Origin of the sequence: Lysobacter sp. ISL-50, assembly GCF_018612875.1 — a bacterium.
GTDB lineage: Bacteria > Pseudomonadota > Gammaproteobacteria > Xanthomonadales > Xanthomonadaceae > Lysobacter.
Genome location: NZ_JAGGRI010000002.1, coordinates 1 through 115,343, shown reverse-complemented (window position 1 = coordinate 115,343; position 115,343 = coordinate 1). Strand labels below are relative to the sequence as shown.

The following is a 115,343-nucleotide window of genomic DNA, read 5'->3' as shown; positions in this document are numbered from 1 at the left end:
GCTCGCTGACCCCGAACTGGGAAGGCTATGCCTTCGCCGGTTACCAGGACTACGACAAGCACTACGACGGCAAGTTCTACGGCCGCATCGGCACCCTGGTGAAGTTCAACCAGAACTGGGGCATCACCGCCGACGCCAAGTTCATCGACGGCGGCGAGAAGGAGTTCTTCGTCGGCCCGCGCTTCAGCTTCTAAGAAAGCGCTACCGGCAGAACCCGGCAACACTCGCGATTGATTCTCTCTCTCCCCCGAAACGTCGCGATCGAGCCCGGCTGAAAAGCCGGGCTCTTTTTTTTGCGCGAAGGTCGCGAAGGCGGCGCGGATCGCCGCGCCGGTCGCGCTCAGGCCCTGGAGAAGGAGGGCTGCGAGGTCTGCTGTTGTTGTTGCTGCTGTTCCTGCGCAAGCTGCGGCGCCTGCGCCTGACGATGCGCGGCCAGTTGGGTATCGACTTCGGCCGCCGCCGGAATCGGCTGCTTCATGTCCACCGCGGCGACGAAGCCCGGGGTTTGCCCGGCGACGAACAACTTGCCGTCGCGCACCGCGACCTCGCCGATGTCGCCCGGCTTGGCCACGCCGGCGTCCTGCTGCGCCTTGAGCACGGCATAGGCCACCGCCGCATCGGGCACGTCGCCCGGCGCCTTGGCGCGGATCGCCTGATAGATGGCGTTGTCCTGCGCGTTGCCCAGGGGACCGGCGGGCGTGTCGTTGGCCGACAGCGAACTCGATCCCTGTCCGGGCTTGATCGGCGGCGCGCCCTTGTCGGGCGCGGTCGGCTGCTTCTTTTCCAGTTCCTGGATGCTTTCGTACAACTGTCGCGGCGTGCCGGTCACGCCGAGCAGTTCGCTGGCGCTGACGCGCTGGCCGGTGGTTTTCTCGGTGACGTCGCTGGCCCAGGAGGCGCAGGTGTTGGTGTAGCCCCACTCCACCTTTTCCTTCAGCGCGGCATCGAACTTCTTTTCCTGCTCGGGGGTGAGCTCGAAATAGCGGCTCGCCGCGGCCGGAAAGCCTTTTTCGATGTCCTTGCGGATGTTGCTTTCCGGGTGCGGATTTTCGTTGGCGAAGCGCGGGTGTTCGTTGGGCCACAGACCGTAGTACTCGGTCTGGCCATTGCGGGTGATCGACACCCAGGCGTGACCGTCGGTCAGGCCCGCGCCTTCGCCGGCGTTGGTGTGGATGCCCAATATGGGTTTGTCGGGACCGGCCATGTTCGTTCGCTCCATCGATCGGATCGGGCTATTGCGGACTCCGGATCAGGCGTGACGGCGCCCGGCCTCAGGGAAAAACCTGTTCCTCGGCGTCGGCATGCACCAGCACGACCTTGCCGCCGCGATAGGGCAAATGCACTTCGGCTTCCCACTTGTCGTCGAGCGGAATCAGCGTCTTGGCCATCGGCGCGCACTTGTCGCTGATGCCGCAGCGGTCGATGACGACCTTCAAGGTGTCGCCGCTGGCTTCGTAGTTGACGCCGCCGGAGTAGTACGAGCTTTCCGGGAACACGTGGTAGCGCAGGCTGATCTGGTCGTCGGCCAGTTTGCGCACGACCACCGGCTCGACGTTCTTCTTGGTGTAGCTGGGCTTCATGTCCACTCCTGTGCATGCGGCGACGAAAGGAAACAAGGCGAGCAGCGCCATCGATCTCTTCCACATAAGACGCTCCATCCACGCGCGAGACCGCCAGCGGCGGGGATGCGCGCCGGCGACCGGCCCGCGGCGGCCGCGCGGAGCGTGGTCGGACGGGCGGTGTGTTTGAGCTTGAACGAAAGCGCCGCGGCAAACCAGACAAACCGGCGCAAAAACGCGCGCTTGCGCCTGTTCAGGCGAGGCATGGCCGGCGATGCCGGCGCGGCCGGTCACGGCAATAAAAGAGCTGGGCGGCGCGGCTCAACCGAACAGGTCGGTCGGATACTCGGGTTTCTGTTCGCGCGAAAGCAGCTTGCGCAAGCCGTCGGATGGCGTGATTTCACCGTGCAGCACGGCGCGCACCGCGTTGGAGATCGGCAGTTCGATGCCGTGGCGTTCGGCCTGGCGCATGACTTCGTCGGCGGTCTGCACCGATTCGACCACCTGGCCGATTTCGCGCACCGCGTCCTCGATCGACTGGCCGCGTCCGAGCGCCAGGCCCAGGCGGCGGTTGCGCGACAGATCGCCGGTGCAGGTCAGCACCAGATCGCCGAGCCCGGCCAGTCCCATCAGGGTTTCCGGCTGGCCGCCGATGGCCTGGTTGAGGCGCAGCATTTCGTTGAGGCCGCGGGTGATGAGGCCGGCGCGCGCGTTGAGGCCGAGCTGCATGCCGTCGGCGACGCCGGTGGCGACCGCGAGTACGTTCTTCATCGCGCCGCCGAGTTCGGCGCCGAGCATGTCGTCGCCGGTGTAGGCGCGGAACGCCGGACCGTGCAGCGCATCGGCCACGGCCTGGGCGAAGTCGGCGTTATCGGAGTGCACGGTCAACGCGGTCGGCAGGCCTTGCGCGACTTCCTTCGCGAACGACGGCCCGGTGACCACGGCCAGCGGCACGTCGGCGCCGAGCACTTCTTCCGCGACTTCGTGCAGGAAGCGGCCGCTGCCGGGCTCGAAGCCCTTGGTCGCCCAGGCCACGCCGGCGTGCGCGGGCCGGTACGGCGCGAGCATGCGCAAGGTCTGGGCGAAGGCGTGCGAGGGCACGACCACCAGCACCAGGTCGGCGTCTTTCAACGCGGTGGCCAGGTCGGTGGTCGCGCGCAGCGATTCGGGTAAGGCGATGCCCGGCAGATAACGCGGGTTTTCATGTCGGGTATCGATGGCCGCGGCGCCGTCGGCGTCGCGGCCCCACAGCACGGTCGGATGACCGTGGCGGGCGATCAGGGCCGCAAGCGCGGTGCCCCAGGAGCCAGCGCCCAATACCGCGATGCGCGGCTTGGACGGGGTCGTGGTCTGCGAACTCATGCGCGCTGTGCGGCCCTTGGGTTCAAAGCTCAGGCGTTGCCGGCGGTTTCCGCGTCGGCGAGGCTCTCGCCGCCCTGGCCGCGCTGGCGCAGGCCTTCGGCGTAGAGCGCATCGAAGTTGATCGGCTGCAGGAAGAACGGCGGGAAGCCGCCGGCCTGGATCAGGTCGCTGACGAGCTGGCGCGCGTAGGGATACAGCACGTTCGGGCAGTGGGTGCCGAGCATCGCGTCCAGGGTCTGGCCGTCGAAGCCGATCAGGCCGAACACGCCGGCCTGCTTCACTTCGGCCAGGTACATCGGCTTGTCGTTGGCGGTGCAGGTCAGGGTCACGCCGAGCACGACTTCATACGCGTTGTCGCCCACGCGCTGCACGTTCTGCGACAGGTTGAGCTGCAGCTGCGGCTGCGCGGCTTCGGCGAACACCGCCGGGGCGTTGGGTACCTCGAAGGAGACGTCCTTGACGTAAATCTTTTCGACGGTGAACGCGGGGCCGGTTGCGGCTTCGGCCGGCGCGGCGGCGCCGTTGACGTTTTCTTCGGACATCGGGTAACTCCCCCAGCGGAATGAAATTCGGTAGTGAGGCCGATTATGCCCGCTCGCGCTTGGCGGGACCAAACGGCCAGGCCTAAGCGCTTGCAGCGTGGATCGGCCGCGAACGATCTGGATTGAGGCGGGCCGGCGCCCAATCAAGGGCCGGGACGGACCGCCGCACAAAACGGTGTTGCCTGACGCGCCGTGGCGCCGAGTCAGTTTCAGCAAGACCCGGCGCAAGGCACGAGATCGGCGGCCGCGGTCACGCTACCGGCCGGCGATGGCGGCGGCGCGACACGATCGGACTCAGTTGCGGCCTTTCACCAGCGGCAGTTCGGCCTGCTGCCAGGCCTGGATGCCGCCTTCGAGCCAATAGACCTGCTCGAACCCGGCCTTCTTGAGGCGCTTGGCCGCATCGGCCGAGGCCTGGCCGGTGCGGCAGACCGCGACCACCGGCAGTTGCTTGGCGTTGGCCAGCAGCTTGCTCTCCGGATCGAACTGGCTGATCTGGACCGAGCGGCTGCCGGCGATGTGGCCTTTTTCGAACTCGCCGCTGGCCGACAGGTCGATCACCAGGGCGTTGTCGCGGTTGATCAGCGCCGTCAGTTCGGCCGGGCGCAGGGCCTTGTAGCCGCGAAACAGACGTGCGATTTCGGTGTAGATCAGTGCCACGGTCAGGCCGACGAGGCCCAGCGACAGGTACATGTGGCGGCCGGCGAATGCCAGCAGTTCATCAAAGCTCACGGGATCGGGACTCACGCACAGGGCGAATCGGGGCGGGGCCGGCACGGCCCACGCGGGGCGGCGATTGTCGCCCAGGGCGCGCTGCGGCGCAAAAGAGCGGCCGGCGGGCCGGGGGGCTGGAGCTAGAAACGAGTTAAGAGGAGTGAGTAAGAGCCAGAGCCGGGTCCGGCTTTTCCTCGTTTCTCACTCCCGCGCCCTCACTCCTGAGCCTTTATCGAGTTAAGAGGAGTGAGTAGGGGCCTGAGCCGGGCTCGGCTTTCCCTCATTCCTCACTCCTCAGCCTTCACTGCCCTTCCCAGAAATCCGGCAGACCGCTGATCAGCCACCAGACCTTGACCTCCGGGTCCCATTCCCAGGCCTCGGTGTAGCGCACGCTGCGCTCGGCCAGGGTGTGGCGGTTGATCACGCCGATGTTGATCAGGCGCACCGCGGTGCCCTTGGCCTTGTCCATCTCGGTGCCGACGTCGTTGTAGCCGGAGACCTGGATCTGCTTGTAACGCTCCAGTTGCATCGGCGTTGGCGCCAGCTTGGCGCGCAACTCGGGCTTGATCATGTTCACAGCGCCCTCGAAATCGCCCCAGCGGATCGCCGCCGAGTAGGCGTATTGCTGCTCGGTGATCTTGTTGTTCTGGGTGCCGGTGGTCTGGCAACCGGCCAGGGCGAGCGCGAACAGGCAGGACAGCAGCACGAATTTCAGCAGACGCATCGCGGACTCCGGCGGAGGGAACGTTCGGCGTGCATCGTACCTGCCGCGTCAGGGCTTAGCGATGGCCACGTAGCGGGCCGTGAACTCGGTCGCGACCCCGCCTTCGGGCAGCAGCGCGCGCGCGATCAGCGCGGTGCGGGCGCGGCCGCGTTCGCGCAGGGTGGTCAGGAAGCTGCGCCAGTCGGCGTCGGGGGCCAGCTCGGCGTGCACGTCCAGATCGGCGAACAGCGGCGCCAGGTAGCGGATCTGGCTGTCGGCGACGAACACTTCCGCGCGCAGATCGGCTTGTTCGATCCCCAGCGACACCACGCCCCAGGAGGCCAGGGTCATCATCGAGGCCAGACTGCCGCCGAAGGCGCAGCCCTTGTCGTTGATGTGGTGCGACAGCGGCGCATGCAGTTGCAGGCGCTTGCCGTCGTAGCCGGCGATGCTGACTTGCATCGCCGCCACCGGCGGCATGGATTGGTAATGTTGATGGAGGCGTTGCAGGGCGTCGTGTGGACTCATCGGGAACGGCTGACTGTCAGTGGGGGAATTCGATGGCGAAGGCATGTAACGCAATCTGGATGACACCGCGACCGTTCGCAGCTGCCATCGATGCAGGCGCTGTGCGAAGCTGATCGCATGAGCCGCGAGCCGCTGCGACCGCCGCGATGGTACGTGATCTCGTTGCGACCTAGCGACGAGCACGAAGACTTGCGCCACATCGTTTCGCAATACGGCGGCGCATTGATTGCCTTGTCGCCTTGGTCGATCCGCACGCAGAACACTCAGGACGCGCGCGATGCATTGGCCGCGGCGTTGCAAGCGCCGCGCGTGGTGGTGACCAGTCCAAACGCGGTGCGCGCTTTGCGCGATCTGTTCGCACACCAACGTCGTCATGCGCATACGGATGCGCATGCATGGCCCGCGTTGCCGTTGCCGGGACAAGCCTGGTACGCGGTCGGCGCCGCGACCGCGGCGGCGTTGGCCGAGTTCGGCATCGACAACGCGATCGCGCCCGAACGCATGGACAGCGAAGGTCTGCTCGCGCTGCCGCAGTTGCAGAATTTCGACGGCGCATCGCTCGGCCTGCTGACCGCGCCCGGCGGACGCGGCGTGCTCGCGCCGGCGTTGCAGGCGCGCGGCGCGCGCGTGTTGCGCGCCGACATCTATGTGCGCGAACCGGCGACGCTGGCGCGCGGCGAAGTCGCGCGGCTGATCGCGCTCGACGCGCCCGCGGTGCTGGCCTTGTCCAGCGCCGAGGCCTTGCGCCGCGTGCTGGCGCAATTGCCGGCGCCAGCGCTCGAACGCCTGCGCGGCGTGCGCGTGAGCGCGGCCAGCGAACGCCTGGCCGGGCTGGCGCGCGAGATGGGCTTCAGCGACATCGGCATCGCCGCCGGTCCCGGCGCGGCGCAGTTGCTGGCCGGCTACGGCGACGCGCTGGGGGGATGAGCCGGCGGGTTCGGTCCGAAACCGCTCGATCGCCCGCCCGACCGGACCCGCGCGCATCCACCGCCGATCCGGGCCGACGCGCGGCCCGGGCGCACAGGCGATCGATGCGCGAAAGCGGACCGCGTCAAGACTGTCTTGATGCCTGCATCCGGTAGCATGACCGGGTCATGAGCGAACCATTCGATACCGTGTCCATTCCCCCGTCCGCCTCCCCCGCCCCGCGCCGCGGCTCCAACGCCTGGCTGTGGCTGTTGATCGTGCTGCTGATCGCCGGCGGCGGCGGCTGGTACGGCTGGCGCGAATGGCAGCATCGCCAGATCCGCGAGCGCGAAGCCGCCGCCGGCGCCGACCAGCGCCTGGAAGCACTGGACCAGCGCGTGGACACCCTGCGCACCAACCAGGAAGCGCAGAACCGCCGCATCGTCCAGGCCGACAGCACCAACCGCGTGCTGCGCGACGAACTGCACGGCATCGGCCAGCGCGCGGCGCTGATCGAGGACAGCGTGTCCAAGCTCGCCGATCCCGACCGCCACGGCGCCCAGGCCATGCGCCTGGACGAAACCGAGCTGCTGCTGACCCTGGGCCAGCAGCGCCTGCTGATCGCCGGCGACCTGGAAGGCGCGCGCCGCGCCTACGCGCTGGCCGGCGGCGTGCTCGACGGCATCGACGATCCGGCCTATCTGAGCCTGCGCCAGACCCTGCTGCAGGAAACCGCCGCGCTCAAGGAACTGGGCATCGAACCGCGCATGCAGACGATGGCCAAGCTCGACGCGCTCGCGCAGACCCTGACGCTGCCGGAAGAAACCACCAGGCAGGCCGCGCCGGCGCCGGCGCCGTGGTGGCAGCGCGCGTTCGGCAGCCTGATCGAAACCCAGCCGGTCGATCGCACCGTCGCCTCGCATCCCAGCGACCGCGCCGCCGCGCTGGCCGGGCTGCAACTGGAAATCTCGCTGGCGCGCGCCGCCGCCGAGCGCCGCGACGTCGCCGGTTACCGCGTCGCGCTCAAGCGCGCCGAGCGCTGGCTGCAGCGCCTGTCGGCGCCGTCGCCGGCGCAAGAGCGCCAGCTCGCCGCGCTGCGAGAACTGGCCGTGCTGCCGCTTTCACTCTCGGTTCCGACCCTCGGCACCACACTGCAGCAGTTGCGCCAGCTGCGCACGGCCCATTGATCGGGCTATCCCCCTGCGCGCTGATCGGGCTTAAGGAGTCGCCGCGATGAATCTGTTCCGCAATCTGTTGTTCTGGATCGTGCTCGCGCTGGTCGGCGCGCTGGCGGCGCAACTGTTGGTGCAGGATCCGGGCAAGGTCGTGGTGACCTACGGCGGCGTCAACTATCTGACCAACCTGCCCAAGGCGCTGCTGATGCTGATCGGCGCCCTGCTGGCGTTGTGGCTGGTGTGGAAGGTGCTGAGCCTGCCGTTCGTGGCGATGCGCCGGCGCCGCAAGAAGCAGGCGCGCGCGCGTTTGATCGACGGCCTGGACGCGCTGCACCAGGGCCACTGGAGCCGCGCCGAGAAATCGCTGGCGCTGGCCGCGAGCAATCGCGACGTGGCCGCGATCGCCGGCATCGGCGCCGCCCGCGCCGCCGCCGCGCGCGGCGATGCCGCCGCCCAGGCGCAGCATCTGGATGCGCTGGCCGACGATCATCCGGTCGCGCGCGCGCTGACCGTCGCCGAGTTGGCGCTGTCGGAGCAACGCCCCGCCGATGCGCTGGCCGCGCTCGACGCGCCCAACGCCCAACCGCTGCCGCCGCGCGGACTGGCGCTGCGCGCGCAGGCCCTGGCCGCGCTCGGCCGCGCCGGCGAGGCCTACGGCCTGCTCGGTTCGCTGCGCCAGCAAAACGCATGGCCGGCCGATCAGTTGAGCCGTCTCGAAGCCGCCTGGGCCGAAGCCGCCCTGCGCGAAGCCGCCGACGCCAACGTGCTGGCCGATCATTGGGAACGGCTGCCCAAGCCGTTGAAGACCGATCCGGCCGCGGTCGCCGCCTACGCCGAACGCGCCGCCGCGCTGCGTTGGGAAGAAGCCGCGGCCAAGAGCCTGGAACAGGCCCTGGACGCGCGCTGGGACGAATCGCTGGCCGCGTTGTACGGCCGCCTGCCGATCGGCCGCCTCGACGCGCGCCGCACCCAGGCCGAGCGCTGGCTGGCCACTCATTCGGGCAGCCCCGGCTTGTTGCTGAGCCTGGCGCGCATCGCCCGCGCGCAAGGCCAGTGGCCGCAGGCCGAAGCCTATCTGCACCGCGCGCTGGCCCAGGGCGCCCACAGCGAAGCCTGGGAAGAACTCGGCCACGGCTTCGCCCAGGTCGGCGACGAAAGCCGCGCGCGCCTGAGCTACCTCAACGCCCTGCGCGCCGCGCGCGGCGAAGCGACCACCGAACTGCCGGGCCGCGATCTGCGGCAGAAGCTGTTCGACGAAGCGGTGACGGAAGAACGCGACGAGTTCGGGATGCCGCGCTTGCGCGGTTGATCCACCGCGCAAGAAAAGCCCCGTCGCGATACGGGGCCTGCGTTCGAAGACCGCCGGATCAGGCCCGTATCCGTTCCGAACGGGCGCTCCAGCTGGCGTCTTTTTCGCTCGCCACGAATTTTCTCGGCGCGGGCGGCGTGGATTCGAGTTCCTGCAGCGACTCGAGCGCAACCGCCAGTTTCTTTTCGCCCAGCTTGGCCTGCTTGTAGAACAAGCGCAGCAAACGCTCGGCCGGCGCATCCACCTTGGAGCGCCCCTTTTCCCAACGCGCCACCGCTTGCTCGTTGCAGCCCAGCAATTGGCCGAGCATCTTTTGCGACAACTCCAGCTCGGTCCTGATGAAACGGAATTCGGCCCCGCTCAGCGGATCGGGACTGCCGACGAAGACGGCGCCCCTCGGGCGCCGTCGTTATTCGCATCGCGGAAGAACCGGACTCAACGCAACGGCACCGTCAACGTCGAAGGATTGGACGCCGGCGAGCTGAAGCTCACCGTGCCGCCGATCGTGCTGGCGCTGGTGTAACGCGGATCGGTGGTATCGACCACCAGCACCAACCGGCGTCCGGCCGGAATATCCCAACTGGTCGCTTCCAAGCGCAGATCCACGCTCTGGGCGACTCCGGGGCGGGCGCCGCGCAGCGAGTACGGTTTGTGGCTCAGCAGCGAGCCGTTGCCGAGCAGGTCCACGCTGTACAGATACGCAAACAAGGTGACCTCGCTCTGGCTCGGGGTGACCGTGACATGCAGCTGCGGCATGCCGCTGAGCTGTTTGCCGGTCCAGTAGATCGGCGTCTGCCAGACGCCGGCGCCGGCGCGCGCGACCAGCGGAATCGATGCCTGCGGCGCGACCTGCACCGATTGCAGGAAGCCGCTGATGAAGGCCAGGCCGGAATCGGCCAGGGTCGGCAGGCCGGTCAGGATGGTGTGGTTCCAACCGGTGCTCGGCGCGCTCTGCAGGTCGCCGGTCGGCGCGAGCAGGCCGCTGGGCCGGCTCAGTGCGAACACCGTCGCGCCGCGCTGGACCGCGTTCCAGTCGGCGTAGCCGCGCCAGTCGCCGTCCTGCGATTTCAGCCGCACCGCCGGTTCGCGTTCGACCCCGTTGGCCGCGCCCTTGAGGTAGCGATCGAACCAGCGTCCGGCCGCGTCGTAGATCTCGTTGGGCAGGCCCAGCGCGCCCGGCGCTTCGACCGTGGCGTGATCGCCATGGCTGAAAAGCAGCTGCTTGGGACCGCTGAGGCCGTTGTAGAAATCGATGTACTGGCCCGGCGGAAACAGGCTGTCGTTGAAGGCGTTGGCCAGCAGCACCGCGGTGCCGTTGCGGTTGAGCGCGGCCGCCTCGGTGGCCGGGCTGCGCTGCGGCACGACCGGCAACAGGCCGGCGACGGCGCCGTCGAAGTCGCCGAGGGCGATGCGCGCGGTCGCGCCGGCCAACTCCGGTCCCGGCCGCCCGGTCAACGCGCCGGCCACCACCAGCAGGGCCGTGCCCTGTTGGCTGACGGTGCGGTTGGCGTACAGCGAAGCCTCCAGATCGGCCCAGCCGCTGAGCGCGGCGACCGCCTTGATGCGCGGATCGCGCTCGGCCGCCAGCAGGCTGATGCCGGCGCCGTAGGAAATGCCGCTGGCGCCGATCTTGCCCGGGTCCGACGGCGTATGCGCCAGCGCCCAGTCGATGACCGAGCTGACGTCCTCGACCGTGCCCGGCCCGGCGATGTCGATCTGCCCGGCCGAGTCGTAGAACCCGCGCGAGGTGTAGCTGACGACCACATAGCCCTTGCCGGCGAGCGCGGTGCCGCGGCCGACGTATTCCAGATTCGGCGCGCCCCAACTGGCCGGCATCACCAGCAGCGGGAACGGACCGGCGCCCTGGTCCTTGGGCACCATCACGAAGGCGCCCATTTCAGCGCCGTCCCAGCCGGGAATGCGCTGGTAACTGCCGGTGAATCCGCCCGCGAACGCCGGCGCGGCGGTCACGCACAACAACAGACACGACATCGACCACGAACTGATCTTGCGCATGAGTTCGTCCCCTCCCAAGGACTGTCCCGCACGAATGGATACGTTTGCGTATGGTTTGCAGCGAATCGACCGTACCACCGCGAATGGAGGCACAACAACCGTGCCGACGCGGCTAGTTGATGAACCCGGGCAATGGGGGTCACAGATTGGCGTCCCGGTTTTTGTGAATGCGGGGGGAGTGCGATGCGATGGATCGCTATGGCGGTCGGGTATCGGGTCGATCGTCGCGATGCGGCGAAGGCCTTCGCTCACCGCGACGATCGTGCCGGAAGCAGCCGTTTCCTCACTGAGCGCAGCGCACGAAACCCGCGCCGACGCGCCGAGACGCCGCGCAACGGCCGGCACCGCATCCGCGCGCAGGACTCGCGCCCGGTTGGATCGGCACTCACGCGACACCGGCAACGACGCAACACCATGGAAGGCGACCGCATGATGGGATTGAACGAGCTTCAGCGTCGATCTGATCGGCCGCGATCTGCAGCTGCGACGTTCGCACTGGCGCGCGGCCGCCCCGAACGCGCCTTGAATCTGCCGGCGCGCGATCTCCAACAGGCGCACGACCGCGCCTTCGACCGCGCCGGCATCCATCCCGATGCGTGGACGCCGCGGCGATCACGCGCCGCTGCAAACCTTGCCGGATGTGGCGATACACGAACCGCAACGTCAGACGGCGCACGGTCTGGCTTGAACGCGGTGGCGACGACGACGCAGAGCCTCAACGCTTATTCAAAGTCTTTGCATCGGGTTTCGAGCATCCGCCTTCTTGCTCGTCATTCCCGCGAAGGCGGGCTCCGCTTTACTTCAGCGGAGCTGAACATCCAGCGACTTCAAACGTTCTCGCACGAAAGGCCCTGGATGTCGGCTCCGCTGAAGAAAGCGGAGCCCGCCTTCGCGGGAATGACACCTCTGTTTTCCAGAGACTTTGAAGAGCCCTCAGAAATCCACGATCTCGCCATCCTCATCCAGACGCGCATGCGCCGTGCTGCGCGCCCGGATCAACTGCAACTGCGCATCGACCACCTTGCGCATGTACGCCGCAGTTTCCGCATCGTCCTGCTTGCCGGGAAACGCGCGATCGGCGCGCAAACCGTCGAAGGTCGCCCGGGCCTCGTCGAAACGGCCGAGCCGGCGCTGCAGTTCGCCGACCAGCATGCGCGCGGCGTAGGCGTCCTGCCGGCCGGCATCGCGCAAGGCGCGGCGCTGCCACAGCGCCAGCGCTTCGGCGGCGTAGCGCGAATAACGCGGGCCGGCTTCCCAGGTCGCGGCCAGCACCACGCCGGCGATCTCATCCTCGGGCTCGCCCAGGAACGCCATCTGCTTGGCCAGCCGGTAATACGGCGTGTCGTTGGCGACCCAGCCGCGGTAGTCGGCCGATTCGACGAACGCGCGCAGTCGGGTCAGTTCGCTCTGGCTGTACTTGCGCGCGTTGTCGTCGACGATGAAACCGCTGCCCGGACACGCCGGCAACGGCGCCGGCGAGGCGATCGCGCCGAAGCGCTGGTGGTCGAAATACATGCCGAAGGAGGTGCCCGAACCCATCACCCGCGCGGGGAAGGGCTTGCCGTCGATCGGGCAGGTCACCTGGACATCCATGAAGGTCATCGCCGGGGCCGCCAGCGGCGACAGGCTCAGGGCGAGGGTGAAGGCGAACGCGGTCAGGCGGCGCATGACAGATCCTTGTCGTGACGGAGCGCACATATTGCCTCAAGCCCGGCGCCGACGCGATGCGATCGCAGTCCTCCCCGTCGCCCGCTTCGCGTTCGTAACTGCATTCCCACGGAGCGACATCATGGCCCTGAGCGATCTGTTCGCCGACGGTAACCGGCCCAACCTGCTGCTGATCATCACCGACCAGCAGCGCAGCCTCGCGCAATGGCCGGCGTCCTACCAGCCGACCCTGGCCGCGGCGATGCCGGCGATGCAGAAACTGGCCGGGCAAGGCCTGGACTTCGCCAACGCCTTCACCGGCGCGTGCATGTGTTCGCCCAGCCGCGCGACTTTCCTGACCAGCCAATACCCCATCGTCACCGGCTGCACCCAGACCGGCGGGCAACCGCTGCCGGCGCCGTCCAAGTTCCCGAATCTGGCCAGCGTGCTGAACGCCGCCGGCTACGGTTGCTACTGGATCGGCAAGTGGCATCTGCTCGGTGGCGAAGAGCCGGGCTCGACCAGCGCCGACCTGCAGCCGTGGGGATTTTCGACCTGGGACCCGGAAGACGCCGGACTGAGCCTGGGCCCGACCTACCTGGGCGGCGGCACCCTGGACGCCGCGCCGGCCGCGACCAATCGCAACGATCAGCGCTACCTCGCCGATGCGCTGGCGTTCCTGGCCGATCCGCCGGCCTCGCCGTATTGCCTGGTGGTGTCGCTGGTGAACCCGCACGACTCGCACCTGGGCTACATGAATCAGGCCTCGACCTTCTACAACGCCTTGGACTACACCGCGACCGGCGCACCGATTCCGGCCAATTCAAACGAAAACCTGTCGAGCAAGCCGCGCGCGCAGGCCAACTACACTTTCGCCAAGATGAGCGGCGGCAGCGGCGCCAGCGAGCAGGACTTCGTGGATTTCTACGCGTATCTGGTCGAATACGTGGATTCGCAGATCCTGCAGATCCTCAACGCGATGAGCACCGAGCAAACGAACCAGACGCTGATCGTGCGTTTCGCCGATCACGGCGAACTGGGCCTGTCGCACGGCATGGTGGAGAAATTCGTCAACGCCTACGACGAAGCGATCCACGTGCCGCTGCTGTTCTCCAACCCGATCGCGTGGCCGCAGGGCGCGCAGACCCAGGCGCTGGCGAGTTCGGTGGATCTGCTGCCGACCTTGGCGAGCCTGCTGAACGTGAGTTCGCAATTTCCCGATCTGGTCGGCGCCGATCTGAGCACGGTGCTGGAAGGCAGCAGCGATTCGGTGCAGGACTACGTCCACTACACCTACGACGACATGACCCAGGGCGGCCCGAGCGTGATCCGCGCGATCCGCTCATCGCAATGGCTGTACGCGATCTACGTGCCCGCCACCGGCGCGCAGAGCCAGGGCGGCGATTGGGAGATGTACGACCTGTCGGCCGATCCGCAGCAGAACATCAATCTGGCCGGCAATCCGGGCTACGCCGAGCAGCAGTGGATGCTGGAAGCCGAGTTGGCGATACAGATGAAGGAGAAAGGCACCACACCGCCGGGCTGGCCGCCGGAGTACATCGCGGGGCAGAGCCGCGGAGGACCGGCAGGGGGCTGATGCTGCGACGACCTCAGCTCATCTACTCCCTCTCCCGCTTGCGGGAGAGGGCTGGGGTGAGGGCACGCGAGATTGCCGTTCACGGCGCCTCCCTCATCCCCGCCTTCGCGGGGGCGGGCTCTGCGGACACCTTCTCCCACGCCCCAAAGGAAGTCACCTTGGGTGGCTTGCGAGATCAACGCTCCAGAATCGCCACCACGCCCATGCCGCCGGCGGTGCAGATCGAGATCAGGCAGCGGCCGCCGCCGCGCTGTTGCAATTCCTTCGCCGCGGTGGCGACGATGCGCGCGCCGGTCGCGGCGAAGGGATGGCCCGCCGCCAGCGAGGAACCGTTCGGATTGATCTTGGCCGGATCGATGCGCCCCAGCGGCGCGTCCAGGCCCAGGCGGGTCTTGCAGTATTCCTCGCTCTCCCACGCGCGCAGCGTGCACAGCACCTGCGCGGCGAAAGCTTCGTGGATTTCGTAGATGTCGAAATCCTGCAAGGTCAGGCCGTTGCGCTTGAGCATCTCCGGCACCGCCACGGTCGGCGCCATCAGCAGGCCTTCGCCGTGGACGAAATCGACCGCCGCCACCTGCGCGTCGCGCAGGTAGCACAGCACTTCGTGGTTATGCGCCCGCGCCCATTCTTCCGACGCCAGCAGGCAGGCCGCGGCGCCGTCGGTCAACGGCGTGGAGTTGGCCGCGGTCAGGGTGCCGCGGCCGGAAGTCTTGTCGAACGCCGGCTTCAGCGTCGCCAGTTTTTCCAGGCTGCTGTCGGTGCGCAGGATGTTGTCGCGCGCGACGCCGCGGAAACTCACCACCAGATCGTCGAAGAACCCGCGCTCGTAAGCCGCGCCGAGTTTCTGGTGCGAGGACAGCGCCCATTCGTCCTGCGAATCGCGCGAGATGTTCCACTGCTTGGCCATGTCCTCGCAGTGATCGCCCATGCTCTTGCCGGTGCGCGGCTCGGCCACGCCGGGGAACTCGGGCTTGAGCTCGCGCAAGTGAAAGCCCTTGAACGCGGCGATCTTGTCCTTGGTCGTGCGCGCGCGGGCGGCCTGCAGCAGGCGTCGGCGCAGGCTGCGTCCGTAGACGATCGGCACGTCCGAGGTGGTGTCCGAACCGCCGCCGATGCCGGCCTCGATCTGGCCGACCGCGATCTTGTTCGCGATGGTGATGATCGAATCCAGCGAGGTGCCGCAGGCGCGCTGCAGGGTGATGCCCGGCGTCAGCGGCGACAGGCCCGAGGACAACGCGGCTTCGCGGCCCAGGTTCCAGTCGCTGCTGTGCTTGATCACCGCGCCCATCGCCACTTCGCCGAGCTGCTGGCCGTGCAGGCCGAACTTCTCGACCAGCGCCCCCAGCGTGCGCACCGACATGCCCAGATTGCCGACGTCCGCATAAGCGGTGTTCTGCCGGCAGAAGGGAATACGCACGCCACCGAGCACGGCGACGGGACGGTTTTGGCGCATCGGCAATCCCTCTTGAGGTTCTCGCACAGGGCCCGTCGCGGCGGAGCGGGCATAATGGGGCTCAGTGTAGCGCCGCACACGCGCTCTACCAAACGCCAGCGTATCCTCGGTGACCATGACCTCCACCAGCCCCTCCGACAGCGCGTCCGACGCCCCCCTGCACGTCCTGGGCGCCCTCGCCCTTGAGCTCAAGGGCGACGCCGCGGTGAACCGCAGCGCCCTGCCTCGCCAGGACGCCGGCACGCTGTCGGAAAAGATCGCCCGCGACCTGGCCGGCTTCGCCAAGGACGCCGCGGCGCTGGACCTGATCACCGTCGGCGCCCACTACGATCCGGTCGAACTGCTGCGCCCGGGCTGGCCGCTGCACCGCGAACTCGACGATCTGGCCGCGCGCGCGCCGCGCGAACGCGGGGCCGGACAGGCCGGCCGGGTCATCGCCTTCGGCGCTCACGACGAACGCTTGCCCGGCACCCTGACACCCTCGCCCGACTACGCCGGCGGCCCGCTGCGGCTGGTGCCGTTCGCGCTCAGCGGCGCGCCCGAACTGGTCGCCCGGGTCGGCGAGATTCTCGAATCCAGCCTGCTCGAACGCGGCATGGCCGGCGCCGACACCGCCCTGGCCGCGCAGGAGGCCTTCGGCCTGCAGGTCGAGCACGCGCGCTATCTGACCGTGCACGACCTGGCCGCGATGATGGCCATGCAGTACGACCACGCCGGCCTGGGCCCGCTGTGGCCGCTGCTGGAAACCGCGCTGCTGCAGCCCGAAGGCGAACAATGGCTCGACGCCCCGCCCGAGCCGCTGGTGCACTACGCCGACGGCGAAGCCCGCATCGCCCTGTTCTCGCCGGCCGCCTGGCACGAGCGCTACGCGCCGCAAGCCCCGTGCGACACCGAGGAATGCCGCGAGAAACTCAACCGCCGCTATCAGCACTTCGAAGCGCGCCTGAAGCAGATCGCCGCGGTACTGGGCGCGCACGGCGTGCCGGTGACGTTCGTGCATTGCGATGGGGCGCCGGAGCCGGGGCAGCTCTGACTGCGGCGGGTCTGCGCACCCCGCAGGCCGAACCAGGGGCGTCGGGCGAGAAAACCTTCCGCCCGAATCCGGCTACAGACTGACCCGTCCAGCCATCTGGCCGCACTTCTCGAACAGTTGTGGATTGCTCCAGGCTTCCATGATCGGCGGCATCTGAACCTTGGCCAGCAACTCGGCCAACTTGTCGCGATCCCGCGCGTCGCAGGCGAAGCGCGCGTAGTTCTGCAGATTCCACTGGTCGGGATAGCGCTTCATTACATCCTCGAACCCCTGCTTCATCCGCCCCCAGCGCACGGAAGTGGCGTCGAACAAATTGAAGCGGTAAGGCCCTTGGGCCGCTACCCAATAGATTCGCGCGTACATGCTTTCGCCTTCGGTCTTGCGCGTAGCGTGCACCGCGGCTTCGGCGAAAGCGTCCATATGCTCGACGCTGCCGCCCCATTTCGGCAGCAGTGTCTGCAGCATCTCGAAATACATCGGGTAGTACCCCGGGAACGCGCGTTGGCCCTGGTTGAAGCTCGCTGCCGGATCGCCGCCGTTTTCGCTGCCGCGCATCGCCCGCAGGCTCAGGCTGTAGTACTCGGGCGCGCGCGCGGCGATGGCGCGCTCTTCGTCCAGATACTTCAGCGCCCGCGCGAGCATCGCATGGAAGGGCTTCCACACGTGCTGAGGGGTGTTTTGCGCATAGCGCGTGCCCCGGATTTCCCAGGCGTGCGCATACAGAACTTCGGCGTGCATCAGGCGCGGCAGCGGCGAATCGGGTTCCTCGCGTGCCCAGCGCAGAGTCTCCTCCTCCAACCATTCCCATCGACGCGCTTGCGCATCCTCGGGAACGCCGGCGAGCAGGCCGGCACGAACGCCGGTATAGAACACTCCACTCATCCACAGGCCGCTGGGCGTGCGCCGGCTGCGCGAGATGTAGTCGCCATAGGCCCGGGCCGCATCGTGCACCCGCCCTTGTTTGACGAAGGCGCGCCCTTGAAAGTCGAGCGCATCGCGCACTTGCTGCTCGGAGCCACTAAGCGCCACCCGAGTCTGCGCAGGGTCCAGAAGCTTGCGCTGCTCTTCCTGTTGCGCGGCCAGTTGCGCTGCTTTGCTCGCCGCCTCCTGCTGTTTCATCGCCTGATGCAATGCTTCCAGCCAAACACGCTTTTCCTCCGCCGCGCGAAAAATCTGCTCGGCGGAGTCGCTGTCCTGGGGCTTGCGCAGCACCGATGCCGGTGGCGGCGGCAGCGCCGGCGCGGGTGTCGCCGCATCGTGTAGCACGGCGGCTGGCGGCGCGGCGGCGTGCAGCGGCGCGTGCGGCGAAAAGATCAGATACAAACCGAACAGGCCGGCCGCGGCCGAACGCTTTCCATCCATGGCATCTATTCCCTTAGTCAGAATTCGGACTCGTAAAGCAGGTAACCGCTGTCGTCCATTGCCAGCGTGCGATAGGTTTGTTGCGCGGCGATGTTCGCCCGTTCGACATACAGCCGCAAGCCCACCACGCCCGGCGTCGCCCGGGCCAAAGCGGCGACGTGGCTGTGCAGCGCGTTGTAGATGCCCTGCCGCCGATGCTCCGGCGCTACATACACGCTCTGAATCCACCACCAGTCGCCGTTGCGCCAGTCGCTCCATTCGTGGGTGAACATCAAGGTGCCGGCGGGAACCGCGATGGTTTCGCCGCCGGCGACATCGGCTTCGCGCATGGCGACGAAATAGCGCGCCTTGGCGCGATCGGCCAGGCCGGCTTCGACGCCGGCGTGCACGGTCGGCGGGTCCAGGTGCTTGTGTTCGGTTTCCCAGGCCATCGCGATCATCCATTCGGCGATGAGATCGCGGTCGGTCGGGACGGCGTCGCGGATGCGCAGGCGGGTCATGGCGGTGTACGTCTCGCAGGATGTGCGCTCAGCATAAGTCGCGCGCCCGGGCGGCGATAGTTGGCGCGACCGCGGGCGATGCGCCGCGTGCGCGCGATGAGAGCGACATCGCGATACGCCGGCGCCGGCTCGAAGCCTGACGCCGGCGGCGCCTCATCGCGTTGCGTGGCGATGAGACGCTTGCATCGGCGGTGCGGATTATCCCGATCGCGGGATGCCGGCCTGGGTTATCGACCGATCTTGATCACGCCGCAAGCCAGTCGTCCGCCCGCGTTGCCGGTCGGCTGGGTTTTGTAGTCGTCGGCCGAGGCGTGGACGATCACGCCGCGGCCGGCGATGTCGTTCGGCGCGCCGCCGCCGAGGGTGACGCCGCTGGCATGCGCGTTGACCTGGGCCACGCCCTCGGCGTTGGCGACCAGGTTGTCCATGTCGCCGGCGTGATGCGGGCCGCGATCGACCTGTCCGTGCGGCTGCCCGGCCGGATTGAAGTGACCGCCGGCGCTGCTGGCGTCGGCGGCGCTGCAATCGCCTTTCTCGTGGATATGGATGGCGTGGGTGCTGTTGGGCGCGAGGCCGCCGATTTCGCCGGTCAGATGCACGCCGTCGCCCATCGGACGCAAGCTCAGTTTGCCGCTGACCAGACTGCCGGACGCGGACGCGAGCACCACCGTCGCCGATTGCGCGGTCGAGACCGGCTTGGGTCCGGCCGCCGGCGGCGGCGGCGTGGGCTTGGCGGTCTGTCCGCCGCAAGCGGCGAGCGCGGCGACGGCGGCGAGCGTGGCGGTGCGAAGCAACGTCTTCATGCGGAGGCTCCTTGTCGTCGGCGTCGACCAGCGACGCCCGGAATCATGGGGTCCGACGCTAGTCCTGCGCAGGTTCAGCGCAGGTGAAACGCGCTGTGCGTCGCCGGAGCCGGCGCGGTGGTGGCCGTACGCGGGAATTATGGCGGCGAGCGGATGCATCCGTGCGTATCCCTGCCGACTCGCCAAGCTGCGCATCGTTGCGATGCGGCGCGATCGGCCGGCGGCGGCGTTGATGGCGTTCGCGATCGCGCCCGTACTGTTTCCGCCCGATGCGATCGCTCAGCTGCGACGACGCCCGGGACCGAGCTTGCGCGTCAGCGTATTGCGTCCGAGCCCGAGCCGCGCCGCCGCCTCGGTCCGCCGCCCGCCGGTATGCGCCATCGCCGCTTCCAGCAACGCGCGATCGAAACGCTCGCGCGCATCGGCGTGCAAGTTGGCGCGGCCGTCGGCGAGTTGCGCGCGCGCCCACGCCGACAACTGCGCTTCCCATTCGCTGGCATCGGCGGCGGGCCGCGACACCACGTCGAGCACTTCGTCCAGATCCTCGCGCGTGACCGTTTCGCCCGGCGCCAGCGCGGCCAGGCGCCAGCACACGTTCTCCAGTTCGCGCACGTTGCCCGGCCAGTCGTGCGCCATCAACCGCTCCAGCGCCGGCTTCGACAAGCGCTTGGCCGGCGCGGCGAAACGCGCCGCGGCCGAGGCGAGAAAACGTTCGGCCAACTGCGGCACGTCGGCGCGGCGCTCGCGCAGCGGCGGCAGGCGCAGGCGCACCACGTCCAGGCGATGCAGCAAATCGGCGCGGAAGCGGCCCTGCGCGACCAGGGTTTCCAGATCCTGGTGGGTGGCCGCGATCACCCGCACATCCACGCGGATCAGCTCGCGTCCGCCGACGCGGAAGAATTCGCCCTCGGCCAGCACGCGCAGCAAGCGCGTCTGCAGCGGCAGCGGCATGTCGCCGATTTCGTCGAGAAACAGGCTGCCGCCGTCGGCCTGTTCGAAGCGGCCGATATGACGCCGCTGCGCGCCGGTGAACGCGCCGGCTTCGTGGCCGAACAACTCGCTTTCCAACAGTTCGGCCGGAATCGCAGCGGTGTTGAGCGCGACGAACGGCCGGGACGCGCGCGGCGATTCGCGATGCAGCGCGCGCGCGACCAGTTCCTTGCCGGTGCCGGTCTCGCCGGTGATCAGCACCGACAGCGGCGCCTGGGCCAGGCGGCCGATGGCGCGGAACAAGGTCAGCATCGCCGGGGTGTCGCCGATCAGGCTGTCGTCGGCGGCGAGTTCGCCGGCTTCGGCGACGTCTTCGGCCGGCGCGGCCGAGGCCAGCGTGCGCGCGGCCAGCGCGACCGCGTCATCCAGATCGAAGGGTTTCGACAAGAACTCCTGCGCGCCGCCGCGGAACGCGCCGGCGGTGCTGGCCACGTCGGTGTAGGCGCTCATCACCACCACCGGCAGCGACGGCGCGCGCGCCTTGAGTTTTTCCAGCAACACCAGGCCGCCGTCGCCGGGCATGCGCACGTCGGTGAACAACAGGTCCGGCGCGCCGCGCTGCTCCAGCGCGAACAAGGCGTCGGCCGCGTTCTCGAAGCCGTCCACGTTGTAGCCGGCCTGGCGCAAGGCCGTGGCCAGGACGAAACGCACCGAACGATCGTCATCGACGACCCATACCCGCGCCGTGCTCATGCGCTGTCCCCTTCGTTTTCGATATGCATCGGCAGCAACAGAGTGAACACGGTGTGGCCGGGGCGCGAGCGATACGCGAGCGAGCCGCGATGCTCGCGCGAGACCTGCTGCGCCAGCGCCAATCCCAGCCCGCTGCCTTCGGCGCGGCCCGACACCAGCGGCAGGAACAATTGCTCGGCCAGTTCTTCCGGCACGCCGCGGCCGTCGTCGATGATTTCCAGACGCAACGCGATCGGATGCGCCGCGTCGGCGATGCGCACGCCGTGTTCGATGCGCGTGCGCAGATGCACGTGGGTGGCGCCGGCCTCGATGGCGTTGCGCACCAGATTCCACACCGCCTGCATCAACCGATCGGCATCGCCGGCGAATTCGGGCAGGCTCGGGTCGTAATCGCGCACCAGCCGCACCGCCCAGCCAGCGTCGGCTTCGGCCAGGCGCAGCACGCGTTCGAGCACGGCGTGGATATTGAGCGGCGCATGCGGCCGCGGCGGCGCCGGCGTGAGCAGGCGATCGACCAGCCCGGTCAGGCGTTCGACTTCGCTGTCGATCAAGCCGATCAACTCGCGCGAATCCGCATCGTCCACCCGCCGCGCCAACAACTGCGACGCGCCCTTGAGCCCGGCCAGCGGATTGCGCAATTCGTGCGCGAGCCCCTTCAACGACGCAGACAGCGCCGACGGCAGCAGCAGCGCCGGATCGTCGCCGGGAAATTCATCGACCGGATGCGCTTCCAGCAGCCAGCCGCCGTTGTCGCGCCGGCTCAGCCACAGATCGGCGAAACGGTCCTCGCCGTCGGCGTAACGCAGCCGCATCCGGCGCATGCGCAGCGGCGCTTCGTCGCCGCCCTCGCGCGCCAGCGCCAGCGCCAGCCGGCCGTCGCCCGCATCCAGCCCCGCCAGCGGCCAGCCCAGCAGGCGCCGCGCGCCGATCCCGAACCAGCGCGAGAACGCGGTATTGCAGCCGCTCAACACGCCGTTGCCGTCGCTCCAGGCCAGCGGCGTGGTCAGGCTGTCCAGGCTCAGATCGGTCGCGGGCTGGGGGTCGGATGGCATTGCACCATAGTAGTGCAAAGTGGTTGTTGGTGGCGGCGGGGACGGGGCTTGCGTGGCGGCAAAAACGGCTGAAGTTGGTGCGCTTCGCCCACTTCGCGGAACGATCCGCGGTACGGCCGAGCGGCGCTGCCGATCGACGCGGCTAGCGAACGCGTCCCCCACGGCGGTCGATGACCACTTCGCCGTCTTCCTTCACGAACGGCGCGGTCAGCGGCGGCAAGAGGTCCAGGACCGCTTCCGACGGACGACACAGGCGAATGCCCTGGTCGGTCTGCACGAACGGGCGATTGATCAGGATCGGCGTGCGCAGCATCGCGTCGAGCAACGCCTCGTCGCTCAGGCCCGGATCGTCCAGCCCCAGATCCAGATACGGCGTGCCGTTCTGGCGGATGGCCTCGCGCACGCTCAGGCCGGCGCCGGCGATGAGTTCGAGCAGACGCTCGCGGCTGGGCGGATCGCGCAGGTAGTCGATCACTTGCGGCTCGATGCCGGCATGGCGGATCAACGCCAGCGTGTTGCGCGAGGTTCCGCATTGCGCGTTGTGATAGATGACGGCGTGCATGTCGGCCTCAGTTGCAAGCGCCGGCGCAGCAGGGCGTCGGGCGGGTTGTCGGCGGAGCGATCGCGGCGGCGGCGGTTTCCACGGCGGCCGCGGCGATGGCGAGCTGTCGCGCCGCCAGATCGCCCTTGCGTTCGCTGTAGCGGCTGGTGAGGTAATCGGCGCGGCCGCGCGTAAGCAGGGTGAACTTGACCAGCTCTTCCATGACATCGACCACGCGGTCGTAGTACGCCGACGGTTTCATCCGGCCGTGCTCATCGAATTCCTGCCACGCCTTGGCCACCGACGATTGATTCGGGATGGTGATCATGCGCATCCAGCGCCCCAGCAGGCGCAAGGCATTGACCACGTTGAACGACTGCGAACCGCCGCAGACCTGCATCACCGCGAGGGTGCGGCCCTGGGTCGGGCGCACGCTGCCTTCTTCCAGCGGCAACCAATCGATCTGGTTCTTGAACACCGCGGTCACGCCGCCATGCCGCTCCGGGCTCACCCACACCTGGCCTTCCGACCACAGCGACAGCGCGCGCAGTTCCTGCACTTTCGGATGCGTGGCGGCGACGCTGTCCAGCATCGGCAACTCGTGCGGATCGAACACGCGGGTCTCCGCGCCGAAGCGCTGCAGCAATCGCTCGGCTTCCAGCGCAAGCTTGCGGCTGAAGGACTGGGGACGCAGCGAGCCGTACAGGATCAGGATGCGCGGCGGGTGCGCGGCCGCGCTGAGCCGGAACGGGTCGGGCAACTCCAGCGCGTCCGGATCGAGATGGGGTAGCTGCGGATCGGTCATGACGGTTGCTCGTGGCTATCTGTTCTACTATTCTAGATTAATGGAAATGATGGAAGCAACCCACTCCCTGGCCGCGCTTGGGCACGCGTCGCGACTCGCGATCTTCCGGCAACTGGTCCAGGCCGGCCGCGGCGGCCGCATGGCCGGCGAACTGGCGCAGGCGCTGTCGCTGCCCGGCGCCACCTTGTCCTTTCATCTGAAGGAGCTGGCGGCCGCCGGCCTGATCCAGGGCGAGGCCCGGGGCCGCTACGTCAATTACCGCGCCGACTTCGCGGCGATGAACGACCTGATCGAATTCCTCACCCGCAATTGCTGCGGCGGCGATACCGAGGTCTGCGCGCCCGGCGCGCGGAGTTGCGCGCCGACACCGGCCGACGCCACGTAAGACAGCCCTTGATGACAGCGCGGCCGCCCGGCAAGCGCCGGGCTCGTTCCGGCCGGTCCGCCGGCGGCGACGCGCATGCCCGGCGTATTCGCGACGACTGGCTTATCTGACGAAGTGCCCGCCGCCGCAGGCAAGACCGACTCGTTCGTCGGCGCCGCGAGCCTGGGCCACTACCCGCCGAAACACGCTGCGTCTGGCCTCATTCGGCCTCCCAAGCCAGCCGGCGCGGTCATACGTGACCGCGCTCCCGGAAGCATTTGCGCACCGCAGCATGCTGTTCGCGTCAGGTTTTGTTAGGGTTTTGACCAGCGGTGTCATTTTCGTTCAGGGACACCATGACCGGCGCAGAAAGCCCGCCAAGACCGCGCAAAAGCGGTCTGGCACCTTTGGGAGGGGAGCGGAATGCAAGTGCAGTCAGTGATTGAAAAGACACCGGTTACCATGCTGGCCGGCGCGATCGCGCTGGCGCTGTCGATCGCGCCCGCGACCGGTCGCGCGCAGACGACCGCCGCTCCGGCGCCGGCCGCGCAGGCGCAGGCGGCCCCGGCCCAGGACGCCAAGAATCTGGACGCGGTGGTCGTTACCGGCTTCCGCGCCAGCCTGCAGCAGGCGCTGGACATCAAGCGCGAGGAAGTCGGCGTGGTCGATGCGATCGTCGCCGAGGACATCGCGGATTTTCCCGATCTCAATCTGGCCGAATCGCTGCAGCGCATCCCGGGCGTATCGATCGCGCGCGATGCCGGCGAAGGCCGGCAGATCTCGGTGCGCGGCCTCGGGCCCGACTTCACCCGGGTTCGCATCAATGGCATGGAGGCGCTGACCACCGCCGGCGGCACCGACAGTTCCGGCGGCGCCAACCGCGGCCGCGGCTTCGACTTCAATGTCTTCGCCTCGGAGTTGTTCAACAGCCTCAAGGTGCGCAAGACCGCATCGGCCGACGTCGAGGAAGGCTCGCTCGGCGCCACCGTGGATCTGCAGACCGCGCGGCCGTTCGACTACGACGGATTGACCTTCGTCGCCGGCGGCCAGCTGGGTTACAACGATCTGTCCAAGGACACCGATCCGCGCGCCACCGCGCTGATCAGCAATACCTGGATGGACGGCCGCTTCGGCGCGCTGCTGTCGGTGGCCTACACCGACCGCCGCCTGACCGAGGAAGGACACAGCACCGTGCGCTGGGACAACGGGCCGAGCAGCGGCGGTTTCGCCGCCGGTTCGCCGTTCGCGGCCGCGCGTCTTGCGACCACCTTCCACCCGCGTATTCCGCGTTACGGGGTGATGGAACACGATCAACAACGGCTGGGCGTCACCAGCGCGCTGCAGTTCAAGGTCAGCGACAAGACCGAGTTGGGCCTGGACCTGCTGTACGCCAAGTTCGACGCGACCCGCACCGAGAACTTCCTCAACGGCATCTCCTTCAGCCGCACCGGCACCGGCAAGCCGCAGACCGTGGTGCTCGACGGCGAAATCGACGAGCACGGCAACCTGGTCTACGGCCGTTTCAACAACGTGGACGTGCGATCGGAAGCGCGTTACGACGAACTCACCACCAAGTTCACCCAGGCCAACTTCTACGGCGAACACAAGTTCAGCGACGCGTTCGCGCTCAACGGCCAGATCGGCCGGGCCAAGTCCGAGTTCGACAATCCGATCCAGACCACGGTCACGCTGGACCGCAACAATGTGCAGGGGTACAGCTACGACTACCGCGGCAACAGCCGCCTGCCGGTGATCGACAACGGCTTCGACGTCAACGATCCCAACGCCTGGAGCTTCGCCAACGGGGTGTCGGAAATCCGCCTGCGTCCGCAGGCCTCCGAGAACACCTTCGACAATCGCCAACTGGATTTCCGCTGGAACGTGGCCCCGGGCTTCAAGATCAAGGGCGGCGTGCAGTCCAAGAAATACCAGTTCCAGAGCAGCGAGAGCCGGCGCGCATCGGAACTGGTGGTGCCGGCGCTGCCGCCCGGCACGAACCTGGCCGACCTGACCCAGCAGATCGGCCTGCAGGGCACCGGCGTGGGCGGCAACAACGATTCGAGCTGGCTGATTCCGGACATCGACGCGTTCAACCGCTTGTTCGGCATCTACAGCAACAGCGGAATCTTCGCGGTTTCGCCCGATGTCGCCAGCGCGCGCGGCAACAATCGCAGCGTCGAGGAAAAAGACCTGGGCTATTACCTCCAGGCCGATTTCTCCACCCAGGTGGGGCGGATTCCGCTGAGCGGCAATTTCGGCGTGCGCCACGTCAAGACCAAGCAGTCCTCCACCGGTTTCGCCCTGGCCGGCAGCACGCCGGTCCTGACCACGGTGGATCGCGACTACAGCGACACCCTGCCCTCGTTGAATCTGGTCGCCGACATCACCCCGGATTTCCTGATCCGCTTCGGCGCCTCCAAGGTGATGTCGCGACCGGGCCTGGGCAATCTCACCCCGGGCGTGACGGTGAGCGTGAGCGGCGGCAATCGGGTGGTGTCCGGCGGCAATCCGCTGCTCGAACCGTTCCGCGCCAAGACCTACGACCTGGGCCTGGAGTGGTACTTCGCGGAGGAATCCCTGCTGGGACTGGGCTTGTTCTACAAGGACATCGACACCTTCGTGCAGACCTCGCGCGAGATTCGGCCCTACAACTCCTCCGGCCTTCCCGACGAACTGCTGGCCGGAACCGGCGCGCTGCCGACCGACGAATTCCAGTTCAACATTCCGGTCAACACGCCGGGCGGAAAACTGCGCGGCCTGGAACTGAGCTACCAGCAGCCCTTCACCTTCCTGCCGAGTTTCTGGCACGACTTCGGCGTGCAGTTCAACTACACCTACGTCGATTCGAAGATCCAGTACGTCACCGCGGCCGGCGCCTCCTCGCTCAAGACCGATCTGGTGGGCCTGTCCAAGAACGCCTACAACGCGACGCTCTACTACGAAGGCGAACGTTTCAGCGCGCGCGTGTCGGCCGCGTATCGCGACGACTACCTGACCACCGTGCCCGGCCGCAACAACGCCGATGTCGAAGGCACCAAGGGCACCACCACCATCGACATGTCGGCCTCGTGGAAGATCAACGAGCAGTTGGAGCTGACCCTGGAAGGGCTCAACCTCACCGACGAGTACAACGATCAGTGGGTCGATTCGGCCGCCGATCGGGTCTCGGTCTATCACCACACCGGGCGCCAGTACTTCCTCGGTTTGCGATTCAAGTTGTGACGCGCCGCGTCGCGACCCGCAACCCGCGCGCGGGCTTTTCCGCGCGATGGCCGCAAGCCATCGCGCGGGCAACGGCCGACCCCGCCGGCTTGGCGCCTGTGCGCGCGATCGCGTGGCTCGCCCTGTGGCTGAGCGGTTCGCCGATGCAAGCGATCGCCGCCGATGCGCCGACGCTGCACTTGGCCGGCGACTCGACGATCGCCATCAAGCGCGCGGAAAAACGCCCGGAAACCGGCTGGGGCGAAGCCATCGGCGAGGCGTTCGCCGACGGCCGCGTTCGCATCGACAATCGCGCCATGAACGGGCGCAGCACGCGCACCTTCATCGACGAAGGCCGATGGCAGGCGCTGCTCGATACCGTCGCCGCCGGCGACTACGTCCTGATCCAGTTCGGCCATAACGACCAATCCCGCAACAAGCCCGACCGCTACACGCCGCCGGCCGACTATCGAAGCAATCTGGAGCGCTTCGTCGATCAGACCCGCGCCCGCGGCGCCACCGCGATCTTGCTGACCCCGGTCGCGCGGCGGCGATTCGACCCGGCCGGCGCGTTGGTGCACAGCCACGGCGAATACCCGGACATCGTGCGCACGGTCGCGGCCGAACGCGGGGTGGCCTTGATCGATCTGGAACAGCGCAGCGAGGCCGTGCTGGCCTCGCAGGGCGCGGAGGATTCCAAGCGCCTGTTCCTGTGGCTGCGGCCCGGCGACAGCGCCAACTACCCCGACGGCCTGCGCGACGACACCCATTTCTCGCCGCTGGGCGCGCGCTGCATGGCCGCCGAAGTCGCCGACGGCTTGAGTTCGCTGCGCCTGCCGTTGAGTCGGATGCTGAAACGGCCGCGGCCGGCGCGATGCCTGCGAACGGGCGGCGCCGCCGCGCCGTCGCCGCGCTAGAACGTTCCGCGCTGGATGAACGGCACGCGCTCGTAGAGCCGGCGTTCGCCGCCGCGAGGGTCGTGCGCCAGCCGCGGCGGAACATCGAACAACAACGTCTGGCGCCGTTGCAGCGAATACTGGGGCCACGCTGGCAGCCCGGTGTGGCCGGGGTCGCCATGGCGCGCCAGGGCCAGCAGCGCATCGCTCATCAACCCGGCCATCGTCCGCGCCTGCGCGCCGTCGCCGGTATTCGAACCCGGCTGCGCGGTGTTGTCGAACACCAGCGCGATATCCAGCGTGTGCATGGCGCCGAAGCGGCCCTGGTTCAGCGGCGAGCCCCAATCCAGTTGATAGACCCAGGTCGGCGCGCCCTGACGCGCGCGCGCTTCGGCTTCCAGGATCGCGGCGCGCCACGAACGCCCGGCCGTGGTCGCGGCGAAGAACACCTGCGACGGCGTGTAGTCGGGGTACAGCCGCCGATATTCCGCGACCACCGTGTGCGGGTCCAGATCGACGTACTGATGATCGCGCAACTTGTCCGGCAACTGCTCCCAGCTCAAATTGAAGTGGGCCGGTTCGTGACCGAGGAACGCGCGGGTCTCGTCGCGGGTATTGCCGATCAGCATCGGGATGTGCGCCGACTGCGCGGGCGCCTCGGGATAGAACGGATGACGGTGCAGCGACTTCGCGTCGAGCACCGGCCCGAAATACAGCGACATGTCTTCGATCGGCGAAGGATCGCGCACCCGGCTCGCCTCGACCAGCCGTTCGAACGGCAGCGTGCAAAGAGTTTGCAGATCCTTCGGCGCGATACTCAGCGCATCGAGGAGACGCTGCGCGCGCTGGCTCGCCGCGCGCGGCCCGGCCGCGGTGACCTGCTGCCCGCTCATGGTCATGGCGCGATGGAACAGGCCGCGCGCGGCCGGCATCGCCATCAGGCTGGCGATCTTGGCGCCGCCGCCGGATTGGCCGAACACGGTGACGTTCGCGGCATTGCCGCCGAACTCGGCCGCGTGCTCGCGCACCCAGGTCAGCGCCTGGATCAGATCCAGTTGCCCGACATTGCCGGACCAGGCGAAGCGGTCGTCGCCGAACTGCGCCAGATACAGATAGCCGAAGGCGTTGAGGCGATGATTGAGGGTGATCACCACCGCATCGCCGCGCCGGCACAGGTTGACGCCGTCGTACAGCGGGCTGCTGCCCGAGCCGCTGTCGTAGCCGCCGCCATGCAGGTAGACCAGGACCGGCCGGCGGGCATCGTCTCGCAGCGCCGGCGTGAACACGTTCAAGTACAGGCAGTCTTCGCTGATGCGGCCGTCGGCACGCTTGTGCGGCGCGGACGCCGCGTATTCGACGGTATCGCGCACGCCCTGCCACGGCAGTTCGCGCAACGCCGGCATGAAGCGGCGCGTAGCGGTGTCGGCGCCGTAGGGCACGCCCTTGAACACCTGGATGCCGCGATCGCGATAGCCGCGGATACGGCCGCTGCGCGTGTCGGCCAGCGGCGCGGTGTCGCCGCGGCCGGCGAGCGCGGCCTGCGGCATCCAGCCCGCGGCCGCGGCGCCGCCCGCTATCGCCTTGAGCACATCGCGCCGGCGCATGCGGGCCTCAGCGCAACGGCGCGCGGCGCGGCAGCGGCTTCAACGGCTCCATCGTCGCCAAGTCCCAATCGGCGGGCACGAACGCCTGCCGGGTTTGCTCGACCTTCGGATAGCCGCCCACCTCGTTCTCGCTGTCGATGATCTTGCCGCGGCCCTCGATGGTGTCGGCGAGGATGCGGCGATCGATGTCGTCGCGATCCCAAGGCCGCGCACCGGCGTCGGCCACCACCGCATCCTGCACCTGCGCCGACGGCAGCAGCCTCACTCCGAACGGAAGTTCCGGCGCCTGCGCGAGTTCGTGCAATTTAACCGGCGCAGTGGTGTAGCGCCCGGTCTGCGGCAGCGGCTGGCCGATGCGATCGACGGCCAGGTTGTCGTCGGCGTAGTAGTCCAGATCGCCCGACCCGCCGATGCTGAAGAACGCCAGCGTCTGCGTCGAGGGGCCGACGCGCATCACGTTGCCGCGCACCGCCATCTGCCCGACCGAGTAGGGATGGCCCAACCATTCCTCGGCGATCAGGTTGTAGTGCACGGCGCGCTGGCCGGGGTTGTAGATCAGGTTGTTGATCACCTGTCCGCGCGCGCCGCCCTTGAACAGCGGGTTGCGCTCGTAGTTGTGCGCGTACAGATTGCCGACGATCAGGATGTCGTTGACGTGATCGTGGATCAGCGAGCCCTTGGAGTGCTCGCCCTTGCCGTGGGTGGCGTTGGCCAGGCCCTCGGCGATCAGGTTGTTGCTGAAGGTGATCCGCCTGGACGCGGCGCGCATCCAGTCGGCCTGGCTTTCGCCGAAGAAACGCGTGCTGGACGCCGACAGGTTCTCATCGGTGGCCCAAGTCAGCGAGCAGTGGTCGACGATCACATCGGCGGCGCCACGCACCGTGTTGATCGCGTCGAAATCCACGCCGGCGCGCTTGGCCAGCCCCGCTTCGCCGGGGCGCACGCGGATATGGCGGATCACGACATCGTGGGTGGCGATGGTCAGGCCGCCGCGGATGAAGGTGATCCCGGGTTGCGGGGCCGTTTGTCCAGCGATGGTCAAATACGGCTCGCTGATCCGCAGTTCCTTGCGTTCCAGATCGATCACACCGGCGACCTCGAACACCACGATGCGCGGCCCGGACGTGGCGATCGCCTCGGCGAACGAGCCCGGCCCGGTGGACGCCAGCGTGGTCACCCGCAGCAGTTTTCCGCCGCGCCCAGCGGGCGTATGCGCCGCCCATCCCTGCGCGCCTGGAAACGCCAGCTCAGGATTTTTCTGCGGCGAAATATGCTCTTTTGCGATGACGCCGGCCGGCGCGGCCACCAGCAAGGCGAGCAGAAATCCTCGCGCGACGCCTTTGCCATGACGCGTCGGGCCGGCGTGCGCGGCACCGCCGAGAAGGCCCCATAGAACGTGTCCGATCCCCATCCCAACCTCCCAGGTCGTGAGCCAAGCATACGAGCGGATTGTCAATGACACCGGTTTCCTATACAACAGCCAGCGACAGGATTTGCCCGGAAACGGCTCACGCATGGCGAACCACTCCTTCCACGACCCTATCGATGCGCTCGCTCTCGCGACCCGGCTGGTCGGGGCCCGCCAGGGCGCCTGGGCGCTCGCGCTCTCCCCGGGGCCGCAGCCGCACCGCCTGGATGAGGGCTACCGCGTGCAGGATCGCGCGATCGCCTTGTGGGATCGGCCGCGAGCTTCGCGCTGGCGCGTTGCGCGCGGCGCGGCTATCCGCTCAAGGCCGGCATGTACGTGACCACGGGCGCGGCGACCGGCATCCACGACATTCTTGCTGGACAGCGTTCGCGCATTTCCTTCGGCCGCTGGGGCAGTCTGCATTGCGAAACGGTGCCGGCCCGCGGCATCGTGGGAACGATCGCATGAGCACACGCCGCGCATTTCTCGGCGGCCTGGGCGCCGCCGGCATCGCCGCCGCGGCGCCGTCGGCGCTGTGGGCGGACGACGGACGCCGCTTGCTCACCGCCACCGATGTCCACGTCAAGGACTATCCGACGGTCGCGGCGATCGAGTGGATCGGCCAGCAATTGCAGCAGGCCACCGGCGGCCGCCTGGGCTTGCGCATGTACCACTCCGGGCAACTGGGCCGCGAGTCGGAAGCCATCGACATGGCGCGCTTCGGCGCCATCGACATCACCCGCGTCTACAGCGGCGCGCTCAACAACGCGTTTCCGCTGACCCAGGTGCTGTCGCTGCCGTATGTGTTCGATTCGGTGGCGCATCTGCGCCGCGCCCTCGACGGCACGGTCGGCGCGCAGGTACTGCGCGGCTTCGCTTCGCGCGAACTGGTCGGCCTGGCGATCTACGACTGCGGCGCGCGATGTTTCTACAACACGCGCAGACCGATCCACACCCCGGCCGACATGCACGGATTGAAATTCCGCGTGCCGTCCTCGGACATCTTCATGCGCATGATCCGCCTGCTCGGCGGCAACCCCACGCCGCTGGCCTATGGCGAAGTGTTCTCCGCGCTGCAAACGCATCTGATCGACGGCGCCGAGAACAACCTGCGCAGTTTCCATTCCAGCCGCCAGTTCGAAGCCGCGCACTACTGGTCGCAGAGCGCGCACTCCTACGCGCCGGACGTGCTGCTGATGTCCCAGCGCAGTTTCGATTCCCTGCGCGTGGGCGACCGCGAGTTGCTGCTCGACCTCGCGCGCAGGTCGGTGACGGTGATGCGCCAGCGCTGGGACGAGTCGGACACCGCCGCGCGCGCCGCCCTGATCGCGGCCGGCGTGCGCATGAACGACTGCGACCTGCCCGCGTTCCGCGCCGCCGTCGCGCCGCTGCTGTCCGACTACCACCGCGTGCCGGCGCTGGAAGCGCTGTACCGCGATGTCCGCTCCCTGGCTTGAGGCATCGATCGTGGAAGAAACTCTCGATACGCATGAGCACGCCGCTTCGCCGGCGACCCTCGGCCTGCTCGACCGCATCGCCGGCGCCGCCATCGCCATCGCCGGGCTGGCCCTGGTCGGCATGGTCGCGGTGCAGGCGCTGCAGGTGTTCGCGCGCTACGTGCTCAACGATTCGCCGGGCTGGACCGAGCCGGTCGCGCTGATCCTGCTCAATACCGCGATGAGCTTCGGCGCCGCCGCCGGCGTGCATCACGGCGCGCACTTCGGCTTCTTCGTGCTCGTCCACGCCGCCCCACCGCCGATCCAGCGGGTGCTGCTGGCGCTGTCCAACAGCGTGATCGCGCTGATCGGCGCGGCGCTGGCGTGGTGGGGCGGCGAACTGCTGCTGGACGGAATCGACATCCCCATGGCCGGCGCGCCGCTGCCGCAAAGCGCGGTGTACGCGCCGATGGCGATCGGCGGCGCGCTGATGGCCGTGTTCGCGCTGCAGCGGTTGGCCGCGGTGCTGGCGCCCGCCACCTCGACGATGCGGAGCGAATGATGGACGTCGCGATCCTGTTCGGTGTGTTCGCGCTCTTGCTGATGATCGGCGTGCCGGTGGCGTACGCGCTCAGCTCGGCGGCGCTGGCGACCTTGCTGTGGATCGGATTGCCGCCGATCGTGGTGGTGCAGCAGATCGCCGCCGGCGCCGGTTCGGCCTCGCTGATCGCGATTCCGTTGTTTATCTTCGCCGGCGAAATCATGCTGCGCGGCGGCATTTCCGAGCGCTTGATCGGCCTGGCCTCGTCGCTGGTCGGGCACCTGCGCGGCGGCCTGGGTCAGGTCAGCGTGCTGTCGTCGCTGTTCTTCGGCGGCGTGTCCGGCTCGGCCATCGCCGACGTGTCGGCGATCGGCGGGGCGATGATTCCGCAGATGGCCAAGCGCGGATTCGACCGCGATTTCGCCGTCAACGTCACCATGACCGCGGCCATGGTCGCCCTGCTGGTGCCGCCTTCGCACAATCTGATCCTGTACTCGGCCTCGGCCGGCGGCAGCATCTCGATCTCCGACCTGTTCGCCGCCGGCATCGTGCCGGCGCTGCTGATGACGGTCACGCTGATGACCACGACCTGGATCATCGCCCGCCGCCGCGGCTACGTGGTCGAGCCGTTCCCGGGCCTGGCCGTGGTCGCGCGCCGCTTCCTCGCCGCATTGCCGGGATTGATGCTGGTGGCGCTGATCTTCGTCGGCATCCGCGCCGGCATCTTCACCGCGGTGGAAAGCGCGGCGATCGCGGTGGTGTACGCGCTGCTGGTCACCGCGCTGGTCTATCGCAACCTGCGCTGGCGCGATTTCCTCGAAACCGTGACCGGCGCTGCGCGCACCACCGGCATGATCCTGTTCGTGATCGCCTCGGCCGCTTCGTTCGGCTGGCTGCTGGCCTATCTGCAGGTGCCGACCGCGGCGGTGGACGCGCTGACCGCCATCACCACCGACAAGAACCTGCTGTTGCTGCTGATGATCCTGATCCTGCTGGTGCTGGGCACGTTCATGGATCTGGCGCCGATGATCATCATCTGCACGCCGATCTTCCTGCCGCTGGCCAAGGCCATCGGCGTGGACCCGGTGCATTTCGGCATCATCCTGATCCTGAAGGGCGGCATCAGCCTGATCTCGCCGCCGCTGGGCTCGGTGCTGTTCGTCGGCACCGCGATCGGCAAGATCAGCATCGGCGAGGCGCTGCGCACGATCTGGCCGTTCTGGCTGTCGGCCCTGGGCGTGCTGCTGGTGGTGACGTTCGTTCCATCACTGTCGCTGTGGTTGCCGTCGTTGCTCAAGCACTGATGGCGGCGGCGGTTCGTGCGCGATCCGGCGTTCGGCGCGGCTGGCGCGGCCGCGACCGCGCAGGGGGCCGAGCCGGCGGGCTAGAATCCCCGCAACGCTCTTCTGGCCTGTCCGCCCATGCCGCGCAAGAAAACTGAACCCCCGGCGCCGGCCCGGGCCGCGGCGCCGGCCCGCCGGGCGCCGGACAAGGCGAAGACGATCAACGACATCGCGCGCCTGGCCGAGGTGTCCAAGAAGACGGTCTCGCGGGTCATCAACCATTCGCCGCTGGTGCACCAGGAAACACGCGAGCGGGTCGAAGCGGTGATGCGCCAGTTCAACTACACCCCCGATCCGTTCGCGCGCGGGCTGGCGTTCCGGCGTTCGTTCCTGATCGGCATGGTCTACGACAACCCGACCGCGCAGTACATCGTCAACATGCAGTACGGCGCGCTCGACGCGATCCGCGACTCGGGCTTCGAACTGGTCGTGCACCCCTGCGACAGCCGCAACCCGGGCTATATCGACGGCGTGCACCGCTTCGTCCAGCAGCAGAAGCTGCACGGGGTGATGCTGGTGCCGCGCGTGTCGGAAGACCAGGCCCTGGCCGACATGCTCGCCGACATCGGCTGCCGCTACTCGCGCATCGCCTCGGTGTCGCTGGACGAAGCCTCGCGCATGGTCATCACCCACGACCGCGACGGCGCCGCGGAAGCGGCCGATTACCTGCAATCGCTGGGCCATCGCGACATCGCGCTGATCACCGGACCGTCCAGCTACCGCTCCGCGCACGAACGCACCGCGGGTTTTCTCGAGGCGCTGAGCAAGCGCGGCATCGAACTGCCGGCCGCGCGCATCGTCGAAGCCGGCTATACCTTCGAATCGGGCGTGGCCGCGGCGGAGTTGCTGCTCGCCGGCAATAAGCGGCCCAGCGCGATCTTCGCCGGCAACGACGAGATGGCCGCGGGCGTGTACAAGGTCGCGCTGCGCGCCGGCATCAGCATTCCGCAGCAGTTGTCGGTGGTCGGTTTCGACGACAGCCCGCTGGCGTCGCGGTTGTGGCCGGCGCTCAGTTCAGTGCGCCTGCCGGTGCGCGACATGGGCCGCATCGCCGCGTCGATGCTGCTGCAATCCGAGCCCGGCGCCGCTTCGGTGGCTTCGGCCAGCGTGCGACCGCATCTGGTCGTGCGCGACTCGTGTCAGCCGCCGGCGTACTGACGCCGCGCTGAAATCCACGGCTTCGGCCGCCGCGCGCGACCCGCTCCCCGAGGTGCGACGGCCCGGTGCGGGCGCCGCGTTCTTACGCCGCCCGGCCGCCTGATCCTCGCCTCCGACCATGCCCCAGCAACGTTATTCCGCCTGATGACACCGGTTACCTTTCAGGACTAGAATCGCCCGAAGCCCCTCGCCCACGCCGCGCGCGAGCGCCACCCCGGGAGTTCTTCGATGTTCCAAAAGACCTATCACGCGACCCATCCGGACATGATGGCCGGCGCCAGCAATCAGCAATTGCGCGACCGCTATCTGATCGCGGACCTGTTCGCCGACGGCGAAGTGCGCCTGAACTACTCGCACAACGAACGCTTCGTCATCGGCGGCGCCGCGCCGACCAATGCGCCGCTGAGTCTTCCGGCGCAGACCGAACCGGCCTCGGCGGCCGGCAAGCCGTTCCTGGAGCGGCGAGAGCTGGGCATCGTCAATGTCGGCGCTGGCGCCGGCACGGTGGTGGTCGATGGCCATAGCTATGCGCTGCAGCCCAGGGACGGCCTGTACGTACCGATGAGCAGCGTCGAGGTCGTGTTCGCGTCCGATAAGGCCGCGCAACCGGCCAAGTTCTATCTGGCATCGACGCCGGCGCATGCGCGCTACGAGGCCGTGCACATCTCCATCGATCAGGCCGTGCCGCTGGTGCGCGGCGCGCTGGAAACCTCCAACGAACGCACGATCTACCAGTACATCGTGCCGGCCACCTGCCGCTCGTGCCAGTTGCTGCTGGGCCTGACCGTGCTCAAGCCCGGCAGCGTGTGGAACACCATGCCGCCACACCTGCACGACCGCCGCTCGGAGGTGTATTTCTATTTCGACCTGGGCGATCAGCAGGTCATGCATTTCATGGGCGAGCCGGCCGACATGCGCCATCTGGTGATCCGCAACGACGAGGCCGTGGTGTCGCCGCCGTGGTCGATCCACATGGGTTCGGGCACGAAGAACTATTGCTTCATCTGGGCGATGGGCGGCGAGAACCTCGACTACACCGACATGCAGCAGATCGATATCTGCCAGCTCAAGTGAGGACGCGCGCGTGAGTCACGACGATCCTTTCAGCCTCAGCGGCAAAGTCGCGCTGGTCACCGGCGCCAATCGCGGCCTGGGCCAGGGCATCGCGCTGGCGCTGGCGCGCGCGGGCGCGGACATCGCCTGCGTGGCCAGCGGTTCTTCGCACGACACCGTGCAGCAGGTACGCGGCCTGGGCCGGCGTGCGCATGCGATCCAGGCCGATCTGTCGAGCCTGGAGCCGATCGAGCGCATCGTCGGCGACACGGTCGAGGCCTTGGGCGCGATCGACATCCTGGTCAACAACGCCGGCCTGATCCGGCGCGCGGACGCGATCGACTTCAGCGAGGACGATTGGGACGCGGTGATGAACGTCAACCTCAAGAGCGCGTTCTTTCTCGCCCAGGCCGCGGGCCGGCGCATGCTCGCGCAGGGGCGCGGCAAGATCGTCAACATCGCCTCGATGCTGTCGTTCCAGGGCGGCATCCGGGTGCCGTCCTACACCGCGAGCAAATCCGGGCTGGCCGGCATCACCCGCTTGCTGGCCAACGAATGGGCCGGCCGGGGCGTGAACGTCAACGCGATCGCGCCGGGCTACATGAGCACGGACAACACCGCGCAACTGCGCGCGGACGAAACGCGCAACCGCGACATCCTGGCGCGCATTCCGGCCGGGCGCTGGGGCGAGCCGTCGGACCTGGGCGGGGCGGCGGTGTTTCTTGCCAGCCGCGCATCGGATTACGTCAACGGCGCGGTGCTGCCGGTGGATGGGGGATGGTTGGCGCGCTGATCCGCATTCGGAGCGACCGCTATGAAACTCAAGATTTTCAGGCAAGCCCTCTTCATCGCATCGGCACTGGCGCTGTCCCCGGCCGCGGCCGCCGAACGCGATCTGCCGCCGCGCTCGGATTCCTACATCGAGCGAGCCGCCGACATCGCGGTGCAACAGCCCGGGCCGCACGAAGGCGACGGCACGACCACCGCGTATCCGTTTTTCGAACGCGCGGCCGGCTTCGACATCGTGTTCCGCCAACGCGCGCTGCATCCCGGCGCTTCGATAGGCGAACATACGAACGACAAGGACGAGATCTACTACATCGTGTCGGGACAGGGCGAGCTGACCCTGGATGGAAAACGCAGCAAGGTGGTGGGCGGCGATGCGGTCCTGACCCGAACCGGCAGCCGCCACGGCCTGCGCCAGACCGGCCCGCGCGAGCTGACCATCATCGTCGTCTACAGGCGCAAACGCTGACGCGTCCATGCAACGGCGCGTCGACAGAATCAGTACACCTCCAACGGCCGCCCCGCCGGCACCCCGGTGGAGTCGCGGATGGTGAGGCGAGGCGTCACCGCTGCCTGCGGACCGGGCATCGCGCTTGCGGCTCTTTCGGCCACCGGGCGCCCCAGCAGCGACTGCACCGCCAATCGTCCGACATCGGAAATCGGCAGATGGATCGTGGTCAGGCTGGGCGAAAGCTGCGAGGCCAGCGGGCTGTCGTCGTAACCGACCACCGACAGGTCTTCGGGAATCGACAGCCCCAGGCGCATCGCCACTTTGTAGATGCCCGCCGCCATCTCGTCGTTGCAGGCGAAGATCGCGGTCGGCCGCGGCGTCTGCGCCAACAGGTATTCCGCGCCGGCCACGCCGGATTCGAAGGTATAGCCGCCCAGGTATACGCATTTCGACGACAGCCCGACGTCGTTCATGGCCAGATGCTGAGCGAAGCCTTCCGCGCGCTCGATCGAGGAACGATAGCGGCGCGGCCCGGTGATCACGCCCAGTTGCCGATGCCCCAGCGACATCAAGTGATGGGCCGCTTCCACGCCGGCCTGGCGATCGCGCGTGAGCACGGTCCGCATCGGGTCGTCCAGGGGAATCGAGGCCACGCGCACATAGCGGCATCCCGTCTCGCGCAACGCCGTCGCCAGCAGTTCGTCCTCCGAGACGCGCGGGATCAGGATGAGCCCATGCAATTTGTGCTGCAGGGTGAAACGCCGCACGCCGTCGACGTAGTCGGAGCGGTTGCTGTCGCAGGGATGCACCACCAGTTCGAAGCCGCTGCCCTTCAAGGCATCGAGCACGCTGCGCTGGATCTCGATGACGTAGTGCGCGGTGGGGTTGTCGTAGACCAGGCCGATCAACTTCCGCCGCGAAGCCGCCGCCGCGGGCGCCTGACTGCCGCGCGGGTCGCGCAGCGCGCCCATGAGCGCGAGGATGCGCTCGCGGGTGTCCGCATTGACCAGCGGCGATTTGTTGATCACCCGCGAGACGGTCTTGGTCGAGACATTGGCCATCCGCGCGATGTCGTCCACCGTCGAGGCTCCGGCGATCGCCGTGCGGCCCGCGCGCGCCGATCCGCTCAGCGTCCCGCCATGCAGCCCGCGCGCGCGTTTCATCCTGGACATGTCGTTTTGCATCGTCCTGACCGACAGAAGATGACACCGGTGGTCATACGCTAGCAGAGGCCGGTGCCGGGCGCATGCTGCGATGCGGGAAAGCGCCGGCGTCGCTTGCGGACAGGCACGGATCGAGCAGCGGCGTTCACACACCAATGCGGCCTGGAAGACTTGTCCCCGGACAACGCGCTTGTCCGAAGACATCGCACGGACCTCGATCCGATGCAGGCGTTGTGACTCGCATCATCATGCTGCGCCGCATGAGCTCCCTATAACTGACGCCCGCCGCGACAGCACGACGACGTCGGCGCGGCGCGGATCGCATCCCTATCAACTTGCTGAAGGAGTTGGGCATGAACAAGGCACAAGGCTTCCGGCACTGCATCTGTCTGGCGCTGCTGTTGGTTTCTCCTTCCTGCTTCGCGCTGGACCTTCCGAGCGTATGCAAGACCATCGACATAGGCAGCGGCAGCGGCATCAAGACCATCACCGTGGACGGCGAAACCTACGACGCGGCCCAGCGCAACAACTGCCCCGCCGGCACCGCGGTGCGCTATGTCGGCGACCCCGGCGACCAGACCGAAAAGCAGAAACCGACCTTCATCCTGAGGAACAACGCGGTGCTCAGGAACGTGGTGATCGGCGACGGTTCGAGATCCGGCACCGACCGGAACTATCGCGGCCGCGGCGGCGACGGCATTCACTGCTACGGCACCTGCACACTGTCGGAGGTGTACTGGGACGATGTCGGCGAAGACGCCGCGACCTTCAAGAACAACAAGGCTTCCGACGTGTTTCTCATCCAGGGCGGCGGCGCGCGGCTGGCGAAGGACAAGGTCTTCCAGCACAACGGCCCGGGCACGATGAAGATCGAATACTTCGAGATCGAGAAGGCCGGCAAGCTGTATCGCTCGTGCGGCAATTGCTCGACGCAGTACAGCCGGACCGTCCAGGTCACCCATGTCGTCGCCGCCGACACCGGCGCGATCGCCGGGATCAACTCGCGCTACGCCAACGGCGTGGCCGGCGACAAGGCCGTGCTCACCAGCGTTTCGACCTCCGGGCGCAAATGCATCGAGTATCTCGGGCTGACCAGCGGAGAGCCCAACGAAATCTCGCCGGTTCCGGGCGCCTGCACGATCAGGTAGGGCCGCGCGGCGGACACCGATCGCCTCGATCGCGAAGATCAACCCTACGACCGCGCGTATCGCGCGCGGTTACTGGAGTTCACATGCACACCCTCGACAGTCGTCGTGCAACGCCTACCCTGATCGCGGTGCTGATCCTCGGCATCGCGAGCCTCATGCCGGCCGCCGCGGCCGGGGTTTCGATGTACAACATCGAAGGCTATGCGGCGGCGAGCGTCACCGGAGGCGGGTACATCGCCGAGTCCGATGCCAGGTACCGGCGCGTGACCACGCCGGCGGGCTTCATCGCCGCGCTGCGCGCCGCGCGCATTTCGAGTTCCACTCCGGTCAAGGTCATCGAGATCGCGAACGATCTCGACATGGGCTGGAACGAGGTCGATGACGCGGCCCGCGCCGACGGCCTGCTGCGCCAGAACAAGGCGCCCAAGAAGCATCCGTCGTTGATCGCCAGCGGCGTGTCCCTGCTCGATGTCACCAACTTCAACGGGCTGACGATCTACTCCAAGAACGGCGCCGTTCTGCGCCATGTCGAACTCAACATAAAGAGCGGAACCAACCTGGTCCTGCGCAACCTGCGTTTCGACGAGCTGTGGGAATGGGACGAGGGCACGCGCGGCGACTACGACAGCAACGACTGGGATTTCGTCACGCTCGGCGACGGCGGCGGCGTGACCTCGGGCATCTGGATCGACCACTGCAGCTTCACCAAGGCCTACGACGGTGTCCTCGACATCAAGAAGGGCGCGAACAACATCACCGTGTCGTGGATCGAAACCCTGCCCCCGGCCAGCGGGCCCGGCAGCTTCGTGGCGCGACAGTTCGACTACCTCGAGGCCAATCGCGCGGCCAATGCGATGTACGACTTTCTGCGCGGCTTCTTCAGCAGGCAACAGATCACCGATATCTCGCTGCCGCAGAAGAAAGGCCACCTGATCGGTTCGAACGACCTCGAAGGGATTTCGTCCTACACCGTGACCTTGCATCACAACCATTATCGCGATCTGCAGGACCGCATGCCCCGTCTGCGCGGCGGCGACGTGCACGCCTATAACCTGTACGTCGACAGTTCCAATGCGCGGATCATGAAAGCCGCCCGCGACGCCGTCGTCCAGGCCAACCCGGCGTTGCGGTCCAAGATCGAAGGCATTTCGCCGGCCTACAAGTTCGACGTGGTGTTGAACGGCTCGGTGTCCACCGAAGGCGGCGCGGTCCAGGTCGAACGCAGCTTGTTCTGGGGCGTATTCACGCCATTGCGGAACAATCAGACCGATCCCGGCGATTCGCGCTACACCGGCGCGATCCGCGCCTTCGGCGTTCGTCATGTGCTGTTCGCGAGCGATACCAATTACATGCCGGTGTCGTCGCAGCAGGCGACGTTTGTCGATCGCGGCGTCGTGTGGGCCAGTTGGGAAGGAAACAGCGGCGCGGCAGGCAGCACGCTCGGCCCGGCCCAGGCCGCGCAGGTCCCGTTCGTCTGGCGCAACGGCGTGCCCTCGTACCCGATGACGCTGCATGGGGTCGATGAACTCGGCAACCTGCGCGCGTCGATGGGCGCAGGAAAGGTAAGCATGACCGCGCAGCAGTGGATGCGGGTCGTCAACTAGGTTGCCTCTGGAGCGCATGAGGCTCAACTGTGTTGGCAGGTTTGGAAAGGCTGCGACGCTTTGGTGCACAACGCGCCGAGCATTCACCTCCGACACGCAGTTGCCGCCGCCAGGCAACGTCAAATCATCGATGAGATTGGCGGATGGAATAGTGCTCGCCCGGGCGTTGACCGACCATAGATTACGCACACTGAAATGGAACGAGCTTGCGATCGAAATAACCGACAAACCTTGTTTCCCGATCGAACCCGCCGCCGCCTTGACCGGGGCGAAGGAAATGGCCGAGTCCGTAGCCGATAGCGGCGGCTACGCAGGCAGCGTCGAATATTCCTTCAACAACCGCGATGTTCGCATCGACCTGACGGCTTCATACGCCGGACCGCACTGCCTGCGCACGGTTTGGATTTACAAAAATCTCGTGCAAAGAAAAGTGCCCTGATCGCCAGTCCGCGATCCACGCAGCGCCATAACGCGGCGTACTTATTTCTTCGAACGCGCCGGCGTTTTTTCCACGCGCTTGCGCGCCTTGCCCTGATCGGTTTCGCGCGATTGCGCGTCTTCGATCAGTACCAGCACGTCGGCGATGATGCTCGACATCGACGCGTGCGCGGCCACCGCGTCGCCGGCCTTGATCGCGTCGAACACCCGGCGGTGCGCCGGGATGCTGGCGGTGTGGCCCTTGATGCGATTGGTCAGCTGGATCGAAATCCGCAGCGCGGTGTTCACCAGTTCGTGCAATTGCACGTAGAACGGGTTGCCGGTGGCGTCGAGGATGGCGACGTGGAAGGCCACGTCGGAGGTCAGGTGGTCGTCTTCGCCGCGCTCGGCGGCGATCATGCGCTTGAGCCCGCGCTCGATACCGTCGATGGCCTGCGCGTCGGCATTGCGCGCGGCCAGCGCCGCGGCGGTGGGCTCGATGCCCAGCCGCATCTCGGTGAACGAGCGCAGCAGCTTGTAGGAAAACTTGCGCTCCAGCATCCAGCGCAGCACGTCGGCGTCGAGCAGGCTCCAGCTGCGCTCGGGCTGCACCACGATGCCGCTGCGCGGCCGCGCCGACAGCATGCCCTTGGAGGTGAGCATCTTGATCGCTTCGCGGGTGACGCTGCGGCTGGTGGAATAGGCTTCGGAAATTTCCGCTTCGGTGGGGAAGCCGGTTTCGGCGAAACGTCCCAACACGATCTCGCGGCCCAAGGCGTCGAGCAGCTGTTCCGTCAGCGTCATGCGGCCGCTCAATTGAGATCGTCCGGCGGACTCGATAGGGGGCATCTTCCAAGCTGCTCGATGTTGGGTAAGTACGATTCTTACGGCACGCAGCGGTTCCGGCAAGGACCATCGGACGCCTTCATGGCCACCATAGCACGGGCCTAAACGGCGGCCGGAGCGGCCCGCGCGCCGGTCGGTACGTTCATGCGGCCGGTGCGATCGTGGTGGCGTCGCGCCGGCGCGGATCGGCGCGCGGCGGCGGATCGACACGATTCTATTTGTATGATAAATACGACAAGATTCCGAGGGAGAGGTCCGCATGCGTTCGTTCCTGCTTCGCGCCGCCGCCGGCGCGGCTTTGATCGCGCTTTGGTCGATCGCCGACCCGGCCCTGGCCTCGGTGCGCTACGACGCGCAGACGCGGGTGTTCCGCCTCGACGGCGGCCGCGTCACCTACGCCTTCGGCATCAACGACGCCGAGCAGTTGCAGGCGGTCTACTTCGGCGGCCAGCTCGGCGACGGCGACCGCCTCGGCCCGGTCAAGGCGCTGCCCGGCCATGCCAGCTTCGATCTGTCGGCGTCGGTGACGCCGCAGGAATTCCCGGCCCAGGGCGGCGGCATCTTCAGCGAAGTCGCGCTCAAGGTCGCCTACGCCGACGGCAACCGCGACACCGTCCTGCGCTACGTCTCGCACCGGATCGAAGGCGACGGCGTCGCCGTCGTCATGAAAGACATCGCCGCGCCGCTGCAGGTGACGCTGCGCTACAGCATCGATCCCGGCACCGGTGTGGTCGGGCGTTCGGCCCTGATCGAAAACCTGGGCACGACGCCGCTGCGCATCGACCAGGCCGCGTCCGCGTCCTACACCCTGGCGCCCGAGGACGATTATCGGCTGCGCCACCTCAGCGGCCGCTGGGCCGGCGAGTGGACCTTGCAACAGCGCCCGGTCAGCGAAGGCGCGAGCGTGCTGGAAAGCCGGCGCGGCTCCACCGGCCAGCAGAACGCGCCGTGGTTCGCGATCGACCGGACCCGCGTGTCCACGGAAGAAAGCGGCCCGGTGTGGTTCGGCGCGCTGGCCTGGTCGGGGTCGTGGCGGATCAGCATCGACAAGGACCAGCTCGGCGCGGTGCGCGTGGTCGGCGGCTACAACCCGTACGATTTCGCCTATCGGCTCGCGCCCGGCGAACGCCTCGACACGCCGGTGTTCTACGCCGGGTATTCCGACGCCGGCATGGGCGGCGCATCGCGCCTGTTCCATCGCTTCCAGCGCGAACAGATCCTGCCCGGCCACGGCAAGCCGCGCCTGCGGCCGGTGCTCTACAACAGTTGGGAAGCGACCGAATTCGCCGTCGATGAAGCCGGGCAGATGGCGCTGGCGGAGAAGGCCGCGCGCATCGGCGTGGAGCGCTTCGTCATGGACGACGGCTGGTTCGGCGCGCGCAACAGCGACAAGGCCGGACTCGGCGACTGGACCGTCAACCCGGCCAAGTTTCCCAACGGCCTCAAGCCGCTGATCGACAAGGTGCACGGCCTGGGCATGGAATTCGGCCTGTGGGTCGAGCCGGAAATGGTCAATCCCGACAGCGATCTGTATCGCGCCCATCCGGACTGGGCGATCCAGTTTCCCGGCCGTCCGCTGACCCAGGCGCGCAATCAGCTGGTGCTCAACCTCGCCCGCCGCGATGTGCGCGATCATTTGTTCCAGATGCTCGACGAACTGGTCACCCGCAACGACATCCAGTTCCTCAAATGGGACTACAACCGCAACTGGTCCGAGCCGGGCTGGGCGCAGATGGCGCCGGAGGATCAGCCCAAGTTGTATGTCGAGTACGTGCGCAACCTGTACTGGATTCTCGCCGAGCTGCGCCGCAAGCATCCCAAGCTTGAAATCGAATCGTGTTCCGGCGGCGGCGGCCGCGTCGATCTGGGCATCATGGCCTTCACCGATCAGGTATGGCCGTCGGACAACACCGATCCCTACGACCGCCTGAGCATGCAGGACGGCTTCAGCCACGCTTACGCGCCGGCGGTGATGATGGCCTGGGTCACCGATTCGCCCAATTGGGTCAACAAGCGCGAGACCTCGCTCGACTATCGCTTCCTGTCGTCGATGCAGGGCGGGCTGGGCATCGGCGCCAACCTCAACCATTGGAAGGACGCCGACTTCGCCACCGCCCAGCGCATGGTCGAGGCTTACAAGCAGGTGCGCCGCACGGTCCAGCAGGGCGATCTGTATCGGTTGATCTCGCCCTGGGACGGCGGCCGTCGCTCGGCCACGCTGTCGGTATCGGCCGATCGGCGCCAGGCGGTGTTGTTCGCGTTCCTGCACAGCGGCACCAAGGCTTTGCCCGATCCAGCGATCCGTCTGCGCGGGCTCGATCCGGCCAAGCGCTATCGCATCTCGCGTCTGGGCGGCGGCGCGGCGCCCGAGTCGGTGCCGGCCGAAGCCAGCGGCGCTTACTGGATGCAGAACGGTCTCGCGGTCGCCATGCGCGGGGATTTCCAGGCGGCCGGGTTCGTGTTCGAGGCGAAGTGAGCGGCGAGTCGGTTCAGCCGTCGGCGCGCAGGGTGAATCGATAGCGCCGCTGCATCCCCTCGCCCGGCGCGAGCACGGTCATGCCGTGAGCGGTGGCGCCGCCGGGCAGATGAACCGCGTCGATCGCGTGATCGACCGGTTCGAAACAAAAGAAGTCCGCATCCACCGGCGTGAACAGCACGAAGTGTCCCGCATCGGCGGCGATGTCCAGGCGCAGGCGTCGCCGCGGCCAGTGGACACTGGCCTCGCCCGACCAACCGACGAAGGCGTGATCGACGCAGTCGCGCGGCAAGGCGCGTTCGTCGCTGAAGCGCCAATGCTCGGGAATAGCTGCCAACTGCGTCGGCAGCGGCGTGTGGCCGTCGTTGAGCCATACCTGCCGGGCCGGCGCGCGCAAACGGGTATCGGCATCGCGCACGAAGAACGGATGCAGGCCGAGGCCGAACGGCATCGCCGCCGGGCCGGTGTTGACGACGCTCAGGCGCGCTTCGAAATAGTCCTCGTGCAACCGGTAACGCAATTCGGCGCGGTAGCGGTAGGCCTGCGAGGCGTCGTCTTCGTCGAGCACGAGCACCGCTTCGCCGGCATCGGCGTGAGCGACGCGCCACGGTCGCTGCCAACCGCTGCCGTGGATCGGCCACGGCTCGTCGTCGCGATTGCGCGGCAGCGCGATGCGGCGGCCATCGAATTCGAAGCCGTCCGCGGAAATCCGGTTCGACCACGGCACCAGCGGATAGCAGGCGAGCGTATTGGGATCGGGGCCGGGCGCCGACGGCGCCGGCCCCGGTTCGAACTCGCACGCACGCAACAACGGCACCGCGCCCCACGGCGTGAGCGCGTCCAGCCGCAACACGGCGCCGCCCCAGGCGGGCGCGATCCGCGCCCGCAACGCGGCACTGGCCAATATCATCCGTGCCGCCCGCGGCTCAGCGCGCGCTGATCCGGTACAGCGCGGTCGCATGCGGCGCGAGCGTCACCCGCACCGAGCCGTCGCCGTCGCCGTCGCGTTGATCGTGCTGCCACAGATCGCGCGCGGCGTACTGGCCCTTGCCCAGGCCGAGTTCGGCGGCGCTGACCGTCGCGTCCTTGGCCGCATCGGTTTCGTTGAAGCCGGACGACTTGAAGCTCATGGGGGTTCTCCGTGGAAAATCAGCCGCCGTCACCAGAACACGGCGTAAAGCACGGCCACAATCGCGATCACCACGATCGCGCCGAGGTTGAAACTGACCGGCGTGCGGTAACTCACGTCGTCGGTTCGGATCAGGTCGCTGCCGCTGCGGGTCTTGCTCATCAGCGACACCACCACCGCCAACACCAGCGCGAGCAGGAACACCACGCCGACGCGATTCATGAACGGATACTCCGGCCACATCACCCGCATCGCGATCGACAGCAGCACCGAGCCGATCGCCGCGGCCAGCGCGCCGGCTTCGTTGGCGCGCTTCCAGAACAGGCCGAGCAGGAAGATCACCGTGATGCCCGGGGTGAAATAACCGGTGAAATCCTGGATGTACTGGAAGGCCTGATCGAAGCTGCCGAGCAAGGGCTTGGCCGCCAGCATGCCCAGCGCGACCGCGACCAGCGAGGCGATGCGTCCCATCCGCACCAGTTTCGCCTCGGCTTGGCCGGGACGCAGCTTGGTGTAGAAATCCAGGGTGAAGATGGTCGCGACCGAATTGATCTTCGACGCCAGCGACGCCATGATCGCGGCGATCAAGGCGGCGAACACCAGGCCCAGCACGCCGGCCGGCAACAGCCCCATCATGGTCGGATAGGCCTGATCGGGCTTGCTCAGCCCCGGCGCCAGCACCACCGCGGCGATGCCCGGAATCACCACGATCACCGGCACCAGCAGTTTCAGGAACGCGGCGAACAGCACGCCCTTCTGCGCCTCGCCGATGTTCTTGGCGGCCAGACCGCGCTGGATGATGTACTGGTTGAAACCCCAGTAACTGAAATTCATGATCCACAGCCCGCCGAGCAGCACGCCCAGGCCCGGCAGATCCTTGTAGTAAGGATTGTCCTTGCTCAGGATCATGTGGAAACGCTCCGGCTGCGTCTGCAACAGATGCTGGAAGCCGGCGATCACGCCGTCGCCGTCGCCGATGCGGTTCAAGGTGAGCGCGGTGATCATCAGCCCGCCCAGCACCAGCAGCGAGACCTGCACGATGTCGGTCAAGGCCACCGCCTTGAGCCCGCCGTAGAACTGATACGCCAGCGCGAACGCGCCCAGCACCAGCAGGGCGTAGGACTGCTCGATCCCGGTCACCTGGCTCACCGCGATCGAACCCAGCCACAGGATCGAGGTCAGGTTGACGAACACGTACAGGATCAGCCAGAACACCGCCATGACCAGGCGGATCTTGCCGCCGTAGCGGTTCTCCAGGAACTGCGGCATCGTGTAGATGTCGTTGCGCAGGAACACCGGCAGGAAGAACTTGCCGACGATCAGCAAGGTCAGCGCCGCCATCCATTCGTAGGAGGCGATCGCCAATCCCAGCGCGTAGCCCGAGCCGGACATGCCGATGATCTGTTCGGCGGAAATGTTCGCCGCGATCAGCGAGGCGCCGATCGCCCACCACGGCAGGGCCTTGCCGGCCAGGAAATAATCCTGCGCGGTCTTCTTGTGCCCGCTCTTCTCGCGCGACACCCATTGCGCCAGGGCGAAGATGCCGACCAGGTACGCCAGTACGATCACGATATCCAATGCAGACAACATCATTCGCCTCTCTCTTCTTCAGCGCCGGCGATGCATGCCGGCGTCCACCATCGAGACCACGGAAACATCGGATGCGCCCTGGAACGCGGCGCGGTGGATCAAGCCGCCGGTAATCCACGCCTTCGCGCCAGCGCGTACAGGCCGCGCGCGGACACGTCTTCGCCATGCGTTTGCACGCGATGGCCGCGCCGGGTCAGCGCGGCGGTATAGGGTTCGGCCAGCGCGGGCGCGGCGATCAGGTGCACCGGTTCCGGCCGCGCCGGCAAGCGGCGCAGCTCATGGCCGATCAGCAGGCCGGACAGGAACGAACGCAGCGCCGTCGCCGGCAACACGTTGAACAAACCATGCGTGCGCACCGCGAACACGTGCTCCAGCAGATCGCCGTCCAGCGCGGCGTGATCCACGCCTTTCAGGAAGGCCGCGGCGTCGTGCGCGCCCGGCTGCATCAGCCGGCCGAGAATGCTGTGCTCGCTCAACACCTGGAACATCTCGCCGGTCATGGCGGTGGCGAATTCCTGGATGCGGCCGTTCTCGATCAGCACGTGCTTGCAATGGGTTCCGGCCAGACAGGCGCGGTGCGAACCCGGCCCGAGCCGGTCGATCAGGCCGCAGATCTGGGTTTCCTCGCCGCGCATGACGTCATGCACGCCGTGATCGTGGCGCACGCTCAGGCCCGGCACGATCCAGACCTCGCGATCGCCCAGGCCCGGCGCTTGCACGCGGGTCATGCGCGCGGCGATCTCGTCGAGTCCGGCCGGGCAGTCGAGGTAATTCACTTCCTGCCAGCCTTGACGGCTGCCGACCATGCCGGCCATCACCACCACGCGTTCGTCCCAGCCCTGCAGCGTGTCGCGCAGAACCTCTTCGAAACGCCCGGCGCAGGCGAGCGCGCCCTGGTCGGAGCGGCGCGAGTCGGTGATTTGTCCCTGCCCGTCCAGACGGAACGCACGCAGGCTGCTGCTGCCCCAATCGATCGCGATCATCGGTCGTCGAACCTCGCTTCGGCCAATCCACGCACGCCGGCGACACCGGCGCGAAACACGCCGCCGGCGTCGGGCTGCGCCCGCCGCTGAGCATCGTCGAGTTCCTCGCGCGCGGTGGTGATGTAGATCTCGTCCAGCGCGGGGCCGGCGAAACTCAGGCAGCTGACGTGGGAGGTCGGCACCGCGATCACGCGTTCGACGCGGCCGTCGCGGCCGTAGCCGACCACGCGGCCGACACCCCACTGCGCGCTCCACACCCGGCCTTCGCTGTCCACGGCCGCGCCATCGGGCGAGGCCGGCGCCTGCACTTCGGCGAAGACCTCCGGCGCGCCGACCTGACCGCTGTCGGCGTCGTAGCCGGCATGCATGATGCGGCCCTGCCGCGAGTCGCAGTAGTACAGGCCGCGACCGTCAAGATCGAAACACAGGCTGTTGGCGATCGCCACGCCCGGCAGCGCCAGCGGCCGCAGGCCGTGGCGGCGCGAGTATTGGTAGAAGCACCCGATCGGCGCGCGCCGCGGATCTTCGTTGAGGGTGCCGAAGACGAAATTACCCGAGCGATCGCAGCGCCCGTCGTTGATGCGCAGCGTCGGCTGATCGGCTTCCACCGGCGCCAGCAGCGTAGGCGCCAGCGTGTCCAGATCTTCGGCCGCGCTTGGATCGACGCTGTATACGCCCTTGGCCAGACCGAGCAGCAACCGCCCCGATTCGCACAGCGCGAACGATCCGAGCCGATCTGGCAATCGCCAATAGCGGCTGCGGCGGTCGCCGGGCGTATGCCGCCACAGTCGCGCCGATTGAATGTCGGTCCACCACAGCGCCTGCCGGCGTTCGCACCACAGCACGCCTTCGCCCAGACGGCAGCGGCTGTCCACGGCCAGCCTCGCCCGGGCGGTATCGGTCGCCACGGCCGCGGTCATCACCACTCCGCCACGCTGCCGTCGCGATGCCGCCACAGCGGATTGCGCCAGTCGCCGGCCTGCTTGCTGCGTTCGATCACTTGCGCTTCGTCGATCTCCACGCCCAGTCCCGGCAGGGTGAACGGACGCACGCAGCCGTTCTCCAGATCGAAGGCGTCCTTGTTGATCACGTAGTCGAGCAGTTCGCCGTCGGCGTTGTAGTGGATGCCGATGCTCTGTTCCTGCAGCATCGCGTTCCAGCTGACGAAGTCCACGTGCAGGCACGAGGCCAGCGCGATCGGGCCCAGCGGGCAATGCGGCGCCAGGGCGACGTCGTAGGCCTCGGCCATCGCCGCGATCTTCATGCATTCGCTGATGCCGCCGGCATGCGACAGATCCGGCTGCACGATCGCCAGGCCGCCGGCATGCAGCACGTTCTTGAATTCGAAGCGCGAGTACATGCGCTCGCCCGCGGCCAGCGGAATGGCGGTGTGCGCGGCCAGGCGCGGATAGTATTCGGCCTGTTCGGCCAGCACCGGTTCTTCGATGAACAACGGCCGGTACGGCTCCAGTTCGCGGATCAGCGTCTTCGCCATCGGCCAGCCGACGCGGCCGTGGAAGTCCAGGCCGAACTCGATGCTGTTGCCGAACACCGAACGGATCTCGGCGACCTTGGCCACGGCGGCGTCGATGGCGCGGCTGTTGTCGAGCAGGCTCAGTTCTTCGCAGGCGTTCATCTTGAACGTGTCGAAGCCCAGCGCGACGCGGCTGCGGATCTGCTCGATGATGTCCGCGGGGCGATCGCCGCCGACCCAGCAATAGGTCTTCATGCGATCGCGCACCAGTCCGCCCAGCAGCTGGTACACCGGCACGCCCAGGGCCTTGCCCTTGATGTCCCACAGGGCTTGATCGATGCCGGCGATGGCGCTCATGAACACCGCGCCGCCGCGATAGAAACCGCCGCGGTACATGGTCTGCCAATGATCGTTGATGCGCGCGGGGTCCTGGCCGATCAGCAGTTCGCCGATTTCGGCGACCGCCGCCTCGACGCTGCGCGCGCGGCCTTCGACGACCGGTTCGCCCCAGCCGACGAGGCCCTCGTCGGTCTCGATCTTGAGGAACATCCAGCGCGGGGCGACGCGGTACGTGGTGAGTCGGGTGATTTTCAAGGGCGCGCGCTCTGGTAGGCATCGACGAAAAGACCGCCGCGTTCGCGGGTGACCGAAGGCGCCTGGCCGGGCGCGTACAGATCGCTGCCCAGGCCGGCGCCGGCGCAACCCGATTGCAGATAGCCCGGCAGGTTGTCCGGGGTGACGCCGCCGACCGCGAACACCGGCACCTGCGGCGGCAGCACCGCGCGGATCGCGCGCACGTAGCCGGGACCGAAGCTGGCCGCCGGAAACAGCTTGAGCGCCTGCGCGCCCGCGGACAGCGCGGCGAAGGCTTCGCTGGGCGTGGAAAAACCGGCGGCGCAGATCAGGCCGCGCTCGACCGCGTGGCGGATCACCGCGACATCGGTGTTGGGCGTGACCATCAGGCTGGCGCCGGTCGCGGCCAACGCGTCCACGTCGTCGCGATTCAGCACCGTGCCGGCGCCGATCAGCGCGCGCGTTCCGGCCGCGGCGACCGCGAGCTCGACGCTGCGCAGCCATTGCGGCGAGTTGGTGGGAATCTCGATCAGGCTGATGCCGGCGTCGATCAATGCCTCGACGTGCGCCTCGATCTGCGCCGGCGTGATGCCGCGCAGGATCGCGATCAACGGGCGCTGGGTTCTCCAATCCATAGACGGCTCGATCATTCGTGATACAGCTGGGTGCGGCCGCCATCGATGACGATGTCGGTGGCGTTGATGAAGCGGGCCTCGTCGCTGGCGAGGAACAAGGCGGTGTAGGCGACTTCGTCGGGCTCGCCGATCCGCCGCGGCGGCAGCAGTTCGGTCTGGCGGCGGCGCGCGGCTTCGGGATCGGGTTGCGAGGACAACCAGCGTTCGATGCGGTCGGTGAGGATCAGGCCGGGCGAGATCGAATTGAAACGCAGGCCCTGCGCCGCGTATTCCAGGCCCAGCGCCTTGGTCAGCCCGATCAGGGCGTGCTTGGCCACCGGATACGGAAACGCGCCGGGAATGATCTTGTGCCCGTGCACCGAGGCGATGTTGACCACGCTGCCGCGCCCTTGCGCGAGCATCACCGGCAAGGCGGCGCGGCTGAAATTCCAGGCGCCGCCGAGATTGACGGCGAGATTGCGCCACCAGTCGTCCTGCGCCAGGGTCAGCGGATCGCTGAACACATCGACGCCGGCGTTGTTGATCACCGCGTCGATGCTGCCCAACCGCTGCGCCGCGTCGCCCACGAACGCGGCGACCGCGTCGGCGTCGGCGACATCGCCGGCGGCGAAGAACTCGCACGGCGCCGGTTGTCCGTCCGGCGGCGGCGCGCGGTCGTAACCGGCCACGCGCGCGCCGTGGGCGACGAACAGTTTCGCGATCGCCGCGCCGATGCCGTTGGAGGAGCCCGACACCAGCACGCATTTGCCGGCCAGACGTTGCCCGGGCGCCGCCGCGGGGGAATTGCTGTCGCTCATCGACTCGCCTCGGTGCCGGCCGCGGCCGGCGCTATGCGGAATTGGTAGCGCGAAGGCGCCACCGGGATACGGTACTGCGAATGCGGCTGGCCGAACTTGCTCCACTGATCATCGCCGCCCAGGCCGATCTGGCGCTCGTCGATCATCAGCGATACGTGCTCGCGCGGGCGGATGTCGCTGCTGTGGGCCTGCCCGACCGGCTTGCGGTCCAGGTCGGCGTAGGGAAAGGCCAGCGCGTTCACCGACAGCGGTTTGGCCCCGGTCACCTTCAGGCCGGCGCCGTCGGCGGCGGTCAGGCTGAGCCAGCGCACATCGACCTTGTTGCCGGTTTCCTGCGGGCGGATGTAGTCGTGGTTCTGCTCGGCGATCTTGCCGGCGTACACGCCGATCTCGCCGCTGCCGTAGCGATCGGAGTAGGTCTCATGCGGGCCGCGGCCATACCAGCTCAGATCGGTGATGCGGCTGGGCAGGGTGAACATCAGGCCCAGGCGCAGCGGATCGGGCAGGCCGGCGTACAGCGGTTTGAATTCGCCGCCGACATCCACCGAACCGTCGCGCGCCATCGCGTAGCTGACCGTGTATTGCACGTCCGGCGTGGTATCGCCGCCGATGTCGAATTCCACCCGCACCCGCGCGCCGCCGTCGTCGCCGCGTTCGACCTGCACGCTGCGCACGCGCCGGCTTTCCGAGAGCGATTTCCAGATCTGGTGGGTGGCATACAGACCGGTGCCGATGTCGTTGTCGGTGGGCGCGCGCCAGAAATTCGGCGCGCCGCCTTGCAGCAGGGTCTGGCCTTGATAGGCGTAGCGATCGATCAATCCGCTGCTGCGGCTGACGCTGAGCTCGGCGCCGGCGGCGCGCAAGGTCGCGGCCTGCGCGTTGTCGCTGACCGCCACCGCCGCTCCCGATGCCGCCGGCGCGGGCAGCGCCGGCGGCGGCGACAAGGCGAACTGCTCCCACGCCACCACTTGCCCGGCCGGCACCAGCGGCACCGTGCCGGCGCGAGCGCGCGCACGCAGGGTGATCAGGTATTCGGCGCCCGGACGTTTCGCCAGCGCCGGCAGTGCGTATTCGACCTCCTGGCTGGCGTCGGCCGCGGTCGATAGCGACGGGCCCTTGCCTTCGAGCACGACGCGGCCGTTCTCGCGGATCTGCCAATCGAAATCGAACCCGCTCAGGTCGATGAAGTTATGCCGGTTGCGCACGCGGAAACGTCCCGCCGCCGCGTCCATCGCTTCGAACTGGATCGGCCCGTAAACCTTGGCCAATTCGTGCAGATGCGGATTGGGCGTGCGGTCGGCCTGCAGCAGACCGTCGCCGAATTCGATCGCGTCCGCGCCGGAGGGATTGGGGCCGTAGTCGGCGCCGTAGGCCCAGAACGGGCGGCCGTCGGCGGTGTGCTTGATCATGCTCTGATCGACCCAGTCCCAGATGAAACCGCCCTGCAGGCGGTCGTGGGCGTAGATCGCATCCCAGTAGCCCTTGAGGTCGCCCAGGCTGTTGCCCATGGCGTGGGCGTATTCGCATTGGATCAACGGCTTGTCCGCATACTCCGGATGGGTCGCGTAATCGACGATGCGTTCGATCGAGTCGTACATCGGCGCGTAGAAGTCCACGTACGGCTCGGGCCGATGCTGCGAGTACAGCGTGCCCTGGCCGAGATAGCTCACCAGGCGAGTCTTGTCGCGCGCATGAACCCAGCCGGCGGCCTGGGCGAAATTGGGTCCGGTGCCGGCCTCGTTGCCCAGCGACCAGAACACGATCGAGGGATGGTTCTTGTCGCGCTCGACCATGCGCTGGACCCGCTGCAGATGCGAGCTTTCCCACTTCGGATCGAAACCCAGCTGGACTTTGTCGCGCGGCCGCATGCCGTCGTCGCCCATCTGCATGTAGCGGTGCGATTCGATGTTGGCCTCATCCATCACGTACAGGCCGTATTCGTCGGCCAGCGCGTACCACAGCTCGGCGTTGGGATAGTGCGAGGTCCGCACCGCGTTGATGTTGTTCTGCTTCATCAGCTCGATGTCGCGGCGCATCGAGGCTTCGGAGATGACGTGGAAGCTGACCGGATCGTGCTCGTGGCGGTTGACGCCGCGGATCTTGATCGCCTTGCCGTTGATCCGGACCAGGCCGCCGGACACTTCCACGGTGCGAAAACCGATCCGGGTCGATGTGGCTTGCAACAACCGGCCGTCGGCGTCGTGCAGTTCCAGCAACAGGGTGTACAGGTTCGGGGTTTCGGCGCTCCAGGTTTTGACGCCGGCGATCGCGCCAGACAGGTTGAGCGTGCGCTCTTTCGCCGAAGCCGGAACGGTCAGGTTCCGCGTCAACACCACCTGATCGCCGTCGAATACGCTGGCCTTGATCGTCGCCGCCCGGGCGTCGCCGCTGACGTTCAAATCCAGGTCGAGCTGGCCGTTCTTGTACGTCTTATCGAGCGTACCGCGAGCGAAGAAGTCGCGAATCCAGGTCTTCGGCGGCGCCATCAGATAGACATCGCGCTCGATGCCGCTGACCCGCCAGAAATCCTGGTCTTCCAGATAGCTGCCGTCAGCCCAGCGATACACCTCGATCGAGACGTTGTTTTCGCCGGCGCGCAGGTGACGGGTGATGTCGAACTCGGCCGGCAGCTTGGAGTCTTCGCTGTAACCGACCTTCTGGCCGTTCACCCACACGTAGTAGGCCGCGCCAGCCGCGCCGATGTGCAGCAGCACTTCGCGCCCGTCCCAGTCTTTCGGGACGGTGAAGTCGCGCCGGTAAGAGCCGACCGAATTGATGTCGTGCGGAATGAACGGCTGATTGGCCGGAAACGGATAGGCGATGTTGTTGTACAGCGGCTGGCCGTAGCCCTGCGCCTGCCACATCGACGGCACGGGGATGGTCTTCCAGGCCGACACGTCGAAATCGTCGCGGTAAAAATCCGCGGGACGCCGATCGACGCTCGGCGAAAAGGCGAAGCGCCAGTCGCCGTTGAGGCTGTGGAAATAGCGCGAATCGGCGAGCTTGCCGGCGCGGGCGAGCTCGACGGATTCGAACGGAAAGCCGGTGGCGCGCATCGGCTGGCGATTGATCTCGTTGACCTCCGGGCGTTCCCACTCCGCGGCCGGCGCACGGCTCCCGGCGGCGAGCGCCGCGCCGGCGCCGCCGCACAGCGCCAACAGCAGCAACGCGTGGACGGCGCGCATGCCACCCGTCGTTCGACCCGGCGCATCGAGCGCGGGCCGCCGCGGAGCGTCACGCTCCGCGGCCGCTTCCATCGCAACCTGCGTCACCATGAGCCGCGAACCCCAAACGAGATCGCGCGGCCGTTCGCCGCCGTCCACTGCGGACGGCTTTCGTAGCGCGAATAGGCTTCCTCGGTCTCGTCGTTGAGATTGGTCGCCTCGGCGAACAGCGAGATGTTGTCGTTGAGCTTGTAGTTCGCGCTCACGTCGATCTGGCCGTAGGGCTTGACCGTCGTCGGCTCGCCCTGCGAACCGCGCACCGCGGACAGATACTCGTCGCGCCAGTTGTAGGCCACGCGGAAACCGACCGGACCCTTTTCGTAGAACACGATCAGGTTGCCGGAATTGGCCAGGCCCACCACCGCGAACTGGCCGGTGGCGATGGATGGATCGAAGCTCTGCTTGCTATCGACGTAGGTGTAGTTGGCCTGCATGCCCAGGCCGTCGAACGGCGCCGGCAGACGGTCGAAGGTGTACTGGAACGACAGCTCTGCGCCCTTGACCACGGCGGTGTTGGCGTTGACCGGCAGGGTCTCCATGAACGGATAGCCCTGGATCGTGGTCGGACGGGTCACGTTGGTGACGAAGTTTTCGACCTTCTTGTAGAACCCGGCCAGGCCCAGATAGCTGGTGTCGTTGAAGTACCACTCCGCGCCCAGATCGTAGTTGCGCGCCTTGTAGGGCTTCAGGTCGATGTTGCCGGTGTTGATCGAACCCGGGCCCGGCGGACGCACGCCGATGTCTTCGCTGATGCGCAGGCTGGTCAGCGTCGGGCGCGTCAGCGTGTCCGAGGCCGAGGCGCGCAGCACCACGTTCTCGCGCAGGTTGATGCGGAAGTTCAGCGACGGCAGCCAATCCTGATAACTCGCGCTGCGCGAGATCGGAATCGGCGGGGTGAAGTGCACCTGGGCATTGGTCGGGTCGCCCGGCGTGCCGGTGATCGACTCCACCTGCGAGGACACCGCGCGCGACACCGCATCGGTCTTGACGAAGCGGATGCCGACGTTGAGCGTCCACGGCATGTCGTGGAAGGTGTTCTCGAAATTGGCCTGGGCGAAGGCCGCGTACGACTTCTCCTCGACCAGCCACTGGCTTTGCGGCACCGGCTGGGCGGTGAAGCCGCCGTATTTCTTCAGCGCATCGGCGATGCGTTGGGCGCGGCCCGGATCGTTCGGGTCGTACAAGGCGCCGCCGGGCGCGAACTGGTTGTACGCGGCCGGGCTCGACAGGAAATCGAAATAGCGCTGCGGATCGAAGGTCAGCCATTGCGTCGGCGCGCCGGGGGAGGCGCCGTTCACCAGGGAACCGGCGTTGAACACGCTGGCCAGTTCGGCCGGCAGCTTCACCGCGTAGCCGCAGTAGGCGCAGTTCAGATCGCTGTCGGAGGTGCGCACGGACACGCTCTCCTTTGTGCGCTTCGATCCGGAAATGCCGAACTGCAATTGCGACAGCGTGCCTTCGAAGAAGTTGCGGGTCAGGCTGATCTTGCCTTCGTACAGTTCGTCGCTGCGGTTGTCGCCTTCGCGATCGACGAAGTGCGCGCGCAGATCCGAAGTGTCGGTGGTCGGCAACAGATTGCTGTAGCTGGGGAACGCGCCCGGATTGAGGCTCCAGGTGGGATTGACGCCGACGTTGCGCGCGCCCATCACCATGAAATAGCCCTTGCCGCCGCTGCGCTCTTCGGCCTTGGAGTAGGAGCCGTCGAAATCCAGCGTGGTCTGATCGCTCAGTTGCCAGGCGACGTCCACGCCCAGCTGCTTATTGGTGGAGTTGCGCGGGCTGGAGGAGACGATGTGATCGTTGGCCAGGCCGCCGGTGTTGTTGCGCACGAACGACGTCGCGGTGCCGTTGCCGTCGGCGCTGACCTGCTGGACGTCGTTGGGGTCCATGAACAGGCCGAAGGCGTTGATCTTCGAGTCGATCTCGTACTTGGAGTACATCGCGTCGGCGGTCACGCGCACTTTTTCGCTCGGCAGCCAGTCGATCGCCGCGTTGATGCCGGTGCGGGTGCGATCTTCCTCGTTGACCTTGTACTGCAGCGTGCGCGGTACGGCGACATTGTTCAGTCCGCTCACGCCGTTGATGCCGTTGCTGCCGGTCAGCCAGCCCTCGTCGTCGATGACTTCGCTGGTGTGGCTGCGCTGGTAGCGAACGAAACCGAGCAACGCGCCGAAGGTGCCGTCGGCGTTGGTGTTGCTGATCAGTCCGGAAATCTTCGGCTTGTCCTCGCCCGACATGCTGTCGTGCACGCCCGACACGCTGCCGGCGATATGGAAGCCCTTGTCGTCCAGCGGCCGCCGGGTCTTGATGTTGACCGTGGCGCCGATGCCGCCTTCGCTGAGGTTGGCCTGCGAGGTCTTGAACACTTCCGCGGTGCTGATCAGCTCCGACGGCAATACGTCGAAGCTGAATTCGCGCCCGGAATTCTCCGTCGCCATGGTGCGGCCGTTGAGCAGCACCGTGTTGAACTCGGGGCCGAAGCCGCGCACGGTGATGTAGCGCGATTCGCCGCCGGAGCGGTCCACCGAAACGCCGGCGATGCGCTGCAGGGAGTCGGCGACGTTCTGATCGGGGAACTTGCCTACGTCTTCGGCCGAGACCGCGTCCACGGTGCCGATCGCGTCCTGCTTGAGCGCCTGCGACTTCTGGATGCTGGCGCGGGTGCCGCTGACCACCACTGCACCCAGCGTGGTCGCGTCTTTCTGCGCGGCATCCGCGGCGCCGGCGTCGGCGGCCGGTGAGGATGCGGATGCCGATTCCTGCGCCATCGCGCCCTGAGCGGCGAAAGCGGACATCGCCCACAGAACCATGAGTGCATTGCGGACCGATACAGTCAGTACTGATTGATGCATTACCCTGCCCCTCGCGAACAACCGCGGCTGTTGGTTGACGATCCCCCGGGCCGCCCCTGTCATCGGCCCCCTCCCTGCCGACGCTGCTCCAAAGGCCCGCGCCGACTGAATTCCTATTTGTATGATAAATAGTATTTATCAGGTCACGGGCGACGCAAGCTGCAGCGCAACATGGATGGAAGGCAGCGGGCTGGGCTGATCACGGCGGCGTCGCTACAGGCATCTCGCAGCAGTTGCCCAAGCAAGTGGACGGGCCCGCACCGAATCCGATCGCGCAAATGGTTGCCCCCTTTGAAAAAGGGGGCCCGCGCCCGGCGATAGCTCGAAGCCTTATCCATTGATGGCGCGGGGGATTGGCTTTGCGGGCAGAGCAAAAGCGAATCCCCCCTGCCCCCCCCTTTTTCAAAGGGGGGAACTGCAAGAGCTAAGGGATGCGGGCGTGGACGCGATGCACGTTCAAAGGCACCCGCTCAACTCAGCCACACGCAAACACCAAACGCCGCTAAACGACTACTCCATTGATCGTGGAATCAGCGACTTGGGGGATCGGACCGAGACGTGGCGCTACGAAATACTGCACACATCGATCACAAATATTGCGCTGCAGCGTGCATCGGCCGATTTGATCTGATTAGGCTAACAGCCGTTTCAATTCGGGTATTCAAACCATGAATTGGAGCAACCCCTCAGCTGATCGAGCTGGAGCCATCCCCGGATATCGGCCGTGAACAGTCACAGTGCTAGTCCAGGCAATACCCGGGGACGCCTGCTCGAAGCGGCGGAACTGCTGTTCATCAGGCACGGCTACGAAGGCATGTCGCTGCGCCAGATCACCAGCCACGCCAAGGTCAACCTGGCGGCGGTGAACTACCACTTCGGCAGCAAGGAAGCCCTGGTCCAGGAACTGCTGTCGGCGCGCCTGGACCGGCTCAATCAGGAACGCCTGCAACTGCTGTCGGTGTGCGAAGCGCGCTACGGCGAACAGGCCATGGACGCCTCGGCGGTGTTCGGCGTGCTGTTCGTCCCGGCCGTGCGGCTCAGCCGCGACAGCGCCGGCGGCATCGCCTTCATGCGCTTGCTCGGACGCGTCTACAGCGATCCCTCGCCGTTCATCCGCGACTATCTGCACGAACACTATCAACCGATCTACGAGCGCTTCTTCGAAGCCTTCGCGCGCGCCTTGCCGCACCTGTCGCGCAACGAGCTGGGCATGCGCCTGCATTTCGCCCTCAAGGCGCTGGCCGGCGTGCTCGCCAGCGAAGACATGGACGAGTTGATCTCGGCGATGTGCATGGGCGAGCCGGTCAGCGATTCGCTGATGCTGGCGCGGCTGATCGCGTTCGTCTCGCCGATGCTGACCACGCGCTTCGACAACGGCGAACAGATCCGCGGCGTCGAGCAGGTCATGGCCCTGGCCGCCGCCGCCGCGCAGGCGACCGATTCCAGGATGCGGGCCGAGGGCGATTCGCCCGCGCTGCGCAAGCCGCGTGGAATCCTGCCGCCGTGGGCGGAAAAAGTAGTGGGCGATGCGAACGCGGCCGAGCCGGCCGCGGCGGTTGGGGGAACCGAAGCCTTGCCGGTGCGGTAACTCGGCGATCGATGCCGAACACGTTGCAAGAACGCATCGTCCGGCGGTGATCCGCAGACGCGGTGCGCGATGGTTGGCCGCACCGCCCGGGCGATCGCCCGTGCGGAGGATCGCGCCGATACGCGGGCCGCTACGGCCAGCACCATTCCATGCGGTATGGGGATACAGACAATGACCGATCCGGCGTCATGGCCGCAAGAGTCCGCATCGCTAGCCGAGTACGGAGAGGATTGCGTCAAGCAGTGGAATAACGTGTCGCTGCGTTATCGCATGCCGCTGCGCGGCTTCTTCTCCAAGCGCGTGAAGGACGCCGCCGAGGTCGAGGACCTGACCCAGGAGGTCTTCCTGCACCTGATCCGGCGCGCCCGCGGCGGCCCGATCGAACACGTGGAACAGTACGTATTCCAGGTCGCGGCCAACACCCTGCGCGACTGGGGGCGGCGCCGGCGGGCCCGGGCCCAGGACGCCCATGAATCTTTCGACGCCGAAATGCATCAGCCTGCTACGGATATTTCGCCGGAGCGCGTCTTACTGGGTAAGGAAGAGATTAAACGGGTCAATGCGGTGCTGCGCGGGCTGCCCGAACGCACCCGCGACGTGTTCGTGCTGCGCGCGCTGGAGAAGAAGAAATATGCGGAAATCGCGGTCATGATGGGCATATCGGTGCGGGCGATCGAAAAGCACATGGCCAAGGCGCTGGCGCAGTTGGGCCGCGTGGTGGACAAGGCGGGAGAGCAGGACTGATTGGCGCCGGCCGGGCCGCGACGGCGGGCGCAATGTGTGCGAACGCGCATGCTTGGATCGGGCGGGCCGGCACGGATCGACTCGCAGGTCCGATGGGGCTGAAAAACGTGGACCGGGTCTTGCTGAGAGGTAACACCAGATGAAATGTAAAATCTCGCCAATGTGGGAGGGCTCGGCGGAGCTTGCGCCGGAGTGCGTCGATGAAGTCGCCGCCTGGTGGAGCGAGGTGCTGCGCGAGACCCCCAATCAACAGACCCATGCCTCGTTCGAGGCCTGGCGCGGCCAGTCGCCGGAACACGCGGCGGCGTTCGAGCGCGTGCAAGCCGCTCACGCCCTCGCGGTTTCGCTCGCCCACACTCCGGAAATGCAGGCCCTGCGCGAGGAAACCATGGCGCGCGTGGCGAAGGCCGGCGCACGCCGCACGCGCAGCGCGCGCTGGGGCGCGATCGCCGCCTCGCTGCTGGCCGTCGCCGGCCTGGGCGTGCTGGCGATGAACATGGACGCGCCGTGGAAGACCGCGCCCGGCAGCGACGACGCGATCGCCGGCAACGTCTACCAGACCGGCGTCGGCCAACGCTCGGTGGTGACCCTGGACGACGGCTCGGTGATCACGCTCAACACCGACAGCCGGATCTCGGCGCATTACCAGGCCGGCATCCGCGCGGTGACACTGGAACGCGGGCAGGCCTTGTTCAAGGTCGCCAAGGACCGCAGCCGCCCGTTCGTGGTCAGCGCCGCCGGCCGCCAGGTGACCGCGCTGGGCACCGAATTCGACGTCTACCTGTCCAAGCGCGCCTTCGAAGTGACCTTGCTGGAAGGCCGCGTCACCGTCACCCGCGACAGCGCGCGCAGCAAGGCCCCGGCCGGCGCCGCGCCGCTGCTGGACGAACTGCAGCCGGGCCAGCAATTCATCGCCGTCGCCAAGACCCGCCCGCAAGTGCGCAGCGCCGACGTCAAGCGCGTGGTCAGCTGGCGCCATGGCCAGATCGTGTTCGAGAACGAGCGCCTGGAAGACGCGATCACCGAGATGAACCGCTATTCGCGCAAACAGATCGTGCTGAGCGACTCGCACCTGGCGTCGCTGAAGATCAGCGGCGCGTTCAACACCGGCGACACCAGCACCTTCGTCGAAGCGCTGACCGCGTATTTCCCGATCGAGCACACCTCGGCGGAGAGCGGCACCATCGTGTTGAAGCCGCTGCCGCCGGTTCGGGGATGAGGGCCGGGGTTGCGTATCGGCCGCGTGGGGATGCGGTCTTGGAGTGAGGCTGGTGTTGGATGCCGGCCTCAGGTCTTGGTTCGGCGTGGGTTGCCGCTGAACTTGCGGATGTCGCGCGGCTTAGCGCGTGACTGTGGTGCTGGCATGATGCCCATATTGAGTGGCTGAGGCTGCTCTGAGTCAGTCGGCGTGAGCGCTATTCGACGACTTTTGCACGCAGACGCAAGTGGACTTGCGGACGGAGTGCGCGCCTTCCGTGCGAGCCCACATAGATTATGTGCGCTGCTGCGTATGGCGATCGCACTGTTTTCGATGGTCACCTATGTGCGGCCTTTCATCTGAATCGGCCTGTGGCATATTCCGGCTATCCGCGGCTCATCCGCACAAGATCAAGTATCGTCGCCATCCACGATAAGGCCACCCTAGTGGTGACCTTGTCTCCCAGTGGCCTCGAGTTCAACGGACGCTCTCTTGATGAGATATCCAATTTCCCGCTTTTCGTTGTCAGCGCTCGCTGTACTTTCGCTCGCAGCATGCGCGCATTCGCCCGCGCCGAAGACTCCGGCCCCAGCATCCAGGGAGGTAGCTGCCGTGAACACCGCCTCGCCCGCGCCTTATCAGCCCAGCACGCTGGCCGAGCATCCCGAGTTGACGCCGGAGGAAATTGGGCGGCGGTTCTTGAAGCTGGCCGACAGCTTGAAGTCATTCGATGAACTTTCGGCCGAACGCATCGACCAAGTAATGCAACTGCCGATGGTCAACACCCCCGAGACCCACGGCAGCTTCTTGACCATGAGCCTGCCGGAGTCTGGGTGGCAATACAGTTTCAGCTATAGCATCAACCCGAAATATCGCGAACTTACGAATGCGAAACTGGAGTTTCATAACGAAAAGGAGCGAATCGACAGAGGCCTATTGGAAGACATGGGACCGGTCTGCAGACTGGACTACAAAGCCTATGACGCAACCTTGAATGACATGGGATTCAAGAACGAAACGCCCACTTATGACGAAATTGGCCGGATAGTTTCGCTGCATTACTCACGAAACAATGTGCATGTCCAGATTGCCGAAAGACGCGAAGCAAATTCTCCGGAATCCAAGCTCAATCACGCCTGCGTCGAATTCATCAGCATCAACGAATTTTGAGATTGATCCATGCCGTCTCCAAACCCTCAACTGCAAGCATCGATTGCGCAGTTCGCCAGCCAACCTGGCGTCACGCCCGATCATGAGGCGCAATTGCGGGCGACCATCGGCGTGGACGCAGATCTGCTGAAGCGTTTGAACCAAGCGGCGGCCAATCATCAACTGACTGGTTTTGCGCTGCCCGCAGGCGGGGTCGGCTCTAACCTCGTCGGCACATATGACAAAACCTCAGGCGTGGTGACATTGCCACTCAATGCCTTCCAACCCACTGGAACGGCCGCGAGTGCGGACCTACGCGCGACATTGCGCCTGCAGGAAATGAGCGTTCGTTTCGCGCACGGAACTTATACCGACGCGTCTGGAGCGGTCCAACCTGTGTCGCAAGACATGGTAAGCAATCTCCAATTCACTATTAACGGCGCTCCATCTCTGGCCGTGGAAATGAAGCGAGCGGCAACGACGGCCGACCCTACCGACACGCATCATCGGATGCTGCTGGAGAACTTCGCTCCGCTCAGCGGAACAGTTGCGGGCGGTACGTACAACGGTGACACCAAGACCATGAGTCTACCGCCGAGTGTGCTTGCTCGATCACCCAGTACCTTTCAGCGGGTTGATTCACCAGACATGACCTTCGTTCTTGGGCATGAAACGCAGCATGCGTTCAATCATCCGGACAAGGTCGCCGCCTATCGGGCTTTCGATACAGCCACCAGGGCAATTGCCGCCGACAGCAACCCGATCAACGACTACACCGCGCCTGTCGGCCAACTGATCAGCGCCGGCCGCGATGACGAGGCCAAAGCACAAATCGCGGGATGGAACGCTCTTCTCAGTAAAAAGCAGCAAACGCTCCCGAATGCGACACTCACCGACATGATGGGAATCAACAACCGCCGTTTGAGCGACTTTATCGAACCAAGTCCAACTAACCCACAACAAGCACGGGCGCGCTCTGGCCTGTCGTTCAACCCAGACGCCACACTGTCTCCAACACCGAGCAACATTGCCGCCCAGGCGCAAAACTATTTCGACAAGCCACCTGCAGGAACACCAGGTTTAGCCAGCCACCAAACCACCGGCATAGGCCACCACGGCGATTCCGACTACCGCAACTACTACGGCGCGGGCGCGGTCAGCCGTGCGATCCACTTCGAGCGCAACTACGCCCATGCCGTGCACGGGATAGCTCCGCAGATGCAGCTCGACTTATCGCAACTGAAATTGCGTGAAGACTTGCTGGAGCGCAACGGCATCACGCTGCCGCCAAGCAACGCCACGACACCGCAGCCCTACTTGAACACCGGCACCAATCCACCGATCGCGGGATTGTTTCAGAACACCGCTGCCAGCCACCAGCACATCAGCCCGATCCCACCGTTTCCGCTTGAGTCGCCACCGTCTCCATCACCCCCGATCGCTTCACCGCCCCGCAACCCAACCGATCTCGACGCCCACGATCGCGCCCTGCTCGACAAGATCCGCGACAGCGTGCGCGGCATCGATCAGCGGATCGGCAAGCCGTGGGACGAGCAGAGCGAGCGCATCAGCGCCAGCCTGCTGACGCGTGCGGCGCAGATGAAGTTCTCCGCGCACGACGATATCCGGGTGACGTTCAACCAGGCCACGGCGGGCTTGGCTGCGGGCGAAGTCGTGCATGTGCACCGCGTCGGTCACGCCTCGCCCGATCAAGCCGCGCACCACGCCCACATGACCACGGCCGACGCGCTGTCGATGCCGGCGGACGAACGCTATCGCCAGGTCGAGTCGATCCGGCAAAGCCAGAACGCCGAGGCGCAACGCCAGCAGCAGGAACTGGCGCGCGGCATGAACGGGCCGGGTCAGGGCGCGCAGAAGTTGGCGATGTAATCCCGCACGGTCGTGCTTTCTCGCCGGCCACCGGCTCGTTCGTGGCATCGCCCGTGTTGCAGCGCAATGCGAATCCGCCGATTCGCGCACAGTCGCAATCGCGCTGTCACCGATGCACGCAGCAACGCGCCCGTTGCAAGCGCACTGCCATCGGTCGCGTCGCGCGGTGTTGCACCGCAAAACTAAACTCTCGGGTTCAACAACGACGCGATGCGAATCCGCGTGCATTCGCAGGTTCGGGTTTTGATGTCCGTCGCGTCTGTACTTAAGACAGGTCGCAATCAAAGACGACCCGCAACCCGAGGGGAGAGCGAATGCAATTGCAAGATAAGAGACGTCCGTGGAAGCGTGCCCTCAGGCCGTGCGTGCTGTTCCTGGCGCTGCTGCCTTGCTTGAGCGCCTACGCCGAAGGCAGCGCCGCCACGGCCAGGTTCGATATTCCGCAGCAGAAGCTCGACACCGCGCTGTCGGAGTACGCGCGCCAGAGCGGCACCCAGTTGCTGTATTCGCCCGAACTCGCCGCCGGCAAGACCGCGCATGCGGTACGCGGCGAAAAGAGCGTGCATGAGGCGCTCGACGAATTGCTCGCCGGAACCGGCCTGGACTACGCCACCAGCGCTTCGGGCGCGATCTTGATCAGCGACACCGCCAGCGGCGCCGGCGCGGCCGGGAAGTCGATGCCCGGGGAGAAGCAGGGAAACGTCCAAGAGGTCGCCGAAACGCAGCCGCCGGCGCCCTCCCAAGAACCCCAGGCAGAACAAACGGCGCCCGAAACGACGACAAACCCCGCTAAGCGCACCAGCGCGACCACCCTCGACACCATCGTGGTCACCGCGCAGAAAAAGGTCGAGAACATCCAGAAGGTGCCGATCGCGATCAGCGCCTTCGGCGGCAAGGACCTGGGCGACCGCCGCATCGAGACCGGCGGCGATCTGGTCACGGCCACGCCCAACGTCACCTTCTCCAAGACCAACTTCGCCAGCTACAACTTCCAGATCCGCGGTATCGGCACCCAGGCGCTGTCGGTGACCACCGACCCGGCCGTGGCGGTGAGCTTCAACAGCACGCCGATGATCCGCAACCGCCTGTTCGAACAGGAATACCTGGACGTGGAACGCGTCGAGGTGCTGCGCGGCCCGCAGGGCACGCTGTACGGGCGCAACGCGACCGCCGGCGTGGTCAACATGATCCCCAACCTGGCCAACCCGGACGGGTTCGAGGCCAACGTCAAGGGCGAGATCGGCAACTACAACACCCGCCGCGTCAACGGCATGCTCAACGTGCCGCTCAGCGATACCTTCGCCTTTCGCGTCGCCACCCAGTACACCAAGCGCGACGGCTACGACGAAAACACCGTGACCCACCGCGACGTCAACGATCGCGACCTGCTGTCGGTGCGCACCTCCTTCGCCTTCAAGCCCAGCGACAAGTTCAACGCCAGCCTGGTCTGGGAGCATTTCCAGGAAGACGATCGCCGCGCGCGCACCGGCAAGCAGCTGTGCCATAACGATCCGGGTCCGGCCAGGATCGGCGCGACCGCAGTGTCGTCGATCGACCGCAACTACATGAGCCAGGGCTGCACGGACGGTTCGCTGTACGACAACGGCGCGTTCGGCGTTCCCAACGGCGCGAGCATTCCGTTCGTGCTGGGCGCGCAGAGCACCGCCATCGGCTATCTGCTGGACCCGGACGGCAACTTCCTCGATGTCGCCTCGATGATTCCGCGCGGGCTCGACCCGTATGCCGGCGTGACGCAGTCGCACGACATGCGCAAGATCGCCACCACCTACGATCCGAAGTTCGAAGCCAAGAACGATATCTTTCAGCTCAACCTCGACGCCAGCCTGACCGACCACCTCAGCCTGGTCTCGCAAACGCTGTATACGCGGGATCAGTACTACTCGACCCAGGATTACGGCCGCTTCCAGTCCCAGCCGATCTTCACCAACACCTCCAACGGCGTGTCGGCGTTCGGCCCGAACGGTCCGGAGCCTGCCTACAACGCGTTTCCCGACGGCAAGTATTGCGACCCGCAACTGGGTTGTTCCGATCGGTTGCTGATCGCCGACCTGGTCGATTCCGACAGCAGGCAGTGGTCGCAGGAATTCCGCCTGCAGTCCTCGTTCGACGGCGCGTTCAACTTCAACGTCGGCGCCAACTACCTGGAGTACAAAGTAGACGAAAGCTACTACGTCTTCAGCAACGTGTTCACCTCGCTGGCCGATCTGTTCTTCAACGGCAACGGCGCCGGTACCGCGCCGGGCAAGTGCCCGGCCGGCGCGGCGACGCGGCTCGACCCGAACACCGGCCAGATCATTCCCTGCGTCTACATCGATCCCAATCCGCTGGGCGCGATCGACGGCCAGGGGCATAACTACTTTCGCAGCCGCAATCTGGCCGAAACCCGCTCCACCGCGATCTTCGGCGAAGGCTACTGGAAGCTCAACGACACCCTGCGCCTGACCGTCGGCCTGCGCTACACCAGCGACCGCAAGACCAGCACGCCGTTCCCGACCCAGACCTTGCTGTCGGATTCGACCGGTACCGCCGGCGTCCCGCAGTTGTTCGGCGGCTACGTGGGCTACGGCTATCCTTCGCTGCCGAAGATCCGTCAGAAGTGGAACAAGCCCACCGGCCGGTTGGTGCTGGATTGGTCGCCGGACCTGTCGTTCACCGACAGCACGATGATTTATGCGTCGGCCTCGCGCGGCTACAAGGCCGGCGGCACCAATTCGCCGGGCATCGGCGCCAATCCGCTGGCGCTGAGCTTCGAGCAGCGCGATCCCGAGTTCAAGCCCGAGTTCGTCAACGCCTTTGAAGTGGGCATGAAGAACGTCATGGCCGGCGGCAAGTTCATCCTCAACGGCACCTTGTTCTACAACGATTACAAGGACTATCAGGTCTCGCAGATCCAGGATCGCGCCACCCTCAACGAGAACTTCGACGCCAAGACCTGGGGCGCCGAACTCGAAGCGGTGTGGAAGCCGAACGACGCGTTCCAGCTCAGCGGCAACCTGGGCCTGCTGCGTACCCGCATCGGCTCCAATCAATACTCGATCGACGTGATGGATCGCACCGCGGGCAACTCCGACTGGGTGGTGGTCAAGCCCTGGCTGCAGTTGGCGTCCAACTGCGTCGCGCCCAAGGAGTATGTCGAAGCGGTGCTGGCGGCGACCTATCCGCTGGACCCGCCGTTCAACAACGCCGCCAATATCCTCAACAGCTTCTGCTCGACCAATTTGCCGCTGAACGGGAATGGATTCTCGTCCGGCGGACCCTACGACGGCCTGTACGGCTTCACCTACGATCCGGCCAAGGATGCGCCCAACGGCGGCGCCGGTTTCGCGAAGAACGTCGGCGGCAACGAGTTGCCAAACGCACCGCACATCACCGTCAGCCTGAGTCCGCAGTACACCTTCATGACTTCACGCGGCGATCTGATCCTGCGCGCCGATTTGTACTACCAGGGCCCGAGCTGGGCGCGCATCTACCAGGACAAGATCGATCGCCTGCACGACTGGGGCAACGTCAACCTGTCGCTGACCTGGCAGAAGATCGAAAGCGATCTGGCCGTGCAGCTGTACGTCAAGAACGCGCTGGGCGGCAAGGCGATCACCGGCACCTTCGTCAACAGCGACGACACCGGCCTGAGCAGCAACGTCTTCCTGCAAGACCCTCGCATCATCGGCTTGTCCGTGCGCAAGGGATTTTTCTGAGTTGAGTGTCGTCTCCCGGCCGCGTTCGCGGACGGGATGACGACGAGCAGAGCCTGACGGCTACGGACCGCTCACCGTAGCCGTCAGGCAGCGCAGCCACGGCGCCCGCTTCATCCGTGACAGCCCGTTAGGACACGCTCGTGTCCGTATACCTCGACGCATCACAGGAGAAAACGTAATGTCCAAGCTCAAGACTTCCCTTCTCGCCCTGGCCACCGCCGCGGCCGTCTTCGGCGCGAGCTCGGCCTCCGCTGCCTCGTTCGAACTGTGGAACGGCAGCGGCTGGGCCAACAGCGGTACGCTCACCTTCTTCGGCCCGACCACCGCGAGTTACGTCGGCGTCGGGGTACCTTGCAATGCCAGCTTCACGGTCACCGTCACTGGCGGCAGTGCCTCGGTGACCGCCGCGAGCTTCAGCGGTTCTTCGGCCTGCGCCGGCATCACCGCTTACAACCTGCCGTGGGCGATGACTCCCAGCGCCTATACCGGCGCGAATCCGCCGTTCACCGGCTCACCGACCCTGACGCCGACGCTGTGGGGCGTGGCCATCAGCGGCGTGCGGATCTACATCCCCTCGCCGTTGAACGTCTATTGCCCCAGCCAGACCGGCTCCGGCAGCATCAACGGCGTGCTGGATTCCACCTCCACGGCCACCAAGAACAATCAGTTCGTGTTCAAGGGCGCGTTGGGCGCTTGCTCGGTGCAGACCCAGAACAACGGCGCGCTGAGCGCCAGTACGCTGGTACGCGTGGTGGGCTTGTAACCACCCGACGACGTCCGGCACCGGCCGGCGACCCGCGGCGCTTCATGCGTGGCGCGCGGGTCGCGGTCTCGCATACCCCTCCGGACACGTCGATGAGCCGAGAAGGATTTCGGCACAGGGGAGGAGATTTTCCTCCCCTTTTTGTCCCCATCAGCGCAGCGCGGCCGTCGCGGTCGCGAGCAGGCCCGGCCGCGTGGAACACGCGCCGGCCGCACTCAACTTTCAGGAGAATCCGAGAATGCGCAAGACTCCGCTTTGCACTGCCGCGGCGGCGGCATTGCTGACGCTCGCGAGCGCGTCGGTGGCCAACGCCGGTACGCCGTCGGGCCCGTATGCGATGTTCAAATACTGCCCGTACACCGACCCGGCGGTAGGCAGCTGCGTCATCAACACCACCAATTCCGGTTCGCTCACCATCGGCAGCACCACCATGCCGATCGACAAGCCGATCGTGCTGCAGGGCGGTATCGAGTCCATCGGTGCCTCGCCGCTGTACGACGCGATCGGCGCGCCGACCCTGAAGTCGCCCGCGGCCAAGGTGCCCGGCGGCCTGCTCGGCATCGTCAATCCGGCGCCGAACTGGCCGGGCCCGTTGTGGACCGCGTTCTGGGCATTGGTGGCCACCGTCAACGACGTCAACGCCACCATCGAGCCGGTGCAGCAGATCCAGACCAACTTCGGCAATGCGCTGTTCCCGCCGACCGACGGCAGCGACCCGACCGTGGCGCGGCTGGCGGTGCGCGTGCATCTGCAAAATCCGTTCCTCGGCGACAAGTGCTACATCGGATCGGCGCAGAATCCGGTCGTGCTCAAGCTGCAGACCGGCACTACCGCGCCGCCGCTGCCGAACCTGCCGATCTCGGGCAATCCGGGCACGGCGACCACGGTATGGACCGACGAGCCGAACTTCATCGGCTACCTGCAGATCGACGGCACCACCCTGGTCGATAACTCCTTCGCTGTACCGGCGGCGAGCGGTTGCGGCAATATCGCGCTGGGCCTGCCGATCCTCACCCCGATCCTGGATGCCCTGGTATCGGGCGCGGTGAATCTGAAAGTGGGCCTGCCGGCCGTCGCGGGCAAGAACACCGCGATCATGACCGGCAACGCGTCGATCGCCGCATCGGCTTACGTTCTCGATAGCGAAAGGTAATCGTTGGTCAGGATGCATCGATCAGGCCATCACCGGCAGGCGAAGCGGTTCGCGCGAACCGCTTCGCCGTGGCCCGTCTGATGCGCGGCCGCGCGCTGGCGACGATCGCCGCCGCGCTGGCCGTCGCGGCCGGCGTGTACGGCTTCGGCCTGATCCAGGGCCGCTCGACCGGCGCGCCCGCTGCGGCCTCGCCCAGCGCGAGTCCGACGGCGAACCAAGCCGCCGCCGTGCCCGGCAAAGCGGCGCGCAAAGCCGCCGCAGATGCCGCCGCCAACTCGCCCAAGCTGACCGCCTCGCTGAAATCCGCCTTCGCCGACCTGCGCGCCCGCGCCGCCGCAGGCGACATCGCCGCGGCGACCCGCCTGTATCGCGACCTCAGCCTGTGCCGGCGCTTCGAACGCCTGGATCGCGATAACACTCAACTTTCCGACGAATTGCTGGGGCAAACGGTAGCCTCGATGAACGCGCAGCAGTTGAAGAACTACCGCGCCCAGCTCGACGCCATCGAATCGCGCAAACAGGCGCTGGATGGCATGCGCGCGCTGTGCGACGGCGCCGACCAGGAAATGCTCGACCAGTTGCTGCCCAACCTGCAGCGCGCCGCGCTGGCGGGCGAGCCGTATGCGCGCGCTTGCTATCTCGAGCGCGGGCCGAACTACGACCCGGGCAGTCTGCTCGATCATCCCGAGCGCCTGGGATCGTATCGCCACGATGTCCAGGCGATGATCCAGGCCGGCGTCGAGGACGGCGACTGGCGAGTGATCAGCGCGCTGCGCAACGCCTATCAGCCTGGCGCGTCCACGCTGCTCTCGGCCGCGGTTGGTACCGATGCCTACTCGCGTTACCGTTACCTGAAGCTTTTCCGCCTCGGGACACCGTCGGATCATGGCGAGCTCGATCGCGACATCCAGGCGGCGGCAAGCCGGCTCAGTGCGGCGCAGGCCGCGCAAGCCGACGCCTGGGCGGCGCGGACTTTCGATCATGATTTTCGGGGCAAGCCGATCGATGCGGATGGGCCATTGTGGGACCCCTGCGTTTTTCCCTATGAATGAACAGGCCGGCGACGGCCGATAACGAAGCGCGAGGATATGCAGACCAAACGCTCACTGTCGATCGCTGTCGCCGTGCTCGCCGCGGTGGTCGGCGCATACTTTCTTGGACGCGCGGATGCTCCGCAGACGCGTGCCGCGATGCATGTGAAGCTCGCCGACGCCGCGACGGCACAGGGCATGGATGATGAGGCCGCGCTCGGATCGAGCCCGCTGGCCTCCAAGCGCGGCCTGCTGCCGCCGCCCGACACGCCGCTGAAGAATAGCTTCGCCGAGCTGCGCGCGCGCGCCGCCGGCGGCGATGCCGACGCGGCCAAGCGCCTGCTGCGCGATCTCGACCGCTGCAGCCGCCTGCGCAGTTCGCAATGGAAAAGCGAGGGCGCGACCAACGACCTCACCCGCAAGTCCACCGATGGTATGAGCGCGGCACAGCTGCGCACCTACCAGCTACAGCTCGACGCGATGGAGCTGCGCCAGCAGGGCGTGCGCAAGAACCAGGCGCTGTGCGCCGGCGTCGGCGACAAGATGCTCGACGCGCTGGTGCCGAGCATCGCCCAGGCCGCGCGCCTGGGCGACGAGCAGGCGCGCGCGTGCTATCTCGACCGCGGCCCGCTTTACGATGCGCGCAGCCTGATCAAGCATCCAGAATCCTTGCGCAACTATGGCAACGCCGCCTCGGCGTTGATCGACAGCGGCCTGGCCGCCGGCGACTGGCGCGTGGTCGATCTGCTGCAGCAAGCCTACGAACCGGGCGCGCAGAGTCTGCTCGCCGGTCTGATCGGCGCCGATCCGGTGCAGCACTACCGCTACCTCAAGCTGTATCGCCTCGGCGCGGAATCGCATCGCGTCGCCCAACTCGACCGGCAACTCGACGCGATCGCATCGAGCCTGAGCCCGGGGCAGCTGGTCGAAGCCAACGAGTGGGCGCAGACCACGCTGCGGCAGAATTTTAAGGACAGCTCGACCCAGACCACGCCGCCGGGATGGGATTCGTGCGAGTTCTGAGCGCGCACGGGTCAGGGCCCGCGTGCGCCCGAAACGGCGATGATGTCGTGACTCGACGACATCGCCGCGCGGCGGTCAGGGTTGCTTGACCGCGTTCGAAGAACCGTTGCTGACATACACGCTGGTGCAATTGCCCGCGCCGTCGAAGCTGAAATCCACGTAGGAATCGGCGCTGACCGATTGCGCGACCGCGACCAGCGCCGCGTTGTAAGTCGTGCATTGGACGTAGGTGCCGGCGGCGTTACGCGCTTCGCACGCGGCCACCACCGTCGTCCCGGTCGCGCTGCTCGCGCAACCGATGGTCTGGTTGACGCCGGCGCTGGCGCGCGCGGCGGCCAGCATGCCGAACGCACGGACCGGTTGGCCCTGAGGATTGGTGGAGATGCTGACGGGAACATTGCTCTTCTCGCCTGCCTGAGCCAGCCCTGTCGCTACGATCAGTGCCGCCGCGGCGACCATTGCCAGTGACTTCATTGTGTTTCCTCCTTGAAGGCCTTCCACCGCGGAAGGCGCGAACGCAATGAAGCACGCGCCCAAGATCGAAACCATCACGCGTTGATACACATGTGGAAGCGATTGCGGCAATGCCGGATACGTCTCACAAGCAGCGTGCAAACTGTCGCAAGACGCAGGACCGGCGGCGCCTCACACGTCATTACGCGATGCGCGCTGGACAAGCCCGCGCGCATCGCGACCCCACACTATTTGACCAGGCGCGCCGTGGTATTGGCCGAGTTGGCGCTGTCGCCGTACTGATTGATCACGTGGGTGATCTCGCCATAGCCGCCGCCCAGCGACACCGTAGTCATGTTGTGAAACATTGCGCCGTTCAAACCCGCGGCCGGCGCTTCGATCGCGCTGAACAACTTGACGCTGCGGTTGACGTTGAAGAAGCAGTAGATTCCCACGCCCCAAGCATCGTGATTGGTCACCGACTCGGCGACCTTGTACGAGGCGAAACCGTTGACGCCGTTGTTCATCCAACTGCTCTGGTTCGGCACGTCGTAGGGAATCTCGCTCTGGTAGAAATACACCCGGCCGTTGTTGCCGTTCCAGATGGTCTGGTACTGGTGGAAGTGCTCGACGAACAAGCCATAGGCCGAGACGTTGTTGCCGTTGACGATCAGGCCGTTGACCGTGGTGTTGAGATCCCAGCCCCAACCGGTGCCGTGATCGGCGCGCCACAGCCACAAGTGATCGGCGATCACATCATAACTGTTGATCTTCAGGCTTACCGAGGCGCGGCCGACCGCGGCGCCGCCGATGCGGAAGAACACATCGTGCAGCGAAGTCGGATTGGCGGCGTGGCCGGCGGAGCTGCCGTTCGGGCCGATCTCCAGCAGCACTTGCGAATTGGTCACGCCGGCATCGAACAATAGGCCGGCGATCTTGACGCCATCGACATCGGCTACGCTCATCGCGTTGACGCCGTTGTCCGCGAGCAGCGTCGCCAGGCCCAGGCCGAGCACCACGGTGTTGGCGCGGGTGACGCGCAAGGTGTCGTTCAATCGATAGATGCCGGGCGTCAACAACAAATGCTTGCCCTGATTCAGCGCCGCGTTGAGCGTGGCCGCATTGTCGATGCCGGCCTTGGCGATAGAACGACTCGATCGAAGCGATTGACCGGCCGCCGCGCCGTTGCCCCAGCTCGTGCCGCTGCTATTGCTGCGCAGAGCCGGGACGAACACGCTGTAACGATTGGACGCGTCCACGGTCAGGAACGGCTTCTCGCGCACCACCGGCACGGTCGCGCGCACGGTGTTGGGCGGATTCGGCCACGATGCGCCGTTGGGCGCGCCGCCGACACCGGCGAAGACCATGTTCCAGTTCGAACCGGCCCAGCTTCCCAGTTGCGAATTGCGCGTGAACCACTGCTGCTGCCCGCCGGAATTGACCTGCCCGTCCACTCGCGTATCGGCCATGAAACCGCCGCTGGACCAACCGTTATCGTCCAGCGCCATGTTGCCGCGCACATGCACGCGTCGGAACGGCGCGGCCTGCGACACCGCCCAACGATTCACGCCGCCGTTGGGATTGATCGCCAGATTCTCCGCCACCCGCCAGAAATTGTGCGTGGCGTTGCCGTCGAACCAATCGGCCTCGGCATGCACTGCGCCGTTGATGTTGACATCGTCCGGCGACGCGCCCAGGCCAAGCACCTGCGTGTAGAAACCGACATTGACGTCGATGTTGTACGTGCCCGGCTTGAACACGATCGCGTAACGATCCGGTCCGAACTGATTGCGCTCCTGCAGCCGGAAGATATCGTTGGCGGTGGCCTGCATGGCCGACGGCGACAGGCTCGGATCGAAGATCACCACGTGGGGCCCGAAGTCCGGACCGGCACCAGCGCCGCCGATCGAGAACCAGTTGAAATTGCCGCTGCCGCCGTTCGCGCCGACGCTGTCCATCCGCAACTGGATCACGTGCGTGCCGGCCGGCAAATTGATGCCGGTCGAAAGCGTCCGCCAGTTCTGCCAGCCGCCGGTATCGGGCACGCTCAACGTCGATGTCGCCACCGCGCCATCGACGTTGAAATGGAAACTGCCGCCCGCACCATGGCTGGCCACGCGCACTTGCAGCGTGTAGTTGCCCGCCTGCGCGACGTTGACGGTGTAGTTGAGCCACTCGCTGGCGACCGTCTAACCGACGTTGTAACCGCCGCCGGTATCGCCGCTGGCCTCGATACCGACGCCGTCGCTGCGATACTGCCCGCCCGGATTGGTATTGCCCGGATTGTAGTAACCGACGTTCTGCCCGCCCAGGTCGAAATTCTCCGCCTGCACCATTCCTGGCAGCGCCCACGCAGCGCCGCCGTACGGCGACCCCGCCCAGGCACTACCGAAGGGCACGCTGAGCGCGAACGCAAAACCGATCACGAGGCCGAATGCTGTTTTCACGATGAAATCTCCGGGCAGAGTCGCGGTAACGGACACAGAAGTTGGCCGTCGTTCTACCCAGATCCACCGACGGATCTGCTGCCTGCGTTGCGAATTAGCCGAAGGTAGTAGGCCGCCTGCGCGATCGCCGGCCGAAGTTGCTGATCCAGGTCGCGATTCGCGCGTCGAATCGCAACGGATTTTGTCCCACGGACATGCGGGGCTGTGCAGTCGCACATTTGGTTGCGAATGATTCGATTGGCGGCTGGTGCGGCAATCGAGCGGCGATGCGGATCGTATGCCGCTGTGCATGGACCGATGTTGCGGGTCGCGCGTCCGAGACTCACGATGGCGATCGTGCGTATTCCGGCAGGAGACCTTGAGATGGCCTCACCCACCGATTCCGCCCGCGATCCTGACTCGTCTCAACGCCATCTGCCTCGGCTTACCCGAGGCTTACGAAGAACCCGCCTGGACCGGCATCCGCTGGATGGTGGCGAAGAAGAATTTCGCCCATGTGGTGATGATCGACAACGGATGGCCGCCGGCTTATGCCGAAGCCGCCGGTAGTCCGGGACCGATGGTCGTACTGACGTTTCGACTACCTATCGCGCGCTTGGCGGCTCCGAAGTTTTCGAGGCCGCCGTTTTTCAGGCCGGTGTGGTTTGCGAATATTGTCGGCGTAGCGGTCGATATGAGTAGCGACTGGGAGGAGATTGCCGATCTGCTGACGGAAAGTTACTGCGTGTTGGCGCCGAAGAAGCTTGCAGTTCTGCTTGATCGACCAAATCACTGAAGCGTCGCTACTAGACCCTAACCGCCGAGAAACCGTTTCATTAAATCAGGCGGGCGGTTGAAAGAACGCACCAGACCGATGACTGTCAACGCAACAAAGACCGTAGTTCTGGATGCATACATTATCAATAAAAACTTATCCGCGACCAAATAAAAGCGAACCAATACGTACTACGAGTTTTATTTAAACAGAAACATGAACAATTAGAGGAGACTCTAGATCCTGATATAAGCGGGCCCGAACGTACAAACCAGCCACAAGCAACGTCTCATCTTCATCAACGCCGGAATCATCAATTGCAAACAGCTCAGACTCCAATCTCCCGCCATTAAGAGCCTCAGCCCTAACAGCAGGATGATCCCTCAATATATTTGCAGGCATCAGCCCACCAACGCCCCCTCTAAAAGTAACCAAAAAATCTCCTGCCGCACTTTTCCTAACTTTAAAATCCGGTGCATTTGTCACTACAGCCAACATTTCCCTTTGGCACGCATGAGGATCAAACGACTGCGGACTCTGCTGCCACACCACGCAAGTTCCATTTTGAAAAACTACAAACTGCTTACCCGAAAAGCGCTTCTTCGCTTCCCCGATAATCCATTCATTGGCAGGCACTATGGTTGGCCGCCAAAGCGGCCTTGGATAATCCAACATATTTACTCCACCCAGATCGCAGGCCGGGGCAAAATCCTACCACACTGGGGACACCCTAGCTTAGGTAAATTGTCTGCCGCAAGAAGCGCCTCCATCTCTTGCGGCGCGCCGTAATACAAGCTTGGCTCAGTCGCGTTCGCAGCGAGTCCTTTCCAATCGCAGAACTCGCAAACTATGTGCTCAAGATGCACTCTTTGCCATTCGTGCTCAATCTTAAAAAGCAACAGCGGCAACCACTTCTTCGTTAGAACTCCGGGGTGATACAGGCCCAGGCAAAAGGCGTCATTTTTTCTCTTAACCAGCTCAACCATGTCGGAAGCATGTTTGGCGCCGGCCGGTAAACTGATGGGCTTACCCCGATACAACGCCCCCTTCAATAGATCAGGCCAAAGCCCAACTGATGGGACGTGCACTTCTTGGCAATTAACGGAAAAGACAACACCTTCCACTTGCAGCTCCTGATCAATGAATCGGCGGAGGCATTATAGGCTTTAACAAATTCGTGCCATTTCTAACCAAGTATTCACTCTCAGTTGCCCCTCTTAAGGTCTGCTCCAACAACGAAGAGCGCGGCACATATCCACCATAGGTGACTCCGCCGCGGGAAAATCTTGCCGCCACCGCCGGATCAGTTGTTACAGATATGAATGTTCTATCTAAACCAAAAGCGGGCTTTAGCTCAGTGCCGAATGCCGAATGCGCTTCCACATACTGACCTTCATCCCCCCAGATTTCGACCCATTGTTTGTGAGTCGCGTTGGAAGCCCGATAAGCATCATCCAGACCTCCGCTTTCTACGTAACCTCGCTGCGCTGAGTCGCTCAGTAGATGACCTGTCTCTTCAAAGATAGCGTTCTCTGTGCCTCTATTAGTGCCACGATATACATATACCATCTCTTCGCCAGCTTCCGCTGAGGCATGGGCCGTGGAGATCGTTCTATCTACCGAGGTTAAACGTCCCAGCTTACCGAGGTCTGATGCACTGCTCGCAAGACCTCTCAATGCCGTAACGGCGGTCATACCATATTTGAATATCGCGCCACCTCTGAGTCGGGCAGCGCTAATAGGATCGCCAGCGTCCTCGTACTGATTAGCGAGCTCGAACGGCTCGGCTAACGCATTCCAAACTTCCCCGGCCTTCTGACCCACAAAATCATGTGCGGCAGCCGTGTAGGGCGTTTCCACTCCGACGGTGTATAGCAAATTGCCTTCCCATGCGGCTTGATAAGTACTTGCCGTCTTAACCAAGCCGACCAACGCGCTCCTGCGTGCCTGATTAGCCTGAACTGCCGAACGCATAAATTCAGTATCAACTCCAACGCGAGCCAGCGTTTCGCCAAAGCCATCTGCGGCCATTGACAACCCGGCCGCAGCAAGATGGTAGGTGCCAACGACAGTGTCCTTGGTCATGCCGAGGCCATTTTCAATAGCGCCGATAAGCGCACCGCCTCCGCGCTTCAACCATATAGGGGCTTCGTATTGGGATTGCCAGTTCTGCTCAAAACTTTGGTGCGGCTGCATTCCTCCAATCCCACGCGGACCGCCGTATGTCGATGCCAACCAGTTGTAGTAGGCAGGTGCAGTCGCTTTGTACTGCTGACTCCGATAGTTGTTCAGCTCGACTTGCGACGTCGTTCGCGGCGGGGCGGGGCGGTTATAGCGAGTTGCCCACTCCCAAACCTGCATATAGTCGGACGTAAACTGCGGGTCGGGCGTCACGATCAGCGAGGGGAACGTTCTGGACACATCGCCGAAATTGCCGCTGGTGAACGGCGCCCCCGAACCTGCGATACGAACCGCTCTTCCACTTGAAACGGCTCCCGCTCCGGGAAGAGAGACATTCCCTTCATCCCAGAAATGACGCCCCCACACATTGCTGGTACCCAGCCCCTCCTCCGCAACCGTCCCGGAAGCGAAGGGCGAGAGGGTTTCCGCCGCATCTGCATTATTCGTGTTGGCCGCGTGGTCGGAAATACTGTTGCCGATCGTGCTGCCCAACGCGTCCAGGCCGACACTCATCAAGATGTCGCCGGATAGTTTTCCTCGTGCCGCAGCGCTAACCGCACCCGCCGCCAATCCGGTGACGAAATTACGTGTACCGGTTTTCCACACGTCTCCCAAAATGGTCTTATTCGAAATATCGCTCCAACCTTGGACGCCGTACTGCATACGGCCGATACCTTGCGCTACGCCGTAGCCAACGGCCCCACTTGCGGCAGATATGGCCACACTCTTCCAGTCGAAGCTGTCCTGCAAGCCGGTGGAGACTGCGATGCCTTGAGTCACCGTGGAGTTCAAGGCACTGCGCGCGGCTGCCTGCCCAAACTTGGTCGGCACGTTGCTGAGAAGATTCGAAATACCTGTCGAGCTCGCCAATCCGGCTGTAACGGCGGAACCGACAGCACCCAGCGCGACGCCCTTCCAGTCGAATTTGTCTTGCACTCCGCCGGCAATCAGTACTGCCTGACTAGCGATGCTTCCCACCGCACCGCCCAGAGCACCCGCGCCAACCGCCAAAGCGAATCCACCCGCGCCGGCTAACGTCGCGGTGCCGGCTCCCATGATTGCGCTGAAACCGGCGCCAAATCCTATGGTGGCAGCGCCCGCGGTGAAGATTGTCGCGACCACGGCCACGACGATCGCCAGCACTTTGACGAACCCACCGCACCCCTTGCCCTGACTCGGCGGCGGCGGCGGTTCCGGCACGGTCGGCGTGGTGTTACCCATCGCCGAGCCCGCGTCGTACGGCTTGAACGTACTCGCGTTGTTATGGATGTTGGTGACCTTGTTCGGCACCGTCAGCACGGTGTTGGCGATCAAGGGTTGGTTCGGGGCCAAGCCGTTGGCATCGGCCAGCAGGTACCACATCGCCGAGTCGCCCCACAGCGCGGCGGCGATGCCTTGCAGGGTATCGCCGGCCTTGACGATGTAACTGCCTGGCGCCGCGGTCGGGTACAGGCTGTTGATCGGCTGGTAGTTCTCGTCGAAGTTCGCGCCGGCCACCGGGGTGAAGCGCTTGTGGCGTTCGTCGTTCTTGGCGCCGGCCTGGGCTTCGTTCTGCGCCAGTTCCTTGGCGTAGTCGATGCGGTCGATGCCGTCGTCGCCGACGTTGCCGATCTGCTTGTCGTCGAAGAAGTAATAGCTGTGGTGCCGATTCTGTTCGGCGTTGACGATCATGCCCTGGGTGTCTTTCGTTCCGCCGAGCAGTTCATTGCGCTGCAGGATGCGGCCTTCGCCATCGACCTGATATGAGAAAGCGCGATGGCCCGAGCTGTCGTATGCCTGCAGGATGCGTCCCTGTTTGTCATACAGATAGTCGGAAAATCCGGGCGCCCAATCGTCGTGGGCTTCGTTATTGGCCTGAACCCTGATCTGGCTTTGCTTGGCGCTGTCGAACCACAAGTAGCTGTACGTCGTGGTCAGCGTGGTTTCTTCGCCATAGGTCTCGGTGTGTTCCACCGTGCCATCGGCCATGCGGAACGTGACCGTCCCCTTGTTGTTGATGTTGTCGTGGTCCTGCATCAACAGGCTGTCGTTGTCCCAGACATGGCTGATGTGGCTGCGCGCCGCGCCGTTGGCGTCGTACTCGATGTAGTCGATCACGCGACCGGCCAGATCGTTGACACGTCGCGCGCGCAGGACGTCGTTGATGCGGGTATCGGTCAGGTAGCCGCGCTGGTCGTACTCGTAGCGCTCGGTATGGCTGTCGCGGCCGTACTTGGCCATGCGACGCTGATTCGCGGCGTCGTAGCCCAGTTCCACGCCGTCTTCGTTGCCGACCACGATCCTCGCACGCGTATCGTCCGCGCTCGTCGCCTTCTCCACGCCCGCGTCCAGTTGCAGCTGGCCCATGGTGATGGTGAAGCGGTTCATGTTGTCGTAGCGGTACCAGTAGTCTTGAATGCGGGTGGCCCCGTTCAAGCCGTCCTTGTACATCGACTTCATGTGGATGCGGTTGCCCTGCGCATCGTAGCCGTAGGTGATTTCGTAGCGCGGGTCGAACACCCTGATCAGTCGATTCATGGCGTCGTATTCGCCGCGCGACTGCTGGAACGCCCAATTACCGTCCCGGGTGGTGAAGCCTTCGAAGGTACGGTTGCCGTTGTTGTCGTACTCGTAATCGCCCTTGATGCCGGTGACCGTGTCGGTCATGCGCTTGATCAGGCCGTTCTTGTAGTACTCGTAGCTGGTGGTACCGGAGGTCTTCAGCAGGCCGGCGAAGTTGTACTCGTAGCCGAACGTGTTGCCGCCCATATCGACATGGCTGAGCTTGCGACCCAGCGCGTCGACCAGATCGGTCATCGGCTTGCCCACCGCGGTGGTCGTCACCCGTCGCCAGGCGCCGAAGCCGCCATTGGCCTGCGCGTCCCAGGTCGCGGTGTACAAAGTCACCCGGCCCTGCGCGCTGGTCACCTTGCTGACTTCGCCTTCGATGCTGAAGTCGGTGGTGTCCGCGCCGAGCAGGCTGCTGGTGTGGCGGATTCGATGGTTGAGTTCGTCGTAAGCGTAGCTGTCCACGATCAACTCATCGTTCGGACCCTGCGGACGCTCGATCGAGATCAACCGGTTGTCGAGGTCGTAACCGTAGCCGGTGCGGCGGCCGAGTTCGTCGGTGACGACGCGCTGGTTGCCGAACACGTCGAGCTGGAAACGCTTGACGCCGTCGTCGGCATGCCACTCGGCGAGCAAGGTCGGCTGCGCGGAACCGTAGTTCCAGGCCTGGGTGGTACGGTTCCCGTTGGCATCGTAGTAAGCCACGATGCTGCCGACACGGTCGTAGACATAGCGGGTGACCGGCCGCGTCGTCATCTCGAAGCCGTTGCCGAGCGTGACCGTGACTTCCGCGTCCTCCTTGCGCACCAGCTTGCCGAGCGTGTTGTAGAACAGGCGCGTGGTCGGAATCACCGGCGAGCCGACTTCGGTCTTGGCGACGGCGTTGCCGTCGGCCTCGGACTCGATCTCACCGAACGCGTTATAGCTTTGTTGACGGTGGATCGTCAGCGCGGACGGCTCGAAGTTGGTGATCTCCCAGCTGGCTTCGATGGCCGGGCGATCGTTGTCGGCCCAGAAATAGCCGTTGTTGCGCACCAGGCGCTCGCCGGTGCCAGGGTTCTGCGCTTCGGTCAGGGTCCGGAAGACGTCATAGAAGTATTCGTACGTCGCCTGCTTGTCCAGGTCGAGGCTGTCCCAGCGGTACTTGCCATCGGCGCCGCGCAGGATGATCACCTGCTTGAACAACGTCTCGCTATTGCCTTCCGGGCGATAGTGCAGCACCAGCACCTGGCCTTCGGCGCTCTTGGGGTCCAGGTTCACCGTGTACAGATGATGATCGACCTTGATCACCGAGGCCTGCGTGCGTTGCGGACCGATCTCCACTTTGCCGGTGGCGGTGTAATTGCTCGGCGGAACGACCCGGTTGTCGATCAACGTCGCGACCAGCTTGTACTCGATCACACCGTTGCCGACTTCCGCGAGCACCTCGGGCGGGATCGCCCAGGCCGGGCTGAGCGCGCCGTTGGCGATGCTCAAGCCCGAGGCGCTGGCCGCGACGGTTCCGTCCGAGCGCAGCAGTTGCAGGTTCATCGATGCCGCATTCGGCGGCAGATTGCTCAGGCGGATGACGTTTTCATCGTCGCGCGGGAAGTCCAGCGCAACGTTCGGCGCACCGCCGACGGTGACTTCGCCGCGGATCGCCTCCAGTTCCTTGCCCTGTGCGTCGAGCATCTTGAGCACGACTTCGTAGTCGCCGCTCAATCCGCTGGTATCCCAACGCGCGCTGCCCTTCGTGCCCAATGGCGGCAAGCGGCCGAGCGCGGCCGTGCCGATCCACGGGTCCTGACTGCCCTTGCGGCGGTACTCCACGACCACGTTGGCCGGTACCGCACTCTTGCGCGTGAGCAGGTCGGTCATGTCCAGACCGTTGCCGTTCCACACGAAGGTGCCGACGCCGTTGGCCTGGAAGGCGCCGTCGGTGGTGTCGGGCGCGCGCTCGATGGATTGGTTCGGGCCTACCACCAGCGTGTATTTCTCGCGACGCACCAATGCGCCGCTGCTGTTGGTGGATACGTACAGCAGTTCGTACGCGCCATCCAGACCGGAGATATCGACCGTCGCCTTGCCCTGCTCGAACCCGCGCTCCACCGGCAACGACTGATATGGGCCGTTGGTATCCTTTCTGCGCACATAGACCTGCGGCGAATTGCCGGGGTCGTAGGCGTCGATCGGCATCTGGATGACATGGCCGGAGAACTCCGGCGGCAGCGAGCTGTTGACGGTCGTGGCCAGCGAGCCGGACATCACATCGACGCGGGAATCGTAATCCCAACCTTCATCCCACTTTATTTCGGCGTTGGCCTGATTGCTGGTGCCTACCAGAATTTCCCGGCCGCCACCGCTCCCGCGCGGAGTGACGAAGACCTTGACCGTAAGCGATATCGACGCATTTCGTATCGACGCGTCGACGTTGCGCAGGAACACCGGTACCTGCACCAACGCGGAGCGATTGTTTCTATCACCGACAAATTGGCCGAGCAAGGGATACACCGGTACCGGCTTGTTCATGTCCTCCCAGCGACCCGAAATAGGCCCCACCTGCTGGCCTTCGATCGCGATACGGATTTCGTATTCGCTGCCGAAGGCGTTGCTGTAGTCCGGTATCTGCAACAGGTAGGCCATCGAGGTCGGCGGATCATGGTCCCCGCCGCCCGGCCAAGCCCTGTAGATGTGATCGCCGGTCACCGGCGGCACACTGGTCGCATTGGTCGGCGCCACCGACGGCAAACCGTCGATCTCGCCGTGGTGCTGCGGATCGCGCACGCCGTTGCCCAACCGGCCGCCGACCGTGGACTGAATCTCGCCCGGACGGATCGGCAGGATGGCGGTCGTTTTGAGCCCCAGCCGCTCGCCCGCCGTGGTCATCGACGCCTGCACGACATCGATCAGCTTGTTGCGCTTGTCGTACAACGACAGCGTGGACGCGAACGCGCCCTGCTTTTCGAGCGGCGGGTCTAGGATTTTGTCCAGCGTCCACGCCGCATCCGACAGGTCCTCGGATTGCGACTGGATCTGCAGCGCGGTGTTGCCGGCGCCGTCGTACACATAGACCTTGGTGATTCCGCCTTCCATGTTGCTCTTGAGCACACGGCCCGCATAGTCGTACTCGGCGAACTCCTGCCAATCCTTCTTGGGATCGCCCTGCAGCGCGCCCAGACCGCGACCGGTAACGTCGCCGAACACGTTATAGCGGGTGCGGCGCTCGACGCTGCGGGTGCCGTCGCTGCCGACGGTAACGCGGCTGATTTCGCGATTATTTTCGTCGAAGCTGAGCTGCACCGTCTCGGTGCGTTGACCTCCGGCCGAGTCGGTGCGCAGGTAGCTCATGCTGACCATGTTGCCGACCACGTCGTAACCGAAGCGCGTGGTGTAGTTCAGCGCGTTGGTCTTGGACAGCAGGCGGCCGCCGGCACCATAGACGTAGCTGGTGACCTGATCGAGATCGTTACCCGCGCCGCGACGGGTTTCCTTCAGCACCTGGTTCAGGCCGTTGTAGCCGTACTCGGTGCGCGCGGCCACGAAGCGGCCCGCGTAATCGACGAAGCCCGGCAGGATCGCCGCGGTGTTGCGGCCGATCTTGTCGTACTCCCAGCCGAATACACTGCCGTTGGCGTCGGTGCGCCTGAGCAGGTTGCCGGCGGCATCATAAGCATAGGCCGTGGTCGCGGTGCCGTTGTCGATCTGCGTCAGCGCGCCGGTGCCGGTATCGACGACGCCATAATCCACGTTGAGCCGCGACTCGCTCAGGCGACGGCCCATCTTGTCGTAGGTGTAGACGGTGACGCGATCGTTCTCTTCATCGACCGGCCAGTTGGAGATGATCTGCTCGACCGGCTCATCGCTTGCGAACGCGGCCTGCCGTGCCAACGCCGGCGGTGGACGACGCTGGCTGTAGCGCGTTTCGGTCAGCACGTTGCCTTCGGCATCGCGATCCCACTTGATCGCATAACCTTCGCCGTCGATCTCCAGACGCTTCTGGCCGAGCGCGTTGTAATAGGTCTGGGTGATATTGCCGTTACCGTCGCTGTACTCGACCAGACGACCGCCGAGATCGTAGCTCCAGCGCTCGACGATGTCGGTGCCGTTGACAATGTATCGCTGCTTTTCCGGATGATCCGGATCCGGTCCGTACGCGCCGTGCGCCACGCCGATTACTTGCGATTCGATGCGGCGGCCGTTGGCGTCGTAAACGAATCGCGTCTCGCGCACCTGATCGGGCTTGCCGGTCGTCGGGTTGATCCACTCCGCCGGCAGCGCCCAGCCTGCCGGCAATGCCACCGCCTTCTCGAACGCACGCGTGCGCACCAGATTTCCGGCGGCGTCGAACTCGTTGAGCGCCAGCAGGCCGTTGCTATCGACCTGACCAACTTGGCGGTTGTTGGCGTCGTAGTAGAAGACCGTGCGCGCGTTGTTGGCGCCGATCTTTTCGATCAGATTGCCGCGAGCGTCGTACTTGGCTTTCTCGACCGCGTTGACATCGCCCTGCCCGGTGGCGACGACCGCCGTGCTGGAGATCTTGCGATTCAAGGCGTCGTAGGCGAACAGCGTAACGCGCGAGTCGGCGCTGTCGCCGGAATCGTCCTGACGAATCAGGTTGCCGTGCGCATCGTATTGGAAGTAATTCGTGACCGAAACCGGCGCCCCGCCCGCGCGCGCGGCGGCGGTGACCGGCAGCCGTTCGCTCAGCATCCGCCCCAGTTTGTCGTAGCCATAGTACGTCGTGCCGCCCAGCTTATTGGTCAGCTGAGTGCGATTGCCGAAGGCATCGTACCCGTAGGCTTCAACGCCCGACTGCGCATCGGTGACCTTGACCAGACGGCCGAGCAGGTCATACTCCATCTGCGTCGTCGCCACAGCGCCGGCCGGCGTGGCGGGAACACCGCCAGTGGGGAAGTTGTAATCGATGCGTTCGTAGTAGCGGTGGATCTTGCTGGCATTGCCCTGGAAATCGTATTCGGTGCGGGTCAAGTAGCCTTCGGGATCGACCTGATAGGTCACGCGGCCGAGCGCGTCGTAGAAGAAGAACCCAGCCCGGCCCATGGCGTCGATGATCTGGAAGGCTTCACCGAAACCGTTGTAATCGCGGCGGATCGTGCCGCCCTGCGGGTCGATCGATTCGACCAGACGTCCGTTGATGTCGTAGCTGGAACGGCTGGTGTACAGCGCCAGCAACGCCGCCTTCTGCGCGGCGTTCAGATCCGCCGCGCGTAACGCGGCTCCCGTTTCGTTCTTATAGCCGAGCGAAAACCGCTGTTCCAGCGCCCAGGCCGAATCGGATTCGGCCAACTCCACGCCGCGCGGATCGATGCTGGCGACGACTTGGCCGAAGGCGTTGTAGACGAAGCGCTTGCGCGATACCGCGGCAGTATCGGCCGCGGAGGTTTCTTCGACCACACGGCCGCCGGCGTCGTAGCTGCGGCGCGTGACCGTCTGTTCCGCCGTGCCCCACGCCGCGAACTCGGCGATCACTTGTCCCAAGCCATCGCGCTGATAGTGGCGCATGCCGCCGAGCGCATCGACGGTGTCGGACAAGCGGCCGGCCGCATCGTAGCGGTACTGGGTGGTTTGATTCGTACTGCCGGCGGCGGTCAACAACGCACGCAGGCTGGCCGCGTTGTCGTTCAGCGTGATCGCGCGGTCTGCGCCGAGCGCTCCCCACTTGCGATCGTAACGGGACGACGAGGTCGCATGATCCGCGGCGTCATAACCGGTTTCGGTGAAGTAACCTTCGGCGTCGTAGCTGAAGACGCTACGGCCGGCCGTATCGTAGAACCACATCGTGGTCGGGTTGACGGAGCGCGCATCGTTGCCGACGAATTGCGTGTACCACGCCGCCATGCCCTGCATCGTGTAGGCGCTGGGCCGCTGCGGCCCCGAGGCAAGCTGCAGGAAGCTGACGCTCATCCGGCGATTGCCGGCGGCGTCATAGGTGTAACGCGTGACGGTGTTTCCGGCATTCACCTGCCAGGCCACCCGGCCGGCGGCGTCATAGGCCCAATGTTCTTCGGCCGCCGCATTCGTGGGCTGGCCCGCGGCCCATGTGTCCAGCGCCTGCAACGTCGTCGCCGACGCGATCGGGTACGCGGCGGCAAAACGCGCGCGCGCGATCAGATTACCGTTGGCGTCGTACTGGTTGCGGGTGATGAAGCGCGCCGCGTCGATCTGGAACACCGCGCGTCCGGCCGCATCGTAGATCGTCTGGGTCTGACGATCTTGCGCGTGCATCGCCGACGTTTGTTCCGACAGCAGAGCGGTGACCGTCTGTGCCGTAATGTTGGTCCAGGTAGGTATCGCGACGGCATAAGCGATCGTACGGACAACGTTGTTCGAAGCGTCGTAGACAAGCTCGGTAACGTAACCCTGGCTGTCGATGGCGTAGCGAAGGCGGCCGTCTGTATCGAGGATTTGCTGGGTCGTCCGGTCAACGCCGGTCTGCGGCTGCAATCGAGCCTGAATCTCGGCCAATGTAACCTTCAGGCCCAAACCGGTCAGATCGATCGGCTTGGCGAATTGGGTGACTCCCAGGAAACGCCCCCAGACGCGATCGATATCGCGGCGCTGAACCGCGCCGGTCGCGTCGATAGTCAGTAACAATTCGCTGTTGCGATCGTAGACAAAGCGCGTCACCTGGCCGTTGGCATCGGTGCTCGCCACGACCATGTCGACGGCGTCGTAGGTGTAACGCGTGGTCAGCGCCAAGCCGTTCGGGTCGACGATCGTCGCGATGCGGCGGCCGCCCTTGTCGTATTCATAACGGGTAACCACGGCCGCCGCGGTTCCAACACCCTCCGTGGCCTGCACCGTCTGACCGAGCGCGTCGTATTCGAACGTGGTGGTCAGATTCAAACGGCCATCGCCAGCATCGACCACGACCGCGACCTTCTGGCCGTTGAGGTCGTAACGCGTCTCGGAGACCGTGCCGAGCGGATCGGTAACGCGGACCAACTGGCCTTTGGCGTCGTATTCGTACTTCGTTTTGATCGCCAGACCGGTCGGGTCGAGGGTACGGGTCAATACGCGGCCGACCGCGTCGTACTCGAAGCTGCTCTTGACGCCGCGGGCATCGGTGGTTTCGATCACCTGTCCGGCTTGGTCGTAATGGCTCGAAACCGTTCCGGCCGGATTGGTGGAACGAATCAGGCGACCGTCGAGATCGTACTCGTAAGTGGTGCTATTGCCGCGACCATCGATCAGCTCGACGACTTGGCCGTGCTCGTTGTAGCGGGTCTTGGTCAGCACCCCTTCGGCGGTGCTGACCTGGATCTCGCGATTGAACGCGGTGTAGCTATAGGTAGTGAAGGTCTGCACGCCCGGCGAGGTGTATTCGCCGCGCTTGAGTACATTGCCGAAGGCATCGTAGCTCAGAAAATAATTGGAGGCATCCGAATCGCGATCCTTGACAATAAGCACCTGGCCTCGGCGGTCGTAGGATTTTGACACGACGTTCTTCAGAGCGCCGTCGGCGCCCTGCACATAACGTGTGACCACCCGGCCGAAAGCATCGTAGTTATTGGTGGTGCGCAGCTTCAGTTGGCTGCCGCTGCCGGCAGAGTCCTCGATGACATTGACTTCGCGGCCGGCGCGATCGTAGTTGTGATCGATCTCGATCAGCTTGGATTGGCTACGCCCAAAATCGCTCCAGCGCGTCACCTTGTCGATCGCACCGAAGGTGGTGTAGGTGCGATCGGTGTATGCACCCAACGCATCGATCGTGCGCGACAACAACCCGGTCACCGCATAGCTCAGCGTGGTGCGGCTGGCTTTATCGTTGTCCAGCGCGGCGATCGCGTCGCGCTCGCTCTGGCTCATCTGGCCGCCGTGCATCTGGCCCAGCGACAACGAGGTCAGGCGCAAGCCATAGACGACGCTCTGCGAGACTTCACCAAAAATGTTGTAGCGCTGCTCGGTCACTTCGCCCGCTGCGCTGACCGTATGGGTCAGGCGGCCCTGCGCGTCGTAGTAGAACAAGGTCGAACGATCCAGCGCATCGATCATCGCAGTGCGATGGCCAGCGGCGTCGTACTGATAACGCACGCCCCAATCGGCCCAGATCGCGTCCACGGCGGACTGCGTCGGATTCGCGCCGAGCGCCTGCAGCGCCTTGACGCCTTCGCCGCTGAGTTGGGCGGTCAGACGGCCCTGCAGATCGAAGCGGTATTGTGTCTTTCGGTCGGCACGGTTCTCCGCGATCAGATTGCCCATGTTGTCGTACGCATATCGCGATTCGACATTTCCGCTGGACGAGAATTCGGTCTTGCTCAGCAGACGTCCGTCGGTGTCGTAGGTAAAGCTGGTTTTCTCCAGCACACCGGGCAATGTGACATCGAGCGAATCGGGGAATACCGGCCAATCGTTCTGCGGGTCCGGAGCCGACCAGACAGCCAGAAGATCGCCATACGCTGCCACCTCGCCGGAAGGATACTGCTGCACGGTGGAAGAGCCGGGCGACGTCCAGTTCGAATGCCCGCCCGCATCGAAAGAAACGCCGGAGAACTCAGCCGCATTGATCCATATGCTGCTGCCCGTGGCGACAAGGAACTCCAAGCGAACGTCGTGATTTTTTCCACGTGCGGCATTGGCGGAAAAGTTGTAGGTTTTATAGGTGATGCTGTCCAAGGTGACGGTCGCAGCGAGCGCGTTATCGACCCACACCTTGACTTGCGGGAAACCGCCAAAGGTCTCCATGCGCGCATTGAACGAGCCATTGAGCGTGTGAGTGCCCTTCAGCGAAGCTTCCGAGACCTGTTCGCCGCGGATTCGTTGGGTTACATGCCCCTGTGCGTCATATTCGTAGCGGGTGAGGTAACGTTCGCCGTCAATCTGCGAAACCAGTAATCCGCGGCTGTCGTAGTTGAAATAAGTATGAATATCTTGCGCGGTGGCGGTCGGCCGCAGCTGATCCAGGGTGCCGGTGTCGAACAGGTTTTGGTTCGCGAACTGCCAGTAAGCGATGGTTTTGACTTTGCGCCCGGCGCCGTCGTACAGCGTTTCGGTAACGCCGCCCGTGCCGTCCATGACGCCGATCAGCAGCCCGTCGGCGCTGTAGTAATAGCGCGTGATCAGATCGGTCGGAGTCGAGGGGAAGGCCGAGACCGCGTTCGCCACGGTCGGATTCGCACGGAACGTGGTCATGTTCACGCGGATGTCGTAGACCCGCGAACGGACCAATCGCGACGCCGCGTCATAGGTATATTCGGTCAAAGCGCCATCGGCGCCGACCGTCTTGTACAGACGGCCGGCCGAATCGTAAAACCGCCACTCCTCACGATCATTGACCGAATCCACCGCAGGCTTCAGTCCCGAATTCGCCAACGTCAGCATCACCGCCTGACCATTGACGGTCGTCGTCTGCTTCGGCTTGCCGTTCGCGTCCACCAGCGCCGCCATTGCCGCGGCGGTCGCCGCGTTGGAGTAGCGCGTGGTCTTGATGACCTGATTGTTAGCGTCGTACAGATACTCCGTCAGCGCCCCCGCCGAATCGATCTCGCCGGCGCGACGGCCGGCTTCGTCGTATAGCACATGCGTCTTCGCGCCCAGCGCGTCTTCGGTCATGCGCAGACGGCCGTCGGCGTCGTAGTGGTAGCGCACTTGCGACAGCACCGTGCCGCCGCCGCCCGATTCGGCCAGCGCGATCAGTTCGCCGGCGTGGTTGTAGGTCGAGGTGCGGACCAGGCCGTTACTGAAGCTGACGATGGTGCGGCGCTGGGCGTCGTCGTATTGGGTGAGCGTGATGCTGTCGTTGAACGCGGTCGCGCTCAGCACGCGGCCCAGGCCGTCGTAGGTGAATTGTTCGACGTCGGGGTTGCCGATCGGGCCGGCATAGTGCTGCAACAGGCGGCCTTGTTCGTCGTAGACGAAACGGCTCTGGATCGTCTTGTCGTCGATCACGCCGCTGCCGTCGGCGGCCAGCGTGCCGTATCGGGTGACGCTGCTTACGTTGCCGCGGAAGTCGTAGGCGGTGTCGGTGCGTTCGCCGATGCGGGAATTCGCGCCGGCCCAGCTGGCCAGGGCGGCTTCGGTGAACGTGGCGCCGGTGTACTTGCCTTCGGAATAGGTCAGCAAGCCGGTCTGCTGTCCGGCGGCGTTGTAGCGCAGCTCGGTCACGCGGCCTTCGGCGCTGATCTTGAAGCGCAGGTGCTGCTCGGCGTCGTAGACGTAACGCGTCGTCGCGGTGACCGTGTTCGGGCCGGACACGGTTTCGCTCAGCAGTTGGTTGTCGCTGCCGAACGTGCGCTCGACGATCGTGCCGACCGCGTCTTCCTGCTTGATCAGGTTGCCGGCGGCATCGTAGGTGTACTTCACCTCGTTGTTGAGACCGTCGCGGATGGTCGCGACCTGGCCGTCGGCGTTGTAAGTGAAGACCTGGATCTGGCGCACCCCGGCCACCGCCGGGCTGCTGGTCTGCAGGAGGCGGCCTTGGTCGTCGTAGCTCAGGATCGTGTCCTGGCCCAGCGGATCGGTGATGGTGGTGCGGCGGTTGGCGACGTCGTAGCTCAGCGTGGTCGTGCGCAGCACGCCGGTGTCGCTGGTCTGGGCGATGCTGGCGACGCGGTAGTCGCTGCCGACCAATTGATAGGTGAAGGCGACCTTGGCACCGTCGGACTGTGTGATCGAGGCGATGCGCGCACTGCTGCCGTCGTAGGCGTAGGTGCTGGTGAAGACCTTGCCGTCGCTGACGCTGTTGTCGTCCGGGCTCAGGTCCAGGGTCACCGTGCTCAAGCGGCCGCTGCCGTCGTAGCTGTAGCGCACCGCGGTCGAGGTCTGGGTACCGGCGCCGTTCTGGGTGACGGTGCGGACCTTGCTCAGGCGGTTGGAGCCGTCGTAGTCGAGGATCGTCGTCTCACCATCAGCGGTCGCCACCTGGCTGAGCGAGCCGGCGGTGTTGTAGCTGTACTGCACGGCGTTGCCGTCGCGATCGACGCTTTCGAACAAACGGCCGTTCTTCGTCGCGTCATACCGCTCGATCAGCTGGCTGCCGCCCTGGGTCCAGGTCCAGCGCTGGTTGCCGCCATCCCAGGCCAGGGTGTCGCGGGTGCCGGCGCCGGAGGTCGCCACGTACAGCGAGCGCGCCGTGTCCCAGGCGTAGGTGGTGCGGCTGCCGTCCCAGTCGGTGCGCGCGACCGTGCTGCCGGCGGTGTTGACCGTGCCGCTGAGGCCGTTGACCTGCTTGCTGGTGCCCGAGCGCCAAGCCTCGCCGACCAGTTGCGCCTGGCTGTTGTAGGCCCGGTACAGCTCGGCGTCCACGCCGCGGCCGAGCAGCCATTGGTCGCGGTCGCGCAGGATCAGGTTGCCGGTCGCGGCGTTGACGAACACCTGTTCGCCGCTCTTGCCGAAGCCCGCGCTACCGACCTGTCCCCTGCCGCCGAGTCCCAGCGCCGAAGACGACTGCAGACCCAGACCATTCCCTGTGACGATCGCGACCATGTGCCTATCCGTTCCGTTGTTGCCGCAGCTCTTGCGGCTCTCAATGGACTTCTCGGCACTTTTTTTGAAAAGTTTAGGGGCCCTCGGGAGTAAGCTGAATTTGCTGAACGAGGTGATTGCCGCGCCGATAGACGGGTGCGGGGAGCATTGAAACCCGGGGAGATCTCAGGGGCTGCGAGCGTCGAGGGCGACTTGTGTCCGCCCCCCAGGACCCACCATCGCGAGATCTTTCGACGAGATCCGCCTTTTGTGGGAGGGGCTTTAGCCCCGATGCTTTCCGATCAGCTGTCGGGACGCCTCACCGCAACGGATCGAGGCTGAAGCGCCTCCTACAGAGACTTCGCGCGCTCGCTAGTCAGGCCCGCGACCGCGACCACGAGTTCTTTCGACAAGATGCGCCTTTTGTGGGAGGGGCTTTAGCCCCGACGCTTTCCGGTCAGCTATCGGGACGCCTCGCCGCAACGGATCGAAGGGCATCGGGGCTGAAGCCCCTCCCACAGAGACTTCGCGCGCTCGCTGGTCCGGCCCGCGACCACGAGGTCTTTCCACGAGATCCGCCTTTTGTGGGAGGGGCTTTAGCCCCGACGCTTTCCGGTCAGCTATCGGGACGCCTCACCGCAACGGATCGAAGAGCATCGGGGCTGAAGCCCCTCCCACAGAGACTTCGCGCGCTCGCAGGTCCGGCCCGCGACACCGCCGGGGTCAATCGCTTCGGGTTGCCGCGGCCTTCCTCTCCTGGATGTATTCGAGCTCCTTCTTGCCGACCTCGCTGCCCGGATCGAGCTTGAGCGAGTCGCGATACGCCTGCGCCGCGCCGTCCAGATCGCCGGCCTCGACCAGCGCATAGCCGATGCCGCGCAGGATCAACGCGCGGGTCTGCGCCGAGGCCGAATACCGCTGCGCCAACGCCTGGGCCTTGCGATACAACGCCAGCGCGCCCGGCCAGTCGCCTTGGCGGCCGGTCAGATACGCGCGTTCGGCCAGGACATCGGCCCAATGCGGCGCGATCGCCTCGGCGCGGTCGAGCAAGGCCCGCGCGCGGTCGGGTTCGTTCGTATCGATCGCCAGAAACGCCGCCTGCTTGTAGGTCAACGGGCAAGCCCAATCGACGAAGGTCACCGTCGTCCCGGGCGGCGCCTGGTCGCGCAGTTCGCGCTCTTCGGCCTTATCGGCGACGCTGTAGAAAATTTCCGTCGCGGTGTTGCGCTTGCCGTCGCAGTACAACATCCCGGGCTGCAACACGTTCCAGGCCGCGCTGGGCCGTCCCTCGCGGACGTAGGCGGAGGCCTGATCGACGGCGCGGCGATACTCATGGCCCGGATACTCGTCGGCCTTGTACGCCAGGTCGGTCACGATCTGCGTGACCTCCGCGGCCGGCAGCACCGGCGCCGCGGCCAGCAGCGCCAACAGCGCGATCATTCGAGTCAGCATGGCTCCTCCTTGAAACCCGTCGATGCCGCCGATGCACGCGGCCGGAACCAATCGTAGTGCGGCACGCGGCGGCGATCCACCGATGCGCGCATCATCCGCCGCGACAGCGAACGGCGTACGGCCACGCCGCGCAAACCGCCGCACACGCCGTCTCGACCGGCCGCTCGTATAGTGCTGCGATACCAGCCTTCGATGGAGCCGTCGCATGTGGGACCCGGGCAAGTACCTCGACTTCGCCGACCTGCGCGGCCGGCCGTTCTTCGATCTGACCGCGCGCATCGGCATCGAACGTCCGCGGCGCGTGGTCGATCTGGGCTGCGGGCCCGGCAATCTGACTCTGGCGCTGGCGCAGCGCTGGCCGCAGGCGCAACTGGAAGCCAGCGACAACTCGCCGGAGATGGTCGAGGCCGCGCGCAAGGCTGGGATCGCCGCGGAGTTGATCGATGTGCGCCAGTGGACACCCAAGGCCGATACCGATGTGGTGATCTCCAACGCAGTGCTGCAATGGGTGCCGGAGCATCGGCAGTTGCTGGAACGTTGGGTGCGCGAGTTGCCGCCGGGCGCATGGATCGCGATCCAGGTGCCGGGCAATTTCGATGCGCCTTCGCATGTGCTCACGCGCGAGCTTGCCGCTAGCGCGGCATGGGCCGAGCGCCTGCGCGAGGTCGGGCTGCGCGAAGACGACGCGGTCGATACGCCCAAGCAGTACGCCGAGCGCCTGGCCACGCTGGGTTGCGCGGTCGATGCCTGGGAAACCCGCTACGTGCAGCGCCTGTCGGGCGACGACGCGGTGCTGGAGTGGATCACCGGCACCGCACTGCGGCCGGTCAAGGCGGCGCTGGATGCGGCCGATTGGCAACGCTTCCGCGCCGAGTTGGCGCCGATGCTGGACCGCGCCTATCCGCCGCGCGGCGACGGCACGACCTGGTTCGAATTCCGCCGCATCTTCGTGGTGGCGCGCACGCCGGGCGGCGGGCGCTGATCCGGCCGCCGCCGCGCGCGGCGACGCCGTCAGTTTTGAACGCCGCGTTGCGGTGAAAGTCGCGCCGCCGCGTCCCTGCGGCGACACGTCAGGGAATCAAAGCGCGCTGCCGCCGAACTTGTGCGTGTACTGCACGAACACCTGGCGGCCGACGGTGTCGAACCAGGACACGTCGTAATACGGGTAGCTGCTGTAGCTGGCGTCTTTCGGCGGCAGCTTGTCGAACAGGTTGGTCACCGACAACGCCAGCTGGGCGTGATCGGTGAAGCGGTACTGCAGCGACAGGTTGTAGCGATAGGTCGCGCCGATCCACGGGCTGCCGCCGTCGGCCGGGTCGTAACTTTCCTGGTAGGAATCGTAGTTGGGCAACTTGCCCAGGCGCTCGCCGTGCAAGGTCGCGGTCCAGCGGTTCTTGTCCCAGCTCACGCTGGCGCTGGCCTTGCTGCGCGGAATGTCGAAGCCGCTGTTGACCGCGAACTGATCCTCGACCCGGTCGCCGGCGTACTGCTGGCTTTCGTGTTCGCGCACCCAGCTGTAGTTGCCGTTGAAGCGAAACGTGCCGATCGCGGTTTCCAGGCGATAGCGCGCGTTGAAATCCACGCCGTTGGTGCGCTCGCGGGCGATGTTGATCGGATTGACGAAGGCGCTGTAGAGGCTGCCGTCGTCGCTGCGGCCCACGCGCGCCAACGCATCGATACAGGTCGGCGAATTCGCGTCCACCGCGCTGCCGTCCGGACGCTGGCCGAGACGGCAGCTGGCTTCGTCCTGCAAGATGCCGTCGATGCGCAGGTCCTGCACCTGATCGCGCAAGTCGATGTTGAAGTAGTCGAGCGAGAAATCCAGATTGGCCAGCGGCGACCACACCAGACCCGCGGTCCAGGCGGTGCTGGTTTCAGGATCGAGCTTGCGGTTGCCGCGCCGCGTCACCACCACGTTTTCGTCCGAGAACGAGCAGTCGCTGAACTGCGTGCCCGGCTCCTCGCTACGGCAGCGGTAGTAGTCCACGCCGGAGGATTCCGAATTGCCTTCGCCGGCGTACAGGTAATGCAGATCCGGCGCGCGGAACGCGGTGCCGTAGGAGCCGCGCAGCAGCAAGGACTCGACCGGGCGCCATTCCAGGCCGGCGCTGTAGGTGAACTTGTCGATGCTGTGGCCGCTGTAGCGGTATTGGTCGTAACGCCCGGCGACGCTGAAATTCAGGCTGTCGAGCAAGGGCAGGCGCAATTCGCCGGCCGCCGCCCAGCGATCGCGGCTGCCGTGGCCGTCGGCGTCGCGCCAGCTGTAGTAGTAATACTGCGTGGCCAGCGGATCGGGTCGCAGGTTGTAGCTCTGGCTGCCGACTTCCAGGGTGCCGGCGAAACCGGCGGCGCCGGCCGGCAGGGTGAACAGCTCGGTGTTGGTGAAGGTCAGCGACAGCGCGTCGGTGCGCGATTTTGGCTGGTAGGTGGTGCGCGCGGCGATCGAGTCGTACTCGGCGCGGGTCAACGGGCGATACAGGCGCTCGGGATCGGCGTTGAAGATCGGGAAGCCGTCGTCGTCGGTGCCCAGTTGCGGGCCGAGAAACAGGTCGTTGGCCTTGGACGCGACGATCTGCGGCCAGCTGATGGTGGACTGGTACTGCGAATGGCTCAGCGCGGTTTCCCAATCCCAGTGCTCGCCCCAGCGGCCCTTGAAGCCGGTGGTCAGGCTGAAGGTCTTCTGCCGGTTGCGGATGGTGCCGGCGCTCAGGCCGCCCATTTCCTCCGGCGAAAACTGGCGCTGCCAGTATTCGACCTGATCGGTGGCCTGGTTGAAGAAATAGCCTTGTTCGTTGCCGTCGGGCGCCTGGTAGCTCCAGTTGCCGACGTCGCGGAACATCGACAGCTTGTGATAACCCAACTGCAGATCGGCGAACCACTCGGTGTCGTTGTCGAAGCGGTAGCTCAGCGATGCGTAGGCGTTCACGCCCTCGCGCTCGCTGATCATGGTGCCGTAGCCGATCGCCTCTTCGCTGCCGCAATAGAAACCGTCCTCGCCGTCGGCGCCCCAGCCCGGGCGCGAAGCGCGATGGGTGGTGCCGCCGTTGAGCCGCGCCAGCCCATCGCAGGCGGCGCCGGGATCGAGGTATTCGTCGTCCCAGTTGGTGCGCAGGAACGCGCGCCGCGCCGCGCGCGCGGAGTCGCTGGGGGCATCGCGGGTGGAGTCCTGGCGCGCGCGCTCGTAGGCCCACAGCGGATTCTGCGATTGCAGCTCGAAGCCGTAGATCGCGCTGAAGCGATCGTTGCTGTAACCGCTGGACACGCTGAGGTTGAACGACTCGCCGCCGCCGCGGGTGGTGTCGCCCATGCGCATGTCCACCGTGGTGCCGTCGGCCTGCTTCTTGAGGATGAAGTTGACCACGCCGGAGATCGCGTCGGAGCCATAGATCGCCGACGCGCTGCCGGTCAGGATCTCGATCCGATCGACCATGCCCAGCGGGATATTGGAGATGTCGGTGAAATTGCTGCGGCCCTTGAACGGCATCGGAAAGTCGGCGATGCGGCGGCCGTTGACCAGCACCAGGGTGTGGTTGGGCCCCAGCCCGCGCAGATCGACCTGCTGCGCGCCGGGCGAGAAGTCGGCGCCGCTGGCCGACTGCTGGCTCTGGGTCTCGCCGCCGTTCTGGGTCATCGCGCGCAGCACGTCGGGCACGGTGGTGAAGCCGTTGGCCTTGATCTCCTGCGCGGTCATCACCGTGACCGGCGCCGGGCCTTCGATCTGCGCGCGCGGAATGCGCGAACCGGTGACCTGGATGCTTTCCAGTTCGGTCATCGCCGGCATGTCCGCGGCGGCGCCGTCGGGCGTGCGCGGCGTGTTGCGCGGCCGCGGCGGCGGCGCGGCGGGCGCTGCGCTCTTGACGATCACCATCGCCCCGGACGCATCGCGGCGCGCGGCGTAGCCGCTGCCGCGCAGCAGACGGTCGAGCGCGTCGGCCGGCGCCATGGCGCCGTGCACGCCCTGGGTTCGCAGGCCCTTGAGTTGATCGGCCGAGTAGACGAACTGCACGCCCGATTGCCGCGCCAGCGCATCCAGCGCGGTCACCAGATCGCCGGCCGGAATGTTCACCGCCGCGCCTTGCGCCTGCGCGGACAGGGCGGCGCTACACGCCAGACTCAACAGCAGCACACGAAGACGACCCACCATCGGCTTTCCCCTCCCCAGTCGGCGCTGACCGCGCCTTTGTTATCAGACGAACGAACTCGGCAAATCCCGCACGCGCGCCGGGCAAAGCCGCGGCGCGCGCGGCGCGTAGTGTGCCCATCGGGGTGCGCGCGCGACAGCGCGGATTGGCGCGATCGAGAACCGGCGCGGATAAACGCCGAGCGCGGCGCTCAACGGCTGTGCAGCACGATCCGGTCGTGCAAGCGCTCGGCCCGCACCGGCATCGCCTGTTCCAGCAGGCCGACGAAGACTTCGGCATTGGACCAGCGGAAATTGCCGCCCACGCGCAGCTCGCCGGCGGCGGCGTCGCCGATCACCAGCTTGCGCGCGTTGTAGCGGTTGAACTCGGCCGCGGCCGCGGCCAGCGGCGTGTCGCGGAACACCAGATAGCCGTTGCGCCAATCCACCACACGCTCGGCCTCATCGACCGACACGCTGCGCACCAGCACGCCGTTGCGGCCGGCCAGGGCGATGCTGCCGGCCGGCAACAGCGTGGTCGGCTGGCGATGGCCGTCGATGGGCTGCGATTCCAGGCGCACCGTGCCTTCGGTCACCACCACGCGCAGGTCGCCTCCGTCGCGGCGCACGGAGAAATGCGTGCCCACCGCGACCACGCGACGGCCGCCGGCTTCGACCGCGAACGGCCGGCCGGGATCTTTCGCGACATCGAAGAAGGCCTCGCCCTGCCGCAGCTCGACCCGGCGCTGCGCGCGCGACAAGGCGACGTCGATGCGGCTGTCGCTGCTGAGCGTGGCGCGCGAGCCGTCGGCCAGCGGCACGGTGGTCAGATCGCCGATGGCGGTGCGATACGAGGCTTGCTCGACCGTGCCGTACAGCGACCAGCCCCAAAACAACGACAACGCGACCACGCCCACCGCTGCTGCTGCGGCCCAACGCGCGCCATGGCGGCGACGCGCGCGCGGACGCGGCGCGAACACCAGCGCATCCGCGCGCACGGGCGCTCCCGCTGCCGCAGGTTCAGCGGCGTCGGTATCGCCATCGCCGGCATCGCCCGCGTGTTCCGCGCGCGCCGCGAACGGCGGCGCCGTCCACGCGCCGCGCTCGGGCATCTGCCCTGGCTCGGTTCCCGCCGCCAGCGCCTTGAGCCGGTCGCCCTCGCTCCAGGCCGCGCTCAGGCGCAGGAACGCGACCCGGTGCGCGGTCGATTCCGCGAGCCAGGCATCGAGTTGCGCCTGCGCCTGCGCCGGCCAATCGCCGCCGTCGCGGCGGGCGAGCCAATCGGCGGCCGCCTGTTCAATCTGTCTGCTTCCTGCCATGTCCGCGATTCCTGTCGTCCGGCGGTTGCCGCGTGGTGTCCTGCCGAACCTGCTGCGTGGCCGCGCGCGGCGATGCCGGCGGCCGCGCTTCCTCCCGCTTCGAGCGCCCCGTCGCCGGGCCCTCGCCTGCCTCGATCGCGCGCGCCGGCGCCATGTCGGCCAGGGCCTGCGCGCCGCCGTAGTAGTGCTCGGCGAGCAGGCGCATGCCCTTGGCGATCTGTTTCTCCACGGTCTTCTCGGTAATGCCCATGCGCAGCGCCACCTGTTTCTGCGGCAATTCCTCCACCCGCCGCAGCCACACCACCTGCCGGCAACGTTCGGGCAGGCGGTCGAAGGCTTCCGCCAAGCGCCGCAGGTTCTGCCGCGCGCCGTGCCGGCGTTCGGGAGAGACCTCATCTACCAAGACGTTCAAGGACTCGAAATCACCCACCGGCTCGATCGACACCACCCGGCCGCGGCGCAGGCGGTCGGTCATCAGGTGCCGCGCGGTCGCGAACAGAAACGATTTGGGCTGGCGCGGGCGGGATTTGCCCGCGGCCTCGTAGACCCGCACATAGACCTCCTGGCGCAGGTCGTGGACCTCGTCGCCGTGCGACCACCAGCGCCGCAGGTAATGCACCAGCGCCTCTTCGTGCACGAGGATTTCGCTGGTGAACCAGGCGTCGAGGGCGGTGTCCATGCGCCGACATTAGCCCAGCGCCGGGGCCGCCGTCATGCTCGCGCGCCGCTCACGGACGATGCGCGAGCGTCGTGGGGGATCGTCGCGCCCTGCTTCGTCATGGCTATCGATCCGTCCGGAGACCGAGCATGCTGGGTTCGTCGAAGTGGTGTGGCGGCGCGATGGCGCTGATGCTGGCGTGGCTGTGCGCGAGCGCCGGCGCGGCGGCGCAGGGGCCGGCGGCGGCGCCCGCGAGCGCGGTGCCCAAGCGCGCGGCGACAACTGACGACGCGCAGCGCGACGGTTATCGCTACTACCAGATCGGCGATCTCGCCGCGCCGCGGCCGGCGCCGACCCGCGCCGGGATGATGCTGGTCGGCGGCGGCGACTGGCCGCGCGAGGCCTTCGCCTGGATGATCGAGCGCGCCGGCCATGGCCGCATCGTGATCCTGCGCGCATCCGGCGCGGCCGAAGCGCAGGACGAATTCTTCCGCGATCTCGGCGGCATCACCGCCGCGCAGACCTTGGTGTTCGAAGATCGCCGCGCCGCCAGCGATCCGCGCGTGCTGGAGATCGTGCGCGGCGCCGACGGCATCTTCATCGCCGGCGGCGATCAATCGCGCTATGTGCGCTACTGGAAAGACACGCCGCTGGCGCGCGCGCTCGACGCCCACGTGCGCGCGGGCAAGCCGATCGGCGGCACCAGCGCCGGGCTGGCGATCCTGGGCGCTTACGCCTACGGCGCCATGGACGGCGGCAGCCTGGTCTCGCAGGCGGCATTGGACGATCCCACCGGGCCGCAGCTGACCTTGGTCGATAATTTCCTGCACCTGCCGTATCTGCAGCGGGTCATCACCGACAGCCACTTCGGCAAGCGCGAGCGTCTGGGCCGGCTGATCGCCTTCCTGGCGCGGCTGTCGCAGGACCATCGCCGCGACGATCTGGTCGGCCTGGGCATCGACGAATACACCGCGCTGTGCATCGACGCGCAGGGCGAGGGCCGCGTGTTCAGCGGCAACGGCGGCAAGGCCTGGCTGGTGCGGCCGAGCCTGCGCGCCGACGTCTACGCGCAGGGCGAGCCGCTGAGCCTGCGCGCGGTGCCGGTGATCGGCGTCGGCGCGGACAGCACGTTGCGCATGGGCGACTTCAAGGTCGAACGGCCGGCGTTCTCGGAGCTTTATGATGTCGAATCCGGGCAACTGATCCGCCGCGAGCCGACCGCCTGAGCGCGCCGGCCACGACTGCCCGTCCCACCCCTGGAGCCGAAAGATGAAGAACCTGTCGCGCCGTCGCTGCTCGAATCGTGTGTGGGGATCGGCCGCGCTGTCGATCGCGTTGTCGCTGGCGCTGGCGCCGGCCGCGCTGGCCGCGCAACCGGTGCTGGTCATCCACGGCGGCGCCGGCGTCGAACGCGCCGGCCTGAGCGAGCAGGACGAAAAAGACGCGCGCGCCGCGCTGGAACAGGCGCTGCGCGCCGGCCATGCGCAACTGGCCGCCGGCAAGCCGGCGCTGGACGCGGTCACCGCCGCCATCACCGTGCTGGAGGACGCGCCGCAGTTCAACGCCGGCCGCGGCGCGGTGTTCACTCACGACGGCAAGAACGAACTCGACTCGGCGGTGATGGACGGCGCCAGCCTGCGCGCCGGCGCGATCGCCGGCGTGCATCGGGTCAAGAATCCGATCCTGCTCGCGCGCACGGTGATGGAGAAATCCAGGCACGTGATGATGACCGGCGACGGCGCCGAGGCGTTCGCGAAGGAAAACGGCGTGACCCTGGTGGAGCCGTCGTACTTCCGCACCGAAAAACGCTGGCAGCAGTTGCAGAAGGCGCTGAAGGAAGAAGCCTTCGGCCAGGCTCACGAAGACATCGAAACGGCGAAGCATTTCGGCACCGTCGGCGCGGTCGCGCTGGACGCGCAGGGCCGTCTCGCCGCGGGCACCTCCACCGGCGGCATGACCAACAAGCGCTACGGCCGCGTCGGCGACGCGCCGATCATCGGCGCCGGCACCTACGCCAACGCGCGCTGCGCGGTCTCCGGCACCGGCTGGGGCGAGTACTACATCCGCGCGGTGGCCGCGCATGAGATCTGCGCGCGCGTGCAGTACGCCGGGCAGAGCATCAGCCAAGCCTCCGAAGGCGTGATCAACGGCGACATCCCCAAGGCCGGCGGCGACGGCGGTGCGATCGCGCTCGACAGCGACGGCAGCTTCGCCTTGCCGTTCAACACCGAGGGCATGTACCGCGGCTGGATCGGCGGCGACGGCGTGCCGCATGTGGCCTTGTTCAAGGATGAGAAATTGGCCGAGCCGGGCGCTAAGGCTCGCTGACACACCACTCGGAAACATCTATTGGAGCCCCTCTCCCGCGCCCCGAAGGGAGTCACCTTGGGTGGCTAGCGGGAGAGGGGTTGGGGTGAGGGCTCGGCCGGCGTCGGAGCTTCAAGCAAGAGCATTCGCGCCTGCGGCGCTCATCCCCTCACCCCAGCCCTCTCCCGCGAGCGGGAGAGGGAGAGGGAGTTGATCAAGATCTTTTGACGGCTCGGGATTTCTTCGCCAATCGCGCCAGCACCGCCGCGCTGCGCAGTTCGCGCAGCGCATCCTTGCCGATCCAACGCGGCGCGGCGTCTTTCGAGTCCGCCAACCGCGTCGCCACCGCGACCGCGGCGCCATGCAGGGCGAGGTTGCGCTTGCCGATCGAACGCAGCGCCCAGTTGATCGCCTTCTTGACGAAATTGCGTTCGTCGCCGGCGTGCGCTTCGATCAGTTCCAGGCCGCGCAGGAACGGCGCGTCCTCGGCCACCTTGTCGTGCACGGTCTTGCTGGCCAGCATCGCGAACGCGGCGCGGCGCACGTATTCGTCGCGGCGCGGCGCCCATTGTTCGATCTTGCGCCAAGCCAGCGGACTGCGGTCGAACAAGGCGAAGCAGATCGTGTCGCAGACCGCCCAGTTGTCGAAATCGCGGCTCCAGGCGTCCATCTGAGCGGCGGTGACCTGGGCCGGATCGTCGAGGTAGGACGCGAGCAGCCGCGCTTCGTACCAGCCGCTGTTCCACAGCGCCGCGGCCAGTTCATGGTCGCGGCCCAAACGTTTGGCGATGGCCTGGATCGAACCCATCGGCACGCCGAAGGCGCGCTCGGTGGGAATGGCGTAGCGCGCCAGGCCATCGCGATAGGCTTGGCTGGATGAGGTCCTGAGTTGATGCAGGGCGTCGTCGAGGCGGTGCGCGAGCGGCGGCGCGGCCGGGCGCGGGACGGCCTGCTTCGCGAGCGCTTTCTTCGCCGCGGCTTTCTTCGCGGGCGCCTTCTTTGCAGACACCTGCCTGGACGCGGCTTTCTTCGCCGCGGTTTTTGCGATGGTCTGATTGCTGGCGGTTCGGGCCATGTCGCGACACCGTCGAAGGGGTGGAAACGAAAAACGGAACGCGGCGCCAATGTAACCATCGGCGCCGCGGCCCGCCATGTCCCTTTATCGGCGTTTCGGCCGGTCAGCCGGCCGCCGCGGCGATCAGCTCGCGCCGGCGTCCGGCTTGGCCGGCGCCGGCTTGATCAGGCTGAGCACCACCGAGCTGCCGATGATCGCCGCCACGCCCAGCAGCGACACCAGGATCGGCACCTTGTAGATATCGATCAGCAGCATCTTCGTGCCGATGAACACCAGCACCAGGGCCAGGCCGTACGGCAACAGGTGGAAGCGGTCGGCCATGCCCTGCAGCAGGAAGAACATCGCGCGCAGGCCGAGCACGGCGAACACGTTCGAGGTCAGGACGATGAACGGATCGCTGGTGATGGCGAAGATCGCCGGGATCGAATCCACCGCGAAGATCACGTCGGTGACGCCGATCAGCACGATCACCGCGAACAACGGCGTGAACCAGCGCTTGCCTTCGCGCACGATCGACAGCTTGCTGTCGTGGTAGTCGTCGGTCAGGCGCAGATGGCCGCGCATCCACTTGAGCACCGGGTTGTTGTCCAGGTCCGGCGCCTTGCCGGCGGCGAGCAGCATCTTGATGCCGGTGATGACCAGGAACGCGCCGAACACATAGAGAATCCAGTGGAACTTGGCCAGCAGCAGGGCGCCGGCGAAGATCAGGATCGCGCGCAGCACGATCGCGCCGAGCACGCCGATCACCAGCACGCGCTGGCGCTGTTCCTCGGGCACGGCGAAGTACGAGAACAGCATCAGGAACACGAAGATGTTGTCGATCGCGAGCGACTTCTCGACCAAGTAACCGGTTAAAAATTCAAGCCCGACCCGGTTACCTACTTCAGCGCCAACTTGCTGGCTCACGTACCACCACAGGCCCGCATTGAACACCAGCGCCAGCGCGATCCACCCCACGCTCCACCAGGCCGCTTCCTTGAACGTCACCTTGTGCGGCCCGCCGTGGCGCATCAGCACCAGATCGACGAGCAGCGCGACCACGACGAAGGCGGCGAACGCGCCCCACAGCATCGGACTACCGATGGTTTCCATTTGAATCTCCCGGATAAAAGAAACGCCTCATGGCCGCGGGCCACGAAGCGTCATCCGGTGGAGATCGGGAGACGTGCCTTCGCCGCTTGCGGCGAAGGTCTTGCTCGCATCCGGCCGACGCGTGGCCGGGGGTCGGATGCCTGTCGCACCGGGGTCGTGGACCCGTAATGACGATACGACAGTTGGGAGCTACTCCCCTTCTGGATGCAACCATAGCACGTGGGAGGCTGAATTGCAGTTCAGAATCACGGACTTAGCGCAGCGGCGAGTTTTTTTGTAGGAGGGGCTTCAGCCCCGATGCCTTTCGATCAGGCGCGGCGATCGGAGCGGAAAGCATCGGGGCTGAAGCCCCTCCTACAAAGGCCTACGCCGGGCGGCTGCGATATAGAGCCACCGAGCTCAGCGCCGGGGTTGCATAGGCGAACTCGATTTCCAAGCGCCACCGCTGCGCGCGCACGGACTTAGCGCGGCGGCGAGGTCTTTTGTGGGAGGGGCTTCAGCCCCGATGCCTTTCGATCAGGCGCGGCGATCGGAACGGAAAGCATCGGGGCTGAAGCCCCTCCCACAAAGGCCTCCTGCTTCCGCGGTTACGCCGGGCCGCTGCGATACAAAGCCATCGAGCTCAGCATCGGGATCGCATAGGCGAACTCGATTTCCACGCACAACCGCCGCGCGCGCATGGGCTTAGCGGCGGCGAGGTCTTTTGTAGGAGGGGCTTCAGCCCCGATGCTTTTCAATCAGGCGCAGCGATCGGAGCGGAAAGCATCGGGGCTGAAGCCCCTCCTACACAGGCCTACGCCGGGCGGCTGCGATACAGCGCCACCGAGCTCAGCGCCGGGGTCGCATAGGCGAACTCGATTTCTACGCACAACCGCTGCGCGCGCACGGACTTAGCGCGGCGGAGAGGTCTTTTGTGGGAGGGGCTTCAGCCCCGATGCCTTTCGATCAGACGCGGCGATCGGAACGGAAAGCATCGGGGCTGAAGCCCCTCCTACAAAGGCCTACGCCGGGCGGCTGCGATACACAGCCACCGAACTCAGCGCCGGGATCGCATAGGCGAACTCGATTTCCACGCGCCACCGCTGCGCGCGCACGGACTTAGCGCGGCGACGAGGTCTTTTGTGGGAGGGGCTTCAGCCCCGATGCCTTTCGATCAGGCGCGGCGATCGGAACGGAAAGCATCGGGGCTGAAGCCCCTCCTACAAAGGCCTACGCCGGGCTGCTGCGATACAGAGCCACCGAGCTCAGCGCCGGGGTCGCATAGGCGAACTCGACTTCCAGGCGCAGCCGTTGCGCGCGCACGGGGTCGAAGCGCTCCAGGCGCTTGCAGCCGATGGTCGTGCCCCAGGCGAAGGTCTGCCAGCGCCCGTCGCGCCAGGCGTCGAAGCGGTGATTGGCGATGTGCTGCCCGTGTTCGATCGCTTCGGTCAGGCACAGCGTGTCGAACTCGATCGGACGGTCGAACTCGAACTCGATCCAACCCGAGCGCGCCGGCGCCGCCGGCATCCAGAATCGCTGCGGATCGCCGTCGAGCGCATGCGCGGGCGGATGCGCGTCGGCGCTGGAACTGGCGCGCACGCGCGCACCGGCGAGCAGATTGCCGCCGGCGAAGATCGCTTCGCGTTTGCGCGCGAACTGCGCCAGGTTCGCCACGTCGGTGTCGTGGAAGCGGCCGGCGCGGGTCGGCGGCACGTTCAGCAGCAGCTTGCTGTTGCGGCCGACCGAGCTGAAATACAGATCGATCAGGCCATCGGCGCTGCGCACCTTGGCGTCTTCGGCCGCGTGCCAGAACCAGCCCGGGCGGATCGACACATCGGTTTCGCCCGGCCGCCACACCGCGCCCTGCGGATCGCCCTGCTGCAGGGCTTCGCCGACCCAGGGCCGGTCGAAACCGGCGTGCGGCACGCGCACGGGATCGACCATCGACCAACAGGTGCTGCCGGCCACGCCGCGTTCGTTGCCGATCCAGCGCAGGTCCGGCCCGGCGTCGGAAAAGATCATCGCCCGCGGCTGCAGTTCGCGCACGGTGCGATGGATGCGCGGCCAGTCGTAGGCCTGGCGCTTGCCGTTGGGGCCTTCGCCGTTGGCGCCGTCGAACCAGACTTCGACCACCGGGCCGTAACCGCTCAACAGTTCCGTGAGTTGCGCGATGTAGAAGTCGTCGTAGGCCTTGCCGCTGCCGTAGCGCGGCTCGTGCCGGTCCCAGGGCGAGAGATAGAACCCCACGCCGAGGTTTTCCGCGCGACAGGCCTCGACGAATTCGCGCACCACATCGCCCTGGCCGCCGCGCCACGGGCTGCTGCGCACGCTGTGCGCGGTGGTCGCGCTGGGCCACAGGCAGAAGCCGTCGTGATGCTTGGCGGTCAGGATCAGGCTGCGGAAACCGCCGGCCTTGGCCGCGCGCGCCCACTGCCGCGCATCCAGGTCGCTGGGATCGAACACCCGCGGGTCTTCCGAGCCTTCGCCCCATTCGCGGTCGGTGAAGGTGTTGATGGTGAAGTGCACGAACATCGCCAGCTCTTCGCGCTGCCAGGCCAGTTGCTGCGGGCTCGGTCGCGGCCGCGATGGCGCCGCGTCGGCATCGGCGTGCGCGTGCTGCGCGGAGGCGCCGGCCAACGCATCGGCCAAAGGCGCCGCGCCCAGCGCGGCGACGGTGGAGGTGGTCACGAGAAAACGGCGACGATCCATGAAGCTCCTGCGGTCGGGGACGCGGCGATGATGGTCGAAGTCTAGTGCGGATCGGCGCGAGGTTCGCCATCGGCCGGCGCGATCGCGCCAACATGCGGCGTTTGGATTTCTTTTGACGCATGCGCGCGTTTTTGATTTTTCCGCGCATATCCAAATCGATGCAAACATCGACAAAACCGGTCGCCGATTCATGACGCTGACGACGCGTAACGGTTGACTGCATCGCCCCGCATTTGTTCCGATGCGGTTCGCCCTGTGCCGGAACGCTTCGATGTCCTTCGCGATTGTCCAAAGTCTCGCAGCGCGCGCCGTGAGCGCGGCGCTGGCCTGTGCGGTGTTCGCCTCGTCCGCATTCGCCGCCACGCCCGCCGCGGCGGTGCCGAAGCCGGCGGTGACCGCGCCCAGCGAAAGCCAGGCCGCGTTCGACGCGCGCATGCGCTGGTGGCGCGAAGCGCGCTTCGGCCTGTTCGTGCACTGGGGCCTGTATTCGGGCGCGGCCGGACGCTGGAACGGCCAGCCGATGCAGGGCACGGCGGAATGGATCGAGCGCACCGCGCACGTGCCGACCGCCGAATACGCCCGGCAGATGCTGCCGCTGTTCAAGCCCAAGCCCGGCTTCGCCCGGCAATGGGCGCGGCTGGCCAGGCAATCGGGCGCGAAGTATCTCGTGTTCACCAGCAAGCATCACGAAGGCTTCGCCCTGCACGACAGCGCGGTCAGCGACTTCGACGCCAAGGACGCCACCGGCCGCGATCTGGTCCGCGAAATCGTCCAGGCCGCGCGCGCCGAGGGCTTGAAGGTCGGCCTGTATCACTCGGTGATCGACTGGCATCACCCGGCGTATCCGTACCGCGATTTCGCCCGTCTCGAACACCCGCTGCCGCATCCGCTGGAAAAGGCCGGCGACAAGGACGATCCCGACTACGCCAAGCGCGCCGACTTGAAGGCTTATCAGGACTTCCTGCACGCGCAGGTGCGCGAGTTGGTCGAGCACTACGGCCCGATCGACGTGCTGTGGTGGGACTACTCCAATCCCGGCGCCGAAGGCGAAACCTGGCGCGCGAGCGAGCTGATGGCGATGGTGCGCAAAGCGCAGCCGAACATCGTCATGAACAATCGCCTGTATCGCTCGCTCGGCTACGACGATCCGCAGGGCAGCCTGCAGTGGTTCGATCGCGCGCATGGCGACTTCACCACGCCCGAGCAGGCGATTCCCGCGCGCGGCGTGGCCGGCGTGGACTGGGAAGCGTGCATGACGATGAACGGCACCTGGGGCTACAGCGCGCTGGATACGAAGTGGAAATCCACGCGCGAACTGGTGCGCGATCTGGCCGACACCGCCAGCAAGGGCGGCAATCTGTTGCTCAACATCGGGCCGATGGCCGACGGCACCGTGCCGCCGGCGAGCGTGCAGCGCCTGCGCGAGATCGGCGCATGGCTGCGGCGCAACGGCGATTCGATCTACGCCACCCAGGCCAGCCCGCTCGATGCGGTGGACTGGGGCCGGATCACCGCCAAGGACGGGCGCTTGTACCTGCACGTGTTCGAGCGCCCGGCCGGCGGCGAGCTGCGTGTGCGCGCGGCCGGCGCGCAGCGCGCGCGATTGCTCGACGGCGGTCGCGAACTGAGCGTTCGCCGCGACGGCAAGGACGCGCTGATCGCATTGCCTGCGACGCTGCCCGATAGCATCGACACGGTGATCGAATTGGCTCCAGCCGAAACTTGAATCTTTCGGAGCCGCCACTCGTTCATGTATCTGATCGACGCTCGCCTTCGCGGGTGCCGTAACGCGTACGGCTTGTGTCGCGCCGGGTCAGTTTGTCATGGTCTTGCCTGCTTTCATCACAATTCAGACGCGACGAAGCGCAAGAAACAGGCTTTATTTTTCAATTTCTTAGCGCTTCTTTCATCACGCCGTCTTTACGTAATGCCCTCGTAAATAGCAAGGACGTCAGGGGGCGTCATTCATGAAAAACATCGAAGTTTTCAGCATTGCCACTGCTCGGATCTGCGCCGCGGCGTTCGAGCAGCATCCCGTCGTAGCGCGCTTCAACGCCGAGGAATCGGCGCGTCACATGCCGGGTGTCGACCCGTCCAATCGCGAGGCCATGGCCGCGGCGGTGCTCGCCTGCGGCGCGACGTTCGAGTGGTTGATGGACGAGGGTTATCTGCGCAGCACCGCCTGCGTCAAGGAGTCGTTGAACGGCGTTCCGTTCGTGCACGTGGCGCTGCGTTATCGCCTGACCGAAAAAGGCCTGGCGATTCTCGGCGCTCACACCAGCACCGCCGACGAAAGCCGGACCATCGGCGAGCGCCTGATCGCCGCGGTCAAGCTCGGCGGCGCCGAACGCATCAAGGAATCGGTCAAGCTCATGCTCGGCACCGGCGCGAATTCGAGTACGAATCCGCGTCCGGTTCTGCAGATGAGCTGAAACCAAGACGCGGCACCGAACGCTTACCGCCAGCACCGATGCAAACGACAACGCCCGCGATTCGCGGGCGTTGTCGTTCGTGCGCGACGAAAGGGCTTGATGCGTTTACGGCGTGGTGTAGCTCAGCAGCAGCTGCGGCGCGTTGGCGCCTTCGCGCGAGGACCAGTCCACGCCGTCGGTGACGCCCGACGCCGGCACCAGGATCACGCCGTTGTTGGCGACCGCGCCCGAAGCCCAGTTCTTGACCAGTTGCAGGCCGGCGGCGTTGAGGGTGATGTACTGCGCGCCGGTCGCGTTCGGCGTGACCGAGCCCAGCTTGGTGCCGTAGGTGGCGCCGCTGTAGGTCGCGTTCGCTTCGGTCCAGGCGGCGGTGACCTGATACAGATCATAGGCGCCGGCGGACCTGTCGCTGACCTGCAGCTTGACCTGCGCGCCGGTGAGGTTGAGGCCGCTGGCGCTGGACACGTTCCAGCCCATCAGGCCGCGCAGCACCTGGCCGCCGTCGCTGCCGTCGGCGAACAAGGTCGCGCTGTTGTCGCGGCTGCCGCCGGACTTGACCGTGACGTCGCGCACCGCGTTGAGCGTCAGCGATTGCGTCGGGCTGCCGCCCTTGTTGCAGGTGCCGGTGAAGTGATCGGTGTAGCTGCTGCCGGCGCGCGGCACGAAATCGCCGGTGTAGCCGCTGGCGGTCAGGGTCAGCTTCAACACGCCGAAGGTGCTGGAGTTGCTGGCTTCCAACAGCGGGTGGCTACCGCTGATGCTGTAGAACGCGCGTCCGCCGGTGCCGACCAGCACCTGGCGGATGCCGTCGCTGGCGGCGGCCTGGCTCGGATTCATCTTGCCGTAGCGCTGATAGTTGTGTTCGTGGCCGACCAGCACCAGATCGGCCTTGGCCGCGTACAGCGCGTCCCAGATCGGCTTGACCTGGGTGTAGCCGCTGTAGCTGCCGCGGCTGACCAGCGGATGGTGGAAGTAAGCCGCGGTGCAGGGCTTGGTGTTCGCCGACAGATCGCTCTTGAGCCAATTGATCTGCGTGCTGGCGACGGTGCCGCCGCTCATGGTGTTGAGGGCGATGAAATGCCAGTCGCCGACATCCCAGCTGTAATAACCCTTGCTGCGATCGCCGGCCGGGCCGGTCTGGTTGCCGACGCCGTTGAAGTAGTCGAAGTAGCCGCTGGCGCCGGAGGTGCTGTAGTCGTGGTTGCCCGGCGACGGGCTGGTCAGCGCCTTGAAGCGGCCCCAGGTCGGCGCGTAGCGGTTGTTGTATTCGGTCAGCGTACCGCTGCTGTAGGCGTTGTCGCCGGCGGTGAACACCGCGGTCGGGCTGATCGATACGATCAGGTCGGACGTGCCCTGGCAGGCGTTGCCGCTGGTGTCGCAGATGTCGCCGGCGCCGGCCACGACCACGGTGGCCTTGTCCAGCGGCACCGCGCTGTATTCGTAGCGATCGAGCTGGAAGGCGCTGTCGGGCTGGCTGAAGTAAGGCTTGATGTCCACGCACTCGCCGCGCAGCGCGCGGGTGGTGAAGCTGCGCTGGTTCCAGTGTTGGCCTTCGAACACCAGCTTGTCGCCGCCGCTGCTGGTCAGCACCAGCGAGTCGTAGCCCGACAGCTTGAGCTGCTTGAAGCCGACCCGCAGCCACTGGGCGCCGCTTTCGCAGACGCGGTCGGACACGGCCTGGGCCAGCGGCGTGGCGCGCAGCGCGGACGCGGCGGCGATCGGCTTGCTGTGGGTGCCGTCCTCGGACAGTTGCAAGGTGCGCTGGCCGGCCTGCGCCGGGGCGAGCACGGCGGCGCCGATCAACAACGTGGCGATGGCGCCATGGGCGGTCGCGCCCTTGAGCTTGAGGTTCACTGGCTGTCTCCGAAGACGGGGAGTGGCTGGGACGGAATCGCGGCGTTGCGGCAGGCGATGGCTGCGGAGTGTGGCCGGAAAACTGCTACACGATTGCGACGGATTTCGCGGCCGTTGCTCGCCTGGCTGAGGTTGCGGTCACAAGTTGGGCGCCTGGGCGGGTGATGTGGCGGGTTGTGGCGATCTGAGCGCAGAGCATCGGGGCTGAAGCCCCTCCCACAACAGACTTCGATGATCTGTCGCGCCGATCCGTTGGCTGTGACTATTCATCGACACTGACATCGATAGCCGTGCCGCGCAGGCGCGTTTTTCAGAACGATCGCGCGAAGCCGCGAGGTCTGTTGTGGGAGGGGCTTCAGCCCCGATGCTTTCCGCTCAGATCGCGAAAAACCCCCTCACTCATCGTGCACAGGCCCACCCTCGCCCGCGATCTCCAACAACTCGATCTCGAAATCCAGCACCGAATTCGGCTCGATCTGCCCGGCCATGCCGCGCTCGCCGTAAGCCAGCTTGGCCGGAACCCAGAACCGGTACTTCGCGCCCGGCGTCATCAGTTGCACGCCCTCGGTCCAGCCGGGCATCACCTGCGCCAATACGAATTCGGCCGGATGATCGGTGTCGTAGGTGCTTTCGAACTTGCTGCCGTCGAGCAGCCGGCCGAGGTAATTCACCCGCACCGTGTCGCTGGCCTTGGGATGCGCGCCCTTGCCTTCGCGCAGCACCTGATACTGCAGGCCCGAAGCCGTGGTCTCGACTCCGGCGACCTGCGCGTTCTTCTTCAGGAACGCAGCGCCGGTTTCCAGATTGCGCGCGGCCACCGCCTTGACCTGCGCATCGTGCGCGCCGCGCAGATGTTCGCTGAAGCCTTCGCGGATCTTCTTGCTCTGCGCTTCGTCGAACAAGGACGCGCGCCCGGCCTGGGCGTCGCGGATCGCGCGCAGCACCAGTTCGGTATCGAGCTCGCCGCGGATCGGCTCGATGTTGGCGGCGAAGTCGCGGCCGACGATGTAGCTGATCCTGGCTTTCTCGCCGCTCACCTGCGCCGCGGTCAGCGCCGGCGCGGCGGTCGCGTTTTCGCCGCCCTGGCTGGAATCCTTCGAAGCCGTGCAGGCGCTCAGCGCCAACAACGCCGACAACGACAGCGCGAGCGGGGACAGGGACGGACGCGGCATACGAAAGCTCCCGGGAACGGCGTGCGGAATATCGGATCAGTCCGTCACCGCGAACGTCAGCATCATGCCCATGTCCTCGTGTTCGAGGTTGTGGCAATGAAGCATGTAACGCTGGGTGCCGGTGAAGGGTTGCGAGAAATCGATGGCCAGCCGCACGATCTCGCCGGGCCAGACCACCACGGTGTCGTTGAAGCCCATGTCCTGCGGATTCAAGCCGCCCGGCGCGACCTGACGGCCGCGGATGTCGGGCGGGCTGATCGCGCGCGACAACACGCGGAACTGGAAACCGTGCAGATGGATCGGGTGCGGCATGCTGGTCATGCTGTTGCGGATTTCCCAGACCTCGCGGCTGCCGCGCTTGATCGAGAACGCCGGCTCGTGACCGTTGATGTGGAAGTTCCAGTCGTTGATGAACCAGCGGCCTTCCTCGTCCATGCGCAGGCGCAGCGCGCGCAGCGGCCAGTCGCCGGTGTCGGGCAGCGGCGGGATCTTCGAGATCGCACTCAGGTCCGGCAACCGCGCCGGCGGGCGGTCGCGCGGCGCGCAATCGATCACCCGCAGTTCCATCAGGTCCAACGCCTCGCCCATCGCCGCGGCGCCGGGATGGTCGCCCATCGGATCGGGCAGGAACGCGCCCGATTCGTCTTCGTTCTCCATCGCCACGTATTCCAGGCTGCGCAGCACGACCTTGTCGCCGGGCGCGAGCGCGCTGAAATCGACCAGCACGTCCACGCGCTGGGCCGGCGCCAGAAACACGTCGTCGATCGGCCAGGCGCGTTCGAGCAAACCGCCGTCGCAGCCGATCAACTGCGTCGGCAACACTTTGTCGCCGGCCTGGAAGCACGGCCGCAGCAGGCGCGCGTTAGCGACGTTGGCCAGACGGAAGCGGTACCAGGCCGGGATCACGTCCAGATACGGCTCGGGCGTCCAGTTGACCAGCACGCGATTGCCGATCCAGTCGTCGGCGCCGTCCTTGTAGACGATGGCGTTGTCGGTGGCGACTTGTTTGTCGCTGATCATCAGCGGCAGATCGCGTTCGCCCCAGCGCATGCCCAGGCGCGCGCGCAGGGCGAGTTCTTCTTCGTCCTCGATCAGCAGCAGCCCGGCCAGGCCGCGCTGCAACTGCACGCCGGTGCGGCCGTGCGGATGGGCGTGATACCAGTACAGGCCGGCGCGATTATCGATGCGCAGGCGATAGCGGCGGCGCTGTCCCGCCGCCAGCGGATGCAGGCCGCTGCCGTCGTTGGCTTCATCGACCGACAGGCCGTGCCAGTGGATGGTGGTGGCCTCGCTGAGGCGATTGTCCAGGCCGACGTCGATGACGTCGCCGCGGCGCGCGCGCAGCAGCGGATTGATCGCGTCGCCTGAGCCGAGCTTGCCGACGTAGGACCACAGCGTGGTCGCCGCGCCGGGGAACAGGCCCTGGGCGATGCTCTGCGCGCTCAGGTCGATGTCGTGGTCGAGATCGATCTGCGCCATCAGGCCTTCGCCGCCGGGCAGGCGCAGCGGCTGGACGAAGCGCGCGTCGGGCGGCAGCAATTGCAGATCCGGCGCCGACGCCAGCGTGTGGCCGTGGCCGCCGGTCCAGCGCCACATCGCCACCGGGCCCGCCACGGTCGCCGCTCCGCCCACGGCGAGGCCGATAAGGAAACGGCGGCGTTGCGGATCGCTCATCGGTACGCGGTCCCCATGGTCTGGCGGGTTTGGGCGGGCGGCTCGGACGGTGCGCGCGCGGCCTGCGCGGGCGACCCGACATCATCCACGTCGAAGGTTGCAGTTTCCGCCGGCGCGCTGCGCTTCTGTGACGCGGGTCAATGCCGGAGCCCGGCCCGGCATCGGCTCAGAGCGAATCGTCGAGCTTGGCCTGCCAGACGCGGTCGCCCATTTCGTGTTCTTCCACGCCGGCGAAGAAGCTTTCGCCCAGGACCTCGTAGTCCGGTTCGCTGTCGCCGCGCCAGTCCAGGAACTTGGGCCGGTGCACGGCGAAGCCTTGCGGGTGGGCGGCGTTGCGATAGGGGATGGCCAGGGTCATGGCGAGGTCGTTGGCGTAATCGCGCACCGCCAGGATCAGCGCATCGGTGCGGCCCGACGGCAGGGTGATGTAGCCGTCGTGGACCATGACGGCGTGGCGGGCCTCGTCGGGATTGAGCGCCAGCCGCGCGCGCGCCTCGCCGACGCCGGTCTCCGGTTCTTCCGTGGCGTAGCGGGCCATGTGCCGCGCGCCTTCGGCGGTTTCGAAGGCGTACATAGGAATCAGGGTTTCGCCGTCGGCGACGCTCCACACGCCATGCGCGGCGAAGAAGCCGGCCAGTCGGATTGCTTGTTGCACTCGTATCCCCTCGACGCGATCGCGATCGTCCCCCCACCGGGCGGACCCGGCGCCGTCACTTTACACGGTGGGGGCGGGTGCTCGCCTCCTGTAAAAACGGGCTGATCTGTCCTTTGCCTTGCTCTGCTTGGCCCTGCTTGGCCTTGCCCTGCTTGGCCTTGCCTTGCTTGGCCTTGCCTTGCCTTGCTTGGCTTTGCTTTGCTTTGCTTTGCTTTGCCCTGCTCGGCTTTGGCTGGGCGCCGCTAGTAACTCGCGAGACCAGGGACACCCGGAGGGCGGCGCACATGGACGTGCGCCGGGTCCCGCCGTGGGCAGGATGCCCACTGCGGGACCTGCCTGCGAAAGCACCGCACTCGTGGCTCT

84 protein-coding genes and 2 pseudogenes (1 of these 86 running past the window's edge) are annotated in these 115,343 nt (G+C 66.2%); 38 read left to right on the top strand and 48 right to left on the bottom strand.

Features of this window, described 5'->3' with window-relative positions; all coding sequences use genetic code 11:
• A protein-coding gene (locus J7J50_RS01045) for a diffusible signal factor-reguated Ax21 faimly protein (RefSeq protein WP_215057609.1) crosses the window boundary here: on the top strand, positions 1 to 194 show its 3' portion. It extends 421 nt beyond the left edge of the window; the window shows 194 of its 615 coding nt (coding positions 422–615); its start codon lies beyond the left edge, outside the window; it ends in the stop codon at positions 192 to 194.
• Between the two features lie 146 nt (positions 195 to 340).
• Here the strand turns inward: J7J50_RS01045 and J7J50_RS01040 are convergent, their stop codons facing one another.
• The 7 genes from J7J50_RS01040 to J7J50_RS01010 form a co-directional block, all read right to left on the bottom strand.
• Positions 341 to 1,204, bottom strand: coding sequence for a hypothetical protein (locus J7J50_RS01040; protein WP_215057610.1), 864 nt, complete (start codon positions 1,202 to 1,204; stop codon positions 341 to 343).
• A 67-nt stretch (positions 1,205 to 1,271) separates the two neighbouring features.
• The gene (locus J7J50_RS01035; RefSeq protein ID WP_215062862.1) at positions 1,272 to 1,646 is read right to left on the bottom strand and encodes a hypothetical protein; all 375 of its coding nucleotides are present in this window, start codon (positions 1,644 to 1,646) and stop codon (positions 1,272 to 1,274) included.
• A 234-nt stretch (positions 1,647 to 1,880) separates the two neighbouring features.
• On the bottom strand, positions 1,881 to 2,921 hold the full coding sequence (locus J7J50_RS01030; protein WP_057941297.1) for an NAD(P)H-dependent glycerol-3-phosphate dehydrogenase: 1,041 nt from the start codon (positions 2,919 to 2,921) through the stop codon (positions 1,881 to 1,883).
• 29 nt (positions 2,922 to 2,950) lie between these two features.
• The gene (gene secB / locus J7J50_RS01025; protein WP_215057612.1) at positions 2,951 to 3,463 is read right to left on the bottom strand and encodes a protein-export chaperone SecB; all 513 of its coding nucleotides are present in this window, start codon (positions 3,461 to 3,463) and stop codon (positions 2,951 to 2,953) included.
• Positions 3,464 to 3,757: 294 nt separating this feature from the next.
• Complete coding sequence (locus J7J50_RS01020; protein ID WP_215057688.1) at positions 3,758 to 4,195, bottom strand: rhodanese-like domain-containing protein; 438 nt, start codon at positions 4,193 to 4,195, stop codon at positions 3,758 to 3,760.
• Between the two features lie 283 nt (positions 4,196 to 4,478).
• Positions 4,479 to 4,901, bottom strand: coding sequence for a hypothetical protein (locus J7J50_RS01015; RefSeq protein ID WP_251044380.1), 423 nt, complete (start codon positions 4,899 to 4,901; stop codon positions 4,479 to 4,481).
• A gap of 48 nt (positions 4,902 to 4,949) precedes the next feature.
• Complete coding sequence (locus J7J50_RS01010; RefSeq protein WP_215057613.1) at positions 4,950 to 5,408, bottom strand: YiiD C-terminal domain-containing protein; 459 nt, start codon at positions 5,406 to 5,408, stop codon at positions 4,950 to 4,952.
• A 117-nt stretch (positions 5,409 to 5,525) separates the two neighbouring features.
• On the opposite strand from J7J50_RS01010, the gene J7J50_RS01005 reads away from it, so the two are divergent.
• The 3 genes from J7J50_RS01005 (at position 5,526) to J7J50_RS00995 (ending at position 8,798) form a co-directional block, all read left to right on the top strand.
• Positions 5,526 to 6,335 (top strand): uroporphyrinogen-III synthase, encoded by an 810-nt coding sequence (locus J7J50_RS01005; protein WP_215057614.1) that lies wholly within the window; start codon positions 5,526 to 5,528, stop codon positions 6,333 to 6,335.
• Between the two features lie 167 nt (positions 6,336 to 6,502).
• Entirely contained in the window at positions 6,503 to 7,501 is a 999-nt protein-coding gene (locus J7J50_RS01000; RefSeq protein ID WP_215057615.1) for a uroporphyrinogen-III C-methyltransferase, read from the top strand.
• Positions 7,502 to 7,547: 46 nt separating this feature from the next.
• Positions 7,548 to 8,798 (top strand): heme biosynthesis HemY N-terminal domain-containing protein, encoded by a 1,251-nt coding sequence (locus tag J7J50_RS00995; RefSeq protein WP_215057616.1) that lies wholly within the window; start codon positions 7,548 to 7,550, stop codon positions 8,796 to 8,798.
• 58 nt (positions 8,799 to 8,856) lie between these two features.
• Here J7J50_RS00995 and J7J50_RS00990 read toward each other — a convergent pair whose 3' ends face one another.
• The 3 genes from J7J50_RS00990 to J7J50_RS00980 all read right to left on the bottom strand — a co-directional run bounded on the left by J7J50_RS00990 (position 8,857) and on the right by J7J50_RS00980 (position 12,482).
• A complete protein-coding gene (locus tag J7J50_RS00990) occupies positions 8,857 to 9,126 on the bottom strand; it encodes a hypothetical protein (protein WP_285222300.1) in 270 nt (89 codons plus the stop codon).
• A 107-nt stretch (positions 9,127 to 9,233) separates the two neighbouring features.
• Entirely contained in the window at positions 9,234 to 10,814 is a 1,581-nt protein-coding gene (locus tag J7J50_RS00985; RefSeq protein ID WP_215057618.1) for a CocE/NonD family hydrolase, read from the bottom strand.
• Between the two features lie 933 nt (positions 10,815 to 11,747).
• Positions 11,748 to 12,482, bottom strand: a complete 735-nt coding sequence (locus tag J7J50_RS00980) for a hypothetical protein (RefSeq protein WP_215057619.1) — start codon at positions 12,480 to 12,482, stop codon at positions 11,748 to 11,750.
• Between the two features lie 121 nt (positions 12,483 to 12,603).
• Between J7J50_RS00980 and J7J50_RS00975 the strand changes: the two genes are divergently transcribed.
• Entirely contained in the window at positions 12,604 to 14,058 is a 1,455-nt protein-coding gene (locus tag J7J50_RS00975) for a sulfatase-like hydrolase/transferase (protein WP_215057620.1), read from the top strand.
• A 175-nt stretch (positions 14,059 to 14,233) separates the two neighbouring features.
• On the opposite strand, the gene J7J50_RS00970 is transcribed toward J7J50_RS00975, so the two are convergent.
• A complete protein-coding gene (locus J7J50_RS00970; protein ID WP_215057621.1) occupies positions 14,234 to 15,511 on the bottom strand; it encodes an acetyl-CoA C-acetyltransferase in 1,278 nt (425 codons plus the stop codon).
• A 115-nt stretch (positions 15,512 to 15,626) separates the two neighbouring features.
• Here J7J50_RS00970 and J7J50_RS00965 point away from each other — a divergent pair, with 115 nt between their 5' ends.
• Positions 15,627 to 16,544 (top strand): hypothetical protein, encoded by a 918-nt coding sequence (locus tag J7J50_RS00965; RefSeq protein ID WP_215057622.1) that lies wholly within the window; start codon positions 15,627 to 15,629, stop codon positions 16,542 to 16,544.
• Between the two features lie 72 nt (positions 16,545 to 16,616).
• Here the strand turns inward: J7J50_RS00965 and J7J50_RS00960 are convergent, their stop codons facing one another.
• The 7 genes from J7J50_RS00960 to arsH all read right to left on the bottom strand — a co-directional run bounded on the left by J7J50_RS00960 (position 16,617) and on the right by arsH (position 23,290).
• Positions 16,617 to 17,756, bottom strand: coding sequence for a hypothetical protein (locus J7J50_RS00960; RefSeq protein ID WP_215057623.1), 1,140 nt, complete (start codon positions 17,754 to 17,756; stop codon positions 16,617 to 16,619).
• A 167-nt stretch (positions 17,757 to 17,923) separates the two neighbouring features.
• A complete protein-coding gene (locus tag J7J50_RS00955) occupies positions 17,924 to 18,406 on the bottom strand; it encodes a GNAT family N-acetyltransferase (RefSeq protein ID WP_215057624.1) in 483 nt (160 codons plus the stop codon).
• Between the two features lie 227 nt (positions 18,407 to 18,633).
• Complete coding sequence (locus J7J50_RS00950; RefSeq protein ID WP_215057625.1) at positions 18,634 to 19,209, bottom strand: superoxide dismutase family protein; 576 nt, start codon at positions 19,207 to 19,209, stop codon at positions 18,634 to 18,636.
• Between the two features lie 279 nt (positions 19,210 to 19,488).
• Positions 19,489 to 20,892: a nitrogen regulation protein NR(I) gene (gene ntrC, locus J7J50_RS00945; RefSeq protein WP_215057626.1), complete on the bottom strand. Its 1,404-nt coding sequence runs from the start codon at positions 20,890 to 20,892 to the stop codon at positions 19,489 to 19,491.
• Complete coding sequence (locus tag J7J50_RS00940; RefSeq protein ID WP_215057627.1) at positions 20,889 to 21,944, bottom strand: ATP-binding protein; 1,056 nt, start codon at positions 21,942 to 21,944, stop codon at positions 20,889 to 20,891. Before J7J50_RS00940 ends, ntrC begins: the two co-directional genes overlap by 4 nt.
• A gap of 142 nt (positions 21,945 to 22,086) precedes the next feature.
• Complete coding sequence (gene arsC / locus J7J50_RS00935; RefSeq protein WP_215057628.1) at positions 22,087 to 22,506, bottom strand: arsenate reductase (glutaredoxin); 420 nt, start codon at positions 22,504 to 22,506, stop codon at positions 22,087 to 22,089.
• Positions 22,507 to 22,513: 7 nt separating this feature from the next.
• The gene (gene arsH, locus J7J50_RS00930; protein ID WP_215057629.1) at positions 22,514 to 23,290 is read right to left on the bottom strand and encodes an arsenical resistance protein ArsH; all 777 of its coding nucleotides are present in this window, start codon (positions 23,288 to 23,290) and stop codon (positions 22,514 to 22,516) included.
• 40 nt (positions 23,291 to 23,330) lie between these two features.
• Here arsH and J7J50_RS00925 point away from each other — a divergent pair, with 40 nt between their 5' ends.
• The 3 genes from J7J50_RS00925 to J7J50_RS00915 all read left to right on the top strand — a co-directional run bounded on the left by J7J50_RS00925 (position 23,331) and on the right by J7J50_RS00915 (position 27,772).
• On the top strand, positions 23,331 to 23,675 hold the full coding sequence (locus J7J50_RS00925) for a metalloregulator ArsR/SmtB family transcription factor (protein WP_215057690.1): 345 nt from the start codon (positions 23,331 to 23,333) through the stop codon (positions 23,673 to 23,675).
• Between the two features lie 402 nt (positions 23,676 to 24,077).
• Complete coding sequence (locus J7J50_RS00920) at positions 24,078 to 26,876, top strand: TonB-dependent receptor (RefSeq protein WP_215057630.1); 2,799 nt, start codon at positions 24,078 to 24,080, stop codon at positions 26,874 to 26,876.
• A gap of 98 nt (positions 26,877 to 26,974) precedes the next feature.
• Entirely contained in the window at positions 26,975 to 27,772 is a 798-nt protein-coding gene (locus J7J50_RS00915; RefSeq protein WP_215057631.1) for a rhamnogalacturonan acetylesterase, read from the top strand.
• Here J7J50_RS00915 and J7J50_RS00910 read toward each other — a convergent pair.
• Positions 27,769 to 29,298, bottom strand: coding sequence for a carboxylesterase family protein (locus J7J50_RS00910; RefSeq protein WP_251044393.1), 1,530 nt, complete (start codon positions 29,296 to 29,298; stop codon positions 27,769 to 27,771). The genes J7J50_RS00915 and J7J50_RS00910 overlap by 4 nt on opposite strands.
• A gap of 64 nt (positions 29,299 to 29,362) precedes the next feature.
• Positions 29,363 to 30,766, bottom strand: coding sequence for a hypothetical protein (locus tag J7J50_RS00905; RefSeq protein ID WP_215057633.1), 1,404 nt, complete (start codon positions 30,764 to 30,766; stop codon positions 29,363 to 29,365).
• A 270-nt stretch (positions 30,767 to 31,036) separates the two neighbouring features.
• Here J7J50_RS00905 and J7J50_RS00900 point away from each other — a divergent pair.
• The 8 genes and pseudogenes from J7J50_RS00900 to J7J50_RS00865 all read left to right on the top strand — a co-directional run.
• A pseudogene (locus J7J50_RS00900) lies at positions 31,037 to 31,231 on the top strand (hypothetical protein); the annotation flags it as partial.
• Positions 31,228 to 32,220 carry a TRAP transporter substrate-binding protein gene (locus J7J50_RS00895; RefSeq protein ID WP_215057635.1) on the top strand — a complete coding sequence of 331 codons (993 nt, stop codon included), beginning with the start codon at positions 31,228 to 31,230 and terminating at the stop codon, positions 32,218 to 32,220. The pseudogene J7J50_RS00900 and the gene J7J50_RS00895, both read left to right, overlap by 4 nt.
• Positions 32,201 to 32,761 carry a TRAP transporter small permease gene (locus J7J50_RS00890; protein ID WP_215057636.1) on the top strand — a complete coding sequence of 187 codons (561 nt, stop codon included), beginning with the start codon at positions 32,201 to 32,203 and terminating at the stop codon, positions 32,759 to 32,761. Before J7J50_RS00895 ends, J7J50_RS00890 begins: the two co-directional genes overlap by 20 nt.
• Entirely contained in the window at positions 32,761 to 34,044 is a 1,284-nt protein-coding gene (locus J7J50_RS00885; protein ID WP_215057637.1) for a TRAP transporter large permease, read from the top strand. The genes J7J50_RS00890 and J7J50_RS00885 overlap by 1 nt, the downstream gene beginning before the upstream one ends.
• Positions 34,045 to 34,161: 117 nt before the next feature.
• The gene (locus tag J7J50_RS00880; RefSeq protein WP_215057638.1) at positions 34,162 to 35,241 is read left to right on the top strand and encodes a LacI family DNA-binding transcriptional regulator; all 1,080 of its coding nucleotides are present in this window, start codon (positions 34,162 to 34,164) and stop codon (positions 35,239 to 35,241) included.
• Between the two features lie 228 nt (positions 35,242 to 35,469).
• Positions 35,470 to 36,315, top strand: a complete 846-nt coding sequence (gene kduI, locus J7J50_RS00875; protein WP_215057639.1) for a 5-dehydro-4-deoxy-D-glucuronate isomerase — start codon at positions 35,470 to 35,472, stop codon at positions 36,313 to 36,315.
• A gap of 10 nt (positions 36,316 to 36,325) precedes the next feature.
• Positions 36,326 to 37,087, top strand: coding sequence for a 2-dehydro-3-deoxy-D-gluconate 5-dehydrogenase KduD (kduD, locus tag J7J50_RS00870; RefSeq protein ID WP_215057640.1), 762 nt, complete (start codon positions 36,326 to 36,328; stop codon positions 37,085 to 37,087).
• Between the two features lie 21 nt (positions 37,088 to 37,108).
• Positions 37,109 to 37,549 (top strand): cupin domain-containing protein, encoded by a 441-nt coding sequence (locus J7J50_RS00865; RefSeq protein ID WP_215057641.1) that lies wholly within the window; start codon positions 37,109 to 37,111, stop codon positions 37,547 to 37,549.
• A 29-nt stretch (positions 37,550 to 37,578) separates the two neighbouring features.
• Here the strand turns inward: J7J50_RS00865 and J7J50_RS00860 are convergent, their stop codons facing one another.
• Positions 37,579 to 38,703: a LacI family DNA-binding transcriptional regulator gene (locus tag J7J50_RS00860; protein ID WP_251044381.1), complete on the bottom strand. Its 1,125-nt coding sequence runs from the start codon at positions 38,701 to 38,703 to the stop codon at positions 37,579 to 37,581.
• A gap of 344 nt (positions 38,704 to 39,047) precedes the next feature.
• On the opposite strand from J7J50_RS00860, the gene J7J50_RS00855 reads away from it, so the two are divergent.
• The 3 genes from J7J50_RS00855 (at position 39,048) to J7J50_RS00845 (ending at position 41,885) form a co-directional block, all read left to right on the top strand.
• The gene (locus J7J50_RS00855) at positions 39,048 to 39,842 is read left to right on the top strand and encodes a pectate lyase (protein WP_215057642.1); all 795 of its coding nucleotides are present in this window, start codon (positions 39,048 to 39,050) and stop codon (positions 39,840 to 39,842) included.
• A gap of 83 nt (positions 39,843 to 39,925) precedes the next feature.
• Entirely contained in the window at positions 39,926 to 41,446 is a 1,521-nt protein-coding gene (locus tag J7J50_RS00850) for a hypothetical protein (protein ID WP_215057643.1), read from the top strand.
• Between the two features lie 16 nt (positions 41,447 to 41,462).
• A complete protein-coding gene (locus J7J50_RS00845; RefSeq protein ID WP_215057644.1) occupies positions 41,463 to 41,885 on the top strand; it encodes a hypothetical protein in 423 nt (140 codons plus the stop codon).
• 41 nt (positions 41,886 to 41,926) lie between these two features.
• Here the strand turns inward: J7J50_RS00845 and J7J50_RS00840 are convergent, their stop codons facing one another.
• On the bottom strand, positions 41,927 to 42,667 hold the full coding sequence (locus tag J7J50_RS00840) for an FCD domain-containing protein (protein WP_251044382.1): 741 nt from the start codon (positions 42,665 to 42,667) through the stop codon (positions 41,927 to 41,929).
• Between the two features lie 301 nt (positions 42,668 to 42,968).
• On the opposite strand from J7J50_RS00840, the gene J7J50_RS00835 reads away from it, so the two are divergent.
• Complete coding sequence (locus J7J50_RS00835; RefSeq protein ID WP_215057646.1) at positions 42,969 to 45,185, top strand: alpha-galactosidase; 2,217 nt, start codon at positions 42,969 to 42,971, stop codon at positions 45,183 to 45,185.
• A gap of 13 nt (positions 45,186 to 45,198) precedes the next feature.
• Here J7J50_RS00835 and J7J50_RS00830 read toward each other — a convergent pair whose 3' ends face one another.
• The 10 genes from J7J50_RS00830 to J7J50_RS00785 all read right to left on the bottom strand — a co-directional run bounded on the left by J7J50_RS00830 (position 45,199) and on the right by J7J50_RS00785 (position 58,385).
• On the bottom strand, positions 45,199 to 46,095 hold the full coding sequence (locus J7J50_RS00830; protein ID WP_215057647.1) for an aldose 1-epimerase: 897 nt from the start codon (positions 46,093 to 46,095) through the stop codon (positions 45,199 to 45,201).
• A 16-nt stretch (positions 46,096 to 46,111) separates the two neighbouring features.
• Positions 46,112 to 46,315: a hypothetical protein gene (locus J7J50_RS00825; RefSeq protein WP_215057648.1), complete on the bottom strand. Its 204-nt coding sequence runs from the start codon at positions 46,313 to 46,315 to the stop codon at positions 46,112 to 46,114.
• 29 nt (positions 46,316 to 46,344) lie between these two features.
• Positions 46,345 to 47,907 carry a sodium/sugar symporter gene (locus tag J7J50_RS00820; RefSeq protein WP_215057649.1) on the bottom strand — a complete coding sequence of 521 codons (1,563 nt, stop codon included), beginning with the start codon at positions 47,905 to 47,907 and terminating at the stop codon, positions 46,345 to 46,347.
• 95 nt (positions 47,908 to 48,002) lie between these two features.
• Entirely contained in the window at positions 48,003 to 48,887 is an 885-nt protein-coding gene (locus J7J50_RS00815; protein WP_215057650.1) for a 2-dehydro-3-deoxygalactonokinase, read from the bottom strand.
• Positions 48,884 to 49,807, bottom strand: coding sequence for an SMP-30/gluconolactonase/LRE family protein (locus J7J50_RS00810; RefSeq protein WP_215057651.1), 924 nt, complete (start codon positions 49,805 to 49,807; stop codon positions 48,884 to 48,886). The genes J7J50_RS00815 and J7J50_RS00810 overlap by 4 nt, the downstream gene beginning before the upstream one ends.
• The gene (gene dgoD, locus J7J50_RS00805) at positions 49,807 to 50,955 is read right to left on the bottom strand and encodes a galactonate dehydratase (RefSeq protein ID WP_215057652.1); all 1,149 of its coding nucleotides are present in this window, start codon (positions 50,953 to 50,955) and stop codon (positions 49,807 to 49,809) included. The genes J7J50_RS00810 and dgoD overlap by 1 nt, the downstream gene beginning before the upstream one ends.
• The gene (locus J7J50_RS00800; RefSeq protein ID WP_215057653.1) at positions 50,952 to 51,569 is read right to left on the bottom strand and encodes a 2-dehydro-3-deoxy-6-phosphogalactonate aldolase; all 618 of its coding nucleotides are present in this window, start codon (positions 51,567 to 51,569) and stop codon (positions 50,952 to 50,954) included. Before J7J50_RS00800 ends, dgoD begins: the two co-directional genes overlap by 4 nt.
• 11 nt (positions 51,570 to 51,580) lie before the next feature.
• The gene (locus tag J7J50_RS00795; protein ID WP_215057654.1) at positions 51,581 to 52,366 is read right to left on the bottom strand and encodes an SDR family oxidoreductase; all 786 of its coding nucleotides are present in this window, start codon (positions 52,364 to 52,366) and stop codon (positions 51,581 to 51,583) included.
• The gene (locus J7J50_RS00790) at positions 52,363 to 55,551 is read right to left on the bottom strand and encodes a glycoside hydrolase family 2 TIM barrel-domain containing protein (protein WP_251044383.1); all 3,189 of its coding nucleotides are present in this window, start codon (positions 55,549 to 55,551) and stop codon (positions 52,363 to 52,365) included. The genes J7J50_RS00795 and J7J50_RS00790 overlap by 4 nt, the downstream gene beginning before the upstream one ends.
• A gap of 83 nt (positions 55,552 to 55,634) precedes the next feature.
• Positions 55,635 to 58,385, bottom strand: a complete 2,751-nt coding sequence (locus tag J7J50_RS00785) for a TonB-dependent receptor (protein ID WP_215057655.1) — start codon at positions 58,383 to 58,385, stop codon at positions 55,635 to 55,637.
• A 781-nt stretch (positions 58,386 to 59,166) separates the two neighbouring features.
• Here J7J50_RS00785 and J7J50_RS00780 point away from each other — a divergent pair.
• The 10 genes from J7J50_RS00780 (at position 59,167) to J7J50_RS00735 (ending at position 72,697) form a co-directional block, all read left to right on the top strand.
• On the top strand, positions 59,167 to 60,030 hold the full coding sequence (locus J7J50_RS00780) for a TetR/AcrR family transcriptional regulator (protein ID WP_343222412.1): 864 nt from the start codon (positions 59,167 to 59,169) through the stop codon (positions 60,028 to 60,030).
• Positions 60,031 to 60,201: 171 nt separating this feature from the next.
• Positions 60,202 to 60,774, top strand: coding sequence for a sigma-70 family RNA polymerase sigma factor (locus J7J50_RS00775; protein WP_215057656.1), 573 nt, complete (start codon positions 60,202 to 60,204; stop codon positions 60,772 to 60,774).
• A gap of 139 nt (positions 60,775 to 60,913) precedes the next feature.
• Positions 60,914 to 61,993, top strand: a complete 1,080-nt coding sequence (locus J7J50_RS00770; RefSeq protein WP_215057657.1) for a FecR domain-containing protein — start codon at positions 60,914 to 60,916, stop codon at positions 61,991 to 61,993.
• Positions 61,994 to 62,584: 591 nt separating this feature from the next.
• Positions 62,585 to 63,142: a hypothetical protein gene (locus J7J50_RS00765; RefSeq protein WP_215057658.1), complete on the top strand. Its 558-nt coding sequence runs from the start codon at positions 62,585 to 62,587 to the stop codon at positions 63,140 to 63,142.
• A gap of 9 nt (positions 63,143 to 63,151) precedes the next feature.
• A complete protein-coding gene (locus J7J50_RS00760) occupies positions 63,152 to 65,011 on the top strand; it encodes an XVIPCD domain-containing protein (RefSeq protein ID WP_215057659.1) in 1,860 nt (619 codons plus the stop codon).
• Between the two features lie 314 nt (positions 65,012 to 65,325).
• Positions 65,326 to 68,727 carry a TonB-dependent receptor gene (locus J7J50_RS00755; RefSeq protein ID WP_215057660.1) on the top strand — a complete coding sequence of 1,134 codons (3,402 nt, stop codon included), beginning with the start codon at positions 65,326 to 65,328 and terminating at the stop codon, positions 68,725 to 68,727.
• Positions 68,728 to 68,905: 178 nt separating this feature from the next.
• Positions 68,906 to 69,490 (top strand): hypothetical protein, encoded by a 585-nt coding sequence (locus J7J50_RS00750; RefSeq protein WP_215057661.1) that lies wholly within the window; start codon positions 68,906 to 68,908, stop codon positions 69,488 to 69,490.
• Between the two features lie 238 nt (positions 69,491 to 69,728).
• Complete coding sequence (locus tag J7J50_RS00745) at positions 69,729 to 70,643, top strand: hypothetical protein (RefSeq protein ID WP_215057662.1); 915 nt, start codon at positions 69,729 to 69,731, stop codon at positions 70,641 to 70,643.
• 68 nt (positions 70,644 to 70,711) lie between these two features.
• Positions 70,712 to 71,695 (top strand): hypothetical protein, encoded by a 984-nt coding sequence (locus J7J50_RS00740; protein WP_215057663.1) that lies wholly within the window; start codon positions 70,712 to 70,714, stop codon positions 71,693 to 71,695.
• Between the two features lie 36 nt (positions 71,696 to 71,731).
• Positions 71,732 to 72,697: a hypothetical protein gene (locus J7J50_RS00735; protein WP_215057664.1), complete on the top strand. Its 966-nt coding sequence runs from the start codon at positions 71,732 to 71,734 to the stop codon at positions 72,695 to 72,697.
• Between the two features lie 75 nt (positions 72,698 to 72,772).
• On the opposite strand, the gene J7J50_RS00730 is transcribed toward J7J50_RS00735, so the two are convergent.
• The 3 genes and pseudogenes from J7J50_RS00730 to J7J50_RS00720 all read right to left on the bottom strand — a co-directional run bounded on the left by J7J50_RS00730 (position 72,773) and on the right by J7J50_RS00720 (position 75,597).
• On the bottom strand, positions 72,773 to 73,171 hold the full coding sequence (locus J7J50_RS00730; RefSeq protein WP_215057665.1) for a hypothetical protein: 399 nt from the start codon (positions 73,169 to 73,171) through the stop codon (positions 72,773 to 72,775).
• Between the two features lie 227 nt (positions 73,172 to 73,398).
• A pseudogene (locus J7J50_RS00725) lies at positions 73,399 to 75,324 on the bottom strand (carbohydrate-binding protein); the annotation flags it as partial.
• Positions 75,325 to 75,339: 15 nt separating this feature from the next.
• Complete coding sequence (locus tag J7J50_RS00720) at positions 75,340 to 75,597, bottom strand: hypothetical protein (RefSeq protein WP_215057666.1); 258 nt, start codon at positions 75,595 to 75,597, stop codon at positions 75,340 to 75,342.
• Between the two features lie 358 nt (positions 75,598 to 75,955).
• Between J7J50_RS00720 and J7J50_RS00715 the strand changes: the two genes are divergently transcribed.
• A complete protein-coding gene (locus J7J50_RS00715) occupies positions 75,956 to 76,372 on the top strand; it encodes an MmcQ/YjbR family DNA-binding protein (protein WP_215057667.1) in 417 nt (138 codons plus the stop codon).
• 183 nt (positions 76,373 to 76,555) lie between these two features.
• Here J7J50_RS00715 and J7J50_RS00710 read toward each other — a convergent pair whose 3' ends face one another.
• Together J7J50_RS00710 and J7J50_RS00705 are read right to left on the bottom strand one after the other, a co-directional pair.
• On the bottom strand, positions 76,556 to 77,026 hold the full coding sequence (locus J7J50_RS00710) for a hypothetical protein (RefSeq protein ID WP_215057668.1): 471 nt from the start codon (positions 77,024 to 77,026) through the stop codon (positions 76,556 to 76,558).
• Positions 77,027 to 77,488: 462 nt separating this feature from the next.
• On the bottom strand, positions 77,489 to 91,594 hold the full coding sequence (locus tag J7J50_RS00705; RefSeq protein WP_343222411.1) for a LysM peptidoglycan-binding domain-containing protein: 14,106 nt from the start codon (positions 91,592 to 91,594) through the stop codon (positions 77,489 to 77,491).
• A 574-nt stretch (positions 91,595 to 92,168) separates the two neighbouring features.
• On the opposite strand from J7J50_RS00705, the gene J7J50_RS25055 reads away from it, so the two are divergent.
• Positions 92,169 to 92,300: a hypothetical protein gene (locus J7J50_RS25055; protein WP_285222298.1), complete on the top strand. Its 132-nt coding sequence runs from the start codon at positions 92,169 to 92,171 to the stop codon at positions 92,298 to 92,300.
• Positions 92,301 to 93,205: 905 nt separating this feature from the next.
• On the opposite strand, the gene J7J50_RS00700 is transcribed toward J7J50_RS25055, so the two are convergent.
• The gene (locus tag J7J50_RS00700; protein ID WP_215057670.1) at positions 93,206 to 93,934 is read right to left on the bottom strand and encodes a hypothetical protein; all 729 of its coding nucleotides are present in this window, start codon (positions 93,932 to 93,934) and stop codon (positions 93,206 to 93,208) included.
• Between the two features lie 205 nt (positions 93,935 to 94,139).
• On the opposite strand from J7J50_RS00700, the gene J7J50_RS00695 reads away from it, so the two are divergent.
• Positions 94,140 to 94,916 (top strand): trans-aconitate 2-methyltransferase, encoded by a 777-nt coding sequence (locus J7J50_RS00695; RefSeq protein WP_215057671.1) that lies wholly within the window; start codon positions 94,140 to 94,142, stop codon positions 94,914 to 94,916.
• A 96-nt stretch (positions 94,917 to 95,012) separates the two neighbouring features.
• Here the strand turns inward: J7J50_RS00695 and J7J50_RS00690 are convergent, their stop codons facing one another.
• The 3 genes from J7J50_RS00690 to J7J50_RS00680 all read right to left on the bottom strand — a co-directional run bounded on the left by J7J50_RS00690 (position 95,013) and on the right by J7J50_RS00680 (position 100,052).
• Positions 95,013 to 98,078 (bottom strand): TonB-dependent receptor, encoded by a 3,066-nt coding sequence (locus J7J50_RS00690; RefSeq protein WP_215057672.1) that lies wholly within the window; start codon positions 98,076 to 98,078, stop codon positions 95,013 to 95,015.
• Between the two features lie 188 nt (positions 98,079 to 98,266).
• Positions 98,267 to 99,373 (bottom strand): FecR domain-containing protein, encoded by a 1,107-nt coding sequence (locus J7J50_RS00685; RefSeq protein ID WP_215057673.1) that lies wholly within the window; start codon positions 99,371 to 99,373, stop codon positions 98,267 to 98,269.
• Positions 99,351 to 100,052, bottom strand: a complete 702-nt coding sequence (locus J7J50_RS00680) for a sigma-70 family RNA polymerase sigma factor (protein ID WP_215057674.1) — start codon at positions 100,050 to 100,052, stop codon at positions 99,351 to 99,353. The genes J7J50_RS00685 and J7J50_RS00680 overlap by 23 nt, the downstream gene beginning before the upstream one ends.
• Positions 100,053 to 100,180: 128 nt before the next feature.
• Between J7J50_RS00680 and J7J50_RS00675 the strand changes: the two genes are divergently transcribed.
• Positions 100,181 to 101,257, top strand: a complete 1,077-nt coding sequence (locus tag J7J50_RS00675) for a cyanophycinase (protein WP_251044384.1) — start codon at positions 100,181 to 100,183, stop codon at positions 101,255 to 101,257.
• Positions 101,258 to 101,300: 43 nt separating this feature from the next.
• The gene (locus J7J50_RS00670; protein WP_215057675.1) at positions 101,301 to 102,359 is read left to right on the top strand and encodes an isoaspartyl peptidase/L-asparaginase; all 1,059 of its coding nucleotides are present in this window, start codon (positions 101,301 to 101,303) and stop codon (positions 102,357 to 102,359) included.
• Positions 102,360 to 102,552: 193 nt separating this feature from the next.
• Here the strand turns inward: J7J50_RS00670 and J7J50_RS00665 are convergent, their stop codons facing one another.
• The 3 genes from J7J50_RS00665 to J7J50_RS00655 all read right to left on the bottom strand — a co-directional run bounded on the left by J7J50_RS00665 (position 102,553) and on the right by J7J50_RS00655 (position 107,193).
• Positions 102,553 to 103,413 carry a DNA alkylation repair protein gene (locus J7J50_RS00665; RefSeq protein ID WP_215057676.1) on the bottom strand — a complete coding sequence of 287 codons (861 nt, stop codon included), beginning with the start codon at positions 103,411 to 103,413 and terminating at the stop codon, positions 102,553 to 102,555.
• 123 nt (positions 103,414 to 103,536) lie between these two features.
• The gene (locus tag J7J50_RS00660) at positions 103,537 to 104,505 is read right to left on the bottom strand and encodes a TerC family protein (protein WP_215057677.1); all 969 of its coding nucleotides are present in this window, start codon (positions 104,503 to 104,505) and stop codon (positions 103,537 to 103,539) included.
• Positions 104,506 to 105,714: 1,209 nt separating this feature from the next.
• Positions 105,715 to 107,193, bottom strand: coding sequence for an alpha-L-fucosidase (locus tag J7J50_RS00655; RefSeq protein ID WP_215057678.1), 1,479 nt, complete (start codon positions 107,191 to 107,193; stop codon positions 105,715 to 105,717).
• A gap of 271 nt (positions 107,194 to 107,464) precedes the next feature.
• Here J7J50_RS00655 and J7J50_RS00650 point away from each other — a divergent pair, with 271 nt between their 5' ends.
• Positions 107,465 to 108,919: an alpha-L-fucosidase gene (locus tag J7J50_RS00650; RefSeq protein WP_215057679.1), complete on the top strand. Its 1,455-nt coding sequence runs from the start codon at positions 107,465 to 107,467 to the stop codon at positions 108,917 to 108,919.
• A gap of 241 nt (positions 108,920 to 109,160) precedes the next feature.
• Entirely contained in the window at positions 109,161 to 109,625 is a 465-nt protein-coding gene (locus J7J50_RS00645; RefSeq protein WP_215057680.1) for a hypothetical protein, read from the top strand.
• A gap of 105 nt (positions 109,626 to 109,730) precedes the next feature.
• Here J7J50_RS00645 and J7J50_RS00640 read toward each other — a convergent pair whose 3' ends face one another.
• The 4 genes from J7J50_RS00640 to J7J50_RS00625 form a co-directional block, all read right to left on the bottom strand.
• Positions 109,731 to 111,479 (bottom strand): DNRLRE domain-containing protein, encoded by a 1,749-nt coding sequence (locus tag J7J50_RS00640; protein WP_215057681.1) that lies wholly within the window; start codon positions 111,477 to 111,479, stop codon positions 109,731 to 109,733.
• Positions 111,480 to 111,874: 395 nt separating this feature from the next.
• Positions 111,875 to 112,651, bottom strand: a complete 777-nt coding sequence (locus tag J7J50_RS00635) for an FKBP-type peptidyl-prolyl cis-trans isomerase (protein WP_215057682.1) — start codon at positions 112,649 to 112,651, stop codon at positions 111,875 to 111,877.
• A gap of 36 nt (positions 112,652 to 112,687) precedes the next feature.
• Positions 112,688 to 114,325, bottom strand: a complete 1,638-nt coding sequence (locus J7J50_RS00630) for a multicopper oxidase domain-containing protein (protein WP_215057683.1) — start codon at positions 114,323 to 114,325, stop codon at positions 112,688 to 112,690.
• A gap of 166 nt (positions 114,326 to 114,491) precedes the next feature.
• Positions 114,492 to 114,980, bottom strand: a complete 489-nt coding sequence (locus tag J7J50_RS00625; protein WP_215057684.1) for a hypothetical protein — start codon at positions 114,978 to 114,980, stop codon at positions 114,492 to 114,494.
• Positions 114,981 to 115,343: the final 363 nt, after the last annotated feature.

What these genes read in the sequence shown, in the direction of transcription:
- J7J50_RS01005 (WP_215057614.1), top strand. Translation starts at nt 5,526, where the DNA reads ATGAGCCGCGAGCCGCTGCGACCGCCGCGATGGTACGTGATCTCGTTG.
- J7J50_RS01030 (WP_057941297.1), bottom strand. Translation starts at nt 2,921, where the DNA reads ATGAGTTCGCAGACCACGACCCCGTCCAAGCCGCGCATCGCGGTATTG.
- J7J50_RS00775 (WP_215057656.1), top strand. Translation starts at nt 60,202, where the DNA reads ATGACCGATCCGGCGTCATGGCCGCAAGAGTCCGCATCGCTAGCCGAG.
- J7J50_RS00730 (WP_215057665.1), bottom strand. Translation starts at nt 73,171, where the DNA reads ATGAAGTCACTGGCAATGGTCGCCGCGGCGGCACTGATCGTAGCGACA.
- J7J50_RS00685 (WP_215057673.1), bottom strand. Translation starts at nt 99,373, where the DNA reads ATGGCAGGAAGCAGACAGATTGAACAGGCGGCCGCCGATTGGCTCGCC.
- J7J50_RS00770 (WP_215057657.1), top strand. Translation starts at nt 60,914, where the DNA reads ATGAAATGTAAAATCTCGCCAATGTGGGAGGGCTCGGCGGAGCTTGCG.
- J7J50_RS00825 (WP_215057648.1), bottom strand. Translation starts at nt 46,315, where the DNA reads ATGAGCTTCAAGTCGTCCGGCTTCAACGAAACCGATGCGGCCAAGGAC.
- J7J50_RS00710 (WP_215057668.1), bottom strand. Translation starts at nt 77,026, where the DNA reads ATGTTGGATTATCCAAGGCCGCTTTGGCGGCCAACCATAGTGCCTGCC.
- kduI (WP_215057639.1), top strand. Translation starts at nt 35,470, where the DNA reads ATGTTCCAAAAGACCTATCACGCGACCCATCCGGACATGATGGCCGGC.
- J7J50_RS00795 (WP_215057654.1), bottom strand. Translation starts at nt 52,366, where the DNA reads ATGAGCGACAGCAATTCCCCCGCGGCGGCGCCCGGGCAACGTCTGGCC.
- J7J50_RS00680 (WP_215057674.1), bottom strand. Translation starts at nt 100,052, where the DNA reads ATGGACACCGCCCTCGACGCCTGGTTCACCAGCGAAATCCTCGTGCAC.
- J7J50_RS00855 (WP_215057642.1), top strand. Translation starts at nt 39,048, where the DNA reads ATGAACAAGGCACAAGGCTTCCGGCACTGCATCTGTCTGGCGCTGCTG.
- J7J50_RS00970 (WP_215057621.1), bottom strand. Translation starts at nt 15,511, where the DNA reads ATGCGCCAAAACCGTCCCGTCGCCGTGCTCGGTGGCGTGCGTATTCCC.
- J7J50_RS00700 (WP_215057670.1), bottom strand. Translation starts at nt 93,934, where the DNA reads ATGCTGACTCGAATGATCGCGCTGTTGGCGCTGCTGGCCGCGGCGCCG.
- J7J50_RS00695 (WP_215057671.1), top strand. Translation starts at nt 94,140, where the DNA reads ATGTGGGACCCGGGCAAGTACCTCGACTTCGCCGACCTGCGCGGCCGG.
- J7J50_RS00675 (WP_251044384.1), top strand. Translation starts at nt 100,181, where the DNA reads ATGCTGGGTTCGTCGAAGTGGTGTGGCGGCGCGATGGCGCTGATGCTG.
- arsH (WP_215057629.1), bottom strand. Translation starts at nt 23,290, where the DNA reads ATGACCGATCCGCAGCTACCCCATCTCGATCCGGACGCGCTGGAGTTG.
- J7J50_RS00980 (WP_215057619.1), bottom strand. Translation starts at nt 12,482, where the DNA reads ATGCGCCGCCTGACCGCGTTCGCCTTCACCCTCGCCCTGAGCCTGTCG.
- J7J50_RS00820 (WP_215057649.1), bottom strand. Translation starts at nt 47,907, where the DNA reads ATGATGTTGTCTGCATTGGATATCGTGATCGTACTGGCGTACCTGGTC.
- J7J50_RS01040 (WP_215057610.1), bottom strand. Translation starts at nt 1,204, where the DNA reads ATGGCCGGTCCCGACAAACCCATATTGGGCATCCACACCAACGCCGGC.
- J7J50_RS00850 (WP_215057643.1), top strand. Translation starts at nt 39,926, where the DNA reads ATGCACACCCTCGACAGTCGTCGTGCAACGCCTACCCTGATCGCGGTG.
- J7J50_RS00835 (WP_215057646.1), top strand. Translation starts at nt 42,969, where the DNA reads ATGCGTTCGTTCCTGCTTCGCGCCGCCGCCGGCGCGGCTTTGATCGCG.
- J7J50_RS00655 (WP_215057678.1), bottom strand. Translation starts at nt 107,193, where the DNA reads ATGGATCGTCGCCGTTTTCTCGTGACCACCTCCACCGTCGCCGCGCTG.
- J7J50_RS00920 (WP_215057630.1), top strand. Translation starts at nt 24,078, where the DNA reads ATGCAAGTGCAGTCAGTGATTGAAAAGACACCGGTTACCATGCTGGCC.
- J7J50_RS00995 (WP_215057616.1), top strand. Translation starts at nt 7,548, where the DNA reads ATGAATCTGTTCCGCAATCTGTTGTTCTGGATCGTGCTCGCGCTGGTC.
- J7J50_RS00865 (WP_215057641.1), top strand. Translation starts at nt 37,109, where the DNA reads ATGAAACTCAAGATTTTCAGGCAAGCCCTCTTCATCGCATCGGCACTG.
- J7J50_RS00760 (WP_215057659.1), top strand. Translation starts at nt 63,152, where the DNA reads ATGCCGTCTCCAAACCCTCAACTGCAAGCATCGATTGCGCAGTTCGCC.
- J7J50_RS00645 (WP_215057680.1), top strand. Translation starts at nt 109,161, where the DNA reads ATGAAAAACATCGAAGTTTTCAGCATTGCCACTGCTCGGATCTGCGCC.
- J7J50_RS00895 (WP_215057635.1), top strand. Translation starts at nt 31,228, where the DNA reads ATGAGCACACGCCGCGCATTTCTCGGCGGCCTGGGCGCCGCCGGCATC.
- J7J50_RS00635 (WP_215057682.1), bottom strand. Translation starts at nt 112,651, where the DNA reads ATGCCGCGTCCGTCCCTGTCCCCGCTCGCGCTGTCGTTGTCGGCGTTG.
- J7J50_RS01010 (WP_215057613.1), bottom strand. Translation starts at nt 5,408, where the DNA reads ATGAGTCCACACGACGCCCTGCAACGCCTCCATCAACATTACCAATCC.
- J7J50_RS00785 (WP_215057655.1), bottom strand. Translation starts at nt 58,385, where the DNA reads ATGTCCGCTTTCGCCGCTCAGGGCGCGATGGCGCAGGAATCGGCATCC.
- J7J50_RS00880 (WP_215057638.1), top strand. Translation starts at nt 34,162, where the DNA reads ATGCCGCGCAAGAAAACTGAACCCCCGGCGCCGGCCCGGGCCGCGGCG.
- J7J50_RS00940 (WP_215057627.1), bottom strand. Translation starts at nt 21,944, where the DNA reads ATGCCATCCGACCCCCAGCCCGCGACCGATCTGAGCCTGGACAGCCTG.
- J7J50_RS00735 (WP_215057664.1), top strand. Translation starts at nt 71,732, where the DNA reads ATGCAGACCAAACGCTCACTGTCGATCGCTGTCGCCGTGCTCGCCGCG.
- J7J50_RS00800 (WP_215057653.1), bottom strand. Translation starts at nt 51,569, where the DNA reads ATGGATTGGAGAACCCAGCGCCCGTTGATCGCGATCCTGCGCGGCATC.
- J7J50_RS00665 (WP_215057676.1), bottom strand. Translation starts at nt 103,413, where the DNA reads ATGGCCCGAACCGCCAGCAATCAGACCATCGCAAAAACCGCGGCGAAG.
- J7J50_RS00985 (WP_215057618.1), bottom strand. Translation starts at nt 10,814, where the DNA reads ATGCGCAAGATCAGTTCGTGGTCGATGTCGTGTCTGTTGTTGTGCGTG.
- J7J50_RS00885 (WP_215057637.1), top strand. Translation starts at nt 32,761, where the DNA reads ATGGACGTCGCGATCCTGTTCGGTGTGTTCGCGCTCTTGCTGATGATC.
- J7J50_RS00950 (WP_215057625.1), bottom strand. Translation starts at nt 19,209, where the DNA reads ATGAAGACGTTGCTTCGCACCGCCACGCTCGCCGCCGTCGCCGCGCTC.
- J7J50_RS00690 (WP_215057672.1), bottom strand. Translation starts at nt 98,078, where the DNA reads ATGGTGGGTCGTCTTCGTGTGCTGCTGTTGAGTCTGGCGTGTAGCGCC.
- J7J50_RS01000 (WP_215057615.1), top strand. Translation starts at nt 6,503, where the DNA reads ATGAGCGAACCATTCGATACCGTGTCCATTCCCCCGTCCGCCTCCCCC.
- secB (WP_215057612.1), bottom strand. Translation starts at nt 3,463, where the DNA reads ATGTCCGAAGAAAACGTCAACGGCGCCGCCGCGCCGGCCGAAGCCGCA.
- J7J50_RS00660 (WP_215057677.1), bottom strand. Translation starts at nt 104,505, where the DNA reads ATGGAAACCATCGGTAGTCCGATGCTGTGGGGCGCGTTCGCCGCCTTC.
- J7J50_RS00840 (WP_251044382.1), bottom strand. Translation starts at nt 42,667, where the DNA reads ATGACGCTGACGGAACAGCTGCTCGACGCCTTGGGCCGCGAGATCGTG.
- J7J50_RS00955 (WP_215057624.1), bottom strand. Translation starts at nt 18,406, where the DNA reads ATGACCCGCCTGCGCATCCGCGACGCCGTCCCGACCGACCGCGATCTC.
- J7J50_RS00910 (WP_251044393.1), bottom strand. Translation starts at nt 29,298, where the DNA reads ATGCCGCAGGCCGCGCTCGCCGGCCGCGGCGACACCGCGCCGCTGGCC.
- arsC (WP_215057628.1), bottom strand. Translation starts at nt 22,506, where the DNA reads ATGCACGCCGTCATCTATCACAACGCGCAATGCGGAACCTCGCGCAAC.
- J7J50_RS00630 (WP_215057683.1), bottom strand. Translation starts at nt 114,325, where the DNA reads ATGAGCGATCCGCAACGCCGCCGTTTCCTTATCGGCCTCGCCGTGGGC.
- J7J50_RS00815 (WP_215057650.1), bottom strand. Translation starts at nt 48,887, where the DNA reads ATGATCGCGATCGATTGGGGCAGCAGCAGCCTGCGTGCGTTCCGTCTG.
- J7J50_RS00965 (WP_215057622.1), top strand. Translation starts at nt 15,627, where the DNA reads ATGACCTCCACCAGCCCCTCCGACAGCGCGTCCGACGCCCCCCTGCAC.
- J7J50_RS00975 (WP_215057620.1), top strand. Translation starts at nt 12,604, where the DNA reads ATGGCCCTGAGCGATCTGTTCGCCGACGGTAACCGGCCCAACCTGCTG.
- J7J50_RS00670 (WP_215057675.1), top strand. Translation starts at nt 101,301, where the DNA reads ATGAAGAACCTGTCGCGCCGTCGCTGCTCGAATCGTGTGTGGGGATCG.
- ntrC (WP_215057626.1), bottom strand. Translation starts at nt 20,892, where the DNA reads ATGAGCACGGCGCGGGTATGGGTCGTCGATGACGATCGTTCGGTGCGT.
- J7J50_RS01035 (WP_215062862.1), bottom strand. Translation starts at nt 1,646, where the DNA reads ATGTGGAAGAGATCGATGGCGCTGCTCGCCTTGTTTCCTTTCGTCGCC.
- J7J50_RS00750 (WP_215057661.1), top strand. Translation starts at nt 68,906, where the DNA reads ATGTCCAAGCTCAAGACTTCCCTTCTCGCCCTGGCCACCGCCGCGGCC.
- J7J50_RS00790 (WP_251044383.1), bottom strand. Translation starts at nt 55,551, where the DNA reads ATGCGCGCCGTCCACGCGTTGCTGCTGTTGGCGCTGTGCGGCGGCGCC.
- J7J50_RS00745 (WP_215057662.1), top strand. Translation starts at nt 69,729, where the DNA reads ATGCGCAAGACTCCGCTTTGCACTGCCGCGGCGGCGGCATTGCTGACG.
- J7J50_RS00925 (WP_215057690.1), top strand. Translation starts at nt 23,331, where the DNA reads ATGGAAATGATGGAAGCAACCCACTCCCTGGCCGCGCTTGGGCACGCG.
- J7J50_RS01015 (WP_251044380.1), bottom strand. Translation starts at nt 4,901, where the DNA reads ATGCGTCTGCTGAAATTCGTGCTGCTGTCCTGCCTGTTCGCGCTCGCC.
- J7J50_RS00860 (WP_251044381.1), bottom strand. Translation starts at nt 38,703, where the DNA reads ATGTCCAGGATGAAACGCGCGCGCGGGCTGCATGGCGGGACGCTGAGC.
- J7J50_RS00905 (WP_215057633.1), bottom strand. Translation starts at nt 30,766, where the DNA reads ATGGGGATCGGACACGTTCTATGGGGCCTTCTCGGCGGTGCCGCGCAC.
- J7J50_RS00830 (WP_215057647.1), bottom strand. Translation starts at nt 46,095, where the DNA reads ATGATATTGGCCAGTGCCGCGTTGCGGGCGCGGATCGCGCCCGCCTGG.
- J7J50_RS00650 (WP_215057679.1), top strand. Translation starts at nt 107,465, where the DNA reads ATGTCCTTCGCGATTGTCCAAAGTCTCGCAGCGCGCGCCGTGAGCGCG.
- J7J50_RS00890 (WP_215057636.1), top strand. Translation starts at nt 32,201, where the DNA reads ATGTCCGCTCCCTGGCTTGAGGCATCGATCGTGGAAGAAACTCTCGAT.
- J7J50_RS00810 (WP_215057651.1), bottom strand. Translation starts at nt 49,807, where the DNA reads ATGACCGCGGCCGTGGCGACCGATACCGCCCGGGCGAGGCTGGCCGTG.
- J7J50_RS00755 (WP_215057660.1), top strand. Translation starts at nt 65,326, where the DNA reads ATGCAATTGCAAGATAAGAGACGTCCGTGGAAGCGTGCCCTCAGGCCG.
- J7J50_RS00845 (WP_215057644.1), top strand. Translation starts at nt 41,463, where the DNA reads ATGAGGCTCAACTGTGTTGGCAGGTTTGGAAAGGCTGCGACGCTTTGG.